Here is a 115,343-nt window from a genome sequence, read left to right on the forward strand (position 1 = left end):
GCCACCACTGGGCTGGAACCCCACAGCCACACCCGGCATCCCTGGGTCTCCCGATCCTACGAGTGACCGGAAACAACCCACCAACAACGTAAGGACTCCCCATGCTCAGACCCCGCGCAGTGACCGCCCTGCTGATGGCGGCCCTGCTCTGCGCGCTCACCTCGGCCTGCGCCGGCGCCTCCGGCCCCGCTGGCGGCGGCCGCCCCGCCGTCTCCCTCGCCGCCAGCGACTACCTCGGCGGCGCGCCCGTCCACGTGGCCCAGGAGCGCGGGCTGTGGTCCGCCGAGGGCATCGATGCCACCGTGACCACCCAGCCCACCGGGCGGGACGCGCTGAACGCCGTGCTCGGTGGTCAGGCGCAGCTCGGCGTCGTGGGTGACCTGCCCGCGATCACCGCCGCACTGGGCGGGCGCGAGCTGCGGATCGTCGCCGACCTGTCCGGTTCTCCGACTGGCGCCTGCTCACCCGGACCGACCGGGGGATCACCGGGTTCGCCGCGCTGAAGGGCCGCAAGGTCGGCGTCCCGCAGGGCACGAACGTGGAGTACGCGCTGTCGCGGATGCTGGCTTCCGCACAACTGACCGCCACGGACGTGACCGTGGTCAACCTCGCTCCCAACCAGGTCACCGCGGCGCTGGCCCGAGGGGACATCGACGCCGGGGTCACCTTCCCCAGCTTCTACGACTCCACCCGCACCACCCTCGGCGACCGCTACGCCGAGGTCCCCTTCACCGGCTACACGGCCCGCACCCTGCTCGTCGCCGGCCCCAAGGCGACCGACGAGACCATCACGGCCGTACTCCGGGCGCTGCTGAAGGCCCAGCGTACGATCGCCGCCGACCCGGCCGCCGCGCGAAGCGCCGTACTCGCCCAGTCCAAGGGCGCGCTCCAGGCCGACTACGTCGCCGCCTTCCAGCCCCGATACGGCTACGGCGCGACCCTCTCGCCCGAACTGCTGGCCCAGTTGGAGCAGGAGGCCACCTGGGCGAAGGCGGCCCAGAGCCTGCCGGGCTCCGCCGACCGCGCCGCGCTGCTGCGGCATCTGCACCCCGCGCCCCTGACGGCCGTCGACCCGGCCGCCGTCACCGTCCGCTGATCCGCACCCGACACACCCGACACAGGAGATCCTCATGACCGTCGACCAGAACACCCTGCGCCGCCGCGGAGTCGGCCTGATCGCCCATGACCCCGCGCGCAGTTACGGCGGCTACACCCTCTACACGCCCATCACCAGCGCGGGCGAGATCCACCTCGTCGACATCGAGGGCCGGCCGGTCCACACCTGGAACTCCCCGCACCCGCCCGGCCGTCAGGCACAGCTGCTGCCGAACGGGAACCTCTTCTACGCGGCCAAGGACACCAGCAGTCCGACCCTCTTCCCCATCTGGGACGTCTACCACGGCGGCATCTTCCAGGAACTGGCCCCTGACTCCACGGTGATCCGCGAAGTCAGGCACCCCTTCCACCACCACGATGCCTCGCTGCTGCGCAACGGCAACCTCATCGTCACCGTCGTCGAACCCCTGGACCCGGCCGACGCGGCCCGGATCCGGGGCGGCATCCCCGGCTCCGAGGCGCCGGGCGGGGTGATCTACGGGGATGTGGTGTACGAGCTGACCTGGGACGGGGAGGAGGTGTGGCGCTGGGCCGCCATCGAGCACCTCGACCCGGAGGAGTTCCCGCTCAATCCTCACTTCGCCCGTGAGCACTGGCCCATGGCCAACACGGTCAACGAACGTGCCGACGGTTCGATCGTCGTGGGTTTCCGCAGCGCGTCCTCCACCGTGGCCATCGACCGCGCCGACGGGTCCGTGCTGTGGCACATCGGCCCCGACGTCCTGGCGCAGCAGCACCATCCGCACGAGCTGGCGGGCGGCAACATCCTGGTCTTCGACAACGGCACCTACCGCGACACGACCTCCGTGCCGTACTCACGGGTGCTGGAGCTGGATCCGCGTACCGGCAAGGAGGTGTGGTCCTACCAGGACAACCCGCCGCAGAACTTCTTCAGCCCGTACATGTCCAGCGCGCAGCGCCTTCCCAACGGCAACACCTTCATCGCCGAGGGCTCCTTCGGGCGGCTCTTCGAGGTGACCCCGGCGGGGACGTGGTCTGGGAGTTCGTGGTCCCGCAGTTCCGGTCCTTCGGTGACGGCGTGGGCCTGGAGTCCTCGACCGGCGCCCAGAACTCCGTCTTCCGCGCCTATCGGTACTCCGCCGACCAGTTCCCCTGGCTGTGAACGACAGCCTGGGCCTTGACTGAATAGAGCCCCGGGCGCAGCACGCACGACCACACGGACAGGATCCGCTAGCTACCCAGCGAGAGGGGCCGTGCGCACACGGTTCCCACCCGGAAGGTTGCGGTGCTCGGGACGGCGCGCCGATGGACCGGCCCGCTGCCCGAGCCTCCTGACTGACTGTGCCCGTTCGTCACCGATTGCGGGCCCCGATTCCGCTTCTCATCGGCGGGGCGGGGCGTGATGATAATAAAAAAAGCCACATCCTCTCACTTGGCTCAGAAGCCGAAAGAGCCGCCCGTCATTGAGCCGGAAACCATCCCCCGAAAAGACCTTGAGCTTCTGAGTTCTTGTTGCCAGGAGTGCTCTGCGTGTTCTCGTAGCGGTGCGGTCCGCGGTGCGCGACCATACGGACGCCGACACCGGCGCAGGCGCGATCGACGTCGAGAGCAAGCAGCAGAAGGAAACTCCGAGACAGAAAGAGGGACGGACGTGTCCGGCAGCGAAAGCGAGAACCCAGTAATCCCTTCCCCGACCCCCACGCCGACTCGCCCCAGGACGAACCGGGACTGGTGGCCGAATCAGCTGGACCTTCAGGTTCTCCAGCAGCAATCGCCTCGGTCCAATCCGCTGGGTGAGGACTTCGACTACGCGGAAGAGTTCAAGACCCTCGACGTCGACGCGCTGAAGCGGGACGTCTTCGAGCTGATGACGACATCGCAGGACTGGTGGCCTGCCGATTACGGCCACTACGGGCCGCTCTTCATCCGGATGAGCTGGCATGCCGCGGGAACGTACCGTATCGCCGACGGCCGGGGCGGTGGCGGATCCGGCGCCCAGCGCTTCGCCCCCCTCAACAGCTGGCCGGACAACGCGAGCCTCGACAAGGCGCGCCGTCTGCTCTGGCCGGTCAAGCAGAAATACGGCCGGAAAATCTCCTGGGCCGATCTTCTGGTCTTCGCCGGTAACTGTGCCATGGAATCGATGGGCTTCAAGACGTTCGGGTTCGGATTCGGGCGGGAGGACATCTGGGAGCCCGAGGAAATCTACTGGGGACCCGAGGACACCTGGCTCGGAGATGAGCGCTACAGCGGCGACAGGCAACTCACCGGTCCTTTCGGCGCCGTGCAGATGGGACTGATCTACGTCAATCCGGAGGGGCCCAACGGCACCCCGGATCCGATGGCTGCCGCCAAGGACATCCGCGAGACCTTCGGGCGTATGGCGATGAATGACGAGGAGACGGTCGCGCTCATCGTCGGCGGCCACACGTTCGGCAAGTGCCACGGTGCGGTCGACCCCTCGTACATCGGTCCGGAACCCGAGGCCTGCCCCCTCGAGCAGCAAGGCATCGGCTGGAGGAACACGTACGGAAGCGGCAAGGGCGTCGACACGCTCACCAGTGGACTCGAGGGCGCGTGGACCTCCGAGCCCACGAAGTGGGACAACGGGTACCTGGACAACCTGTACAGATACGACTGGGAGCTGACGACGAGCCCCGCCGGTGCCAAGCAGTGGACTCCCACGGATCCCTCGGCCAAGGGCACCGTTCGCGACGCTCATGATCCGTCGAAGAGCCACGCTCCCATGATGCTGACGACGGACCTCTCGCTGAAGCTGGATCCGGTCTACGGGCCGATCACGAAGCGCTTCCACGAGCACCCTGACGAGCTCGCCGTGGCATTCGCCAAGGCGTGGTACAAGCTGCTGCACCGCGACATGGGCCCAGCCTCGCGCTACCTCGGCCCGTGGATCCCCGAGCCGCAGCTGTGGCAGGACCCCGTCCCCAAAGTCGATCACGACCTCGTCACGGACGAGGACATCGCCGCGCTCAAGGACACGATCCTCGCCTCGGGGCTGTCCGTGTCCCAGCTGGTCAGCACCGCTTGGGCATCGGCGGCGAGCTTCCGCGGAACCGACAAGCGCGGCGGGGCGAACGGGGCACGGATCCGGCTCGCGCCGCAGAAGGACTGGGCGGTCAACGACCTGTCCGGGGTGGCCGAGGTGCTCCAGACCCTCGAGCGGATCCAGCAGGAATTCAACCGCTCACAGGCCGGCGGAACGAAGGTCTCACTCGCCGACCTGATCGTCCTGGGCGGGTGCGCGGGCGTCGAGCAGGCCGCGAGGAACGCCGGGCACGACATCACCGTCCCGTTCTCACCGGGCCGCACGGACGCCTCGCAGGAGCAGACGGACGTGGACTCGTTCGCCGTTCTCGAACCCAGGGCGGACGGGTTCCGCAACTACCTCCGGGCAGGAGAGAAGCTGTCGCCGGAGACACTCCTCCTGGACCGCGCCAGCCTGCTGACACTGACCGCCCCCGAGATGACGGTACTGATCGGCGGCATGCGGGCCCTGAACACCGGCTTCGGGCAATCCCGGCACGGCGTCTTCACCGACCGGCCGGAGGCGTTGACCACCGACTTCTTCATCAACCTGCTCGACATGGGAACGGAGTGGAAGGCGTCGGCTTCCGACGAGAACGTGTTCGAAGGCCGGGATGCGGCCACAGGCGAGGCCAAGTGGACCGCCACCGCCGTCGACCTCGTCTTCGGTTCGAACTCCCAGCTCCGAGCCGTCTCGGAGGTCTACGCGTCCAAGGACGCGGAAGAGAAGTTCGCGCGTGACTTCGTGGCAGCGTGGGACAAGGTGATGAACCTCGATCGGTTCGACCTCCGCTGAGCCCGATTTCCCGGGCCGAGCCCGATGTCCCGGTCGGCCGCTCATCGGCCGACCGGGACATCCCTGGTGTACATCCGCAGATGGTACGTCCGCAGATCATGCAGACAATTGGGCCCGGGTGAAGAAACACCTCCACCCGGACCCGTCTTTCCACAGGGGCGCTCGCCTCACGTGTGCTTGCGGGCTTTGCCCTTCATCTCTTCCGCCTTGCCCTTCATCTCCTCTGCCGTGCCGCGGACCTTGTCCTCTGCCTTCCCGGCCGCCTGGCGAGCCTTGCCCTCAATGCGGTCGCCCGTTCCCTTCAGGCGCATCTCGTCATCGCCCGTGATCTCTCCGGCCTTCTCCTTGGCCTTGCCTACGGTCTCCTGGGCCTTTCCTCGAATCTTCTTCCCCTGCGCAGCCACAGTGAATCAACTCCCTGATCGGTCGTGGCTTCTTCCGGATACTTCAGCAGTGACGTCGGCCGGTGACCCGAAAGGGTTCATTCTTCGTCCTCGTATTCCTCGTCCTCTTCCTCTTCCTCCTGCGCTTCCTCTCCGTCTGCCTCTTCCTCTTCTTCGGGCTCGTCTTCGTAGTCTTCTTCCACGTCCTCGCCGTACTCCCGCTCCTCCTCGTCCTCCAGCGCCTCTTCGTGTGTGCGGACGACTTCGCCGTCGCGGATCTCGCCGCGCCACCCTTCTACTTCCTCGTCGGCGAAGGTGACGTGACGCTGGAAGTTCTTGAAGTCCAGCCGCAGACGCCGGCCTTGAGCCCGCCAGAGGTTCCCCGTCTTCTCGAAGAAGCCCGAGGGGTAGTACTCGACGACGAGGACGATGCGCGTGAGATCGGGTGTCAACTCGTGGAAGGTGACGCAGCCGCGCGTGGTGCCCTTGGCACCCTCGGAGGTCCAGATGATCCGCTCGTCCGGCACCTGTTCCTGGACGGTGGCCTTCCAACCACGCGTCGAAGGGCCCACCTTCACCTTCCAGTCGCTGTGGGTCTCGTCCTCCTGGGAGACACTTCGGACGCCCTTGGCGAACCCGCTGAACGCCTCGAACTCCGTCCAGTGGTCGTACGCGGTTCGGACCGGCACCCCTACATCGAGAGCCTCGACGATGTTCATGGACTTACCACCGCCGGACTTCCGGCGTCCGCTGCCGCCGAAGAGTTCCTGAGCCTTGCCCAGGACGCTGTCCTTGACACCCTTGGCCTTGCTGCTGAGAACGGCTTTCATCACCCCACCGGGGAGCGAGCCGCCGTTCTCGGCGACATCGAGCAGTTGGTCGGTGAGGTCGCCCAGCTTGTCGCCGGCCTTGTCCGCGAGGTTCTCGATCTGGGCGCCGAGGTAGTCCGCGAGCTCGTCACGCAGCAGGTCCAGGCCCGAGGCTCCTCCGCCCGCGTCACGGTCTGTCTTGGCCATGGCCCTACCTCCGCCGCCCAGCCGCCTTCTTGGCGGTCGACTTCCGCGCGGCCGTCCTTGTGGCGGCTGTCTTCTTCGCAGGGGCCTTCCTCGCAGGGGCCTTCCTCGCAGTGGTCTTCCTCGTGGTGGCCTTCTTCGCGGGCGCCCTCTTCGCGGCGGCCTCCTTCGCAGGGGCCTTCTTGGCGGGGGCCTTCTTGGCAGCGGCCCTCTTCGCGGGCGCCCTCTTCTCGGTGGCCTTCTTCGCGGGAGGCTTCTTCTCGGTGGCCTTCTTCGCGGGAGGCTTCTTCGCGGCGGCCTTCTTCGCGGGCGCCCTCTTCACAGGGGCCTTCCTCGTTGCCGCCCTCTTGGCCGGCGCCCTCGCAGCCGTCTTCTTCCCTGCTCTTCTCGCGGGCGCTCGGCCGCGGCGCGGCGGCTTCTCCTCCTCCGGCTCTTCCTCTCCCTCTTCCTCTTCTTCCTCTTCTTCCTCTTCCTCCGGCTCTTCCTCCTCCTCCAGCTCCTCCTCTTCCTCCGCTTCCACCGGCTCTTCCTCCTCCGGTTCCTCTTCCTCTTCCTCCAGCTCTTCTTCTTCCTCCTCCGGTTCTTCCTCCTCCTCGTCCTTCTCTTCTCCGAGGCGGAGGGTGCGCTCATGGAGGGAGTCCGCGAGATCGGCGAGGCGACGGTCCGCCGCGGCGGCGAGGGCCTGGCGGCCCGCGTCCATCAGCTCGCCCCGTATCTGTTCGTTCAGCTCGGCAACCTGCGGTACGTCCTTGAGCTTGCGAAGGCCTTCCGTGGCGAGCTGCTGCGGATCGAGTCCGAAGCGTCGTCCCGCGATATAGCTGGCCACGGCGAAGGCGAGCCGGCCCTTCTTCGCGCGTCCCAGCACGTACCCACCCGCGACCGCCGCCGCGAGAGCGATCTTGGTTGTGTCGTTCATGAACTGATCCCTTCGCAAAGGGCGTTGAGAAAGGGATTTCATTGCACAGTGCGACTGCCCCCGCCGACGACAGATATGTCCCTATATGATGAGATTCTATGTTCGCGCGTGGAATATCGCGCCCGCTCCGGCACCGGAGAACGACCATGGCCCCAGCAGAACCTGCCAAGCGGCGGCGCCCCAAGGACAAGGCGGCATGGGCCATGCGCTCCGCGTCGCAGCAACTGGAGCAGTTGCTGGGACGACCGCCCGAGTCGGTCTCGGCGCTCAAGCCCGCCGATGACGGGTGGGAGGCCGTTGTCGAGGTCCTGGAGCTGGAGCGGGTCCCGGACACCACCAGCGTGATGGCCAGCTACCGAGTGACCCTGGACAAGGAGGGCGACCTGGTGGCTTACGAGCGGACACGTCGGTACACCCGAGGGCAGATCGACCGCAGGCCCTGAAAGCGGGCCCCGGCCGACGAAGGGAGGCACCATGACCATGGTGCCGCAAAGCGAAAGCAGCGTCTCCAGGGGCAGCGGTGGCGGCAACCTGTACGACGTCCTGGATCTCATCCTTGATCGCGGACTCGTCATCGATGTCTTCGTCCGCGTCTCACTCGTCGGGATCGAGCTTCTGAAGATCGATGCCCGCATCGTCGTGGCCAGCGTTGATACGTATCTGCGCTTTGCCGAAGCCTGCAACCGCCTCGATCTGGAGGCGGGCCGGAAGGCCCCCTCGCAGCTGACCGACATCGTCGGAGAGTCGGTCGAGAGCGGAGCCCGCGGCAAGTCCAAGGGCGCCCTCACCGGCGCCGTGGAGGCTGTGACCGACTCACTTACGGGCGGTGGCCGCAAGGGCGGCGAAGAGGCCGAGGAGGACGAGGAAGAGGCCGACACGGAGAGCGAGGGGCGGGAAAAGGAACCGGTGGAGAGGCGACGGCGCTCGACGACCCGGCGGACCTCCCGCCGCACGAGGGAACGCGAGAAGGAGTGAACCATGGCCGTGTACGTCTACTCCATCGCCGACAAGGAGCATCCGCTTCAGCTCGACGGCGTGGACGGCGTGGGAGACCCGCCCTCCCCACTGCGTACGGTGAACTCCGGGTCACTGACCGCGGTGGTCAGTGACGCACCCGAGGACCTGCGTCCCAAACGCCGCGACCTCACCGCACATCAGGAGGTCCAGAACCGCCTCATGACCCACGGCACCGTGCTTCCACTCAGGTTCGGCCTCACGGCGGCGGACGACGACGCCGTCCGGACCGTCCTCGAAGAACGTGCCGCCGAGTACACGGAACGGCTTCGGGCACTGGAGGACTGCACCGAGTACCACCTGAAGGTGCGGCAGGACGAAGAGGCACTCCTCCGCCAAGTCCTTGAGGAATCAAGCACGGCCCGGGAACTCAACAACACCATCCTCAAAGGCACGGCCGGCCCCGAGGCGCCTCTCGCGCTCGGCGAACTCGTCGCACAGGAGGTGCAGGCGCGCCAAGAGGCGCTGGCCGCGGGTGTCGTCGAGGCGCTCCGCCCCTTCAGCCGCGACACGGAGTCCTCCCAGCCGACCGGCGAGGACTTCCTCAGCGTCTCCTTTCTGGTGGCGCACGAGCAGGAGGAGTTGTTCCTCACCACGGAGTTGAGTGTCGCCAACCAGATGGGGGACGACTTCGAGTTCCGGCTCAACGGCCCGCTGCCCCCTTACAGCTTCGTCTGAAGGTGATTTCCATGGGCCTGTTCACTCAGCTCGCGACTCTCCCGCTGGCACCCGTACGCGGGGTCGCGTGGGTCGTGGAGCGCGTACTGGAAGCGGCCGAGGACGAGTACTACGACCCTGCGCCCATCCAGCGGGAGCTGGCGGAGCTCGAAGCGGAGCTGGTGGCGGGGCGCATCGACGAGGCGACTTTCGACCGGCGAGAGGACGAGCTGCTCGACCGGCTCGAGGAGATCAGGGAGTTCAGGCAGGAAGGTCGTCGCCGTGAGTGACCCGCTGGCCAGCCGGCTCGGCTCCTATCCCTCCCGTGCGGCACCGCCGTACGGCCAGGGCTCCTCCGCCAATCTGGCCGACATCCTGGAGCGCGTGCTCGACAAAGGCATCGTCATCGCGGGCGACATCCAGATCAACTTGCTCGACATCGAGCTGTTGACCATCAAACTCCGGTTGATCGTGGCCTCCGTGGACAAGGCGAAGGAAATGGGCATCGACTGGTGGGAACACGATCCCGCTCTGACGTCCCGGAGTCGCGGCGAGCGTTCGCTCGCCGAGGAGAACCGGCGGCTGCGGGCCGAGATCGACGCGCTGCGCAAGGGCGGGGCACTGCCCGAGGGCTCCCGGCGCCGTGAATCACTCACCGAGGAAGAGCCCGAGGGTGAGGGTGAGGCAGAGCCCAGGCCAACGCGTCGCACAAGGAAGTCGCGTGATGACTGACCGCATGACGTACGTGTACGCCGTGGCTCGTGCGGCCGACGGGCTGGAGGACGCCGTGGCCGGGCTCACCGGCGTCGACGGCACGCAGGTGCGTCTCCTGGCCGGTACGCACGACGAGGACGGCAGCCTGGTGCTCGTTGTCAGTGCGGTGCCGTCGCGGGATTTCCAGGAGGACGCTCTCAAACAGCACCTTGAGGACCTGGAGTGGCTGGAGTCGGTCGCCCGCGCCCACCACGGCGTGGTCGAGGCGGTGGCCGCCCGCACGACGGTGCTCCCCCTCCGCCTCGCGACGGTGTACCTCGACGACGACCGGGCGCGAAGCGTCCTGGACACGCGGCGCGTCACCTTCACGGAACGGCTTGCGCACCTGTCGGCACACGTCGAGTGGGGGGTCAAGATCTATGTGACGCCGTCGAACGCACCCGTCCCTGGCGAACTTACGCCTTCGGAGGAGCTCAGTCCCGGACGTGCCTATCTGCGGACCCGCAAGGCGCAGCGGAGTGTCCGTGACACGGCCTATCAGGCGGCGCAGACGGCTGCGGAGCGGGTCGAGACCGCGGGCCGCACATACGCTGCCGACCGCGCACGCCACCGGATACAGCAGGGCGAACTCGCCACCGCGCCGGGAGAGAACGTCATCAACGACGCCTACCTGGTGCCTCGCGACCGCGCCGAGGCCTTTCGGGCCGAAGTTAGCCGCGCCGCGGACGGACTCGACGGGGTACGGATCGAGGTCACCGGCCCCTGGGCGCCGTATTCCTTCGCCACTCCTCGGGAGACACCGGACGTTCCTGCGGAACGGGCGGGCCCGTGACGTCGTCCGAGCCGTCCCCGGTGGCCTCAAGGGGTACGGAGGCCTCAAGGGCGACGGAGCCACTGCCGAACCGCCAGGTCGCGCTCATCGACCTGCTGGACCGGCTGCTCAGCGGCGGTGTCGTCATCACCGGTGACGTCGTACTGTCCATCGCGGACATCGATCTTGTGCGCGTTTCGCTACGGGCCCTGATCGTCTCCATTCGTTCCTCACCGGGAAGCGGCGATGGGGACTAGCGAGGCAGAGGACAAGGCCCGCCGCCTCCAAGAGGTCGCCGACGCCGCCGAGCGCGCCTTCCGTCTGCTGCCCGCCGCCCCCGAGGAGCTTCCGCATCACGGGGCACGATCCCGCGCGCCCGCACACAGGATCAATTCCGATCCGGACACCGTGGAACGTGACCTGGTCAGGCTCGTCCTCACCCTCGTCGAGCTGTTGCGTCAGCTCATGGAGCGGCAAGCCCTTCACCGGGTCGACCAGGGAGACCTCACGGAGGAGCAGGAGGAACGTCTGGGTGCGACGCTGATGGTCCTCCACGACCGCATGAGCGCGCTGTGCGCCCAGTATGGGCTCAGGATGGAGGACCTGAATCTGGACCTCGGCCCCCTGGGCACACTTCTGCCGCCGGCCGACTGACCGTCCGCGGCGTGGACCGTGGCAATAACCTGTCACGGTCCGACGGTCACCCGTCACGGTCCGACGGCCGCAGACGGTCCCGCAGCAGTTCCAGCGCCGCGATCACCGCCGCCCGGCAGACGGCGTCCCGGTGCCGGTCACCGTCGGTGTGCGGTGCGCCGACGACCGTGTCGCCGAGTGGTCCGCACACGGCGACGAAGAGAGTGCCGACCTCTTGGCCGTCCTGGGTCGCGGGGCCCGCCACGCCTGTCGTGGCCAGCCCGTACGAGGCGCCCATCAGCCGGCGCACTCCCTGCGCCATCTGCCCGGCCACGTCCCGGTGCACGGCGCCCTCGGCGGTCAGCAGGCGCTCGTCGACGGCCAGCACCGACGCCTTCACCTCCGTCGCGTAGGCGACCACCCCACCACGGAAGGTCTCCGATGCGCCGGGTGCGTCGGCCAGCACCGCGCTGAGCCGTCCGGCGGTGAGGGACTCGGCGACCGCAAGGGTGTGTCCGGCGGCCGCCAGGGCACCGTGCAGCTGGCGGGCGAGCAGCTCTGCCCGGTCCAGTCCCGCGCGGTCGACAGCGTCGTCGTCGCCCGGACTCGATGTCTTCCGGTCCACACCCTCATGGTGCGCGCCGTTCGCAGCACACCGCCTGCCGGGCGCACGCGTACGGAACGAGCAGCCGTGGCGCGGCCGGCGAGCTCAACCGGGACTACCGCACTTCCGGCGCACGTCTCCACACTCACCGAGTCGACCGGGGGCGGGCACGCAGCAGGAAGGAGTGGCCGGCCGGATCGCGCATGAGGCGTGCTTCCTGCGGGGTTCCATGGTCCAGCACGTCCATCGGGGTGGCCCCGAGGCCCACCGCCTCGCGCTCGGCCTCGTCGAGGTCGGCGGAAGGCAGCAGAAACAGGAGATGCGCCTGCTGGGAGTCCTCCGGGCGCGGCCAGCTCGGGGGCGTGAGCCCCTGGTCGAGCCGGAACGCCAGCACCGGGCCGTCCGGCCCCGCGACTTCGATCAGGCCGGGATCCTCCATCGGCCGGACTTCGGCGCCGAGCAGCGCGGCGTAGAACTCCGCGAGTCGCACCGGTTCGGCACAGTCCAGCGCCAGAACCGCCTTCTTGGGAACCACCATTGCCCCTCCTGGTCGCCACCTGTCGAAATCTGCGGCTACCCCGGATGCCGGGCCTCATGCGGGCCCCGGCCACGGCCAACGGCACGGGGACCCCTGTCGCGCCCCGCTGGCACGCATGCACCGTTGGTGATCAGTCTCGGGGCAGGTTTACAGTAGGAAAGTCCCTCTCACCAGACGGGTCACAGCTGTGTCGACATCGAGTCATGCGGTATACGGCGCTCCGTGCTGGGTCACTCTCATGGCCCATGATCTCCATGGCGCGGAGGATTTCTACGGCGCCGTCCTGGGGTGGGATTTCCGGCCCACACGGCTCGGTGCGGAGTTCTCCGTCGGTCTCCTCGACGGAGCTCCGGTCGCCGGGATCGGTGCCCTCGCCGGCAGCCTGGCGATGCCCGTCGAGTGGACCCCCTACTTCGCCGTGGACGACGCCGACGCGACCGGAGCACGGATCCTCGAACGCAGCGCCACCGTCGCCGTCGGCCCGCTCAGGTTCGGCACCGGCCGGGCAGCCGTGGCGGCGGACCGGGACGGTGCCGTCTTCGGGATCTGGGAGGGGGCGTCCATCCCCGACTGGGACATCGGCCGGGACAAGACGCCCGCCTGGCTTGAGCTGCGTACCAGGGACGCCTTCGAGGCGGCCATCTTCTACGCCGAGGTCCTCGACTGGGCGTGCGAGCGGTCCGGCTGCTGCCAGGTGGCGTACGAGGACGACCACGTCGTCCTGCGCCGCCATGGGGACGCCGTCGCACGGATCACCGGCGGCGCCCTCGAGGCAGCTCCCGACTCTCGGGTACGGGCGCGCTGGCACGTGCACTTCTACGTCCCCGACATCGACCACGCCGTCGAGAAGGCCCTCGAACTCGGCGGCGCGGCCGCGTCCCGTCCTCCCGGGACGAACGGCTTCGCCCAGGAGGTCACCCTGCGCGACCCCGAGGGCGCGCTCTTCACGGTCTCCGCCCGCGTCGGTGGACGGGCCGCCGGCACGGACGGCCGACCGGTGGCCATGGATCCGGGGCTGGCGCGACACGGCGGATCGTCCGCCCAGATCGCCTGAGCGGAACGAGGGCCCTCCCGGGCCGGGCGGAAACCGCTGCCTGCGCCGCGAGCCGTCCGAATTCCGCCTCACCCCGCGTTTGGCCTGCCGAAAGACGGGGAGCCGACAAACAGAGGGGGGTCCCCCACCGGAGGACGTCATGATCATCCTCGGAGTTGTTCTTCTCATCATCGGCCTCTTGGCCGGCATCGGAATCCTCTACACCATCGGGATCATCCTGGTCGTGATCGGGGTTCTGCTCTGGATCCTGGGAGCGCTGGGGCACGCGGTCGGCGGACGACGGCACTACTACTAACGGCTCCGCGCCTGACTCACGTCGACGACCTGCCCCGCAGGCCGGGGCGCGGGCGTCGTCGCGGGAAGCCGGTGAGCGCGGCCGTGTCGACGGTGTGGCCGAGCAGGTGCAACGGCGCGGCCCGCACCCCGGCCTTCTCCATCGCCTCCCAGTACGCGAGGGCCGTGTCCCCGTCGACCAGGCCGTGCACCAGCGGTACGGCGGCGCCGGACGCGTGCAGCAGCGACTCGAGGCGGCATGAGGCGAGCGTGCCCGCGAGCCACGGCTGCGCGAGGTACCCGGCCGTCGCCACGGCCGACAGCCCGTCGACGACGCGCCGTTCGGCGTCGCCGACGGCGAGCAGTCCGCCGCCGACCACGAGCACATCCTGACGGTCCTTCATCCGGCCGATCGCACGGTCCGTGTCGAAGCAGTGCGGGAACGAGTCGTCGACCACCGTCGTGCCGGGCCTCAGCCGGTCGATGTCGAGCAACGCGCCGCCGCTGACCGCGGTGACCACGAGGTCGGCCTCGTACACGGCGGCGGGAAGCCCCGCCTCCGACTCCACCACGTCCACGGCAGAGGCCAGGGCACGCTCCCGCAGGCTCCGTGCGAGTTCCTTCAACCGAGGCGCGCTGCCCGCCACATCACACAGCAGGAGCCGGGCGGGCGGACGCCGTGCCTGTGTGAGCAGCAGTTCCAACGACGACGCGCCGATGGACCCGAGCCCCACGACCGCGACGGTGAGGTCGCTGAACTCCTGCCCGGTGGCGTCGAGCGCGGCGCGCACCGTCTTGACGACGGAGACGATCGTCGCCGCGTGACCGGTGGTCACAGCCGCCGTCCCAGTCGCGGGGGTGGCCCGGAGCACGTCGAACGCGTAGCCGGTCAGGGACGGGATCATGCCCGCGAGGGAGACGGACCGTGCGCCGAGGGACGACGCATGGCGCACCGCGCGGGTGGTGTGCCCAAGGAGGGTGTCCCCGGCGGTGAGTTCGTCCGCGAACAGCGGAACGCACACGAAGCCCGACCGCCCGAGCGGCGTCGTCACGGTCTCCAGGAGCCGTGCCCGGCCGTCCGGGAACAGCAGGGTGCGCAGCTCTTCGCGCGGCAACGCCCGCGCGGGCAGGCCCGCCAGCCGCGCGAGATGGGTGGGTGAGGGCAGATAGCCGACGAGGGCGGCATCCATCCGTTCCTCGTGGTGCGGTGAGTTCTGTGCAACGCGCTGTGATGCGGTGCGGCTCGGCTCGGGGCGGGCCACCGCCTGCGCCAGCCCGCTGCGCACCGAATCCGCGAACGCGGCCAGGGCGGCGGCGCTGAAGGCCGCCGTCGAAGCGCGCACGGTAACCCTGAGACGGTCCCCGTCGGGGCGTACCGCCATGAACACGTCCGTACCGACCGGAGGCGGTGTGAACTCGCTGTCGCTCTCGTCCCAGGTGACCTTCAACGTCTCCCCGCTCTGCGGGCCCAGGGCGGAGAAGTCCAAGAAGGTGAAGAAGAACTGGGAGGTCAGGGGAAGACCGCTCGCCTGCCGTGGCACGGGGCCGTCGTATGTCCGCGCCGTGACGGCGTCGGCGACGACCCGCCGCAGGTCGGCCGCGAAGCCGGCGGCGTCAGGGGCCGGGGAACCGGCGGCGGCGTCAGGACCTGACGGGCGTACGGGGACCACGGTGGCGAACGGCCCGAAGACGCGGTTGACGTCGGGCAGTGAGTGGTCCCTGCCGGTCACGGCCAGGCCGAGAACGAGGTCCTTCTGGCCGGTCACGGCCACCAGCGCCCGGTAGTACGCGGTGAGCAGGGGCGCGTACGACGTGGCGCCGGCGCCGGACGCGAGCGTGCGCAACTGTTCCACCTGGGCCGCGCCGATCACGAACCCGGTCGTGCGAAACCCGCCCGCCTCCTCCGGAACAGCCGAGGCATCCGCCCGCAGCACCGGCATCCGGTACGGAGCGAAGGTCCGTGCCGGCCGGTCCTCGGCGGGCCGGGTGAGGTGGGCGGCGTAGTCGCGGAAGGTGGAGCGCAGGGGAGGCAGCCCGGCGGGTTCGCCGCGGGTCAGCCGGTCGTACACGGACATCAGCTCCCGCACGAGGAGCGCGGCGCTGTAGCCGTCGCCGATGAGGTGGTGTGCGTGGACAACGAGCACGTGCTCGTCCGCCGCGAGCGTGAGCACGCGTACCCGCAGCAGGGGCCAGGCCCACGGTTCGAAGCGGCGCCGTCGCTCGGCGTCGACCCTCTCGTCCAACAGGTGTGGCTCGGCGAGGGTCTCGAAGTCGACGGGCAGGCGCATCGCGGGCGGCAGTTCCTGCTGGACAGGTGGGCGTGCCCCGGCCGGGAAGACCGTACGCAGCATCGGATGCCGGGCCACGAGGACGTCCACCGCCGCCTGAAATCGGTCGGTACGCAGGGGGCCGGACAGACGCAGTCGCGCGAGCCATGCCGAGCCGGCGCCCGGTGCGATCGCCTCGGCGAGCAGGAAGCCGCGCTGGCCGGGCGTGACCGGGAAGGGTGAGGGCCCCGCGCCGACGGCCGTGTCCGCATCGGCCCGCCCTGTGCCGGTCGCCCGGTCGTCCGCCGCAGCTGCGTCGGGGTCCTCCGCGGCCGCGTCGACCGCCGCGGCGAGGGCGGTGAGGGTGCGATGGGCGTAGATGACGGTCGGCCTGGGCAGCGGGCCGCCCTGCTTCTCCAGTCGGGCGAACACCTCAAGGACGAGCAGCGAGTCGCCGCCGAGGGCGAAGAAGTCGTCCTCACGGCAGATCTCGGCGACCTGGAGCAGCGCGGACCAGATGCGAGCCAGCCGGAGTTCGGTCGGCGTCGCCGGAGGCGTACGACGGGATGCCGCCGTCGACGCCTCGGCCCGGGGCACGGAGCCATCGGCCCCGTGGTGCACGGAGACGTCGGCTCCTCCGGCAGAGGAGCCATCGGTCCCTCGGGACACGGGACCATCAGCCCCTTGGGAAGCGGAGCCGTCGCCCTCGCGGGAGGCGGAGCCATCGGCCCGGGAAGCGAGGAGTCCGCGGCGATCGATCTTGCCCGTACCGGTGAGCGGCAGCTCGTCGACGTGGGTGATGCGGGCCGGAAGCATGTACTGCGGCAGGACGCCCGCGCAGTGCAGCCGCAGGGCCACGGCGTCCGGCCGCGGTGCGCCGGGCCTGCACGTGACGAAGGCGACCAGACGGTCCTCCCGCAGGGACACAACGGCGTGCGCGACGTCCGGATGCGTCTGGAGTACGGCTTCGATCTCGCCCGGCTCGACGCGGTGCCCACGGATCTTCACCTGGTCGTCGAGTCGTCCCAGGAACTCCAGGGTGCCGTCCGGGCAGAGCTGTACGCGGTCGCCGCTGCGGTACCAGCGTCGCCCGTTCCTCGTCGTGAACGCGGCCGCGGTCAGGGCGGGTTCGCCCAGGTAGCCGGGCGTCAGCCCGATTCCGGCGATGAGGAGCTCACCGGGTTCGCCGGGCGAAAGGCGCTCCCCGTCCGGTCCGACCACGTCCACCTCGGTACCGGTGAGGGGGCGGCCGATCGGCAGCCGGCGCACCTCGTCGCCGGGGCGCTCGGTGATGAGATGGCACGTCGCGTTGATGGTGGCCTCGGTCGGCCCGTAGAGGTTGGCGATCCGCTGACCGTCGCCGAAGAGGTCGAACCAGCGGCGGACGTACGCGGCCGACAGCGCCTCGCCGCCGACGTGGATCCACCGCAGGGCGGAGAGGTCGGGGCGCGGCGAACCGCGCCGTACCCGCTCCTCGGCCGCCGTCAGCAGGCGCTCCCACAGAGTCGGTACGGAGCTCCACACGGTGATCCGTGCCCGTTCCACGTGGGTCAGCAGCAGGTCGGGATCTCGGACCAGGTGCCAGGGCACGGTCACCACCGTGGCGCCGACCAGCAGTGGGGCGAGCAGCTGGCGGACGGAGGCGTCGAAGCAGATCGACGCCGTCTGGGCGAGACGGTCCCCTGCGGCGTAGCCGAAGGTGCGGAGGGCCCAGTCCAGGTAGTTCTCCATCGCCCTGTACGTGATGGGCACCGCTTTCGGGCGGCCGGTGGAGCCGGAGGTGAAGATGACGTAGGCGATGGTGTCGGCGTCCACCGGGATGTCCGCGTGCACGGGCTCCCCGGGCCCTTCGGCCTGTGTGGTGGGCGCCGGTCCGTCGGCGGGGACCGGCGCCACGCCGGGGAGGGCGTCGGCCGCCGCACGCGTCGGGGCGTGGCAGACGACGGCGCTGACGCCCGACCGGGCGATCTGGTCCGCCAGCCGCGCGGACGGGTGGCCTGGGTCCAGCGGTACCCAGCCCGCACCGGCCCGCAGCACGGCGACCACTCCGACGACGGTGTCCGCTCCGGCCTCGGTGAGGAGGCCGACGAGACATCCGGGTGTGACGCCGTGCGCGCGCAGCCTGTCGGCGAGAGCGCGGGAGGCCCGGTCGAGCTCCGCGTACGTCAGGGTGGTTCCGCCGCTGTCGACGGCGACCGCGTCCGGGGTGGCCCGGAACTGCGCGAGCAACTGTCCGACGATGGTGGCGAAGCCCGTCTCCTGCCGGGCGGCCGGAAGCGGCAGGGCAGACCGCGCCGGAAGCGGCAGGGAGGCCCGAGCCGGCAGCGGGGCCGGCAGCGGGGGCTGCGAGCGGCCCAGTGCCACCAGCTCGTCCTGGTACTCACGGGCCAGCCGGGCCACGGTCGCCGGGTCGAAGAGCCGGGCGGGGAAGTTCCAGGAGAAGCGCAGGATCGGCTCGTCCTCCCAGCACAGCAGGGACAGCCGGGTCGCGGCGGTGGCGGTCCCGGCCGCGGTCGGCCGCACCGCCACCGGGCAGCGCTCGTCCCGCGCCGCGGGGAAGCGGGCGAAGCTGAAGCTCGCCGGACTTGCCGTGCGGGGGCCTCGGTTGTCGCCGGGGAGCAATCGGGCCAGGTCGAGGCTGGTCACCGTCGCATGGCGTTCGCTCTCCAGCCAGTTGCGCCGCAGCCGCTCGGCCAGTACCGGAACCGGCTCGTCCGGGTCGGCCTCGCACCGGACGGGCAGGGTGTCGGCGAGCGGACCGACGAGCCGGTCCAGGCCGGGGAGCCGGGCGTCGCGGCGGGCTCGGGCGATGTTGACGGTGATCTCGTGCTGTCCGCTCCACCGCGCGAGGCATCGCACATAGGCGGCGAGCAGCAGGTGGAACAGCGACACGTCGTGGGCGGCGGCCCGCTCCCGCAACGCCTCGGTCAGCTCGGGGTCGAGTGCGCTCTGGTGGGTGGCGAGCGGGGCCGAGGGAGGCGCGGTGGGATCGCCGTCGTAGGGAAGCCGCAGCTGTCCGGCCGGCGTGGCCAGTCGCTCGGACCAGTAGCGACGGTCCGCCTCGGAAGCGGCGGAGGACCGGTCCTCTTCGACGGTGGCGGCGTACCGCGCGAAGTCCAGGTCGAGCGGCGGCAGGGAAGGCTCGTCCCCCCGGGACAAGGCCGTGTAGAGCGACCAGAGTTCCTCACCGAGGACGTTGAGGCTGTATCCGTCGCCGGCCGCGTGGTGGATCACCAGCACCAGGTGGGCCAGGTCCGCACTCTCCCGGGCCAGAACCGCGCGTACGGGAGGCTCGGCGGCGAGGTCGAACGGCCTGTTGCACAGGGCGGCTTCGAATTGCTCGATGCTCCCGGCCGACTCACGCACCTCGTACCAGGTCGACAGGGCCGAGGGAGGCGCGACGTACTGCCGTGGCGTGGCTCCGCCGTGCTCGATACGCATCCGGAGCATGGTGTGCCGGTCGGCGAGGGCGGCGAGGGCCTGCCCGAGCAGGCCGGTGTCGAGGTGGCCACGGATCGTCAGCCGGACGTATCCGTGGGCCGAGATGTCCGGGTGCAGCCGGCCGCTGGTGTGGAAGGCCAGCTGGACGGGGGTCAGCGGGAACAGGGCCCCGTCCGGGGCCGGTTCGGGGGAGACCCGGTCGCCACGTCCTTCCGTCGCGGGCGAGTCGTCCAGTCGCACGGCCAGCTCGCGGACGGTCCGGTACTCGAAGAAGAGCGTGGTGGGCAAGGTTCTGCCCAGGGCCTGTTCGAGCTGCCTGACGAGGTCGACGGCGGTGAGCGAATCGAGGCCCATGGAAAAGAACGGCTCGTCGTCGGGGATGGAGGCGGGGGAACGGTGCAACGCCGCGCCCAGCGACTGCTTCAGCAACCCGGCCGTGCCGGGCGTGAGCCGATGGTCGCGTACGAGTGGCTCGACGCCCGCCGGTTCGGGTACGGGTGCCGTGCGCTCCGGTGCTGGTACGGGTGCCGTTCGCGCCGGTGTCAGGTCGGCGACCAGCAACTGGGCCGCATCGATGTCGCACGCCGTTCGCAGCGCCGCCAGCGCGGGAGCCGTGGCCAACGGCCGGGCTCCGCCCTGTGACACGCGTGCCGGGCCCGCGCCCAGCGCCGCCGCGAGGCCCGTCTCGGCGAACGCGGCGAAGTTCAGGGACTGCCACGGCCGCCCGGCGAGGCGCTCCGAGGCGGCGAACGCGTCCAGGAAGGCGTTCGCGGCGGCGTAGTCGCCGAGGGCACCGGACACACCCGGCAGCACCGAGGAGATCGAGGAGAAGGCCACACAGACCGCCGGATTCACGCCATGGCGTCGCAATGCCAGGGAGAGCAGCCGGCTGCCGCGCGTCTTGGCGGCCAGCACCCGCGTCATCTCCTCCGGGGTCTTGTTCCGCAGCGTCCCGGGCCGCACCACCCCCGCGGCGTGGAAGACGGCGTCCAACGAGGGCAGTTGGGCGATGAGGGCGATCAGAGCGTCGACGTCCCGCTCGACCGACAGGTCGGCCACGTGGTACCGGACGGTGGCGCCGAGCGCGCCGAGTTCGTCGACCAGCCCCGCCGGGGGTTCGGGGGAACGGCCCGCGAGGACGAGGGTCGGGCGGCCCCGCCCGGCGAGGTCGCGGGCGAGTGCGGCGCCGATCCCGCCGCCGCCTCCGGTGATGAGGTAGGTGCCGTCCGCAGGCAGCGCGGTCGGCCCCGGGGGCACGGCAACGGCCGGGATCGGTGTGAAGGTCCGGGTCAGCCTGCGCCCCGCACGCCAGGCGACCGTACCGTCCGCCCCCGGCGCGCCTCCCGCGCCCAACTCGGCCAGCACGGCGTCCAGTCGCTCCGACGGAGTGTCGAGTGAGGAGAGGTCGACGCCGGTCACCGTGAGTCCCGGGGTCTCCTGCGGCAGAGCCAGCGCGAGACCGATGAGGACGGCCTGGGCGGGGCGCGGCCGTTCGGGTGCCGCGCGTGTGGTGTGCACGTCCTCGGTCAGCAGCAGCAGACGCCCGGCCCGCGTTTCGTCGAGCAGCGCCAGCGCTTCGCGGCAAGCCGTCAGGGCGGTGTCCTGGGCGAGGTCGAGAGCCGCGGGCGTATCGAGGTCGCAGGCCGGTCCGGCGAGGAGGACGACCGTGTCGGGCGGGGCGTCGCCCGTCCGGTGGACCGTGACGCCACGCGCGGCGAGCTGTTCCGTGAGCGTGCGTACGGAGGCGGCGTCGGGGCCTGTCAGCAGGACCGAACCCGCCGTGCCGGATGCGTCCGGCAGTGGGGAGTGCTCCCATGTGACCTGGTGAAGCAAGGGGTTCGTCGGCGGCTCTGCCCAGTACCGGCGGCGCTGGAAGGGGTACGGGGGCAGCGGGAGACGGTGGTGACCCGCGTCGATCGCCGTACGGTCCACCGGCACACCGCGCGCCCACAACCGCCCGACGGTCTCCAGCAGGGCACGCCGCCCGTCGCGGACACCGGGAGCTCCCGCGCCGCCTGCGACGCCGTCAGGGATGGCCGGGAGCGCGGGTATCGCCATCGCTCGGCCCCCCGCTGCCGCGCGGACGGGGCCCGACAGCGTCGCGCCCTGCCCGAGCTCCACGAACGTGTCGTACCCGTCCTCGATCAGCCGTTCCACGGCGGCGCCGAAGAGCACGGGCTGCAGGGCATGGCCACGCAGGTACTCCGGGTCGAGCAGCGGCTGCCACTCGGCGGTGGCGGTGCTCATCAGCGGAACCGACGGGGTACGGAGGGCGAGTGCGCGCGCCGCGTCGGCCAGCGGGTCGGCGATCGGCCGCATGAGCGGTGAGTGGAAGGCACGGGACACCCGCAGGGGACGTACGGTGATGCCCTGCGCGGTCAGTTCGCCGACCGCGCGCGCCACCGCCCGCTCAGCTCCGGAGAGCACCAGCCGACCGGGGCCGTTCCTGGCGGCGATGCCGAGTGTCCCCTCCGACGCTGCCACCAGAGCGGCGACGGCCTCGTCGCCGCCGCGCACGGCGACCATGGCGCCGGGCTCGGTGAACTCGCCCATGAGACGGCCGCGCTCGGCGGCGAACCGTACGGCGTCTTCGAGGGTCAGCGTCCCGCTGACGCAGGCGGCGGCGATCTCGCCGACGCTGTGTCCGGCGACCGCGTCCGGCTCCACGCCCCAGCTCCGCAGCTGGCGGGCGAGGGCCACGCCGAACGTGACGAGCAGCGGCTGGGCGACCTCCGTCGAGGCGCGCGCGGCGGGATCCGCGTCGTCGTCCAGGCACCAGGCCACGAGGTCCCGCCCGTGCACGGGACCGAGCAGCGCGGACGCCTCGTTGAAGGTGTCCCGGAACACCGGCGCCGTCGCGTACAACGAGCGGCCCTGGCCCGGATGATGGGGCGCCCCCTGGCCGGGGAAGAGGAAGACGACCCTCGGCCGGGACCGGCCGACGGCCCCGGCGAACGCCCCCGGAATCACGTCGCGCCGCACGGCCCGGCCGGGGGCGGCGGGGAATCCCGCCGAGGGTCCGGTGTGGTCGCCGGTGGCGACGATCGGCTCCACGGGCGTGACGGCGAAGGTGCCGTCGACCTGCGTGGTGGCGACGATGTCGGCGGTCGGCCCCGCCTGCGCGGGAGCAACGGTCCCGGCGGTCGGCTCCGCGGGCGTAGTGGCGAGGGTCCCGGCTGTCGGCTCCGCCGGCGTGGTGGCGACGGCGTCGTCGGCCGGCGTGGGAACGACGGTGCCGGCAGTCGGCTCCACGGGCGTACTCGCGAGGGTGTCCTCCGAGGCCCCGGGCAGGATGCCGACGACGTTCACCTCGTCCAGACGTGCGGGCAGATCACCGTCGGCCACGACGGCGAGACGGTACGGCCCGTCGTCTCGGGAGGTGCTCGCGGTCAGGCAGACATCCCCCTCGTCCCACTGCGGATGGTTCCGCAGCTCAGTGGCAAGCCCGGACACGCACGCGCGCAGACCCGCCGCGCTGCGCGCCGACAGGGTCAGCAGATGGGGGCCGCCTCCGTCCCGCGCGGTGCGGGGCGGCGGCGTTGGGGCCTGTTCCAGGATGGCGTGGGCGTTGGTGCCGCCGAAGCCGAAGGCGTTGATCCCCGCCGTCAGCGGGCCCGTCGACTCCCAGTCGCGGAGTTCCGTGACCACGGCGAAGCCTGCCGAGCCGGGACCCGGCGAGGACGACGTGTGGTGCAGGGAGGCCGGAAGCCGGCCGTGGCCCAGGGCCAGAACCACCTTCAGCAGCGCGGGCATGGCAGCCGCGTTCAGGAGATGCCCGAAGTTGGTCTTCACCGAACCGAGCAGCCGTGGCTGCCCGTCGGCCCGTGGCGCAAAGGCGTGGGCGAGGGACTGAAGTTCGATCGGATCGCCGACGGCCGTGCCCGTGCCGTGAGCTTCCACGTATGTCACCGAGGCGGGATCGACACCGGCCTCCTGGTAGGCCCGGGTGATGACCTCCCGCTGGCGGAGCGGGTTGGGTGCCATGAGGCTCAGAGATCTGCCGTCGTTGTTCACCGCCGTCCCGCGCACCACCGCGAGTACGTGATCGTCGTCCCGCCGGGCGTCGCCGAGGCGCGTCAGCACGATCGCCGCGCCGCCCTCGCCGGGCACGAAGCCGTCGGCCGCGCCGCTGAAGGCCCGGCTGCGTCCGGTGGGCGACAGGGCTTGCGCCCCTTCCAGCAGTCGGTATCCGGTCGGCGTGAGATGGAGGTTGACCCCGCCGACGACGGCGATGTCGCACTCGCCGTCCAGGAGGCTGCGCCGTGCCAGGTGCAGCGCCACCAGACCCGAGGAGCACGCGGTGTCCACGGCGAGCGCGGGGCCGTCCAGGTCGAGGCTCTGGGAGACACGGGCGGCGATGAGGTTGGGCAGGTTCCCGGTCAGCGCGGAGACCGGCAACGCGGAGCCGTCCGCCGCCGCCCGGTCCAGGATCTCGCGGTAGCCGCTCTCCCCGACGGCGGCGAAGACACCGATCCGGCGGGCGCGCCGCCGGGGGCCCGCGTAACCGGCGCGTTCCAGGGCCTCGTGGGCGAGTTCGAGGAACAGCCGGGCCTGCGGGTCGATCGCGCGGGCCTCCTCCTCGTCGATGCCGAAGTATTCGGCGTCGAAGCCGGCCGGGTCGTCGAGGAACGCGCCCCATCGTGCGGAGTACGGTGCCGCGGGTGCGTGCCGCTGGTCGTCGGCGGCGTCCCATCGCCCGGACGGCACGGCGGTGACGGCCTCATGCCCGTCGGCGAGCAGCTCCCAGAAGGCCTCGGGCGTGTCGGCGCCGGGGAACCGGCAGGCCATGCCGATGATCGCGGTCGTGGGGGGCGCGTTCACGGGTTCGTCGGGCTGCTGGGCTTCGTCCGGGGTGTGGGCCGTGTCCGCTGCCGAAGTCGTAGGCGCGGTCGTAGGCGTCCCACCGGTGGTGAGGAGATGGTCCACGAGGGCGGCGACCGTGTCGTGGTCCCGCATGGCGGCCGGGGCCGGAGTGGTGGCGAAGGCCTCTTCCAGCGCGGCGAGGACCTCCATCGCCTTGAGCGACGTACCGCCCAGAGCGCCGAACCGGTCGTGCCGGCCGATGGCGGCCACGGGCAGGTCCAGTACGCGCGCCCACACGCCCCGTACGACGCGCTCGGTCTCCGGCCGCGAGCGGGGCACGGCCGCCCGGGGAGCGTCGGCGTGCGGGTGCCCGGGTTGCGACGGCCGTGCCGACGGTTCCGGCGCCACAGCTGCCCGGAGGCTGACAGCGGCGTCACTGGCCGGGTAGGCGCCCGCCGGGTAGGCGCCCGCCTCGAAACGAACCCGCAGCCGCTGTCGTTGCAGTTTGCCGCTCGTCGTCCGGGGGAACGCGGCCGGCGGCAGGGCCAGTACCCGTACGTCGTCGTGGAGCAGCGCCTCGCGCACGCGGGCCGCTACCCGGCCGAGTACCTCGGCCGCGGCGCGCGGGGGCCGTGCCCAGGGGACGAAGACCACGACGCGTTCACCACCGGTCACGGGGTCGGTCGAGCCGACCACCGCCGCGGCGCCGCCGGGCAGTCCGGGCGTGGCGGACACCACGTCCTCGAGATCCGGGGCGTGGAAGGTACGGCCGTTGAGGAACAGCACGTCTTTGTGGCGCCCGCTGACACACAGGCGCCCGTCCCGCAGGAACCCGAGGTCGCCGGTGCGCAGCCAGCCGTCGGCGAAGGCCTCCGCCGTGGCCTCGGGCAGGCGGTGGTAGCCGCGCGCGAGCTGCGGGCCACGCACCTCGATGTGCCCCACCCGACGGTCACCCAGGGGCAGGCCCTCGTCGTCGACGATACGGACGGCGCAGCCCGCCACCGGGCGGCCGACGTCCATCAGTTCGACCTGTTCCACGGCGGGAGCGTCAGGGGCGGCATCCACCACCAGGCCGCGGCTCAGCGCCGCGCGCTCCACGACCAGTGGCCCGGCGACCTCGCCCAGCGGAGGGAACGTCACCGCCAGTGTCGCTTCCGCCAGTCCGTAGACCGGCTGGGCCGCCCGCGGATCCAGGCCCGCCGGCCGGGTCTTGCGCGCGAAATCCCGCCATACGGTCGCGGCGATGGGCTCGGCTCCCACCAGGATCAGCCGTACGCGGGAGAGGTCCAGCCGCGCGAGGGCCTCGTCGGGGACCCGTCGTACGGCCAGGGCGAGGGCGAAGTTCGCCGCGGAGAGCACCGTGGCCCGGTGTCGTGCCGCGACGTCGAACCACACGAGCGGTCTCTTGGCGAAGGACAGCGGGCCGATCTTCACCTGCTTGGCGCGGGCGGCGAGCGGAGCGAGATGGGTGCCGATGAGTCCCATGTCGTGGAAGTACGGCATCCAGCTGACCACCACGTCCTCGGCGTCGAGGGCCGAGGCGGCCCGTATCTGCTCCAGGTTGGCCACCACCGCGGCGTGCGTCAGTTCGACGCCCTTCGGCGCGCCCGTGCTTCCCGAGGAGAACTGCAGGAAGGCGAGATCGTCAGGTCCGGCGGCAGCCGGTGTGCGGATCGCCGGCCCCTCCCGCAGGGCGCCCAGTCTCAGCGCGCGTACCGTGTCGGGGAGTTCGGGCAGCAGCGATTCGGTCACCGCGTCCACCACCACGGGCGGCCATCCGAGAAGCTCGCAGACCGGCAGGACCCGCCGGGCGTCCGGAGCCAGCGGCACGGGCACGAGACCGGCCGCGAGCGCGCCCCAGAACATCGGCTGGAAGTCCTCGCTGCGGTCCGCCAGCAAGGGCACGCACGTCCCCGGCGCGACGCCCGCCGCCAGGAACCCACCGGCCACGCGCAAGGACGCGTCGAGGAGCTCGCGCAAGGTGACGGTCAGCTCGCTGCCGTCGCCACGGACGTGAACGATGACTTGTTCAGGGGCCTCGTGAGCCGCGTCCGTCAGTACGCGCAGCAGTGTCTTGTCGCCCATCGGCCGCCCGTTTCCCTCGAAGTACGCGGCAATCACGCCCATGGTGTCGTCCGCCCCGCCGCCCCGCCGCCCCTTCGCCGGGGGCGCCGACGCCTGTACCGACAGCCGCCACTGTCCGGATTCAGGGTGGTCGCGACCAAGATACCTGCGGCTTCGGCGCCTTGAGCGACCGTCCCGGACGCCGGGCGCGGGGTCAGGTGTCAGTCGATGACCGCGGTGGCCTCGATCTCGACGAGATGCTCGGGCACGTCCAGGGCCGCGACGCCCAGCAGCGTGGCCGGCGCCGCCGGGGTGAGGCCCAGCTTCGCGGCTGCCCGTGCGATCCCGTCCATGAGCAGCGGCATCTTGTCGGGGGTCCAGTCGACGACGTGGACGTTCAGCTTGGCCACGTCGTCGAAGGAGGCGCCGGCCGCGGCCAGGGCGGTGCCGATGTTGAGGTAGCACTGTTCGACCTGGGCGGCGAGGTCGCCCTCGCCGACCGTGACTCCGTCGGCGTCCCAGGCGACCTGTCCGGCGATGAAGACCAGCTTCGAGCCGGCCGCGACGGACACCTGCCGGTAGGCGTCGATCTCCGGCAGTCCGCCGGGGTTGACGAGGGTGACGGTCATGGTGGGTGCCTCCTTGTCGTGCTCTCTTTCAGTTACTCGGAAACCGTAGGAGAGTGACTACTGACATGGAAGAACGCACTTTTCAGTGACTGGGGAACCTGATGGTGACCAAGCAGTTCAGCGGCTCGCCCGAGGACGCGGACCTGACGCGGGCGGACTCCTTGGGGCGTGAGATCTTCTCGGACGTCGCCAACAAGTGGGCGCTCCTGATCATCGAGTGCCTCGGTGACGACACACGGCGCTTCAGCGAGCTGCGGGACGGGGTCGAGGGCATCAGCCACAAGATGCTCACCCAGAACCTGCGCATGCTGGAGCGCAACGGCCTGGTCGAGCGGAAGGTGTATCCCACCGTGCCGCCGCGGGTGGAGTACACCCTCACCGAGCCGGGCCGGGCCCTGCGCGTGACGATCGACGCCATGTGCGGCTGGACCCGCAGGTACCTCGGCCACATCGAGGCGTCCCGCCGCCGGTTCGACTCCTGAGGAGCGCCGACGGCCTCCGGCCCCGGAGAGCGATCTTGCCCGGGCGAGCAGACAATGAGCGCGAGGGATCTTCTCCCGGCTGTGGCGAGCCGCCGCGCGCAGCCCGGACCAGAGAAGGGCTGATGGGTGATGTCGGACGAGAGAGCCGAACGCATCGCGGATTTCATCGGGCCCCTACGGGTGAAACCGGGCTCGAAGGTGCGCCTGGACCGGGACTTCGATCCTCGCTACAGGGCCGGTCTGAAGAAGCGGGACGGGGTCGAGCTGCTGCGGACCGGGGTGTCGTTGCTGGCCGAGTACCAGGATCGGCTGGCCGCCCAGGACACGTACGGCGTGCTGCTCTGTCTCCAGGCGCTCGACGCCGGCGGCAAGGACGGGACGATCCGCCACGTGATGAGCGGCGTCAACCCCCAGGGCGTACGGGTCAGCAGCTTCAAGGTGCCGTCCACCGAGGAACTCGACCACGACTACCTGTGGCGTTACGCCCAGCGGCTGCCCGCGCGCGGCGAGATCGCCATCTTCAACCGCTCGCATTACGAAGAGGTGCTCGTTGTACGGGTCCACCCCGAGAACCTCGTCCGGCAGAACCTGCCCGAGGACGCACGGGGGCCGAACGTGTGGGACCGGCGCTACCGGGAGATCAACAACTGGGAGCGCTATCTCACGGACAACGGGTTCAAGGTCGTGAAGATCTTCCTGAACCTGTCCAAGGAGGAGCAGCGCATCCGCTTCCTGAAGCGGATCGACCTGCCGGAGAAGAACTGGAAGTTCTCCGCGGCCGACGTCCGCGAGCGGCGCCATTGGGACGACTACCAGCACGCGTTCTCCGAGATGCTGTCGGCCACGAGTACGAAGTGGGCGCCGTGGTACGTCGTGCCGGCGGACCGGAAGTGGTTCGCGCGGATCTGCGCGGCGGCGATCCTCGCGCACACCCTGATGGACATCGACCCCCAGTACCCCCAGGTGGGGGAAGAGGCACGGAAGGATCTGCTCGCCACCAGACGGGACCTGGAGCGGGAGGCCCCTGCCGGGGCCCCGGCCGACCCGTACGCCGCCTGATCGGAGGCGGAGCGATGACGGTGCGGTCGGATCCCGTGGGAGAACAGCCTCCGGCCTCGGAGGGCGGCTGGTACGCGCGCACTCCCGAGGAGGTCGTAGCGGCGTTCGCCGTCGATCCGGCGGCCGGTCTCTCGGCGGCACGGGCGGCGGAGCTCCTGGCCGCGCACGGCCCGAACGCGCTGCCCGAGGAGAAGCGGGCTCCGGCCTGGCGCCGGTTCCTCGCGCAGTACCGCAGCTACATGCAGCTCGTCCTCCTGGCCGCGGCGGTCGTCTCGCTGCTCATCGAGGAGTGGACCACCGGGATCCTGCTGATCGTCCTGACCCTGCTGAACGCGGTCGTGGGCCTGCGTCAGGAAGGCAAGGCCGAGAGCGCGATGAACGCGCTGCAGTCGATGATGAAGGCGACGGCGCGGGTGCGCAGGGACGGGACGGAGGCCGAGATCCCCGCCGAACAACTGGTCGTCGGCGACATCGTGCTCATCGCCGCCGGGGACCAAGTGGCGGCGGACGGACGCGTCATCGAGGCCAGCGCCCTGCAGATCGACGAGTCGGCGCTGACCGGCGAGAGCGTTCCCGCCGCGAAGGACACCGCCACGCTGACGGTCCCGCGGGCGGCGCCCGGTGACCAGAGCGGCATGGCGTTCATGAACACCCCGGTCACCCACGGCAGCGGCGTGCTCGTCGTCACCGCGACCGGCGTCGACACGGAACTCGGCAAGATCTCCGGGATGCTGTCGGCCACCGAGAAGGAAGTACCGCCGCTCACGAAGGAACTCGACACCCTGACGCTGTGGATCACGGGGGCGGCGGCCCTGACCATGATCGTGATGTTCGCCCTGGGACGGGAGCGAGGCCAGGCCTGGGACGTCCTGTTCGTCAGCGCGGTGTCCCTGGCCATCGCGGCCATCCCCGAGGCCCTGCCGACCGTGACCCAGGCGATCCTGTCCGTCGGCAGCCTCAACCTGGCGAAGCGGAACGCCATCGTCAAGGAGCTGCCGTCGGTCGAGACCCTGGCGTTCACATCGGCGATCAACTCGGACAAGACCGGCACCCTGACGATGAACCAGATGACCGCGGTCGAAGTGGTGAGTCCGACCGACCGGTACACCGTCTCGGGCACGGGGTACGGGCTCGACGGGAAGGTCCACCATGCCGCGGGTTCCGCCGCGGGCATCGAGGACGCGATCCTGCCGTACGTGATGGCCAGCGACGCGAAGCTGGTGGACGGCGCCGTGGTGGGCGACCCCACCGAGGGCGCGCTTCTGGTGCTCGCGCACAAGGCCGGGCTGGACATCGACGCCACCCGGGAGAGCCTGCCCCGGCTCGCCACGCTGCCGTTCGACCCGACCTACAAGCTGATGGCCACCTTCCATTCGGCGGTCGACGCCTCCGGGCGGCAGGTCGTCCGGTGCTTCGTCAAAGGCGCGGTCCCTGCGGTGGCGGCGCGGGCCGCCACCGCGCTCGCGGCGGGCGAGACCGTTCCGTGGGACGCCGAACTGGCCGCGCGTGCCGAGGAGCGGACCGCGCGCATGGGCAGCGAGGGGCGCCGGGTGATGGCGGCGGCCACCCGGGATCTGGATGCGGCGGGCTTCGATCCGGACGGCGACCTGCTCGCGTACGTCACCGCGCTGCGGATGACCAGTCTCGTCGGCATGGTCGATCCGCCCCGTGAGGAGGCCAGGGCCGCCGTGGCCGGTGCCCAGGCGGGGCACATCCGGGTCCGCATGGTGACCGGTGACGACGTCACCACCGGTGCGGCGATCGCCCGGCAGCTCGGCATCCCCGGCGAGGCGGTCCTCGGCGCCGATTTCGCCGCCATGAGCGAGGAGGAACAGCTCTCCCGTATCGACGGCATCGGTGTGGTGGGGCGGGTCGCGCCGGAGCACAAGGTGCTGCTCGCCAACACGCTCAAGAAGAAGGGCGACGTCGTGGCGATGACCGGGGACGGTGTCAACGACGCGCCCGCCATCAAGGCCGCCGACATCGGTATCGCCATGGGCAGCGGCACGGATGTGGCGAAGAACGCCGGACGCATGATCCTCTCCGACGACAACTTCGCCACCATCGTCTACGCCGTCGAGCAGGGCCGGAGGATCTACGACAACCTCACCAAGTACATCCGGTTCGTCCTGCTCCTGCTGGTCACGTTCGTCCTGACGTTCCTCGGGGCCACCGTCTTCAACATCGCCGCCGGTGAGCCCTTCACCCCGCCGCAGGTACTGTGGATCCACTTCGTGGTCAACGCCTCCTTCGGCTTCGCGCTGGGCTTCGACCAGGAGAGTCCCGGGCTCATGCGACGCAGGCCTCGTCCACGCGGGGAATCGGTGCTCACCCGGCCCGTGCTGGTGACCGTCGGGCTGGGCGGGCTGGCGATCACCATCGTCCTGCTCGGGCTGATCAAGCTCGGTCAGGCCCACTTCGACAGCACCGGGACCGGTCAGTCGATCGCGTTCACCGCCTTCGCGCTCTGTCTGATCGTTGCCGCGTTCGAGTGCCGCAGCGAGACGGATTCGGTGCTGACCGCGTCCACCTTCGACAGCAAGCAGATGAACTGGGTCGCCCTGGCCCAGTTCGTGCTCGCGGTGCTGGTGACCCAGATGGACGGTTTCCGCCGCATCCTGGGGACGACCGAGATCGACGCGAGGCAGTTCGGCTGGGCGCTGCTGGCCGCTTTCGCCCTCCTGCTCGTATGGGAACTGGGCAAGCTCCTGGCCCGCCGGTCGAGGCGCGCCTGAACGGAAGGACGGCCCGTGACCGCCCGGCCCGACAGCCATGAGGTTCTGTCCCGGCTCCGCGCTGTTCCCGGGGTCCGTGCGGCGGCGTCGTACCGGCGCGAGTGGCTGGTCAAGGACCTGGTCGCGGGAGTCGTCCTGACCACACTGCTGGTGCCGCAGGGCATGGCGTACGCCGAGTTGGCGGGCTTGGCGCCCATCACCGGCCTGTACACGACGATTCTCTGCCTGCTCGGATACGCGGTGTGCGGGCCGTCCCGGATCCTGGTGCTCGGCCCCGATTCCTCACTGGGGCCGATGATCGCCGCCACCGTGCTGCCCCTGGTGGCGGCCGGCGGGGATCCCGGCCGGGCCGTCGCGCTGGCGTCGATGCTCGCTCTCATGGTGGCGGTCATCATGATCCTGGCCTCGGTGGCGAAGCTGGGCTTCATCGCCGATCTGATCTCCAAACCGACGATGATCGGCTACATGAACGGCCTGGCCCTGACCATTCTGATCGGTCAGCTGCCCAAGCTGCTCGGCTTCAAGGTCGAGGCGGACGGCCTGATCGGTGAGTTCGTCGGCTTCGTACGGGCGTTGGCCGAGGGGGCGGCGGTACCGGCCGCCGCCGCGGTCGGCGTCGGCGGGATCGTCGTCATCCTGGTGTTGCAGCGGTTCCTGCCGAAGGTTCCCGCGGTGCTCGTGATGGTGGTCCTGGCGATCACCGCCGTCGGGGTCCTCGACCTGGGCGCGCGCGGCGTGAGTCTGGTCGGGGAACTGCCGGAGGGCTTCCCGCCGTTCACGATCCCCGACGTGCGGCTCGGGGACCTCGCGCTGCTGTTGGGCGGTGCGATGGGCATCGCCCTGGTGTCCCTGGCCGACACGATCTCCAACGCCTCGGCCTTCGCGGCCCGCACGGGGCAGGAGGTCCGCGGCAACCAGGAGATGGCGGGGATCGGTGCGGCCAACCTGGCGGCCGGTCTCTTCCAGGGCTTCCCGGTCAGTTCGAGCGGGTCCCGTACGGCGGTGGCGGAGCGCGCGGGGGCCCGCAGCCAGCTCACCGGGGTCGTCGGGGCGGGGCTCATCGTCCTCATGCTCGTGTTCGCTCCGGGGCTGTTCCGCGATCTGCCCCAGCCGGCCCTCGCCGCCGTGGTCATCACCGCGTCGCTGTCCCTGGCCGACCTCCCCGGGGTGGTCCGGCTGTGGCGGCAGAGCCGGTCGGACTTCCTGCTGTGCTGCGCGGCCTTCGTCGGCGTGGCCCTGCTCGGTGTGCTGCCCGGGATCGCCATCGCCGTGGCCCTGTCCGTGCTCGACGTCTTCCGGCGCGCCTGGTGGCCGTACCACACCGTGCTGGGGCGGGTGCCGGGTCTGGAGGGCTACCACGACATCCGCTCCTACCCGCGGGCCGGGCAGCTGCCGGGCCTGGTGATCTACCGGTTCGACGCCCCGCTCTTCTTCGCCAACGCCAGGACCTTCCGCGACGAGATCAGGCGGCTGGCCGGCACGGACCCGCGGCCGAGCTGGATCGTGATCGCGGCGGAGCCCATGACCGACGTGGACACCACCGCCGCCGACGTTCTGGAGGAACTCGACGAGACGCTCAACGCGGAGCACGTACACCTCGTATTCGCCGAGCTCAAGGACCCCGTGCGGCGGAAGATCGAACGGTACGAGCTCACCCGCACCATCGACCCCCGGCACTTCTTCCCCACCGTGGAGGCCGCCGTCGCCGCCTTCCGCCGGCGCACCGGAGCGGAGTGGACGCCCCCCGCGGACGGGAGCACGGGCCGTTGATCAGTCGGCGCCGCGTCCGGCCGCGACCCGCCCCATCGTCAGCGCCAGGCGCCGCACCCGGCGCCAGTCCACGGGCGGCGGGCTGTACGGCACGCCGGGCCGGTGCCGGGGCACGCGCACGCGCAGAGCACCGGGCGCGAGACGGCAGTGCACGGGGGTGGGCAGCATCAAGGCCTCGCCGTCGACACCGACGGGGATGACGGGAGCGTCGGCGTCGACGACGACCTCCCGGGCGGTGACTTCGGTCAGCCCGCGGCCCTGCCCGCCGTACAGCAGGAGCTGCGCCGCTTCGGCGGCGCTGGTGACGTCGACGCTCAGCACGCCCAGCTCGCCGGAGTCCAGTCGCTCCCGGCGCCCCAGTCCCGCCGAGTCGCCTCGCTGATAGGGGTTGTTGCTCACCAGCACGGCCTGGGGACCGTCCACCGTCAGCGGGCCGGCGCTGACGCTCAGCCGCGCGCCGCTGTGGTGGGTCAGCAGATCCGGCAGCATCTCCAGCATGGTGCGGGCCTTGTCGTCGCGGTACGCGGGGCTCTGCACGACCGCCGCGTACACGCCGAACGAGGCGTTGTTGACGAAGACGCGCCCCGCGTTCCGGTCCGCGGGCTCTCCCGTAGGGACGTGGCCCGCGTGGATGTGGCCGATGTCGACGCGCAGTTCGACGCCGTCGGTCAGTGCCTCCAGACACGTGGAGGGGTCCTGCCGGTCCAGCCCCAGATCCATGGCGAAGTGGTTACGGGTGCCGGCGCTGATCACCATGAACGGGATGTCGTGCTCCGCGGCCACCCCGGCGACCAGCGCCTGCGTACCGTCACCCCCCGCGACGCCGAGCAGGTCGGCTCCGTCCCGGACGGCCCGTCGCGCCAGCTCGGCGACATCCTGCCGGTGGGCCGGATCCAGGACGACCACCTCGGCGCCCAGGGCCCTGGCCCGCTCCGCCAGACGGAACTTCCCGACCTTTCCGCCACCCGAGCGCGGATTCATGATCAGGAACGGTCGCCGGGCCCGGCCGACGGGGCGCTCCGGCATGGCCGGTGAGGTGCCGTCGGCGAGCGCGGCCCTGCCCGCGCCGACGGCCAGCAGCCACAGGCCGAGCGACACCAGCACGACCCACAGCAGCCCGGCGGCCGCGTACAGCACCAGCACCGCGACCGGCGCGGCGACCACCAGCAGCAGGGCCAGCGCCCTGATCCAGCCGGTGTGGGTGAGCATCCACCACACGCCTGCCGCCGTGAGCCCCAGTCCGGCCCACCCCACCCCCATGAGCACGAGGCTTCCTAGGCCGCCGAAGACCACCAGCACCAGAAGCGCCGCCAATCCCGCCGCCAGGGCCAGCCGCGCGGTCCAGCGCCTGCTCATGGGTCGACCTCCCGCCGCTCCACCGGCTCCCGGGCAGTGGCTCGGATGGCACTGCCTGTCGGGCCTTGGGACCATTGTCCCGGAGGAAAGCCATGTTGCATGACCCGCCAGTGCCTCCGGCGGACCCGCCGTCCCACGCCGAGCCGTCGCACGCCGAGCCGTCCCCCTCCTCCGGGAAGCGCCGTCGGCTGCTCCCCCGCCTCACGCTGCCCGGCTGCTGGGGCGCGCTCGTCCTCGCGTGCCTGTCCTTCACTCCGTCGCTGCTTCCCCGCGGAGGCGTGCTCCAAGGACTGGTCTGCGGCATCGGCGCGGCCATCGGGTACGGCCTCGGCGTGGTCGCGGCCTACGTGTGGCGCGCTTTCGCCGACCGGGACGCGCGGAGCCCCTCGCGCAGGTCGTGGCTCGTCCTGATCGTCAGCGCGACCGTGCTGTTCGGCCTCTCGTTCGGGCTCGGACAGTACTGGCAGCACGAGATCCGCGAACTCATGGGCGTCACCGACTACGACGTCCTCACCGCCGTCGCCTGCCCGTTCGTCGCAGCTCTCGTCTTCTGGCTCCTGCTGCTGGCCGGGCGGGGTATCCGGGGTGTGTACCGCTGGGCCTCGGGCCTGCTCGGGCGCTGGATCGGCAGGCGGGCGGCTCGGGTGGTCGGCTGGCTGGCGGTGGCGGGTCTGGTGTGGGCCGCGTTCGCCGGGCTGCTGCTGGACGGCTTCGTGAACGCGGCCAACGAGACGTTCTCGCTGCGTGACACGCAGACGCCGGAAGGCGTGCACCAGCCCACGTCCGCCCTGCGCTCGGGCGGGCCCGGTTCTCTCGTGCCGTGGGACTCGCTGGGCAGGGAGGGCCGGGCCTTCACCGGCAGCGGACCGTCGGCCCGCGACATCGGCGCGTTCACGCACCTCGCGGCGCAGGAGCCCATCCGGGCCTACGCCGGGCTGGCGACCTCCGACGACGCGGAGACCCGGGCGACCCGAGCCGTCGCGGACCTCGAACGGGCGGGCGGCTTCGAGCGCGAGAACCTGCTGGTGATGACGACGACGGGGAGCGGCTGGGTCGATCCCGCCGCTGTGGACTCGTTCGAGTACCTCGGCAACGGCGACTCGGCCACCGTGGCGATGCAGTACTCGTACCTGCCGTCGTGGATGTCGTACCTCGTCGACCAGTCCAAGGCGCGCGAGGCCGGCCGCGAACTCTACGACGCGGTCTACGACACCTGGTCCAAGCTGCCCCAGGAGCAGCGTCCGCGGCTGTTCGTGGCGGGTGAGAGCCTGGGGTCGTTCGGCGGCGAGACGGCCTTCAGCGGGGAGTACGACCTGCGCAACCGCACCGCCGGCACGCTGTTCGCCGGCCCGCCCAACTTCAACATCCTGTTCCGCGAGTTCAGCGATCAGCGCGACGCGGGGAGTCCCGAGATCGAGCCCGTCTACAAGGAGGGGCGGACCGTCCGGTTCACCGACGACCCGGCCACCGGGATGGCTCCGGCGGACCGGCCGTGGGACGGGACGAGGGTGCTCTACCTCATGCACCCGTCCGATCCGATCGTCTGGTGGAGTCCCGACCTGGTCCTCTCCGAACCCGACTGGATCGGCGAGGCGCCCGGCGGGGACGTGCTCGAAGCGATGGTCTGGATACCTTTTGTGACCTTCTGGCAGATCACCGCCGACCTGCCGTTCTCCACGGGCGTACCGGACGGCCACGGCCACACGTACAAGGTCGCGTACGTCGACGGCTGGAACGCCGTCATGCGGCCCGCCGGATTCACGGCGCAGGACCTGGACCGGCTGAAGGACATCATCCTGCAGGACGGCTGACGGCCGGCACCATCGTCATGGGGACACCATGAGCGTGCGGTGCGGGCGTCCGGGCCGGCCCGTGAGGGGCCGGCCCGGACGTCGTGATCAGACGAGGTCGAACCGGTCCAGGTCCATGACCTTGGTCCACGCCGCGACGAAGTCCTGGACGAACTTCTCCTTGGCGTCGTCGCTCGCGTAGACCTCCGCCAGGGCCCGGAGTTCGGAGTTGGAGCCGAAGACCAGGTCGGCGCGGGTGCCGGTCCACTTGAGCTCGCCGGTGGCCGCGTCGCGGCCCTCGAACGTGGTCTGGTCCTCCGAGGTGGACTTCCACGTGGTGCCCAGGTCGAGCAGGTTGACGAAGAAGTCGTTCGTCAGCTTGCCGGGCGTGTCCGTGAAGACGCCGAGCGAGGACTGCGCCTGGGTCACGCCCAGGGCGCGCAGACCGCCGACGAGGACGGTCGTCTCCGGGGCGGACAGGGTGAGCAGGTTCGCCTTGTCGATGAGCAGGTACTCGGCCGGCAGGCGGTTGCCCTTGCCCAGGTAGTTGCGGAAGCCGTCCGCGGCCGGCTCCAGCGCGGCGAAGGACTCGACGTCGGTCTGCTCGGCGGAGGCGTCCACACGGCCCGCCGCGAACGGGACCTCGACGTCGAAACCGGCGTCCTTGGCGGCCTGCTCGACGGCCGCGGTGCCCGCGAGCACGACGAGGTCGGCGAGGGAGACCTGCTTGCCGCCGGACCCGGCGGAGTTGAAGGACTCCTGGATGCTCTCCAGGGCGCGCAGGACCTGGGCCAGGTCGTCGGGGTTGTTGACCTCCCAGTTGCGCTGGGGCTCCAGGCGGATGCGGCCGCCGTTGGCGCCGCCGCGCTTGTCGCTGCCGCGGAAGGAGGAGGCGGCGGCCCAGGCGGCGTTGACCAGCTGGGTGACGGTGAGGCCGGTGCCGAGGATCCGCTCCTTGAGGGAGGCGACGTCGGCGGCGTCGAGCACCTCGCCGGTGCGGGCCGGCAGCGGGTCCTGCCAGATGAGCTCCTCCGACGGGACCTCGGAGCCCAGGTAACGGACGAGCGGGCCCATGTCGCGGTGGGTCAGCTTGAACCAGGCGCGGGCGAAGGCGTCGGCGAACTGGTCCGGGTTCTCGTAGAAGCGCCGCGAGATCTGCTCGTAGACCGGGTCGAAGCGGAGCGACAGGTCGGTGGTGAGCATGGTCGGGAGGTGCTTCTTCGACGCGTCGTGGGCGTCGGGGATGATCGCCTCGGCGTTCTTCGCGACCCACTGGTTCGCACCGGCCGGGCTCTGGGTGAGCTCGTACTCGTACTCGAAGAGGTGCTTGAAGAAGTCGTGGCCCCACTGGGCGGGCGTGGTGGTCCAGGTGACCTCCAGGCCGGAGGTGATCGCGTCGGCGCCCTTGCCGGAGCCGTACGTGCTGGCCCAGCCGAGGCCCTGCGCCTCGATCGGGGCGGCCTCGGGGTCGGCGCCGACGTTGTCGGCCGGGCCGGCGCCGTGCGCCTTGCCGAAGGTGTGGCCACCGGCGATCAGCGCGACGGTCTCCTCGTCGTTCATCGCCATGCGGCGGAACGTCTCACGGATGTCGCGGGCCGCGGCGATCGGGTCCGGGTTGCCGTTGGGGCCCTCGGGGTTGACGTAGATGAGGCCCATCTGGACCGCGCCGAGCGGGGACTCCAGCTCGCGGTCGCCGGTGTAGCGCTGGTCGTCGAGCCAGGTGGTCTCGGGACCCCAGTAGACGTCCTCGTCGGCCTCCCAGACGTCAGCGCGGCCACCGGCGAAGCCGAAGGTCTTGAAGCCCATCGTCTCCAGGGCGACGTTGCCGGTGAGGATCATGAGGTCGGCCCAGGAAATGGCCTGGCCGTACTTCTTCTTGACCGGCCACAGCAGACGGCGGGCCTTGTCCAGGTTGCCGTTGTCCGGCCAGCTGTTGAGCGGGGCGAAGCGCTGCTGACCGGCGCCCGCGCCACCGCGGCCGTCGCTGATGCGGTACGTGCCGGCGCTGTGCCAGGCCATGCGGACCATCAGCGGGCCGTAGTGACCGAAGTCGGCCGGCCACCAGTCCTGCGAGGTGGTGAGCACCTCGGCGATGTCCCGCTTCACGGCCGCGAGGTCGAGGTTCTTGAACGCCTCGGCGTAGTCGAACTCCTCACCGAGGGGGTTGGCCACGGCGGGGTTGTTGGCCAGGATCTTCAGGTTGAGGCGCTCGGGCCACCACTGACGGTTGCCGCCACCCTGGGTCGGGTGCGGGGCACGGCCGTGGGCGACCGGGCAGCCGCCTCCGCCCTCCTGCTTCTCGTCGGTGACGATCGCGTCATGGTTCTCAGGCATGTCAATCCTTCCGGATCAGGCGGGATCACTGTGCTCGGGAACTAACCGGTGGCGGAACGGTCAGGGCGCCGGTCCCCGGTGGGGGATCTTCGCCCTGTGGGCTTCCCCGCTGTCGTCCTGTCCCTTGGTTGTCGCCGGAACAGATCCTATGATGGACTAAGTCCAAGTCAATGCGACACCGGAACGGACGGATTCATTCGTCGGAGCACACGGTTAAGGTGGCGGGTATGAGTGATCTGCTGGAACGGCTCCGGGGACGTGGCTGGCGGATGACGGCCCAACGCCGGGTGGTCGCCGAGGTGCTCAGCGGCGAGCATGTCCACCTCACCGCGGACGAGGTGCTCGCACGCGCCACCGCCCGCCTGCCCGAGGTGTCCCGCGCGACGGTCTACAACACCCTCGGCGAGCTGGTCGCGCTCGGCGAGGTGACCGAGGTGTCCAGCGACGGGCGGGCCAAGCGCTACGACCCGAACGCCCACCACCCCCACCACCACCTGATCTGCTCGGGCTGCGGCGCCATCCGCGACGTCCACCCCGTCGGCGATCCGCTGGCCGACCTGCCCGCCGCCGAGCGGTTCGGCTTCGCCGTCTCCGGCGTCGAGGTGACCTACCGGGGCCTGTGCCCCGACTGCGCCCGCTCCTGAGCACGGCGGGCGCGGGTCGGCGCGGCGGCGGGTCGCGAGCAAGAGATCGCGAGGAAGAAGACGTCACAGCATGACGTGCTTGGCCCGGGTGTAGTCGAGAAGACCGCTCAGGGAGAGATCGCTGCCGTAGCCGGAGTGTTTGACTCCACCGTGCGGCATCTCGGAGACGGTGGTGCCGTGGGTGTTCACCCAGACGATCCCGGTGTGGAGGGCCCGCATCGCGCGCATCGCGCGGTCGTGATCGGTGGTCCACACACTGGCGGCGAGGCCGAAGCGGACGCCGTCGGCGAGGTGCAGCGCCTCGGTCTCGTCGGCGAAGGGCTGCACGGTCACGACCGGGCCGAAGATCTCCTCCTGCACGATCTCGTCGTCCTGGCGCACGCCGGTGACGACCGTGGGCTCGTGGAAGAAGCCGGGCCGTGGGATCCGGGTGCCGCCCGTGACGATCTCGGCGTGGTCCGGCAGACGGTCCAGCAGCCCCCGCACCGCGGCGAGCTGGGTCGCGTTGTTGAGCGGGCCGAGGTCCGTGCCGGGGCGTAGTGCGCGGGTCGCCGCGGTGAAGGCCGTGAGGAACGCGTCGTGGACGCGTGCGTGGACCAGGAGCCGGGTGGGGGCGGTGCAGTCCTGGCCGGCGTTGTAGAAGGCGACCGCGGCGAGTGCCGCCGCGGTGGACGCGATGTCGACGTCGTCGTGGACGATGACGGGGGCGTTGCCGCCGAGCTCCAGGTGGACCCGCTTGAGGCCGGCGGCCGCCGCGGCCGCGATCTCCTGGCCCGCCCGGACGCTGCCGGTGACGGCGATCAGGGCGACCGCGCGGTGGGCGGTGAGGGCCCGGCCGGTGTCGCGGTCGCCGCAGACGACGTTGAGGACTCCCGGGGGCAGGTGGGCGGCCGCGATCCGGGCCAGCAGGACGGACGAGGACGGGGTGGTGTCGGCTGGCTTGAGGACGGTGGTGTTGCCGGCGGCGAGGGCGGGGGCGATCTTCCACGCCGCCATCATCAGCGGGTAGTTCCAGGGCGTGATCTGGGCGCAGACGCCGACCGGTTCGCGGCGCAGCAGGGAGGTGCGGCCCTCGGTGTACTCGGCCGCGGCGGCGCCCGGCAGATTCCGGGCTGCTCCGGCGAAGTAGCGGACGGCGTCGACGATCGCGGGCAGTTCCTCGGTCCGGAACTGCTCCGGCGGTTTTCCGGTGTCCGCGCTCTCGGCGGCCGTCAGGGCGTCCGCGTGTGCCTCGATCGCGTCGGCGACGGCGAGCAGGGCGCGCTGCCGGGTGGCGGGGGTCGTCGAGGACCAGTGCGGGTACGCCGCTGCCGCCGCCGCGCAGGCGGCGTCCGTGTCGGCCCGGCCGGAGCGCGGGGCGTGGCGGTGGACCCGGCCGGTGGCGGGGTCGGTGAGCTCCATGGTCGCGCCCGAGGCGGCGGGCCGGTCCACGCCTCCGATGTGGTTCTCCAGAGCGTCAGCCACGGCGCAGCGCCTCCCTCGCCGCGGCCCGTCCGGTGCGGACGGCCCCCTCCATGTAGCCGGCCACCCACTGGTCGGATCCGCAGACGTAGAAGGGCGGTTCGTGGGTGCCGTGGCGGGGACCGACGGCCATGACGTCTCCGGGGGTCCACTGGGTGAGGTACCCCTGGGTCCAGGGGTCGGTGCCCCACAGGCGCAGGTACGTGGCGAGGGGCCGGTGGGCCTCGTCGCCGTAGAGGCGGGCGATGGCGGCGAGGAGTTCGGGGGTGCGCAGCGGGGCGGGTGTGCCCAGCAGGACGCCGTACCGCTCGGGCGGGACGAGGGCGGAGAGGATCCCGTCGCTCTGCGGCCAGGTGCTGCCGAGGACCCCTTCGCATTCGGAGAGGCCGCTGCGCCCTCGGTCGCGCCAGAAGGGCCGGTCGTAGGCGGCGGTGAACTTGGCGGCGAGGGCGTGGCGTTGGCGGTGCAGTGAGGCGAGGCGCTCGTCACTGACGCCGGTGACGGCGACCGAGCGGAGCGGGCCGACGGGGAGGGCGCTGACGACGGCGCCGGCGGTGAGGGTCTCGCCGCCCGCGAGGCGTACGGCGCAGCCGCCGGGCCGGCGGACCGTGACCGCCTCGACCGGCCTGCCCGTGCGGACCCGGTCGCCGAGTTCCGCGGCCATGCGCAGGGCGACGGTCGCCGAGCCCTCGGCCACCCGCAGTCCCTCCCAGGCCTCGTACTCGTAGTGTCCGAGGCCGGGGACGGCCGCGTGTTTGCGCAGCGCGGCGAGCAGGGAGGTGCGTTCGTACGAGCCGTCAGCGAGGGCGAGTTGGCCGATCTCCCAGAGGCGTACGACGGCGGGGGTGGCGCCTTCGGCCCGCAGCCAGTCGCCGACGGAGAGCCGGTCGAGGGCGGCGGCGTCGGGGTGGGCCCACGGGTCGTCCGGGTCGACGGTGTGGGCCAGGGCGGAGAAGGCGGCGGTGACCTTCGTGTGGGAGGCGTCGTCGCCGGGGCCGAACCAGTGGGGCGGGTCTCCGGCGGAGATCCCTTCGGGGGTGTCGCGGGTCAGGGCGCCGGGCTCGGCGACGTAGCTGGGGACGAGGCGGAGGCCCAGCTCGGCGGCGAGGGCGGTGTAGGCGGTGTGCGCGCGGCCGACCACTTCGCCGCCGAGCTGGACGAGGCGGCCGTCGGGCAGTGCGGTCTGTTCGACGCGTCCGCCGACCCGGTCGCGGGCCTCGACGACGAGGACGTCGGCTCCGCCCGCGGCGAGGTCGCGTGCGGCGGCGAGGCCGGCGAGACCGGCGCCGAGCACGATGACGTCGTGGTTCATGGGGGGTGTTCCTCCGGTGGGTACGGGACGGCGGCGGGGTCGCGGGATCAGCCGAGGACCAGGCAGTGTTCGGGTTTCCAGCCGATCTCGACCTGCTCGCCGCCGCTCCAGCGGTCCTCCATGCGGGAACGGACGGTGTTCTGCTCCAGTACGTGCACGGTGACGCCGGGGCCGAGTTCGATGAGGTAGGTGGTGGTCGGGCCGGAGTAGACGGTCTCCCGGACGATTCCGGTCACCTGGGCCATGCCCGGTTCGAAGTCGGAGAGCCAGATCTTCTCGGGGCGGATCGAGAGGCTGACCCTGCTGCCCTCGGGGACGTCGGACCGGGGGCCCACGGGCAGGGCGACGAGGCGGCCCGGCACCTCGCCGTCGACCTGTACGACCAGCTCCACGCGTGGGTCGGCGGAGCCGTGGAACGGGGCATCGCGTCGGGCGAGTTCACCGACTGCGACGTCGCCGCGCTCAGCACCCTGGTCCTGGCCCTGTGCGACGGCCTCGGCATCCGCCTGATGCTGGACGACCCCCGCGTCGACCTCGCCACGGCCCAGGCCACGATCTGGCGGGCCATCGCCCCCATGCTCGGGATCGCCCCATCCGTCCCGCAGCTCTGACCGCACGTCGAGCGCGACACCCGGGGCTACTGATGGGTATCGCATTTGCTAGGCGAAGCTACTGAATCAGCCATACTTGCCAGACGATCTGACTGATAAAGTCCGCAGGCGCAACCACAGCCCCCGGTTGCGCCTCATGGCGTTCCACGACCTGGATCCGCCTCGCTGCCGGTTTTCCGCATCGCCGTTCCCCGCTCCGGCTCCGGCTGCGGCTCCGGCTCCGGCTCCGGCTCCGGCTGCGGCAGCCGGCCAACGCCCCTGACACCGTGCGCGCACCTCCCTGTGCCGGGAGACCGAAGACCCTCCCGGCACGGCGTCGCCATGCCGTCCTCACTGCCCCCACCGTCCCCGCCGTCCCCGCCGGGATGGACCTCCGAAAGGAACACCCGATGAGAAGAACGCTCCTGCGACGCCCCGTCGCGGGTAAGGCGCTGGTCGCGAGCGCCCTGCTGGCCATGCTGGTACCGGGAATCGCGTACGCCGACACGGTCGGCGTGACGGTGAAGACGCCCGGCGCCACCGCCGGGCCCGTCTCCGCCTTCTCCGAGATATCCACCAACGCCGCGTGCAGCAGCGGTCTGATCTCCGGCGGCGGCATCACCCAGGCCATCGGCACCGGTACGTCGTCGAACGGCAACAAGGTGAACGGCACCTCACCGAGCCCCGACGGCAGCACGGAGTACACCGGCTCCACCGGCGTCGTCGGCACCGATGTGACGTACTGGCTCGGCATCGGCGGCAGCGGCGGCGCGGTGAACGGCTCCTTCTCCAGCACTCCTTACGCAATGTGCTTCAGCAGCAGCCTGATCGACCACACCCAGGTGGTCATGAACAAGATCGCCGGACCCACCACCAGCGGGACGGTGGGCCTCGTCGTGGCGACCTGCCCGGCCAATACGCGCCTGCTCGGCGGAGGCGCCCGCATCACCCCGGCCAGCGTCGGCAGCCTCAAGCCGATCGCCGGCTTCCCCACCTTCAACGACGCCGCGCACAGCTACGGCCAGAAGGCCGCGGCCGACGGCGAGACCAACCCCGACTCCTGGACCGCGGTCGGCTGGAACGGTGGCGGCGGCAACAGCAACAACACGACGTACGCCTACGCGATCTGCAGCGGCGACGACATCGACGTCAGCGGCACCAGCGTGAAGGTGCGCTTCACCGAGGTGAGCGGCCCGACCGCGGCCACCTCCGGCCAGACCGCGACGGTCGGCTGCGGCGAGAGCGACGGAACGCTCGTCAGCGGCGGCGCCGCCATCAGCGGTGGCGGCGTGACGACCACCGACTTCACCGGCCCGGGGTCGGTCGGCGACCACCTCAACGGGACCTTCCCCAGCGACTCCGGCGGCACCCCGGTCAACGACGGGGCCACCACGGCCGCGTACTGGACGGCCTTCACCCACACCGGCGGAGGAAGCTCGCCCAACACCTACACCGACGCCTGGGCGCTCTGCGCCGACGACGGCATCTGATCCCTGCCCCCTGTACCCCCGTTGGGATTTTTGTTGATGATGTTCAGATCCAGAACTGTGGTGGTGGCCGGCGTCGCCGGCCTCCTGGCAGCCACCATGACGGCTCTTCCCGTGTCCGCCGACCAGGCGAACACGCAGACAGCGCCGTGCGGCACCGGCGGTGTCTTCACCAGCTCGCCTCCCACCTGCACGTACACCACGGTGGGAACGGACACGTTCACGGTCCCCGAAGGGGTGGGTGCGGTCACCGTCGCCCTGTTCGGCGGCGAGGGCGGCAGCGCGGCCGGCTTCGTCACCCCCAATCCCCCGAACGCGGGCGCTGACGGCGGACTCGGCGGCGAGACCCGGGCCTCACTCGCTGTCAGCGCCGGGCAGAATCTCCAGATCACCGTCGGAGGCGCCGGCGTCCCCGGCTCGTCCCGGCGCGGCGAGTACGCCCGGCCCGGCGGCTTCGGCCACGGGTCCGGAGGCGGCGGTGCGCATGGCGGAGGCGGTTCCGGGGGCGGCGCCACCGACGTACGGACCGGCGCCTTCGGCCCGGCCGACCGGGTCCTGGTCGCGGGCGGCGGAGGCGGCGCGGGCAACGGCGGGCCCCTGCTGGGCGGTGGCGACGGCGGCGGCCTCGCGGGCGAGGCCGGCGGCCAGGGAGGCGGCCCCGAGGGGTCCGGTGTGGCCGGCGGCGGCGCGTCCCAGACCGCGCACGGCACCGGCAGCCCCAACTCACGCCTGGGCGGCCCCGGAACAGCCGGGAGCGACATCGACCCCAACACCGGCCTGCCCAACCCGGGCAGCGGAGGCGCCGGGGGCAACGGTGCCCGCGGAGGAAACGGCGGCGGGGGCGGAGGCGGCGGCTACTTCGGCGGTGGCGGCGGCTCCGGTGGCGGAAATCCCGACAATCTGTTCGGGGCCGGAGGCGGAGGCGGAAGCAGCTTCGCGGCGCCGACGGCCACCGACGTGTCCCTCGTCCAGGGCGTCAACCGCGGCAATGGCAAGGCGATCGTCTCCTTCCGGTACGGAACGTCGGTCACCGTGGCCCCGGACACGGCGGCGCCGCTGTTCGGGCACCCCGTCACCTTCACCGCCACGGTCGCCTCGGCGAACCCCGCGCCGGGCACCCCGAGCGGCACGGTCACCTTCTTCGACGGGACGACCCGGCTGGCGACGGCGCCGCTCGACGCCGGCCGGGCCCAGTTCCGTACGAGCGGGCTCCGGCCGGGTTCCCACGCGATCACCGCGACGTACAGCGGAGCCCCGAGTCACACGCCGAGCGGGGCGGCAGCGCCCGCCGATGTCACCGTCGGATTCAGCGCACCGTGCATCACCACAGCGCACCACGAACCCCTCACCGTCACCGCGGGACAGGCGATCTGCATCGGCGCCGGCGGCAGCCAGAGCGGGCCGGTCACGGTGCGCCCCGGCGGATCCCTGGCCGTGTCGGAGGCCGACATCTCCGGCCCCCTGTCCGCCGACGGCGCACTCGCCCTCACCGTCTGCGGGTCGGAGTTCACCGGGCCTCTCACCGTGAAGAAGAGCACCGGCTACGTGCGCATCGGATCGGATCACGAGGCGACGGCCTGCGCCGGCAACACCATCACCGGTCCCCTGACCGTCCAGGACAACACCGGCGGCCTCCAGGCGTCCGCCAACACCGTCGCCGGACCGGTGAGGATCACCGACAACAGCGGCAGCGGCCTGCTGCCCGAGGATCTCGTCCCCGCGTTCCAGGCCAACCGGGTCACCGGATCCCTGCACTGTGACGGCAACACACCGGCACTGCACCAGACAGGCACCGTCGTACAGGGTCCCCGATTCGGACAGTGCCGCTAGGTCGTGTCTTTAAAGTTCCTGACGCGATGGACGGGCCCGTCTGGACGGGCCCGTCCCCCGCAGAGGCCGGGCGCCCATCAACGGACCATACGCCCGTTCTAATATGCGTTTCGTCATGTCGTACGAAAGTACGCCTTCCCTCGTTCCGAGAGACGCCACGCCGATGACCCGAAGCGCCCGCAGCCGTGCCCGGAAGAACGCACGCAAACGCACGCGCCCCCGCATGGCCATAATCACTGTCTCCGTCGTGGTGCTCGCGTTCATCGCGCTCGCCCTCGGGTATCTCGTGCCGGGCGAAGACCCTCCGGCGGGGGGCACCGGCAGCACCTCCGACGGCGCCCGGGCGGTCGACGACCAGAAGCACGGGCGTCAGCCGAACGACGGGCGGAGGACGGAAGAGCCGTGGGACGGCAAGGTGAAGGTGCTGGGCGACGGCTCCACGTCCTACACCGGACCGCAGGCGGGCCAGCTCAAGGCGGAGCGGCTCAAACCCGGCGAGAAGCCACCGCAGTTCGTGGTGTTCTCCTGGGACGGCGCCCTGGAGGGCGACGACCGGCTCTTCTCGCACTTCCGGCAGGTCGCGAAGGAGAGCGACGCCCATATGACGTTCTTCCTGACCGGCATCTACCTGTTGCCGTCCGCGAAGAAGGGCGTGTACGACCCTCCGCAGCACGACAGCGGGTCAGCGGCCATCTCGTACCCGACGGACCACCACATCAGAACCACGCTCGAGCAGCTCCGGGGGGCGTGGAAGGACGGCAACGAGATCGGTTCCCACTTCAACGGCCACTTCTGCGGCGAGAAGGGGGGCAACGACTGGAGTGCCGAGGAGTGGAAGAGCGAGATCCAGCAGACGTACGACATGGTCAAGAAGTGGAAGACCAACACCGGTTTCACGGATCTTCCGCCGCTGCCCTTCGACCCGGACCGTGAGTTCGTCGGCGGCCGCGCTCCGTGCCTGGAGGGCCAGGAGACGCTTCTTCCGGCCATCAAGCAATTCGGGTGGCGCTACGACGCCAGCTCGCCCGGGGATTTCCAGATATGGCCGCGCAAGAAGAACGGCATCTGGGACTTCCCGCTGCAGATGCTGCCGTATCCCGAGAAGGAGATCCAGGTGCTCTCCATGGACTTCAACTTCCTCTACAACCAGTCCAAGGGCGAGACCGAGGGAAATCCCGCACAGTACCCCGCGTGGGAGAAGACCACCCGCAACGCGTACATGAACGGCTTCAACAGGGTCTACAACGGCAGCCGGGCTCCGCTCTTCATCGGAAACCACTTCGAGCAGTGGAACGGCGGCATCTACATGAAGGCCGTGGAGGATGTCATACGGGAGATCTGCCCGCGCGAGGACGTGAAGTGCGTGTCGTTCAAGGAACTGGCCGACTGGATGGACGCGCAGGACCCGAAGGTGCTGGAGCAGCTCCGCTCGCTCGACCCGGGGCAGGCCCCGAACTGGAAGGCCGTCGTCAAGTGACGGCGTGAACAAGCTCTCGGCGTGAACCACATGCCGGTGCGAACCGGACGCCGGCGTGGACCACACGCCGGCGTGACGGCCGCGGTGGCGGCACGCTCCCCTCAGGGGCGTGCCGCCACCGTCTTCGTGTAGTCGCGCCAGATGTCGACCGGCATCGCGTGGCCGGGCGCCTTGCTCGTGGAACCGGCGACACCGTCGAGGGACAGCAGCTCCAGCTTCCGCAGATCCATCCGGTAGAGCACGACCGCCGTGGCTTCCTTCGCGGTGTAGCCGACGAACCAGGCCGCCTTGTTGTCCTCCGTCGTCCCGGTCTTTCCGGCCGCCTGCACCCCGGACACCTGCGCCGCCCGGCCGGTTCCTTCGGCGACGACCCCCCTGAGCGCGTCGGTCACGTTGTCGGAGACAGTCGGGGAGAAGGCTCGCCCGGTCCGGCGTTCGGGCAGGTCGATCGTCGAGCCGTTGCGGGTCAGGCGGAGCACCGAGTACGGCTCGGAGCGGATGCCGTGCGCGGCGAACGTGCCGTACGCCGTGGCCATCCGGATGGCGCTCGGTGTCGAGTTGCCGAGCGCGAAGCCGGGCACCTGCCGGCCGAGGCTGGACGGGAGCAGACCGGCGTTCTGCGCGTGCTTGCTCACCCGGTCCAGTCCGACGTCCATGCCGAGCTGGAGGAACGTGGAGTTCACGGAGTTGACCATGGCGTTGCGCAGTGTGATGTGGGAGCCCCAGTTCTTCCCGCCGTCGTTCTTGCCCTTCACCACCTTGCCGTTGCGGTCCCAGTAGGGGCCCTCAGGGGTCATCAGGGAAGCGTTGTGCTGACCGTTGTAGACGGTGGACGGTGTGACGGGCCGGCGCGGGGCGTCGCGTTGCGCGACGACGCCGTCGGTGAGGGCGGCGGCGTAGACGAACGGGCTGAAGGCGGACCCGGCGGGGACGGTGACCGCGTTGGATTCGTTGAATCCCTGCTCGAGAGCCCCTGGTCCGCCGTAGATGGCGAGTATCCGGCCGTCCGTCGCGACCGTCGCCGCGCCGGTCCTCACATACTGGTCGGATGTGCGCTTCTTCGGGTCGAGCTTCTTGCGGGACTCGAGCACCGACTTCTCCAGAGCCGCCGTCCTCGTCTTGTCGAAGGTGGTGTAGATCTGGTATCCGCCGAGGTCGAAGTCCTTTTCCGAGATCTTCCCGGTGCGTGTGACGGATGCCTTGGCCAGGTCCACGAGATAGCCTTGCTGGCCACTCACCTTGGTGCGTCCACCGGTCTTCTCGGTGGGCTCGGGAAAGGTGGTGTACGTGGCCCTCTCGGCCGGTGAGAGCTTTCCGATCTCCACCATGCGGTCGAGCGTCCACCGCCAGCGTTCGACCGCGCGCTCGCGGTTCTCGGGGCCGAGCGTCGGGTCGTACAGCCCGGCGCCCTTCAGGAGGGAGGCGAGGAATGCTCCCTCACTCGCGTTGAGCTGCGAGACCTCCTTGCCGTAGTACGCCTGGGAGGCCCGCTGAATTCCGTATGTCCCGCGGCCGAACCAGCTGGTGTTGAGATACGCCTCAAGGATCTCGTCCTTGCTGTAGGCGTTCTCCATCTTGACGGCGAGCAGCATCTCCGTGAACTTGCGGGACATCGTCTGCTCCTGACTCAGGTACACATTCTTGACGTACTGCTGAGTGATCGTGGAGCCGCCCTGGGTCTCCCCTCCGCCGACCATGCGCGACAGTGCGCGCAGCATGCCGGTCGGAGAAACACCGGGGTCGGAGTAGAAGCCCGCGTTCTCGGCGGCGAGAACGGCCCAGCGGACGTCCTCGGGTACCTTCTCCAACGGCATTTCCTGGCGGCTGACCCAGCCCGTCCTGGACATCTCGGTGCCGTCGGCCCAGTAATAGATGTTGTTCTGCTGGGTGGCGAACGAATTCGGATTCTCGGGGATTTCCGTCTGCCAGTACGCGATCGCCACCACGGACGTGAGCAGCCCGGTGCCGATCAGGAACGCACCCACGATCTGGCGCCACGAGGGTATCCAGCGCCGGTAGCCGTCCCGGCCCGGCCGCGGATACCGGGGCCGCATGCGCCGCATCAGCGGCAGCGCGCGCTGGAGCGGCGGCCAGGTCAGCGGGCTGCGGCGCGGGGCACGGCGCGCCCCGGCGACCCGGGTCGCCCGCCCGGCGCGCTCGGCCGGCTTGCCCCGCCTACCCACGAGCCGTCACCGCGATCCTCGCAGCGCACCCGAAAGCTGTCTTCGACATGGATGAATCCCCCCGCACACACAAAATCTTTGAGACATCGCCCCACAACGTCTCGATGGCCGAAACTCTACGCAGAGCCCCTCGGGGCCTCTTCCACCACCCCCGGCCTCGGAACGCGTCCTCGTACGGTCAGCCCGTGGGCAGTGCCTGTTCCGTCCAGATGGCCTTGCCCCAGTGGCTGTAGCGCGTCCCCCACCGCAGGACGAGCTGGGCGACGATGAACAGTCCGCGCCCGCCTTCGTCGTCGTCGCCGCTGTGGCGCAGGTGAGGGGCGGTGTGGCCCGCGTCCGCGACTTCGCACAGGAGTGTGCGGTCGTAGATGAGCCGCACATGCAGTGGGCCCTCGGCATACCTGACCGCGTTCGTGACCAGCTCGCTGACGATCAGCTCGGTGGGGAACACGAGCTCGTCCAGCCCCCAGTCGGTCAGCCGGCCGGCGACCAGCTCGCGCGCCCGGCCGGCGGCGACCGGTTCCGCCGGAAGCTCCCAGGCGGCGACCCTGTGGCTGTCGAGCTCGCGGGTGCGTACCAGCAGGAGGGCCGTGTCATCGGTGGTCGTGCCGCCCGGAAGCAGTTCGGAGATGACACGATCGCAGAGATCCTCCAGGGAGCCCGACCCCTCGCTGAGGACCCTCCCCAGGATCTCCAGCCCCTTGTCGATGTCCCGGTCGCGTGCCTCGACCAGACCGTCCGTGAAGAGGGCCACCAGACTGCCCACGGGCAGTTCGAGCTCGAGGGACTCGAAGGGCAGCCCGCCCAGCCCCAGGGGCGGGCCGGCCGGCAGATCCGGGAAGCTGACACGCCCGTCGGGCTCCACGACGGCGGGCGGCAGGTGGCCCGCCCGGGCCATGGTGCAGTGTCGCGACACGGGGTCGTACACCGCGAAGAGGCAGGTGGCCCCGGCCGCGACGTCCTCCTCGGCGGCGAGTGCGCCCAGAGCGTCCGCGCTGTCCTCCGCCGACTGCCCCACAAGGTCGTCGAGCCGCTTGAGGAGTTCGTCGGGGGGCATGTCCATGGGGGCGAGCGCCCGTACGGTGGTACGCAGTCGGCCCATGGTGGCCGCCGCGTGGAGCCCGTGGCCCACCACGTCCCCGACCACGAGTCCGACGCGTGTTCCGGAGAGCGGGATGACGTCGAACCAGTCCCCGCCGACGCCGCTCATGTCGTCCGTGGGCAGATAGCGATAGGCCAGATCGACGGCGGAGTTCGACGGCAGATGCTGTGGCAGGAGCTGTCGCTGGAGTGCCAGGGCCGCGGCGCGCTCGCGGGTGTAGCGGCGGGCGTTGTCGATGGACATCGCGGCCCGGGTGACCAGCTCGTCGGCCACCGCGACCGCGCCGCTGTCGAAGACGGCCGGACCGCTCTCGCGTACGAAGGTGACGAGGCCCAGGGCGACGCCCCCGGCGCGCAGCGGCACGACGAGGGTGTTGTCATCGAGCACCAGCCCGCCCGAGGCGAGGCTGCGGTACTGGGGCGAGCCGTCCGGGTACGTCATCGGACGCGGTTGGCGGTTCCACGGTCCCGCGGGGTCCGCCCTGCCGCCGAATGCCGCCGAGCGGAAGGAGGTGCGGACCAGTTCGATACCCGACGGTCCCACCCCGCCCGGCACCTCGCCGGCGAGCACCGCCGGAGCGAGGTCGACCTCGACGAAGTCGGCGAACCCCGGCACCGCCACCTCGGCCAGCTCGTCGGTCGTGATGAACACCTCCAGCGTGGTCCCGACCCGACGGCCCGCCTCGACCAGCAGATTCAGCTGCCGCTGCGCCTCGTAGCGGTCGGAGATGTCGAACGCGTCCTCGCACAGGCCGAGTACTCGGCCGTCCGTGTCCTGCAGCCGGTAGTACGAACAGGACCACAGGTGGTCCTGCCCGGGGTTGCTGGGCTGCTGCCCGCGGAAGTGCAGATCGAGGATCGGCTCTCCGGTCTCCAGCACCTGGCGCATGACCCCGTCGAGCGTCTCCGGATAGCCCGGTGTCACGAATCGGCCCATGGGGTACAGCTCGTCGGCCAGCCCGCCGCGGAGTTCCGCGAGCGGCCGCCCGAGCTCCTGCTCGGAGGCGGCGTTGCACCACACGAGGCGGAGATCCGTGTCGTAGATGGCGAGTCCCAGGGGTGACTGGGTGGCCAGACCGTGCAGCATGGCCAGCCGGGATTCCCATTCCCTGAGCCGCTCGCGGTCGGCCGCCACGAAGACCCGCTCCGCCGGGCCGGTTCCGGAGAGGCGACAGACCTCGGTGACGAGGTGCAGTTGGTGGCCGTCCCGGTGGACGGCGACATGGACGTCGCGCTCCGGGAGGGGCAGGACCGGCGGCTCCCCCGCGGTCTGTCCGGCCGCTGTGCGTGCGTCCGTGGCCACCAGGAACGTGCCGACGGGCCGACCGATGATCTCGGCCGGCGGGTAGCCGAGAAGTTCCTGCGCCGCGGGACTCCAGCCGATGACGACGTCCTGGCCGTCGAGGACGAATGTGGCGGCCTTCGCGATGTCCAGCGGGCCACGGAAGTCGGCGTCCCCGGTCGCCTTTCTTGCGTAGCTCATGGCGCCTCACCGGCCTGCTTCATCAGGTCCAGAATCCGCCTGATGCTGACCCTGCGCAACCGTCGGAGGCTGCGGGTGGAGCAGGAGCAGGGCGATGTCGTCGCTGCGGGGACAGGCGTGCGGGTCGGGCCGGATGAGTGTGTCGGCGAGGGTGTCCAGGGCCTGGTCACGGGCCTGTGCGAGCCGGTCGGCGAGGGCGGCGATGGCGTCGTCGAGGTCGATGCCGGGGGTTTCGACGAGGCCGTCGGTGTAAAGGGCCAGCACGGCGCCGGGCGGCAGGGGGATCTCGGTGGCCTGGTAGTCGGCGGCGGGGTCGATGCCGAGCAGGAGGCCGGGCGGCACGTGGAGGACCTCGGTGTGTCCGTCGGGGTGGCGCAGGAGCGGCGGGGGGTGGCCTGCGCTGGCCAGGTGGGCGCGGTGGCGGGCGAGGTCCAGGTGGGCGTACAGACAGCTGGTGAACAGGCCGGGGTCGAGGTCGGTGAGCAGGCGGTTGGTGCGGGCGAGGACTTCGCCCGGGGGCGCGCCGGCGGTGGCGTGGACGGCGGTGCGGACCTGGCCCATGAGGGCCGCGGCGTTCACGTTGTGGCCTTGTACGTCTCCGATGGCGGCGGCGACGGTGGTGGCGTCGCAGCGGATGAGGTCGTAGAAGTCGCCGCCGATGTCCATGTCGTGGGCCGCGGGCCGGTAGCGGGCGGCCACCTCCAGTCCGGGCACGGTCGGAAGGGTGGCGGGGAGCAGGCCGGTCTGCAGGCCGTGGGCGAGCTGGTGTTTGGCGTCGTAGAGACGGGCGCGGTCGAGGGCCTGGGCGATCAGTCCGGCGAGGGAGGTCAGGACGGCGCGCTCGTCGGGGGTGAAGGGGTGGGGCCGGTCGTAGGAGAGCACCCAGCAGCCGACCGGGCGGCCGGAGGCGATCAGCGGCAGGAAGGCCCAGGCGGCCCGGTGCGTCAGCCGGGCGATGTCGGGGTTGAGTTGGTCCATTTCGTGGGGGGAGGCGAAGAAGAGGGGGACTCCCGTGGTCAGCGCGCGGACGGTGGGGGCCGTTTCGTCCCTGAACGGGGGGAGGTCGAGGCGGTCCATGACCTCGGCCGGGTATCCGCGGTAGCCGACGATCCGCAGTCGGCCGCTCTCGGCCACGGACACGACGAAGCCCTGGGCGTCGAAGGCGGGCATGATCTGGTCGGCGGCCAGCTCGACCACGTCCCGCGCGCTGACGGCCTCGGTCAGCGTGGCGGCCAGGTGCATCAGGTCGTACAGGGCGCCCGCGCGGGTCGGCGGGGAGCCGCTGCCGCTGCGCCCGGTCCTCGCGAGGTCCGCGGGGGTGGTGCTGTCCGTGGGGGTGATGCAGACACTGATGCCGGAGGCGTCCGGGCAGAGCTGGAAGGACAGCCACTTGTCCGGTGGGCGCAGGACGGTGAAGGACATGGGCTGGCGGCTGATCACCGCGGCCCGGTAGCGGTCCTCGAAGACCGGGTCGTCCAGCCACGGCAGCGCCTCCCACAGCAGCGCACCGAGCAGGTCCGGGGCGCTGCCGCCGACCAGGTCGACGGCGGCGGCGCTGATGAACGTGATCCGGCCCTCCAGGTCCAGCGCGCAACAGCCCTCCGGGAGACGGTCGACGAAGGCCACCGCGGCGAGCGCCTCGACCGGCCCGGCCGTACGGGTCCCGGGCGGGGCGAGCACGTGCGGCTCGCCCCCGGGCAGCACCGGGTGACCGTCCTCGGCCGATCGCTGCAGGAGGGCGCCCATGCGGTCACAGACGCTGCCGACCACGTCGCGCTCGTGCGCGCTCAGCTGCGGCGGGCGCGAGCCGGGCCACAGCAGGATCAGCCCGCCCCATGCGGTGGCGCCGGTCGCCACCGGCGCGGCGGCCAGCGCCACGTGGTAGGGCAGGACGAGCGCGGCCCGCGGGTAGCGACGCGCCAGCTCCGTCTGGCTGCCGAGCCACACCAGCTGCCGTCGGCGCACCGCGTCGGCCACGGGAAACGGAGCCGCCAGCGCCACGCGTTCCCAGGGCGCGGCGGTCTTCGGCGGGACCCCGGTCGTGGCTGCCAGGCGCAGTACCTGCTCCCCCGGTGGCAGCAGGTAGAGCAGGCTCGCGGACGCGCCTGTTTCCCGCACCGCCGGGCGCAGGAGCGGGGCCAGCAGCTCCGGGGCGGAGTCGGCGGCCGGGGTGGCACCGTCCCGTATCCCCCTTCCCTCCTCCTTGGGGGGATGCCCGCGCCCGAAGCGGCTCCTGGCGGCCTCGCCGCTGATCCCCAGGCCGGCACCGATCCGCGCCCAGCCGGCACCGGCCTGCCGGTCGACCAGCACCGCCTGCCGCACCAACTGCTCCGCCAGCCCCGGTACCTCCGCGACGGATGCGCAGAGCGAGCCGGCGGCGGCGCTCCGCTCCGGGGACGGATCGCCCGCTCGCTGCGCTGCCGTCTGGACCCGGGCCAGCAGATCGACGCCGGCCATGACCATCGCCTGCCGCGTCTCCGCCGCGGCCCGCCATCGACGCCGCGCCCGCCAGGCCGCCTGTCGGTGGGCCGGACTGCAATAGCGTCGGTTGCCGCCGGCCCGATCCGGTAGCGGTGCATCGCACCAGCCGCACCGAGCATCACGCATATTGCGCACAATACGCCCGTATGGGGTGACGATGCCGCGTGGAGCGCGGGCGCCTGTCTCAGCCGAGGAGCCGGGCTCAGTCGAGAAGCCGGTCTCAGCCGAGGATCCGTGGGAGGTCCGTACGGGAGGAGATGCCGAGTTCCGGGAAGGCGCGGTAGAGGTGGTGGCCGACCGTGCGAGGGCTCAGGAAGAGCTGGGCGGCTATTTCACACGGTTGGAGGCTCCCGTGGCGGCCAGCCGGACCACTTCCCGTTCCTGGGGGCTGAGGTGGTCCCGCGGCGTGTCCGCGGCACCTCCCGGGTCGATGGTCCCGCCACCGGCCCGCAGTTCCGTGCGGGCGCGCTGCGCCCACGGCTGGGCCTTGAGTCGCTCGAACACCGTCAGTGCGTCGCGGAGGTGCCGGCAGGCGTCGGCGGGCGCGGCGGGCGCGGCGGAGCCATTCGCCGTAGAGCAGCTCGGTGCGTGCCCGTTCGAACGGCTGGGCGTCGTCGCCGTACTGGGCCAGGGCGGCGGTGGAGTGCTGCTCGGCGTCCTCGTCGGAGGCCGTCAGGGCCCGGCAGCGGTGGGCGAGCGCGGTGGCCGCGGGTTGCCGGGCGGCGGCCGCCCATCGGTCCAGGAGCGTCATGGGCTCGTGTGTCCGGTCACGGTGCCCGGCGCGTACCGCTGCTTCGACGAGGTCGGGCAGGAGGAAGACCGACAGCACCGGGTGGCTCAGGCGGGCGCGCGCCGCCTCCAGGTGCGCCAGTGCGCTCTCCGCCCGGCCGAGACCGAGGTCGAGGAGTCCCAGGGCCTGGTGGGCGTGGGCGGCCGCCGGGCCGATGCCCTGGGTGTCGGCGTCGTCCCGGGCGGCTTCGCCCTGGCTGTGGCACTCTTCCGCGTTCCCCTGGACGGCCGCCAGTGTGGCGAGGGTCGCCCGCAGATGGCTCGCGCGGTGGTGGAGGCCGGAGGGCTCCGCGATGGTGAGTCCCTCGGTCGCGGCGGCGCGGGCCTCCTCGTACGCCGCCCGGGACAGCTCCGCCTGCGCGAGGAGGTGCAATGAGGTGGGCAGCCAGCCGACCGCCTCCTGGCACCGGCTGTCGGCGACGCACGCGACAGCGATCTCGAAGGCCGTGTCGTGGTCCGCCATGAGCTGCCCGTAGGTGCCGGCCAGAACCCTTTCGGCGAATCCCGCCTCCCCTGCCGTGGGTTGCCGGCTCCGGAGCACCGCCCGCGCGCCGAGGGGGTCGGTGAGGGCACGCATCACTGCGTGGTCCGGCGAGCGGGGAATACGGGCGCCCACCTCGTCGTTCAGGACCTGGTCGCCGGAGGAGTGCGCCGCGTGGACGGCCTCGGCCAGCAACGGAAGCGAGAGGCACGGAAGAGCGGCGGCCTGAGGTTCCGGCAGCCGTCCCAGGCGGTCGGCGACGGGGTACACCAGCTGATGCAGACCGCTGAAGGCCAGCTCCATCTCGGCCTCGATGCCCACGGTCCGCAGCACGCGGCCGAAGCCGGCGACCTCGACCGCGTACTCCAGCAGCGCCGTCTTGCCGATGCCCGCCTCACCGTGGATCAGCAGCGCACCGAAGATCGGGCTCAGTTCGATCCACTCGACCGCAGGAGCCGCCCTCGTGCCCGAGCACGTCCACATCACCCCGCTGCACCGCGTATCGGTGACCGACACCGCCGCCTGGCATCAGGTCGTCGCCGCGTCCATGGCGCACGATCTGCCCGGTGTGCCGCCTCTGGCCCCGGCGAGGTCCACGCCCAGCTCACCAAGCCGGGGCTGGACAGCCACCGGTTGACGCGGCTGGCCAACGGGCCGGACGGCGCCACGCTCAGGGTCGCCGGTCTTCGCCTGTTCAGCGCGCCCGGCAGGGAGCACCTGGCCGAACTCCAGCTGCACGTCGCCCCCGAGCACCGGCGCCGGGGTGCCGGTTCACAGCTGCTCTCGGCGGTCGTGGCAGCCGCATGCCGCAGCGAGAACCGGCGGAGCCTCGTGGTCGAGGCCGCTGCCGACGGTCCGGGCGAGGCGTTCTGCGAGCGGTGGGGGTTTCGCCGGGTGCTGACGCTGAACCATCTGCTTCTGCGTCTCGACCGCACCGAGGGAAGCGAGCGGGCCGGCGAGACCGCGCCCCCGGCTACCGGCTGACCGACTGGACGGGCACGGTGCCCGAGGACCTCGCGGACGCCTTCGCCACGGCCAAGAACGCGATGAACGACATGCCGGTCGGCGAGCTGGACCACGGCTCCGTGCGGTGGGACGCCGAACGCGTCCGCACCATGGCCCAGGTGGTCGCCGACCGCGGTGAGACGCTGCTCACCGTCGCCGCCGTGCACGACGACGGCACCATGGCCGGGTACAGCGAGATCGTGATCCCCGCGGGCGCGGCGGAGCGAGCTCTGCAGTACGACACCGCGGTCGTCCCCGCACACCGCGGTCATGGCCTGGGCCTCCGGGTCAAGGCGGCCATGCTGCGCCGGCTGCGCGCCGAGCACCCCGGCGTCGTCGAGATCGAGACCGACAACGCGGAGGACAACGTCCACATGCTCGCGGTCAACGAGCGTCTGGTATTCCGCTCCTACCGCCGCACGCACGAGTACCAACTCGACCTGCCCACCGCCTGATCCGTGCGCGGGTTACCCATCCCGTTCCAAGGAGCCTCACCATGAACGTCACCCGTTCCACCGTCTCGCTCACCGTCTCCGACATGGACGCCACGCACGACTTCCTCACCACGCACCTCGGTGACGAGGTGGCCATGGCCGACGACGGCTTCGCCTCCCTGACGCGGACCGACGCCGCCGTCGCCGTCGCCGTCGCCGAGGCGGAGTGACCGGGGGCCCGTAGCGGTCAGCGCGCGGCGGGAGCCGACTCGTCGAGCTCCCACGCGTGCAGCTTGAACTCCCGGAGGAAGTCGGGGTGGTCCTCCCAGTTCCGGGCGATGCCGCGCAGGACGTCCCAGTTGTGCTCCAGGGCCTGGTCGACGACGTTACGCATCGCCGGCTCGGCCGTCGCCCGCTGCTCGGCGAGGCCCTTGACCGCCGTGGCCGCCCTCACGGTGTTGAGGAGCGCGCGCAGAGCGCGCGAGGTGTCGTCCATACCGAAGCCGTGCTCACTGCCCGTCTCAGCGTCGAACAGCGGGCGGAGCCGGTCCTCGACGAAGGCGGCGATCCGCTCGAAGTGCTGGACGTGCATCAGGGTCTCCTTCTCCTGCCGCAGGGGCCGTCCCCCGCGGCGTTGCGCGTAGTTCAACCTGGTGGGCAATGAGCTGACCGGGCGCCAGCACATCCTTCGGCCGACGGCAATCATCCCCTGCCGGCCCGCGTCCTGCGGACACGGCCTCCCCGCCGCCGCTTCGGCGCTCAGAGGGCCAGCGCCGCGAACACGTCCTCCGGCGCGGCATCCAGGGGCTGTTCGGACCAGATGACCTTGCCGCGGGCCGTGTATCTGGTCCCCCACCGCTCGGCGAGCTGGGCGACCAGGTACAGCCCCCGGCCGCCTTCGTCGGTCGTGGCCGCGTAGCGCAGATGCGGTGCCGTGCTGCTGCCGTCGGAGACCTCGCAGACCAGGGTGCGGTCGCGCAGCATGCGGACGTGGATCGGCTCGGTGCCGTAGCGGACGGCGTTGGTGATCAGCTCGCTGAGGATCAGCTCCGTGGTGAAGGACAGGCCGTCGAGTCCCCACGCCGCCAGCTGCTCGACGCACGCGGAGCGCATCCGTGAGACGGCGGCGGGGTCGGCCGGGACGTCCCACGTCGCCACCTGATCGGCCTCGAACAGGTGCGTACGTGCGACGAGGAGCGCGACGTCGTCGCACGGGACCGCCGGGGCCAGCGCGTCGAAGACCGCTCCGCAGAGCTCTTCCGGGGAGCTGTCGGCGGTGGCGCGCGCCAGACAGTCGCGCAAGGCGCCGAGTCCGTCCCCGATGCCGCGGTGACGGTCCTGGACGAGCCCGTCGGTGTAGAGCACCAGCTGGTCCCCCGCCGCCAGCCGCAGTTCCGCCGCCTCGAAGGGCAGCCCTCCCACCCCGAGCGGCGGCCCCGCGGGCAGGCCGACGAAATCCACACCGCCGCCGGCTCGTACGAGCGCGGGCTCGGGATGACCGGCCCTCGCCATGGTGCAGGTCCCGGAAACCGGATCGTAGATCGCGTACAGGCAGGTGGCGCCCGTGACGTCGACCGCCTGCGGGGTGCCGGCGCCCGCCTGGTCCAGGCTGATGACGAGGGCGTCGAGGCGGGCGAGCAGCTCGTCGGGAGGCAGGTCGAGGCTGGAGAAGGTGTGCACGGCCGTCCGTAGCCGGCCCATGGTGGCGGCGGCCTGCAGGCCGTGGCCGACCACGTCGCCGACGACCAGCGCGACGCGGAATCCCGGCAGGGGGATGACGTCGAACCAGTCGCCGGCGACGCTGTGGTGCGCGGGCAGATAGCGGTACGCCGGTTCCAGGGCGCTCTGCTCGGGCAGGCCGTGGGGCAGCAGGCTGCGCTGCAGCGTCTCCGCCATGGTGTGCTCGCGGGTGAAGCGGCGGGCGTTGTCGACGGAGACGGCGGCGCGGGCGACCAGTTCCTCGGCGAAGGCGACGTCGTCGTCCCCGAACGGCGGGGAGGGCTCCGCGCGCCAGAAGTTGACCATGCCCAGGATGAGGCCGCGTGCCTGGAGCGGTGCGGAGATCAGTGAGTGGATCCCGTACGCGAGGATGGCGTCGGTGTTCCGCGGATCACGGGCGCGCCAGAAGTGCGCCTGGTGCAGATCGGCGGCGAGCGCGGCGTGTCCGGTCTCCAGGCTGTTGCCCTCGGGAGTCGCGGGGAGGAAGCTGATCATCGATCCCAGGGGGTAGAGCGGTGGGTCGTCCCTGATGCCGCTCATGGCCGTGCGGCGGATCTTCGGTCCTCCCGCCGTGCCCGTGCCCGGGGGCGGCTCGTCCCCGTGCAGCACGGGGTCGGCCAGCTCGACCGTGGCGAAGTCCGCGAACCGGGGGATCGTCACGTTCGCCAGCTCGTGCGCGGTGTGCACCACGTCCAGGGTGGTGCCGACCCGCACGCCCGCGTCGTAGAGCAGTTGCAGACGGTCCCGGGCCAGCTCGGCCTGCTCGTACATCCGTGTGATCCCGTCCGGGCCGAGGCCGAGCGTCTGACGGTTCAGCCGCCGCCTCACCAGTGCGGCGCCGGCCATGCCCAGAACGAGCGCGGCGGCGGCGCCGCCGAGGAGGAGCGGCAGCTCGCGGCCCACCTCGGCGCCCACGCGCTCGACGGTGACGCCGACCGAGACCAGCCCGATGACCGAGCCGTCGGGTTCGCGGACCGGCGCGGTCGTGTCCACGGCCGTGCCTATGGGCGTGGCGAGGCTGCTGGTGTGCGGGCCCTTCAGCGCCTGCTCGTACGGGCCGTAGACGTGCCGGCCGATCAGCTCGGGATCGGGATGGGTGTAGCGGATTCCCTGGGGGCTGAAGATGACGACGTAGTCGAAGTCGGCGCTCCGGCGTGTCTCCTCGGCGACCGGTTGCAGCGTCGCGGTCGGGTTGCCGCTCTCCAGGGCGCTCGCCGTCCCGGGCGCCGCCGCCAGCGCGACGGCCGCGGCCCGTGTGCCGTGCTCGGCGGCCCTCGTGGTGGAGGTCCGGGCCTGCAGGATCAGCGCCGCCAGCGCCGCCGCCACGAGCAGCACCGTGACGGCCAGCATCCAGAGGAACACCTGCCCGGCCACGCTGCGCACCCCCAGGGGGTGTCTTGTGGATCCTGCCGGGCTCGCGTGCCCTGGTTCCGCGCCCTGATCCGACCTGATCCTCAAGACACCCCCTGGCCCCGAGCGCGGGCGGAGCCACCGCGATCGGTGTCTCTCTGGTCTGTCCACGTCCGTGTTCCCAAGGGCAGGGCTGCGCTCGTCGTGCGTCCGGGCTCGTCGTGCGTCCGGGCCGTTCCCGTGCGTCCGGGTCCGCGTCTTCCACGCTAGCGCTGTGACCGGAAAGGTTCACCGGCTCGCGACGCCCGGCCCGGCACCGCGCATGCCGGAGCGTCCCGGCGGTCCGGGCTCCTGACGCCGGTGCGCGAGCCCTCTCCCCGAGTGCCGTCCCTGAGCCGCCGCCCGATCCGACGCGCGCGGAAGCGGTAGGTCGGCCGATACGGGGTAGCCGCTGCATTGTGGCCGTCCCGGGCGGCGGACCCGCTGCTCACAGCGCGGTCACCGAAAGGAGTCACAGCCATGACCACGGTGAAGGAATCGGTCGAGGTCGACGTCCCTGTCAGCACCGCCTACAACCAGTGGACGCAGTTCGAGGAGTTCCCGAACTTCATGGAAGGCGTCGAGGAGGTCAGGCAGCTCGACGCCCGGCACAACCACTGGACCACCAAGATCGGCGGCGTCCGCCGGGAGTTCGACACCGAGATCGTCGACCAGCTTCCGGACGAGCGCATCACGTGGCGCACCACCGGCGGCGACACGAAACAGAAGGGCATGGTCCGCTTCCAGTCCCTGGACGAGACCCACACCCGCGTCGAGCTCGTCATGGACGTCGAACCGGCCGGCGCCGCGGAGAAGACCGCGGCCATGACCGGAATGATCGACCGGCGCGTGAAGGGTGACATGCGGCGCTTCAAGGAGTTCGTCGAGCACCGGGGCGACGAGTCCGGAGGATGGCGCGGCCGCATCAGGCCGGGAATGATGTGAGGGCCGGGCGTCACGCACTCCGTCTCCCCCGCTCCGGGTCCCGGGCCAGGCGCCCCCGCCCGCAGCAGTCGCACCACGCCGCGGACCCGCAGACCAGTGGCCTGCGGGTCCGCGGGCCTGGCGGGTCGGCGGTCAGTGGTGCCGCGTCCGCTTCCGTACCTGTTCGGCGGCCTTCTCCGCCAGCTCGTGCGCCTTGCCGCTCAGCATCTCGCCGCGGCCCTCCCGCTTCATGGACTTGTCGCCCGTGGCCTTGCCGAAGGTCTCCTTGAGTTTGCCCTTCAGCTGTGTCGTCCTGGCCTTGCCCTTGCTCATCAGGATCGCTCGTCCTCTCGGATCCGGCGGGGGTGGAGCCCGATGGGCTCGCACTTGCGTTCACCCTGCGCCCACCTGCGGGGCAGCGCAAACCGGCGGGGGCTTCTTCATTCATCGGGTCCCTCGTCGACCCGCTCGACGAGGATCATCGCCACGTCGTCCGCCAGATAGCCCTCGGTATGCCGTATCAGTCCCTGATGCAGTTCCTCCAGGAACTCCGACGGGGTGCGGGCGCGCACCGCTTCCATGGCCGCGGGCAGGGCGAAGAAGTCGTCGTCGCGATCGCGGGCTTCGACCACACCGTCGGTGTACAGCAGCAGACGGTCGCCCGGGGTGAACGGATAGCTCTCCGTCTCCCCGGGAGGACCGGTGATGAACTCCTCCAGTCCGAGGGGCGGCATGGGCGAGGTGGGCATCAGGGCTCGGGTCTTGCCGCCGTGCAGCAGCAGCGCGGGCGGATGGCCGCGGTTGACCACCTCGACCACGGGTCTGTCCGGCACCTGGGCCACGAGCACGGTGACGAACCCCTCCACCAGGGCCACGTCGTCGACCGCGCCCGGCACGACGCAGTCCCGTTGCAGCGCGGCCCCGCAGTGGTTGATGACCTCCACCAGCTCGTCCTCGTAGTGCGCCGCCTCCCGGAACGCGCCCAGCACCGCCGCGGCCGCTCGTACGGCGGGCAGCCCCTTGCCCCGGACGTCGCCCACGATCATCCGGACCCCGTAGCGGGTCTGCACGGCCTCGTACAGGTCCCCGCCGATCTGTGCCCCCGTCTCCGCCGCGAGGTACATGCTGGCGGCCCTGACCGGGCCCAGCCGGGTCGTCGGAACGGGCCGCAGCAGGACCTCCTGTGCCGCCACGGCGATCCTGCGGACCTGGTTGAGCTCGTTCTCCCTGCGCGTACGCACGGCACTGCTCGTCGTGATGCTGGCCACCGACACCAAGGTGAGAGCCAGCAAGTTGGTGTAGACCTGCTGGCCGCCCCATGCCTGGTTGTGGGTCGCGGTGACCACGCTCACCGCCAGCGCCAGCAGCGCTGCCGCGACGGTGCCCTTGGGGCCCATCGTCACCGCGGCCAGCGCCGGCGTCGCCACCAGGAGGGGGCCGGTGTACACCACGTGTGCAGGTGAGAGCTCGATGGCCATCACGAACAGTGCGATCGCGAATGGCACACACTCCACGAGTCTGAAGAGCACCCTGCTATGACCGCCCGCTCCTGGTCGAGGGGCTGGGCGGAAGAGCGACCGCATGCATACAGCCTGCCTCGCAGCGGCTCATCGCTGCCACTCATCACTCCGCACCGTGTGGGCAGCGCGCAACGGGGCATGCGCCGATCCGTGACCGCCGATGGCGGCAGCGCGCGCTCCCGGGCAGGATGGCCGCACCGGGGCCGATGGCGTACTGCGCACCCAGGCGCCGCGGCCCGCCGGCCCGGCCCTCCGATCCGTGGAGCGCCGAATGCGGAGCGCTGAGGAGCGCTGAGGACAGATGGGCAGCAACCTCGCCGGTGGTCCGGCTCCCCCGCCGGGCGGCCCCGGCAACGGGCCCCCGGTCTCCCGTGAGGAGTTCGACGCGCTCTTCGACGCGGTCCGCGCATGGGGCCGCTGGGACCGGGCCGGCCGCGGCGCCTGGAACCGGGTGACACCGGACCACGTGCGGCGAGCCACCGCCCTGGTCCGGTCCGGGACGGTCGTGCCGATGGGGCTGCCCTGGAACACCCGGCCCGAACCGGACAACGCCAAGCCGGCCCTGCACCACATGTCCGACCTCGGCGACACGGAGGCCCCGGAGCCCTCCGCGTACAAGGACTTCATCGCCGTCGACTACCACGGCAAGAGCGTGAGCCATCTCGACGCCCTGTCCCACATCGCCTACCAGGGGCGGCTCTACGACGGCCGCACGGCACGCGAGGTCGTCGACTCCGGCGGCGCGCGCTTCGGCGCGGTGGCGGCGCTCGGCGCCCTCGTCACCACGGGCGTACTCCTCGACCTGCCCGCCGTCCTGGGGATCCCCTGGCTGGAACCGGGGCAGGCGGTGCACGCGCGGGACATCGCCGAGGCGGAGCGGGCACTCGATGTGCCGATCGGGGACGGCAGCGCGGTGCTGCTGCGCTCCGGCCGCTTCCGCCGCCGCCGGGAACTCGGCCCCTGGGATTCCGGTGCGGCGAGCGCGGGCTTCCATGTGGACGCCGTGCCCCTGCTCGCCGAGCGCGGTATCGCGCTCCTCGGCGGCGACGGGGACAGCGACGTACGGCCCTCGCCGGTCGAGGGCGTGCACTCCCCCGTCCACGCCCTCGCCATCGCCGCGATGGGGGTGCCACTGCTGGACAACCTCGATCTGGAGGCGCTGTCCGCCGCCTGCGCCGAAGCGGACCGTTACGCGTTCATGCTCGTCGTGACGCCGTTGAACATCCCGGGTGGAACAGGCTCGCCCGTCAATCCGGTCGCGGTCCTGTGAGGGCCGACGCCCCCTGCCACCAGCCCTGATTGCCGTACGTCGGAGCGCCGTACCGTAGTCCCATAGAGCCTTATTCAGCCGAAAACTGGGCATATACTCAAAATGAGCAAGTGATCATACACATCCGGTATCGCGGACGTCCCCGTAAGGGAAGTGATGCAGATGGGGGTCGCGGGAGACCACGTCGGCCCCGCCCGTTCCCGTGAGCGATTCCTCCAGGGTGAGTCGGTGGAGGGCAGCGTCAGAAGCCCGATCCTGAATTCGTGGCAGCGCTCCCTTTTGCTGGGCCTCTCACCGGACCAAACCGAACTCCCGTACCGGGACGATTTCGATCCGGACAGCCGGCTCGTCCGTGCGGCGCTGCCTGTGCTCGACCGGCTGGCCCTGCGGTTCGCGGGCAGCCAGATGAACATCTCCCTCGCCGACGGGAACGGAACGGTGCTCCAACGCCGTTTCGGGGAACCGTCTTTGGCCAAAAGCCTCCCGAGCATCCAGAGCGTCCCGGGCTACGTCTTCGCCGAACGGTTCGCGGGGACCAACGGCATCGGACTCGCACTCGCCGAAAGGCGACTCGTCCAGGTCTACGGCGCCGAGCACTTCGCCGAGCGCTCCCAGTCGAGCGCGTGCTCGGCGACCCCCATCCGCGATCCGCTCAGCGGGTGCATCGAGGGCGTCCTCTGCTTCGGCTTTCCGCGCAGCTACGCGGACCCGGCTCTGGACGTCCTGATCTGCCAGGCCGCCGAGACCATCGAGCGGCGGCTGATGGAGCAGAGTTCGGCGCGGGAGCGCGGGTTGCTGCGGACGTATCTCGATGCCAGGGAGCGCGCCCGCACCGGGGAGGCCGGCGAGGACGGCCGGCTGATCACCATGGCGGACCTGGCCGGCAGCGGGCTGGACCAGCGCGATCAGACGATCCTCAAGGAGAAGGCCACCGAGCTGCTCTGCTCGACCCGGCTGACCGCCGTCGACGTCCTCCTGTCCCACGGCAGGGGGGTCACCCTCATGAGCCGTCCGGTCACGAGCCACTCCGGGGTGGAAGGCATCGTCGTCGAGGCCGTGCTCCCCCGCCACCCGCCGCCGCACCACCTGGCCGCCGCGCCCCACGCCGGCCGACCGGCCGGCCCCCTCCCCCGGATCGCCACCACCACCGTCGTCCCGCCGCCCGGGCACCTTCCCGGCGGCGCGCCCGGCCCGGCCGCCGGGTCCCACCAGAGCACCGGGCCGCACTCGGCAGGCCCCGACGACTCCGCCCATGACGCGGTCAGAGGACTGGTGCTGGTCGGCGAGCCGGAGGTGGGGAAGTACGCCGTCGCGGCCCGACGCCGGCTGGAGCTGCTGGCCGAGGCCAGCACCCGCATCGGAACCACCCTGGACGTCAGCCGTACCGCCTGGGAACTCGCCGAGATCGCGGTCCCGCGCCTGGCCGACTACGTCACCATCGACGTGCCCGAAGCCGTACTGCGCGGCGAGGAGTCCGCCGATCCCCGTACGGAACTGCACCGCACGGTGGTCCACGGCATCCGCGAGGACTGCCCCTTCTACCCGGCCGGCCGGCGGGTGGAGCTTCGCGCCACCACTCCTCATATGCGATGCCTGGCAAGCGGACAGGCCGTGCTGGAACCCGACCTGAGGTCCGCCGCCGGCTGGATCGCCCAGGAGCCCGAGCACGCCGAGCGGATCCTCGCGCGGGGCGTGCACTCCCTCGTCTCCGTCCCCCTGCTCGCGCGCGGTGTCCTGCTGGGCATCGCCAGCTTCTACCGCTCGGAGGATCCCGCCCCCTACGGCGACGACGACTGCTCGCTGGCCCAGGAACTCGCCGCCCGCGCCGCCCTCTGCATCGACAACGCCCGCCGCTACACCCGCGAACACACCCTCGCCCTGGCCCTGCAGCGCAGCCTGCTCCCTCGCGGCCTTCCCGAGCAGGACGGCGTCGAGGTCGCCCACCGTTATCTGCCCGCCGAATCCGGAGTGTGCGGCGACTGGTTCGACGTCATCCCCCTCTCCGGGACCCGTATCGCGCTGCTCGTGGGCGATGTCGTCGGCCACGGGCTGCACGCCGCCGCCACCATGGGCCGACTGCGCACCGCGGCGCGCAACTTCGCCGAACTGGAACTCGCGCCCGACGAGCTCCTCACCCATCTGGACAATCTCCTGGTGCGCCTGGACCGGGAGGAAGGCGGTGAGAACGCCGCCGTCGGCAGCACCGGCTTCGTCGGCGCCACCTGCCTGTACGCCATCTACGACCCCACCTCGCGGCAGTGCACCATGGCGCGCGCGGGCCACCCCCCGCCCGCGCTGGTCCACCCCGACAGCACCGTGACGTATCTCGACCTGCCCGCCGGACCACCTCTGGGCCTCGGCGGGCTGCCCTTCGAGACGGCCGAGATCCAACTGCCCGAGGACAGCACGCTGGTCCTCTTCACCGACGGACTCGTCGAGGACCGCCACCGCGACATGGAGGTCGCCCTCGAGCAGCTGCGCCAGGCGCTGGCCCGCCCGCACCGGACGCCCGAGGACACCTGCGAGGCGGTCATCGACGCCGTGGCGCCCGACCACCCCGACGACGACATCGCCCTGCTCGTCGCCCGCACCCACGCCCTGCCCCCCGACCGGATCGCCACGTGGGAGCTGCCCGCCGCCGATCCGGCCCTCGTCTCGGACATCCGCGCCGCCGCCACCCGCCAGCTCGCCCAGTGGGGGCTGGACGAGGTCGCGTTCGCCGCGGAACTGCTGCTCAGCGAGCTGGTCACCAACGCCGTCCGCTACGGGACCGAGCCCATCCAGGTGCGCCTGATCCGGGACCGCGCCCTGATCTGCGAGGTCTCCGACGGCAGCAGCACCGCCCCTCATCTGCGGCGGGCGGCCACCACCGACGAGGGCGGGCGCGGGCTGTTCCTCGTCGCGCAGCTCGCCCAGGCCTGGGGCACCCGGCACACCACCCACGGCAAGGTCATCTGGGCCGAGTGCGCCCTGGACGCGGCGTGAAGCCGAGCCGGCGCATTCGCCGCTGACGCACTCGCCCATTGGAGCCACAGCGGGTCATCGACGCCACAGAGGATGGTGACATGTCCGGCATAGGGCGGCAGCTCCCAGTAGCATCCCCAGCATCCCCCTGCGGTCAGGAAGAACTCTTCAGGCCGGCCCCCGGAGACGTCCGTGCATGACACTCCCGACACCCCCATGAGCCCGCCCCCGCCCCCCGGCGGAGAACCCCTCGTCCGCATACGGGGTCTCGGCAAGCGGTTCGGCGGCACCGTCGCGCTGGCCGGGGTCGACCTCGACATCCGCGGCGGCAGCGTCCTCGCCCTGCTCGGCCCCAACGGTGCCGGGAAGTCCACCCTCATCAAGGTGCTCGCCGGAGTGCACCACGCCGACGAGGGCGAGGTGACGGTGGCCGGGCACCCGCTCGGCTCCCACACCGCCTCCCGCAACATGTCGTTCATCCACCAGGACCTCGGTCTCGTCGAGTGGATGACGGTCGCCGAGAACATCGCACTGGGCACCGGGTACCCGCGCCGCCACGGACTGATCTCCTGGCGGCAGACCCGCGCGCGCTGCGCCGAGGCGCTGCGGATCGTCGCCGGACATCTGGACGCCGACGCCCGTATCGCCGACCTCGCCCCCGCCGAACGCTCGCTGGTCGCCATCGCCCGCGCCCTGGCCGACCGGGCGGAGCTGTTCGTCCTCGACGAGCCGACCGCCACCCTGCCCGCCGCCGACTGCGTCCGGCTCTTCGACGTGCTGCACACCCTGCGCGACCGGGGGCACGGCATCCTCTACGTCAGCCACCGGCTCGACGAGGTGTACAAGGTCGCCGACACCTTCGCCGTCCTGCGCGACGGCCGCCTCGTCAGCCACGGTCCGCTCGCCTCGTACAGGCCCGCGCGGCTGGTGCGCGACATCGTGGGAGGCGAACCGGCCGGCCGCCGGACCGCCACCGCTTCCCCGCCCGCCGTCGGCCCGCCCGTCCTGAGCCTGGACGGCGCGACGACCGACCGCACCGGACCGGTCAGCCTCGACCTGCGTGCCGGGGAAATCCTCGGCATGGTCGGCCTGACCGGCGCCGGCCACATGCACCTGGGGCGCGCCCTCGCCGGCGCGTGGCCGGACCTCGGCGGACGGGCGCTGCTCGACGGCCGTCCGTACCACCCGCGCACGGTCGCCGCCGCGGTCGACTCCGGCGTCGGTTTCGTGGCCGCCAACCGTCAGGAGGAGGGCTGCGCCGCGACGCTGACGGTACGGGAGAACTTCCTGGCCAACCCCCGGGCTGCCGGTGTGCCGTGGTGGCGCCCGCTCGGTCCCCGCAGTGAACGCGCCGAGGCCGACGCCCTGATCGAGCGGTTCTCGGTGCGCCCCCGCGACAGCGAGGTCCCGATCGCCGTCCTGTCCGGCGGCAACCAGCAGAAGGTCGTGGTCGGCCGGTGGCTCCGGGGGCGCCTGCGCCTGCTGATCCTCGAGGAACCGACCGCCAGCGTGGACGTCGGCGCCAAGGCCGCGATCCACCGGCTGCTCGACGAGGCGGCGGCCGCCGGACTGGCGGTACTGCTGATCTCCACCGATTTCGAGGAGGTCGCCGACGTGTGCCACCGCGCGCTGGTATTCGTCCGCGGGACAGTGGCGGCCGAGCTGAGCGGTGACACCCTGAGTGTCGGTGAACTCACGCGCACCGCTTCGGCGATGCCCGCGATCACCGGAACTGCGACGAGCCGGTGACCGCGTCCTCCTCGCGCCGGGCCCTGCTGGCGTATCTGCGCGGGCACTTCATCGGCACCTACGGCCTGCTGACCCTCACCGTCCTGCTGTTCGTCTTCTTCTCCGTCCTCCTGCCGTACACCTTTCCCACGCTGGACAACGTCTCCTCGATCCTCTCCAACCAGTCGATCCCGGCCATCCTCGCCCTCGGTGCGACGATTCCCATCGCCACGGGCAAGTTCGACCTGTCCATCGGCTACGGCCTCGGCCTGGCCCACGTCCTGGTCTTGCAGCTCATCGTCAACGAGGGCTGGCCCTGGCCGCTCGCCTGCCTCGTCGTCGTCCTCGGAGGGGCGGTGTCCGGCGCGCTGAACGGTGTCATCGTCGAGTTCGCCCGGATCGACTCCTTCATCGCCACCCTCGGCACCGGCAGCATGATGTACGCCTTCACCGGCTGGATCACCGGCGGAAGCCGGATCGTCCCCGGCCCGGACGGCCTTCCGCCCGCCTTCACCGCCCTCTACGACTCCCGGTTCCTCGGCCTGCCGGTACCCGCCTTCTACGTCCTCGCCGTCGTCGTCGCCCTCTGGCTGGTGCTGGAGCGGCTCCCGCTCGGCCGCTATCTGTACGTCATCGGCGCGGGCCCCCGTACCGCCGCCATCATCGGCATCCCCACCCGCAGATACTCCGTCTGCGCCTTCGCGGGATCGGGCCTGGTCGTCGGCTTCGCCGGTGTCCTCCTCGCCGCGCAGCAGCAGACCGGCAACCCGAGTGTCGGCCTGGACTACCTGCTGCCCGCGTTCGTCGGCGCCCTGCTCGGCTCGACCGCGATCAAACCGGGCCGCGCCAACGCCCTGGGCACCGTCGTGGCCGTCGCCGTACTCGCCATCGGCCTGGCCGGCATCGGCCAGCTCGGCGCCCAGTTCTGGGCCACCCCGCTGTTCAACGGCGGCACTCTGCTCATCGCGGTCGGGCTGGCCGGCTACTCGGCCCGCCGACGGCTGCGCACCGGCGTGCGCGCGGCCCAGGTGCCGCTCACGAAGCAGCCGGACGCGCCGGCGAAGGACGGTCCCGCCTGAAACACGTCCCGCACACGTCGTAGCGCGCACCAGCGTCAGGAGCACCGTGTACCCGAACCGCAAGACCGCCGTCACCGTCGCGGCCCTGCTCGCGGCCGCCGCCACCGCCGTCGCCGGCTGCGAGCGCGGCCCGTCGGACGGCACCGTGCCGTCGAAGGCCGGTTGCCCGGCCGTCCTCGAGAAGGCGAAGGCGGCCGTCCAGCGGGCCGAGAGCGGCAGCACGGCGTGGAACGGCCCCACGAGCGGTCCGGCCGCGGTTCCCGGCAAGGACATCGTCTACGTCGCGCAGACCATGACCAACCCCGGCGTCGCGGGCGTGGCGCAGGGCGTGAAGGAAGCCGCGAAGGTCATCGGCTGGAACGTCCGAGTGATCGACGGGGAGGGCACCCCGGCCGGCATCCAGGCGGCGCTCAGCCAGGCCATCACCCTCCGGCCCTCGGGCATCGTCATCGGCGGATTCGACCCCGGTCTGACCTCGCAGCAGGTGGCGCGGGCCCGGACGGCGCGCATCCCGCTCATCGGCTGGCACGCGGTCCCTTCCCCCGGTCCGAGCGAGAGTCCCAGGCTCTTCACCAACATCACCACGAGCGTGGAGGACGTGGCGGAGATCAGTGCGGACTGGGTCATCGCCCGGTCGGGCGGCGGCGCCGGGGTCGTGCTCTTCACCGACGACTCGATCCCGTTCGCCAGGAACAAGTCCGAGCTGATCAGGCAGGAGCTCGCCACCTGCTCCGGGGTGCGGCTCCTGGCGTACGCGAACATCCCGATCCCGGACGCGAGTCGGCGCACCCCGCAGGAGGTCTCGTCGCTGCTCACCCGATTCCCGGACCAGTGGACGTACTCCGTCGCCATCAACGATCTCTACTTCGCCGACGCCGCCCCGGCCTTCCGCGCCGCCGGAAAGCCGGGCTCCGGCCCGCCCTTCAACATCGGCGCGGGTGACGGCGACCCGTCCGCCTTCCAGCGCATCAACAGCGAGCAGTTCCAGGCCGCCACCGTGCCCGAGCCGCTCTCGCAGCAGGGCTGGCAGATCATCGACGAGTTCAACCGCTCCTTCGCCGGGCGGCCTCCCAGCGGCTACGTCGCACCCGTCCACATCGCGACGGCCGGCAACAGCGACGGGGCCACTTCCTGGGACCCGTCGGGGTACCGCGAGGCCTACGAGAAGATCTGGCGGAAGTAATCATTCCCAAATCGCACCAGGGACCGGAAGTTGTGCGGCTCACACGCCGACTTACAGACATTCCTCCCGTCAGGCATTGACCGGGCTCAAGCTCCCCGGATAGAAAGATCAACGCGAGTCACGCAAGCGACCCCTTACGTCCGCCCCGCCGGAGCACACACCGGTTTCCCGGGCCCGTACTGCCCACAAGGCCGGCCCGAACTCACCTCTGACCCGAGAGATTTCGCCTTGTCACGCATAGCTCCCCTGCGCCCCGCACGCATCGTCGTGGTCGAACCCGCTTCCTCCGGAGGCGCCACCCTGATCGGTGTCGCGGCCGAGATGGGGCTGCGGGTCGTCGTGGCTACCGCCGACTCGGGCGACCGCCGGCTCTCCGACACCGTGCGCGGCGCGGCCGAGTCGGTGCTGGTCGTGGAGACCAACGACCAGGCGGCGCTGGAAGCCGCGGTCCTCGAACTGCACCGCCAGGAGCCCTTCGAGGCGGTCCTGCCCGGGTCCGACATCTACGTCTCGGCGACCGCTCGGGTCGCAGCCAGACTCGGCCTGCCCGGCCTGCCCGTGGACACGGTCGACCGCGTACGGGACAAGAGCGTCATGCGGGCCGCGGTGGCCGAATCGGGCCTGCGCACACCGCGCTTCGCCCAGGCCACCTCCGACGAGGAGCTGCGCGCCGCGGCCGCGCACGTCGGCTTCCCCTGTGTGATGAAGCCGGTCGCCTGCTCCGGCAGCATCCATGTGAGCCGGGCCGACGACATGGACCAGCTCGCCGCCGCCTTCCACCGGCTGGTCACCGACCCCGTCCCGGACATGGGCCAGTTGCACGAACACCGGGTGCTCGTCGAGGAGTACGTCGAGGGTCCCGAGTTCAGCGCCGACGGCTACGTCCAAGGCGGCGGCGAGGTCACCCTGGTCGCCCTCACCCGCACACTCCTCGGCCCCGAGCCCGACTTCGTGGAGATGGGCCACCTCACCCCGGCCCAGGTCGACGCCGGCACCCTGGAGACCGTGGAGGCGTACGTCGGTGACGTCGTCCGCGCCGTACGCCTGACCAGCGGTACGTTCCACTGCGAGCTGCGGCTGACCCCCGAGGGGCCGGTCCTCATCGAGATCGGCGCGCGCCTGCCGGGCGACCGGATCGTGGAGCTGCTGCGGCTCGTCACCGGGGTCAGCCTCCCCAAGGTGGCGATCGCCACCTCACTCGGACTGGACCTCGACGAGGCCGGGGCCTTCGCCGACCCGCGGGCGAAGAGCGCCGGCATCCGCTTCTTCTCCGCCGAAGGGCGCTCCTCCTACCGTGAGCTGACGGGCTGGCAGGACATGGCGGCGCTGCCCGAGGTGACGGAGACCTCCCTGTACTTCGCGCCCGGTGAGCCGATCCCCGGCGTCGAGGACTGCCGCTCGCGCCTCGGCCACGCCCTGTTCACCGCGGACTCGCCACAGGACGCGCTCGACCGCTGGCAGGCCCTCGGCGACAGCGTCGTCGCCGTCTGACCCCGGACTCGTACCATGAGCGATCACATACTCGACTACGCCGCCGTCGGCGTCGGGCCCGCGAACATGAGTCTGGCCGCCCTCGCACACGGGATCGACGGTCTGCGCGGTGCCTGCCTGGAACGGCGGGAGAGCTTCTCGTGGCACCCCGGGCTGCTGCTGCCCGAGGCCACCCTCCAGGTCTCGCTGCTCAAGGACCTGGTGACCCTCGTCGACCCCACCAGCCCGTTCTCCTTCCTGTCGTTCCTGTCCTCCCACGGCCGCCTCTACCGATTCCTCGCGGCGGACTTCCCGGCCGTTCTGCGCACGGAGTTCAACCAGTACCTCCAGTGGGTCGCCGGGCAGCTGCCGAGTCTGACCTTCGGCACCGACGTGCGGAGCGTGGACTTCCACGACGATGCGTTCCATGTGCGCACGGACAAGGATGAGGTGACGGCGCGTCATCTCGTGCTCGGCACCGGTCTCACTCCCCGTGTCCCCGAGTCGTTCCGCCCGTTCCTCGGGCCGACGGTCTTCCATTCCGGTGAGTTCCTGCTGCGCGATCCGGACGTCGCCGGGCGTCGAGTCGTCGTCGTGGGCGGCGGCCAGAGCGGGGCGGAGATCGTCCGCCACCTGGCCACCGGCGGCTCCGCGCACAGCATCACCTGGGTCAGCAGGCGCTCGTCCTTCCTGCCCATGGACGATTCCCCGTTCGCCAACGACCTCTACAGCCCGGCGTACGTACGCCACTTCCACGGGCTGCCCGCCGACCGCAGGGCCCGGCTGCTCGATCAGCAGAAGTACACGAGCGACGGGGTCGACCTCCAAGTCCTCCAGGACATCTACCGGTTGAGCTACCGCGACGAGTTCATCGAGGACAACCCCGGCAGACTGCGTTTCCTGCCGGACTGCACGGTGACCGCGCTTGAAGGGAGCCCCGGGGACTGGAAGCTGTTCACCGACGCCTCGGGCCCCGACGCCCCCGCCGCGCTGGCCGCGGACATCGTCATCCTGTGCACGGGATACGGCTACGAGCTGCCCGGGTTCATGGCGCCCCTCGCCCCGCGGCTGCGGCGCGCCGACGGGCTCCTCGTCGTCGGTGACGACTTCTCCCTCGCCTGGGACGGGCCGGCGGAGAACCGGATCTACCTCCAGAACGGCGCGCGGCACGCCTGGGGAGTCGCCGATCCCAATCTGAGCCTGCTCGCGTGGCGCAGTGCGGTGATCCTCAACAGCATTCTCGGTGAGACGAGGTACGCGGTATGACCGAGCATCAGCACCCGGCCGCGGCGTACCGGGCCCTGCTGCCCTTCCTGCCGACCGAGGTCGAGCCGGACGGGGTCACCGTCGCCGAGGCGGACTTCGCGGGCTCGTGCTTCTCGGCGGTGCCGTTCAAGATGGCCCGCTTCACCGTGCCGCCCGGCGGAACCAGCTCCCCGGACCAGCACGCGGTGGAGGAGATCTGGGTGGTGCACTCCGGCTCCGGCACCCTGGTGGTCGACGGGGAGCGGTCGCCCGTGGCCCCCGGCTCGGTGACCGGGTTCCCGTCCCGGGCGGTCCACGAGGTCTTCGCCGACCAGGGCGAGGAACTGGTGATCTTCTCCTTCTGGTGGTCGGCGCCCGATGTCTGACCGCACCACCGCGACCGGCGCGGTCCCCCCTCACGACCTGGCCGTCGTCGGCACCGGCGTGGTTGGCGCCCTGACCGCCTACTACGCCGTCCGGCGCGACCCCGGCCTGCGCGTCCTCCTCCTCACCCATGACGCGCGCGGGACCGGGGCCACCCGTCTGTCGGCCGGTTTCGACACGCCGACCGGGCACAGCGCCGCACAGCGCGTCCTGGCCGCGCGCAGTACGGCGCTGTTCGCCGGACTCGCCGCCGAGCTGCCCGACGTACAGCGCGCACCGGTCGACGCGTACTGGCTGGTGGGCCGCGACAACAGGGCGGCTCTCGACGCGAGCATGGCCGACGGCGGACGGACCTCCGCGGTGGACCCGGACCGGCGTGAGATGCTCGCCGGCACCTTCCCGGGGCTCACCCACGGCGACGACGAGGTCCTGCTGGCGTCCGCCCCCATGACCGCGGGCCGCCCGCAGTGGCTGACCGACCAGCTCCTCGACCGGGTGCTCAGCCGTCCCGGCAGCACCCTGCTGGAGGGCTTCCGGGTCACGGCGATGCGCCGCGCGGGCAGCCGCATCGAGCTGGTCGCGGCCGACGGCAGCCGGGTCACGGCGGACAAGGCGGCCGTCGCCCCCGGCCCGTGGGCGCTCGCGGGCCCCGTGGCCGAAGCGGCCCGCGACCGGGGTGCCCGGGTGAAGAAGGTCGTGGCGTTCCACATCATGTCGCCGCCCCCGCCGGGCGCCCCGGCGCTCGTCTTCGAGGACGCGGACGCCTTCCTGCTGCCCCACCACCCGGGCGGCCACTGGATCTTCAGCATCACCTCGCCCGACTGGGACCGCGGCCCCGACGAGCCGCTCGTCATCGACGCCCGCGACCGGTCGCTCGCCCGTAAGCTGCTCGCCCGGCACGTACCGGGATTCCTGCCGTACCTGCTGGGCGGGCGGGTCTTCAGCGACTGCTTCACGCCGGGCCACGTGCCCGTCGTGGGCACGGCCGATGACGACGCCGTGGTGATGGCGATCGGCGGATCGGGCTCCGGGTACCGGCTCGCCCCGGCCATGGCCGAGGACACTCTTGATCTGCTCTACGGGAGGACGCGGTGATGCGCCCGCTGCTGACGGGGGACGCGCACGTCCCGAAGCACTACCTCCTCGTGCCGCCCGAGGCCACGCCGAACGGGCCGCTGCACCTGGGACACATCGGCGGCCCCTTCCTGTGGTCCGACATGATCGCGCGGCATCTGCGGGTCCGCGGCGACCTGCCGCTCGTGATCACCGGCAGCGATGTGTACGAGTCGTACGTCACGCTCAAGGCGCACGCCGAGCGTTCGACGCCCGGTGAGGTCGCGGCCCGCTACGGGCGGCGGATCCAGGGCGACCTGGCCGCCCTGCGCATCGGCGTGGACGCTTTCATCAGCCCGGACCAGGAGCCGTGGCGCGGCCCCTTCGAGGACGAGGTGGCCAGGTCCATCGGGCGGCTGAAGGACCGGGGCGCGGTGCTGACCCGGACCGAGCGCGTGCCCTACTGCGAGGCGTCGGGCCGCTGGGTGGCCGGCGGCTGGCTGCACGGCCGCTGCCCCGAGTGCGGTGCGGGGATCACCAGTTACTTCTGCGAGGAGTGCAGCGCGCACTTCCTGCCCGAGTCGGTCGTCGACCCGCGCCCGCTCCTCGACGAGGGCCCGCTGACCTGGCGGGAGATATCCAGCCTCTTCCTGCGGGTACCGGAGCGCGACATGCTCGACGCCACCCTCGTCGGCCTGGGGATCGCCGACCGCTACCGGCGGACCGTGACGCGGTTCCTGGAGCGGGACGGTCTGACCGTCCGGCTCAGCGCCCCGCAGGAGTGGGGGGTGCCGCTGCCCGCACCCGAGGCGGACGTCCCGCACGCGCTGTTCCCGTACGCCGGGATCTTCATGTTCGCCCGGCTGGCCGGTGCCGTCCACGGACAGCTGTCCGGTACGGGCGTGAACGCCTTCGACCCGGACTCCGACGTCACCACGATCACCACCCTGGGCGTCGACAACGTGATCCCCACCCTGGTGTCCATCGTCGGCACCAGCCTGCTGCACGGGGACATGAAGCCCTACGACCGGTGCCTCATCAACCACTTCTACCGACTGGCCGGCCGCAAGTTCTCCACCAGCGCCCGTCATGCCATCTGGGCCGCGGACATCGCGGCGTCGCCCGCGATCAGCGCCGATGTGACGCGGTACTTCCTCGCCCGGGCCGATCTGGAGTCCGCGCCGGCGAGTTTCGAGACGGCCGACTTCCTCACGACGGCCAACGAAACGCTCGCCGACGGCCTCGGCGAGCGGATCGAGGCGGCCTGGACCCGTCTCCCCGACGGACCGCCCGGCGCTCCGGCACCGGCGGTGGCCGAGCTGCTGGAGTCCCTGCTCGCCGAGCAGTCGGCGGCCCTGGACGCCCCCCGCGTCGCGACCCCGCGCGCCGTCGCGGCCCTGGACCGCTGGTGCGCCGACGCGTCGGTGACCCGGTCGGCGGACGACGGGGCCTACTGGTGGCTCAAGGGCCTGTCCCTGCTCGCGTTCCCGGTGATGCCGGACCTCGCCGAGCAGGTCTGGCAGGGCCTCGGCGGCACCGGCGAGCCCCGTGCGGCGGCCTTCCTCACCGCGACACCGGCCCACCGGGACCTGGCCGCCCCCGCCTTCGGCCGGGTCGGGGCGGCCGATCTCGACGCCTGTCTGCCGGACTCGATGCGACTGGGGGCGGGCACATGACCGTCGGCACCACCACACCGCTGTACGTCGTACTCAACCGCTCCGGCGACGAGTTCGGCGAATACCACCGGTTCCTCGACGGCACGCCGTGCCGGATGGTGTACCTCACCACCCCGGGCGGCCTGCCCGCCCTCGACCAGGACGGCGCCACCGAGATCCGGGTGCTCGACAGCCTCGCCCACGACGACGTCCTGCCCGTCGTCCGGGAGATCGCGGACCGGCACGGCACCCCCGACGCCGTCTTCGGGCAGTCCGAGTACGACATCCTCACGGCCGCACGGCTCTCGGCCGCCCTCGGTGTGGCCGGCGGCTACGGCCTGGATCTGGTCCGGCGGTTCAAGGACAAGCCCGCCATGAAGCGGGCCGTGGGCGGAGCCGGACTGCGGGTGCCGAGGTTCTGCCAACTGGACGACGGCTCGCGGGCCGAGGAGGTGGCCGAGGCACTCGGCGGTCTCCCCCTGGTCCTCAAGCCCCGGGCCTCGGCGGGCTCCGAGGGCGTCACCGTGGTCAGGAGCACGGAGGAACTGCGGCTGGCGCTCGACGGCGTCGACCCCGCCGCGTACGAGTGCGAGGAGTACGTCGAGGGCGACATCTTCCACGTCGACGGCGTATTCCGCTCCAGCGCCTTCCACTTCGTCACCGCCTCCCGGTACGTCAACACCTGCCTGGACTACGCGCACGGCCGCCCCCTCGGGTCGGTACTGCTCGACGAGGGGCCCGAGCGGGCCGCGCTGACCGGGTTCGCCGGGCGCTGTCTGCGGGCCCTCGGGCTGCGCGACGGCGCCTTCCACCTGGAAGTGATCCGGCGTCCCGGCGGCGAGCTGGTGTTCCTGGAGGTCGGACTGCGTCCGGGCGGCGCCCAGGTGCCGTTCCTCCATGTCGACCTCTACGGCATCGATCTGTTCGCCGAGGCGTTCCGGGCGGCGATCGGCCTGCCCCCGCTGTGGCAGGAGACCGGCGCCCCGGGCACGGGCGGAGGGTGGCTCATCTACCCGGCGCCCCGGCAGCTGCCCAGCCGGGTGACGCACCGCACCTCACTGCGCGACGTCATTCCGGAGGTCTACCACGAGGAACTGCCGTCCGTCGGACAGGTGATGACCGGACCGGGCAGTTACGACGACGGCAGCGGGATCTTCCGGTTCCGGGGCAGCACCGCCGCCGACGTCCAGGGAGCCGTCCACACGGTGATGGACCACTACGGCCTGTGCACCGAACCCATGGACGACCAGGAGAACCACACCGGCCAGAACGGCCGACGCCAGGCCGACGCCGGACCCTCCGAGCAGTCCCATGACTGACCCGCACGGCCCCGGTCCCACGCTGCGCGCCTGGTTCCGGGAGAACCTCCCCGCCACGGGCAACGCGCGCCGCCTCGGCGTGCTCACGCTCATCCAGTCCCTGGGGCTCGGGGTGTTCCTCACCTCCAGCGCGGTGTTCTTCACGCGCACGATCGGCATCCCCGCCGGGCGGGTGGGGCTCGCCCTGTCCGTCGCGGGTCTGTGCGGTCTGCTCTGCACCGTGCCGATCGGCAGGCTCGCCGACCGGCTCGGCGCGGGCCGGGTGCTGACGGCCAACTTCCTGCTGGCCTCGGCGGGCTTCACCGCGTACTGCATGGTGGACGGCTTCGCCGGGTTCCTGGCGGTGGCCTGTGCCATCGCCGTACTGGAGACGTCCGCCGGTGCGCTCCAGGCGTCGCTCACCAACGCCCTGGTGGGCGAGGAGGAGCGCGTCAAGGTCAGCGCGCAGATGCGGGGCCTGTTCAACCTGGGCTTCCTGGGCGGTGCCGCGCTGGCCGGCGCCGCCATCGCGGCCGGCACCTCCACCGCGCTGTACGCCACCGTCCTCACCAACGCGGGGCTCCAACTGGTCTCCGTCGCCGTGCTGTGGGGGATGCGCTTCCCTCGGCACGACGCGGCCCGGGAGAACATCACGAACGGGCGGGCGGACAGCGGGAAGGGCGCGGGTGTCCTGCGCAGCTCCGCGCTGCGGGACACGCGCTATGTGGGGATCGCCCTGGTCTGCGGGGCGCTGGAGCTCTACCACCCGCTGCTGACCGTCGGGCTGCCGCTGTGGATCGTGACCAGTACCGACGCGCCCGCCCTCGCCGTGTCGGGCCTGCTGATCCTCGACACCGTCCTGGTGCTGCTGTTCCAGGTCAAGGTCAGCAAGGGCGCGCAGAGCGTCGCCGGAGCGGCCCGTATGCTCCGCTGGGCGGGCTGGTCGCTGGGAGCGTCCTGCCTGGTCTTCGCGATGAGCGCGGGGCACGGCGGGCTCCTCGACAGCGTGGTTCTGCTGGGCGGCGCGCTGGTCCTGGTGCTGGGTGAGCTGTACCAGGCGTCGGCGGCCTGGGGGCTGTCCTTCGGGCTCGCACCGCCCGACCGGCAGGGCGAGTACCAGGCGGTCTTCTCCCTGGGGCGTGGGCTCCAGCAGTTCGCCGGGCCGTGGCTGATGACCTCTCTGATCGTCGGCGCCGCGGTGCCCGGCTGGGTGGCCCTCGCCGCGCTGTTCGTCCTGCTCGGGCTGGCCGGTCCGCCCCTGGTGCGCGGGCTGGAGAAGGCCCGCGCCCGCACGGAACCGGTCCCGTCCTGAACCACCCCCCACCCCCCCACCCCCACCCTGCAACCCGCACGACTGAAACGAGTGAGCACGATGACCGTAGAGCGACGACACGACCCGGATGCCCGCGGGTTCGCCAGTGACAACTACGCGGGTGTGCACCCCGAGGTCCTGGAGGCGATCGCCCGGGCGAACGGCGGCCACCAGGTCAGCTACGGCGGCGACGTCTACACCGAGCGCCTGCAGGAAGTGATGCGCGGGCACTTCGGCCCCACGGCCCGTACCTTCCCCGTCTTCAACGGCACCGGGGCGAACGTGGTGGCTCTCCAGGCCATGCTCGCCCGCTGGGAGGCCGTCGTATGCGCTCAGTCGGCCCACATCAACGTCGACGAGTGCGGAGCGCCGGAGAAGGTCGCCGGGATCAAGCTGCTGACGGTCCCCGCCTGGGACGGCAAGCTGACCCCGGAGCTGATCGACCGCCAGGCGTGGGGCTTCGACGACGAGCACCGGGCCAAGCCCAAGGTCGTCTCGATCGCCCAGTCCACCGAACTCGGCACCTGCTACACGCCCGACGAGATCCGCGCGATCTGCGACCACGCCCACAGCCTCGGCATGCTGGTCTACCTCGACGGCGCACGCCTGGCGAACGCGGCCGCGTCCCTCGGCGTACCGCTGCGCGCGATGACCACGGACGTGGGCGTGGACGTCCTGTCGTACGGCGGCACCAAGAGCGGCCTGATGTTCGGCGAGGCGGTGATCGTGCTCAACGAGGACGCCGTGCGCGGTATGGAGCACATACGCAAGGCCAGTATGCAGCTGGGCTCCAAGATGCGGTTCGTGTCGGTGCAGTTCGAGGCCCTGCTCGGCAGTGACCTCTGGCTGCTTTCGGCCGCCCGCTCGAACGCCATGACGCGGCGCCTGTACGACGCGGTCCGTGACCTGCCGGGTCTGAAGATCGACCGGCCGGTCCAGGCCAACCAGATCTTCGCGGTCCTCCCGCCCGAGGTGACCGAGCGCCTCCAGAAGCGCTTCCGGTTCTACGTGTGGGACGAGCAGGCCGGTGAGGTCCGCTGGATGACGTCCTTCGACACCACTGAGGCCGATGTGGACGCCTTCGCGGCGGCCATCGCCGAGGAACTCGACGCCGGCTGAGCGCGGTCGGCGGCGGAGCGGCCAGGACACCCCTTAGGCAGTCAACGGGCGGCACCCAGGCTCCGCTTGGGCCTCCGCTCGGCCGGCTGCTCGTCGCCCTTGTCCTTCGCCCACAGCGAGCGTACGTGCCCGAGGTGCCGGGCCATGCACTTCTCGGCGCCCTTGGCATCGCCCGCCAGCATCAGGTCGAGGAGTTCGCGGTGCTCCTCGGCCGAGGGGATCAGCTCTCCGCGCTCGTCCAGGGCGGTCAGCCCGTACAGGCGGGAGCGCTTGCGCAGATCGCCCACGGTCTCGACGAGGCGCTCATTGCCCGCGAGGGCCAGCAGGCTGAGGTGGAACTGACGGTCGGCCTCCAGATAGCCGATGAGGTCGTGTTCGCGCGCGGCGCGGACGATCTCATCGGCGACCGGGCGGAGCGCTTCGAGGTCCTCGCGGGCCGCGGTGCGCGTGATCCGGCCGACCATGGGGACCTCGATCAGCAGGCGGATCTCGGTGTACTGGTCGAGATCGCGCTCGTTGACCTCGGTGACCCTGAAGCCCTTGTTGCGGACGGGCTCGACCAGGCCCTCGCGGGCCAGGTCGAGCATCGCCTCGCGTACGGGCGTCGCGGAGATGCCGAAGTCCTCCGCGAGTCCCGGCGCCGAATAGACCTCGCCGGGGCGGAGTTCGCCGGAGATCAGCGCGGCCCGCAGGGCGTGGGCGACCTGGTCACGCAGCCGCTCCCTGGTGGTGATGAGGTTGCGGTGCTTGAGGTGCCCCATGGTGTTCCCTTCGTGCCCGAGCGGATCACCAGCGTACAATGTCACGTTGTTTTCTCGGTCTTGCCGACGGCCGGTGGGACGGCGCCGGTAACAGGCCGGTCACAGGAGGAAACCCCGGGGGAACGGGTCGTCCGGATCCAGGAAGTACTGGGCGGTCCCGGTGATCCAGGCCCGTCCGGTGACGGTGGGGACGACCGCCGGCAGGCCGCCGACCTCGGTCCGTGCGACCAGGCACCCGGTGAACTCCGTACCGATGAAGGACTCGTTGACGAAGTCGCGCCCGAGCGGCAGTTCACCGCGGGCGTGCAGCTGCGCCATCCGCGCGGAGGTGCCGGTCCCGCACGGTGAACGGTCGAACCACCCCGGGTGGATGGCCATGGCGTGCCGGGAGCGGTGGGCGTCCGAGCCGGGGGCGGCGAGGTAGACGTGCTTGACGCCGCCGATCTCGGGCTGTTCGGGGTGGACGGGCCGGTCGGGCGAGGCGTTGATCGCCTCCATGACGGCGAGCCCCGCCGTGAGGAGGTCGTCCTTACGGGACCGGTCGAACGGCAGGCCCAGCGCGTCGAGTCCGACGAAGGCGTAGAAGTTTCCGCCGAAGGCGAGGTCGTACGTCACCGTCCCGTATCCCGGCACGACGGCCTTGCGGTCCAGTCCGGCACAGAACGCGGGCACGTTGGTGAGCGTGACGGACTTCGCCGCGCCGTCCTCGACCTGTACGTCGACGGACACCAGACCGGCCGGGGTGTCCAGCCGGACCGTGGTGACCGGCTCATGGACCGGCACCATTCCGGTCTCGACGAGGACGGTGGCGACGCCGATGGTGCCGTGCCCGCACATCGGCAGCACGCCAGACACCTCGATGTAGAGCACTCCGTAGTCGGCGTCGGGGCGGGTCGGGGGCTGGAGGATCGCGCCGCTCATGGCGGCGTGGCCGCGCGGCTCGTACATCAGGAGCGTGCGGAGGTGGTCCATGTGCTCGATGAAGTGCAGTCGCCGCTCGGCCATGGTGGCGCCGGGGATCACCCCGACGCCGCCGGTGATGACGCGCGTGGGCATGCCCTCGGTGTGCGAGTCGACGGCGTGGAAGACGTGACGGGTACGCACGAACGTCCCTTCCCGGTCAATGGTGGCCGTCGGCGACGGCCTTCTCGGTGGCGGCGCGCACGCCCGCCTCGGTCTCCCCGGTGAGCGGGAGGCGCGGCGGGCGGGTGGGGCCGCCGTGGCAGCCGACGATGTCCATGGAGAGCTTGATGGCCTGCACGAACTCGGTCCTAGAGTCCCAGCGCAGCAGGGGGTGCAGCGACCGGTAGAGCGGGAGCGCGGTCTCCAGGTCGCGGGCGACGGCCGCGTGGTACAGCGCGGCGCAGGTGGCGGGGAACGCGTTCGGGTACCCGGCGACCCAGCCGACGGCTCCGGCGACGGCGAGCTCCAGGAGGACGTCGTCCGCGCCGATCAGCAGATCGAGCTCCGGGGCGAGTTCGGCGATCTCGTACGCGCGCCGGACGTCGCCGCTGAACTCCTTCACCGCCACGATGTCGCCGTCGCGGTGCAGCCGGGCCAGGAGCGCCGGGGTCAGGTCGGTCCTGGTGTCGATCGGGTTGTTGTACGCGACGACCGGGACACCGGCCTTCGCGACGTCGGCGTAGTGGGCGCGTACGGCGGTCCCGTCGGCGCGGTAGGCGTTCGGCGGCAGCAGCAGTACGGAGCCGCAGCCCGCCTCGCCCGCCTGCTCGGCCCACCGGCGGGCGCCGGCGCTGCCGTAGGCGGCGACTCCGGGCATCACGCGCGCGCCGTCACCGGCCGCCTCGACGGCCGTGCGGACCACGCGGGCGCGCTCGTCGTCGGTGAGGGTCTGGTACTCGCCGAGGGACCCGTTCGGTACGACTCCGTCGCAGCCGTTGTCGATGAGCCGACGGACGTGGTCGGCGTAGGCGTCGTAGTCGACGGAGAGGTCCTCGCGCAGGGGGAGCGCGGTGGCGACCATGACGCCGCGCCAGGGGCGCTCGGTGGTCCAGGAGGTGGCGGTCATGCCGTGAACCCTTCTGTGGTGGGTGACGTGTGACGGGCCGGTGCCGGTACGGGCGCCGCCGCGAGGGGGCGCCACGTCCTGTCAACGGTCGGCCGTGCCGGTTCGCCCCGGCCTTTCGGCGTCGGCAGGCTCAGGTGCGGGGAACTCAGGTGCGTGGGACTCAGGTGAGCCGGGCTCCGGTCCGTGGGGCTCAGGCGCGCCGGACTTGGCTGCGCCAGGCTCAGGCACGCCGGGCCCAGGCGTGCTGGGCTCAGGCACGCCGGGCCCAGGCGTGCTGGGCTCAGCTGTACGGGACTCAAACGCGCCGGGCTCAGGCGCGCGGAATTCGGCTGCGCGAGACTCAGGCGCGCCGGGCTCAGGCGCGCGGGATTCGGCTGCGCCGGACTCAGGCGTGCTGGGCTCGACTGGGCGGGACTCAGCCACGCCGGGCTCAGGCGCGCCGGACTCGGCTGTGCGGGACTCGGCCGCGCTGGGCTCAGGCACGCCGGGCCCCGGCACGCCGGGCCCCGGCACGCTGGGCTCCGGTGCGGTGGGCTCCGGTGCGCTGCTTTCAGCTGCGCCGGGCGTGTCGAGCGAGCCGAGTACCCCGAGCGGGACGGGCACCGCGAGCGGCCTGCGGTCGGGGGACGGCTGCCCCGCGGCCCCCTCGCCTCCGCACGCCGCGAGAGCGGCCACGGCTGTCCCGCACATCCGGCCCTGGCACCAGCCCATGCCCGCGCGGGTGAGGAGCTTCGCGGTGCGTGCGTCGCGGGCGCCGAAGTCGGCGACGGCCTCGCGGACGCGGCCCGTGGTCACCTCCTCGCAGCGGCAGACCTCCGTGTCGTCCCCGAGCCAGTCGGTCCAGCCCGGGCCGGGTGCGTGTGCGGCGGCCATGGCATCGGCGAAGGCCCGCAAACGGGCGCGGCGTCGCCGCAGCTCCCGGACCCGCCGTCCGCCTCCGGCGGGCGCGGGCCGCCCGTGCAGCCGGGCGGCCACCGCGATGCCCGCCAATTCGCCCTCCGTACAGGCGAGTTGCCAGCCACCGGTCCCGGCCGTCTCACCCGCTGCCCAGACGCCTGGCACCGAGGTCTCCTGCAGGCCGTCCAGGACGGGGGCGTACGTCCCGTCGGGAGTACGCCGCATCGCGCAGCCGAGTTCCGTGGCCAGCTCGGCCTGCGGAACCAGCCCGTGCCCCACGGCCAGCGCGTCGCACTCGATCCGGCGGCCGGTGCCCGGGGCGGGCCGCCACGCGCGATCGAGCCGGGAGACGGTGACCCCCTCCACCCGGTCGGTGCCGTGCACCTCGGTGACCGCACTACGGAATCGCAGCGGCACCCGGTGGCGCAGCAGCGCCGCACCGTGGACCGCGGCCTCGGCGAGTTTGTGCGGGTTGGCGGCGAGGGCGCGGGGGCGGCGGGCGTAACCGAGGTAGCCGGATGCCTCGACCACCGCGGGGACGCGCGCACCGGCGGCCGCGAGCGAGGCGGCGACGGCGAGCAGCAGCGGCCCGCTGCCCGCGACGACGATCCGTCCGCCGGGCAGTACGAGCCCGGACTTGAGCATCGCCTGCGCGCCCCCGGCGCCCACGACACCGGGCAACGTCCAGCCGGGAAAGGGAAGTTGCCGCTCGTACGCGCCGGTCGCGAGGAGGATCGCGCGGGCCCGCACCCGTACCGGGCGCTCTCCGTCGCCGTCTGCGCCGGTGACGGCGTGCACCGCCCACAGGCCGCCGCTCTCCCGGGCCACGGTCCAGACATGGTGCCCGTGGAGGTGGTCGATGTCGCTCGCCTCCAGGCGCCGGCGCAGATCCGTGAAGGCGGGCCAGCCGTGATGGAGGGCCTGCGGCCGCGTGGCGCCGAGGCCCGGGGCGGGGTGCCGGAAGAACTGCCCGCCGGCCTGCTCCGACGCGTCCAGCAGGGCGACCGTCACTCCGAGTTCGGACGCGGCCACGGCACCGGAGAGCCCGGCGGGGCCCGCGCCGACCACCGCGAGGTCGTACGGTTCAGACGCCGATCCCGGCATGGCCGTGTCCTTCCTGGGTGGTGACCGTGTCGCCGGGTCGTGCCGGAACGAGACAGGCCCTCCTGTTGGGCCGTCCGTTGACCGTGGCGAGGCAGTCGTAGCACTGGCCTATGCCGCAGAAGGCGCCGCGCGGGCGGCCGCCGTTCCGTGTGGTGCGCCAGGCGAGGATGCCCGCCCCCCACAGCGCGGCGGCCAGGGACTGCCCGGGCAGGGCGGTGACCGGACGGCCGTCGACGTTGATCTCGAACGGCGGCTCGGGCTGTGCCCCGACCAGCCCTGCGGGGGTACGGGCCACTGCGGGTCTCCTCTCGATGTCGGATCAGTGCCGGATCGGTGCCGGACGGGATCGGTCGCGGTCGGGCAGGCTCGGGCGGGTCGGACGCGGCCGGATGGGGTCGGATGGGGTCGGGCAAGCTCGGGCGGGTCGGACGCGGCCGGGCGGGGTCGGGCAAGCTCGGGCGGGTCGGACGCGGCCGGATGGGGTCGGGCAAGCTCGGGCGGGTCGGACAGGCTCGGGCGGGTCGGGCGGGTCGGACCCGCTCACGCCGCGGCCCGGAAACGCGCGGGGCTGAACGCGCCCACGTCGAGCGGCGGTTCACCGCCCGCCAGCAGCCGGGCGACGATCAGCCCGGTGGCCGGAGCGAGCCCGATCCCCGCGCCTTCGTGGCCGCAGGCGTGCAGCAGTCCCGGGACGTCCGGATCGGGGCCGATCGCAGGCAGATGGTCGGGCAGATACGGGCGGAACCCGGCGTACGTCCGCATCGCCCGCACCCCGGCCAGCACCGGGAACAGGGCCGTGGCGCGGGCCGCGAGGCGCCTGAGCACCTCCACCGACAGCGTGCGGTCGAAGCCGACCCGCTCACGGCTGGCGCCGATCAGGACCGGGCCGGCCGGGGTGCCCTCGACCACGGGTGAGGTCTGGAGCGCCGCCGAACCGCTCGCCACATCGGCGACGTAGTCCGCCGCGTACACCTTGTGCCGCACCACGCGCGGCAGCGGCTCGGTGACGAGGACGAACCCGCGACGAGGGAGGACGGGCAGGTGCACACCCGCGAGCCGGGCCAGCTCACCGCCCCAGGTGCCGGCCGCGTTGACCAGGTACGGGGCGTGCACGGCGCCGGCCGACGTCCGTACGCCCCGCACCTCGCCGTTCGCACCGGTGAGGATCCCGGTGACCTCCTCACCGGTGCGGACCCGCGCCCCTGAGGCGCGCAGCAGATGAGCGCCGGCCAGGGCGGGCTGGACCTGGGCGTCCTGGGGGTAGTGGAAGCCGCCCGCCAGGCCGGGCGCGAGGTGCGGCTCCAGCTCGTTCAGCCGGCCGGGCGGGACCTCCTGCGCCGTGACGCCCGCTCGCCGTTGCGCCGCGGCGAAGTCCCGCAGTGCGTCCATCCCGGTCCCGCCGGGCGCGACGACCAGGCCGCCCTTCGCCTCGTACTCGATCCGCGACGGGAGCAGTCCGGCCAGCTCCCGCCAGAGCCGCGTGGAGAGCAGGGCCAGATCGAGCTCGGGGCCCGGCGCCTTGTCGGAGACCAGCAGATTTCCTTCGCCGGCCCCTGTGGTCCCGCCCGCCACGCAGCCGCGGTCGATCACCGTGACGGAGAGGCCGGAGCGGGTGGCGTAGTAGGCGCAGGCGGCGCCGACCACTCCCGCCCCGACGACGACGAGGTCCGAGGAGTTTCTCGAGGGCACGTCAGTAATATTTCACATTGCACCCCTGGTTTCCAGGGATTCTCCGCGATCAGTCTCCGGTCATCGCGCCCATCCACGCCTCGATCGCGTCCGGCGTCCGCGGCAGCGCCCCCGACATCAGCCGCGCCCCGTCCGCCGTGATCACCAGGTCGTCCTCGATGCGCACGCCGATCCCGCGCAGTTCGGCCGGCAGCGTCTCGTCGTCGGGCTGGAGGTAGAGCCCGGGTTCGACGGTGAGCACCTGCCCTTCCTCCAGTACGCCGTCGAGGTACGCGTCCGCCCGCGCCCGGGCGCAGTCATGGACGTCCAGGCCGAGCATGTGCCCGCTGCCGCACAGGGTGTAGCGGCGATGGAAGTCGCCCTCGGCGCTCTTCAGCACGCCCCACTCCGCGAGCCCCTCGGCGATCACGCCCATGGCGGCCCGGTGGAAGTCGCGGAAGGCCGCGCCCGGTTTCAGCGCCGCGATGCCCGCCTCCTGGGCGGCGAGGACGAGCTCGTACACCTGTCGCTGAACGGACGAGAAGCGCCCGGACAGCGGGAGGGTGCGGGTGATGTCGGCGGTGTAGAGGCTGCCCGTCTCCACACCCGCGTCCAGCAGCAACAACTCCCGAGCGTCCAGGGGGCCGTCGTTGCGTATCCAGTGCAGGACGCAGGCGTGCGCGCCCGACGCCGCGATGGTCTCGTATCCGGTGCCGTTGCCCTCCGCGCGGGCGCGCAGATTGAAGACGCCTTCGATCCACCGCTCGCCGCGCGGGTGGGCGAGTGCGCGCGGTAGCGCCCGTACGACGTCCTCGAAGCCGGCCGTCGTGTGATCCACCGCCAACTGCAGCTGCTGGACCTCCCACGCGTCCTTCCTCAGCCGCAACTCGCTGAGAACGGAGGCGAGCCGGTCGTCGCGCGAGGCATCACGGCCGGGCGGCAGCTGCGTGCGGGCATCCACGTGCTCGCACCGGATGCCGGTCATGCGCTCGGTCTCGACGAGGTCGGGACGCCGGCCGACCCAGAACTCCCCGTGGCGCCGGTCGCGGTAGAACTCCGCGCCACCGCGCGGCGAGCGCGGGCGCACATACAGCACCGGCTCATGGCGGTGCGGCCCGTCCGGCTCCAGGACCAGGACATGGTCCACCTGGTCCTCACCGGTCAGCCCGGTGAGCCAGACGTAGGCGCTGTGCGGCCGGAAGCGGTGGTCGCAGTCGTTGGAGCGGACCTTCAGCTCCCCCGCGGGGACGATCAGACGCTCCCCGGGGAAGTGGGCGGACAGCTTCGCGCGGCGGGCGGCCGCGAGGTCCGCCACGGGCAGTCGGATGTCGGCGGGCAGCGGGGTCGCCGACCAGGCCCCCGTCATGAAGCGCGCGAACTCCGGTGAAACAGGCAGGTCATGGCTTCCCGTACGGAACGAGGCGGCTGCTGGTTCGTTCATGGGGGCTCCCGATTTCCTCACGCGGCAGGCTTGCGCAGTGCAATATCACATTACTACGTTACGCATCACATGGTGTCAGCTGACATTCAACTGCCGTTGGATCCAGTCCGGTTGACGCCCTGACGTACCGCACGCGTACGCACCCCCCACCACCTCCCACACACAGGAGCCCTCGGTGTCCCAGCTGAGATCCCTGCGCAGTCCCCTGTTCACCGTCGCGACAGCCGTGGCGCTCTGCGCCACGGCCGCCCCGGCCGGCAGCGCGGCGTCCCCCGCCCCGGCGCCCCCCGCGGCCCGGCAGAGCGCCGCCGTCCCCGTGGCGCCGAACCCCCTCGACCGGGTCGACCGCCTCGCCAGGGCCCCGCGGCCCGCGATCGAGTCCGCCTCGGCGCCCGGCGGCCTGACGAACGGCCGTGTCCCCGGCCCTCGTACGTCCGCCCCGGCAGCCGGGGCCGGCCCGGTCGGCGTCACCCTCGGCACCCGGGCGGTCCCCTGCACGCTCGACGGCGTCACGGGTCTGGGCCCCGAGCAGTTCGCCGACTTCCTCGCCGACCCGGCCGTCACCGCCGACGGCTGCCTGCGCGGCCTCGTCTGGACCTGGGACCGGCGGCTGGTCCCGGTCATGTCGGACGCGCACGTCCAGGCCGCGTCCCGCCGGATCAGCGGGCTCGCGGCCGCGCACGACGGCAGGAACGGCAGCCATCTGCTGGAGATGTTCACCTACCTCCACGCCGTGGCCTACCACGACTTCTCGCGCGACGAGATCGACATCACCGACGGGCCGACGCTGGACGCCATGCGCGGCGCCGTGGACGCCTTCGGCTCGGCCGCCCGCACCTTCGACGTGACCCGCAGCAACGCCGAGACGCTCCGCGAGGCCCTCTACGCGGCCAGTGCGCCCGGCCTGCGGCAGTTTCAGCTTCCGCTCGTCAAGCGCGTGCTGGCGACCATGGACGCGGGCCACCCGGACACGGCCGAGGACCCGTCCTGGGGCGGTGCCGCGCTCGCCGCGCTCTCGCTGAACTACCTCGGCGTCTACCCGGGCAACCAGGACGCCGCGTTCCGTGCCGCGGCGGCCGGCGACGGCTCCTACCGCGCCGCCTTCAAGGCCTTCGCCGACCACACCCACCTCAAGGCCACGGCCAACGCGTGGGTGGTGCGGGACGCGCTCGGCGAGTACGGGCGGTTCGGCCAGATCGACGCGCTGAACAGCGAGATCATGACCGCGCTCGGCGGCCTGCTGGACACCGTCGTCCGCAATTTCGGCGAGGGCAGCCAGCCGTGGGCGAAGGTCGCCACCTGGCTGAACGAGTTCGGCGCCTGCAAACAGTACGGGGTGTGCAAGGACGACATCGAGCGCCGCATCTTCCCGTACACGTATACCTACGACAACGGCGGGATCACGGTCCGCACCGCCCTGGACCGGGCCACCGTCGACCAGCTCTACTACGCGAGCCGGCAGGTGAAAGCACAGTTCCACCGGGTCCTCGGCACCGAGCAGCCACTCGCGGGTGACACCAACACCCGCCTCAACGTCGTGCTGTACGCGTCCCGCGCCGACTACGAGACGTACCACCCGCTGCTCACCGGCATGGGCACGGACAACGGCGGCATCTACATCGAGCGGGGCGCCACCTTCTACACCTACCAGCGCCGTGTCCCCCAGGACTCCCTGCTCACCCTGGAGGAACTGTTCCGCCACGAGTACACGCACTACCTGAACGGCCGCTGGGCGGTGCCCGGCCTCTTCGGCGAGGGACCCTGGTACGAGGGCGACCGGACCACCGCGATGGACGAGGGCACGGCCGAGTTCTTCGACGGTGCCACCCGCGACGACGGCATCGCGGTCCGCAAGTCACTGGTCGAGAGCATCATCAGGGACACGGCGGGCGGCGGCCCCCGGATGACCGTCGACCAGTTGCTGCACGCCACGTACGAGGGCGACGGCTTCCGCTTCTACGCGTACGCCGGAACGTTCTTCGAGTTCCTGTGGACCGAACGCCCGGCCCTGATCACGGAGATGTACGGCTACACACGCGCCGGCGACCCCGCGGGCTTCGACTCCTGGCGCACCCGGCTCGGCCGGGACGCCGGGCTGCAGCGCGCGTACGACGCCTTCCTGGACGAGCAGATCGCGCACGTCGACGACCTCTTCGTCCCCCGCACCACGTACACGCCAATCGGTCAGCTGCAGGCCTCCACGGCCGGCGCGGTCCGCTCGTCCTTCGCCGCCACGACGGGCATGACGCCCGACTGCGGCTCCAACGGCGCCCCGGGCCGCCCCAGGTTTGTCTGCACGGGCCGGATCACCGCGAATCTGAGCGACGCGGGCAACGCGGACCTGGTCTTCAAGGACATGTCCGAGACGGTCGACTACTTCATCCTCGACCGGGCGCGCACCGGCCACAACAACCTGGCCGACATGAACTGCTCCTTCGGCCGGGTCGAGATCTGGTCCAACGGCCGCGCGGGGACGTCGGACTACCGCTGTGAGGGTCCGCTCCGCGGATGACACGGCCGGGCCCGGACCTCTTCGCCGGAAGAGGTCCGGGCCCGTACCCGGCGATGCCCCCACAGCGTCAATCGCGTTCGGCATGAGCCCAGCCGGGCGGCGGACTGCCGAGGCGGCGGGACAGGGACGGTTCCTGGGCCGCCACGGCGCCCGCGCTGATGGCGACCGCCACCGCCACGCAGACCACGATCAGCCACGAGAGGATGACGAAGACCGAGCCGATGGAGCCGTACTCGGCCAGGACGCGGTTCAGCGCCCGGGGCATGTAGAACCGCGCGCCGACGGACAGCACTGTGGTGGCGATCGCCGTCAGGACGGCGCCGGGCAGCAGCGGCGCCCAACGGATCAGGCCGCCCAGCAGCAGGTGCTGCGTCCACCACCACAGAGCCGTCTGGGACAGCAGGGTGAGCGGGATACCCAGCCACAGCCCGGCACCGAACCCCTCGCGCAGGGGCGCCTGTACGAGCAGGAACCCCAGCCAGACCAGGATCCACGCCGGCCACCGCCAGACGGCGATCCTGGTGCTGGTCCTCGGAAGCTCCCAGGCACGCTTGCACAACCGCTGCATGGCCCGGCTCACGGCGGTGGCGGAGAGCAGCACCATCAGGGCCCCGACCACCCCGGTGGCCTGTTGCAGATCATCCGACGAGGAACCGAACACCGCCTGCAGCTCGTCGTCCGCGGCGCCGTTCAGACCGAACACCGCGCGGATGGAGCTGATCAGCTGATTGCGTACCGCGTCCGGCGCGATCGACGCGACCACGAACAGCAGCGGGACCGCGGTCAGGAAGCACTGCGCCGCCAGCCGGGTGGCGGAGTCGAAGATGTTGACCGAGATCATCCGCGCGACGAGGTGCGTGATGACCGGGAAACGGGTCGCGGCCCGCGCGTGCGCGCGCTTCGCGGAGGCGGCCAGATCATGGGACCTGGTCCGCCACCGGGACAGCCGGCCACCGGCGCCGGGCTCGCCGGACGGCATCAGCCGGCCGGTGGGTCGCCCGGGCGGTGCGGACAGCCGCGCACCGGCCACAGCACCCGTCCGGACGTCGTCATGGCGCTGCTCCTTCCCTGGCACCAGGGTGCGGGACGGCGGCCCCGGCGGCATCTCGGTGCGACGGCCGCCGAGCCGTACGTGCCGCGCTGGTGCGGGCACCCGCAGGATCGGCGCGGCGATCGACGAGGCATCGGCCGCTGCTCACCATGAGGTGCGAAGCCCTCCGCGGGGTGTTGGAATGGCTGGGAGGGTTGTACTCCGCCGACTGCGCCGCCGACACCGCCGGCAGCAGTGGCCGAGGCCCGGATCCCGATGCGCTCGTGAGGAGTGGCCATGAGCCACGACGTGTCAGAGCTCGAAGAAATGGGCCCCGTCGACTACCTGGTCGTCGAATTCCCCGGCAACCGGATGACCGGCGAGGGCTTCCCTCTGCTCATCGATCTGGTCGACCGCGGCATCATCCGCATCCTCGATCTGCTGTTCGTCCGTAAGGACGACGACGGCTCGGTCACCGCGATGGAGCTGAGAGAACTCGGGGACGAGGTGGACCTCACCCTCTTCGAGGGCGCCTCGTCCGGACTGCTGGGCCAGGACGACATCGACGATGCCAGTACCGCGCTGGAGCCGGGCAATTCCGCGGGGATCCTCGTCTACGAGAACGTGTGGGCGGCGCCCTTCGCCCGGGCGATGCGGCGCGGCGGCGCGCAGCTCGTGGCGAGCGGACGCATTCCCGTCCAGGCGTTGCTGGCCTCGCTGGATGCCATCGAGGCCACGGACCCGGGCGGGCCGGAGTCCGCCTGACCCGGATGACTCCGCCCGTATACACGCATGGGGAGTTGAGTGAACATGCCCGGACTTCTTCGGGGCGTCGCCCGCACCGCGGTGGTCGCCGGAACCGCCACCGCGGTGTCCAACCGTGTGTCGCGACGGCAGGCGGGCCGCTGGGCCCAGCAGGAGCAGCCGACGCAGGCCGCTCCCCCGCCCGCGCCTGCGCCGCCGCCGGCCCCTCCCGGCGACGACATGAGCACCAAGATCGACCAGCTCAAGCAGTTGGGTGACCTGAAGGCCCAAGGCGTACTGAGCGAAGAGGAGTTCGAGGCCCAGAAGCGCAAGATCCTCGGCTGACAGGGCTCCTGCCGCTGTTCGCGGGGCGCCATCCGATTTGCCCGGAGCCGTACGACCGATGACGCGCGCCGTGCGGCAGGAAGGAGGCCGTCATGACCGGTCACGTGGGCGGAACCCACGCAGCTGCCGCAGGAGGAAGTCCGCCGAAGGCCGGCCCCGGCAGCGGCTGGCTGCTCTTCGCCGCCGTCCTGATGATCTTCGGTGGCTTCATGGCGATCGTCGAGGGCATCTCCGCCATCGCCGAGGACAGGGTGTTCCTCTCCACCCGCCACTACATCTACGGGTTCGACCTCACCGCCTGGGGCTGGATCCATGTGATCCTGGGCGTGCTGATCGGTTGCGCCGGCGTCGCCCTGTTCAAGGGCGCCACGTGGGCGAGGACCGTCGGTGTCGTCGTGGCGGGAGTGGCCATGCTCGCGAACTTCCTGTGGCTGCCGTACGCACCGTTCTGGGCACTGATCCTGATCGCGCTCGACGTCGTCATCATCTGGGCGCTGTGCACGGCCCCCAGCCCGTCGGACGAATTCTGACGGCGGGGCCGGGCATCCGTCCCCGGGGGTCCGCATGAGCGCGTACGAGCGCCCCCCGGTCTCTCGGCGCATGACCCGGGACGCGTTCCGGGCGCTGTACGAGGAGCTGCGCCGGGAGACACGGTACGGCAACGACGCCCGGCGCGGGGCATTGAGCCATCTGACGCCCGAGCGCGTGGTGTCGGCCGCCGCCGAGGTGCGTTCCGGGCGCACGGTGTCCTTGGCCGCGCCGATCGACACCCGCCCCGGCCCGGACAACCCCGAGCCCGCGCACCATCGCATGATCGCGCCGGCCGCCGGGGAAGTCGAAGCGGACGGGCTGCACTTCGCACGCGACCGGTTCGCGATGAACGTGCACGGGGACGCGGACAGCCATCTGGACGCGCTCTGCCATGTGATCCTCGACGGGGAGCTCTACAACGGGATCCCGGCGAGGAGTGTGACCGCGGACGGCGCCGGTGAACTCTCCCTCGACCTGGTCCATGACGGCGTCGTCGGCCGTGGTGTGCTCCTGGACGTCCCTCGGCTGCGCGGCGTGCCATGGCTGGAACCCGGCGACCATGTGACCACCGACGACCTGACCGCGGCCGAGGAGGCCCAAGCGGTCCGCGTACTTCCGGGAGACCTGCTGTTCGTGCGGGTGGGGCATCGCCGCAGGCGTGGCGAGCTGGGGGCGTGGAACGCGGCCGAGGCGCGAGCCGGCCTCCATCCCACGGCCATGCGGTTCCTGGCCGAGCGGCACGTCGCCGTGCTCGGCTCGGACGGCAACAACGACACCGCCCCCAGCGTGGTGGCGGAGGTCGGCTTTCCCGTACACGTCCTGGCGATGCACGCCATGGGGGTGCATCTCATGGACTACCTGCAGTTCGAGGAGCTGGCTCCGGTGTGTGCGAAGACCGGGCGCTGGAGCTTCCTGTGCGCGGTCGCACCCCTGCGGCTGCCGTCGGCCACGGGCAGTCCGGTGAATCCGATCGCGGTGCTGTGACGGCGGCACGGCGAACGATGCCTCGAGTACCGTAAACCGAGAGGACGGTGGTCACTGTGGGCGACTACCCGCACTGCGACGTCATCATCATCGGCACCGGCGCCGGCGGCGGTACCCTCGCCCACCGGCTCGCCCCCTCCGGGAAACGGGTGCTCGTCCTCGAACGGGGCGGCTACCTCCCGCGTGAGCGTGACAACTGGGACTCCACCGCCGTGTTCGTCAAGGGCAAGTACCGGGCCCCGGAGTTCTGGCTCGACAAGAGCGGCAACGAGTTTCCCCCCGAGGTGAACTACTACGTCGGGGGAAACACCAAGTTCTACGGTGCCGCACTCTTCCGGCTGCGGCCCGAGGATTTCGGCGAACTGCGCCACCATGACGGCGTCTCACCCGCCTGGCCGATCCGGTACGAGGATCTGGAGCCGTACTACACCCAGGCCGAGCATCTGTATCTGGTGCACGGACGCCACGGGGAGGATCCCTGGGAAGGGCCGGTCAGCGCACAGTACGCGTATCCTCCGGTCGAACACGAGCCGCGCATCCAGCAGTTGAGCGACGACCTGGAGAAGCGGGGCCTGCACCCGTTCCATCTGCCCATCGGGGTCGATCTCACCCAGGACGAGCACGGGCGGGCGACGCACTCCAGCGTCTGCATCCGCTGCAACCGGGTGGACGGATTCCCGTGCCTGGTACGGGGCAAGTCCGACGCCCAGGTGATCTGCGTGGAACCCGCACTGCGGCACCCCAACGTCGAGATGATCACCCATGCCCAGGTGATCCGGCTCGAGACCGACCCGACCGGGCGCACCGTCAGCACGGTCGTCGCCCGGCACGCGGACGGCGCGGAGGCCCGGTACACGGCGGACATCGTGGTCGTCTCCTGCGGAGCGGTCAACTCCGCGGCCCTGCTGCTGGCCTCGGCCGACGACCGGCACCCCCGGGGGCTGGCCAACAGCTCCGACGTGGTCGGCCGGTTCTACATGCGGCACAACAACCTGGCCCTGATGGCGGTGTCCAAGGAGCCCAACGACACCCAATTCCAGAAGACCCTCGCGCTGCACGACTGGTATCTGGGCGCGGACGACTGGGACTACCCCCTGGGCGGCATCCAGATGCTCGGCAAGTCTGACGCCGAGCAGATCCACGGCGAGGCCCCGCGCTGGGCCGGAGCGGTGACCCCGGACATGCCGTTCGAAGTGCTGGCCCATCATGCCGTCGACTTCTGGCTGTGCGGCGAGGACCTCCCCCTCCCCGACAACCGTGTCACCCTGGAGGGCGGTGCCGGCACCATCCGGCTGACGCTCGACGAGCAGAACAACATCGCCGGTCTGACGCGTCTGCGGCACAAACTCCAGGGCATGATGCGCCACTTGGGCATGCACGAGCACCATCTGCTCCCGCACAGCATCTACCTGCACAAGGGCATGCCGATCGGCGCGACCGCGCACCAGGCCGGCACCGTGCGCTTCGGCGACGACCCTGCCGCCTCCGCCCTCGACGTCAACTGCAAGGCCCATGACCTGGACAACCTCTATGTGGTCGACACGAGCTTCTTCCCGAGCATCGGCGCGGTCAATCCGTCCCTGACCGCCATCGCCAACGCGCTGCGGGTGGGCGACCACCTCATGGACCGGCTGGGCTGACAGCCGGTCCATGACGGCCCGACCGGGTGAAGCCGCTCGACCGGGCGGCCCAACACCGGACCACCCGAGCTGCCGCCACCCGCGGTCGGTGGTTGCGTGGCATGCGGGCCCCGCGGGCCTCGGGCCCTGCACACCGGGGTCCGATGACGAGGAGGCAGGCAATCGTGAATTCCACCCCGGGCGCTTCCCAGGGCTTGATCCCCGCACACCTGCTCAAAGGACAGAAGGCGCTGGTCACCGGCGCCAACTCCGGAATCGGCAAGGCGACGGCCATCGGGCTGGGCCGGGCCGGAGCCGATGTGGTCGTGAACTACGTGGCCGGCCGCGAGGAGGCCGAGAAGGTGGCCCGGGAGATCACCTCGCTCGGGGTGCGCGCGGCGGCGTACGAGGCGGATGTGTCCCAGGAGGACCAGGTCACCGGCATGATGAACCGGATGGTCGAGGAGTTCGGGACGATCGACATCCTGGTCGCCAACGCCGGACTGCAGCGCGATGCCCCGTTCACCGACATGACCCTGGCCCAGTGGCAGAAGGTGCTGGACGTCAATCTCACGGGCCAGTTCCTCTGCGCCCGGGAGGCGACGAAGGAGTTCCTGCGACGCGGGGTCGTCCCGGAGGTGTCGCGCGCCGCCGGGAAGATCGTCTGCATGAGCTCGGTGCACCAGGTCATCCCCTGGGCGGGACACGTGAACTACGCCTCCTCCAAGGGCGGCGTGGACATGATGATGCAGACCCTGGCCCAGGAACTCGCCCCGCAGAAGATCCGGGTGAACGCGGTCGCCCCGGGAGCCATCAGGACACCGATCAACCGCAGCGCCTGGGAGACGCCCGAGGCACGGAAGGATCTGCTGCGGCTGATTCCCTACGACCGTATCGGCGACCCGGAGGACATCGCGTGCGCGGTCGTCGCCCTCGCCTCCGACCTCATGGACTACGTGGTGGGCACCACCCTCTACGTGGACGGCGGGATGACCCTCTACCCAGGCTTCGCCACCGGCGGCTGATCGTTCCCCCGGTCCGCGCCCTCCCTCGCGGCAAAGGCACACATGCATACGACGGTTCATCTGCTGGCGGAGGCCCCGGCCCAGCTGCTCCCGGCCAGGGAGCTCATGGCCTTCACCCTCGCCTCCCACATCATCCTGGTGCCCATGGGTGTGGCGCTGCCGTTCATCACCCTGGTCATGCACTACCGCGGACTGCGCCATGACGACCCCACCGCCCTCCTGCTGGCGCGGCGCTGGTCGGCCGTCATGGCGATCCAGTTCGCGGTCGGTGTCGTCACGGGCACCGTCCTGTCCTTCGAGTTCGGCCTGCTCTGGCCGGGACTGATGGGGAGGTGGGGTGATGTCTTCGGGATCGGATTCGGCGTCGAGGCCTGGGCGTTCTTCCTCGAAGCGGTCCTCATCGCCATCTATCTGTACGGCTGGCGCAGGCTGAAGCCGCGCACCCACTTCCTGCTCGGGCTGCCGCTGCCGGCCGCCGCGCTGCTCGGGGCGTTCGGCATCCTGGCCGCCAACGCCTGGATGAACACGCCCCAGGGGTTCTCCCTCGACTCCGACGGCAACCCCGTCGACGTGAACATCTGGAAGGCGATCTTCACCCCGATGTTCGGGCCGCAGTACTGGCACTTCGTGGTGGCGATGGTGGTGACCGCGGGCTATGTGGTGGCCGGTGTCTACGCCGTGGGCTGGCTGCGCGGCCGGCGGGACCGCTACCACCGGCTCGGCTTCACCGTCCCCTTCACCATCGCCGCCGTGGCCACTCCGGTGCAGTTCGTGCTGGGTGACGCCATCGCCCGGTCGGTCTTCCACAAGCAGCCGGTGAAGTTCGCCGCCATGGAGATCGTCTGGGAGACCGACACCCATGTGCCGGAGTACCTGTTCGGCCGTCTGCATCCGGACGGAAGCATCTCCGGCGGCATCAAGATCCCGCAGCTGGACTCGATCCTGGCCGGTTTCCGCCCCGACACCAAGGTGACCGGCCTGACGTCCGTGCCCGCGAGCGACCGGCCGACGGCCACCCAGGCCACCATCGCGCACTGGGCCTTCGACATCATGGTCGTGATCGGGTCCCTGCTGGTGCTGCTCGCCCTCTGGTACGGCCTGGTCTGGCTGCGGCACCGCCGGCTGCCCGCCTCGAAGTGGTTCTGGCGCAGCGCGGCGTGCGCGGGCGTCGCCTCCGTCGTCGCCGTCGAAACCGGCTGGATCACCACGGAAGTCGGCCGCCAGCCCTGGATCGTCTACCAGAACATGCGGGTCGCCGAAGCGGTGACCTCGACGCGCTCCACCACCCTGTGGATCATGCTCGCCGTGGTGATCGTGGTGTACGCGTTCATCTTTGGTTCGTTCCTCGCCGTTCTGCTCAAGATGCGCACCCGCTGGCGGCTCGCCGACGAACAGCGGTTGGCCGGGCACCCGGTGGCGGCACCGGAGACCGACACCCCCTACGGGCCGCGCCCCCCGGTCCCGGCCGCGGACGCACCGGACCCCGGCGACGGATCCGCCTCCTCCGAGGACGGCCGGTCATGACCGCCGGTCTCATCGCCGTCGTGCTGCTGCTGGCGGTGGCCGCGTACGCCTGCGCCGGCGGCGCCGACTACGGGGCGGGCTTCTGGGACCTGACCGCCGGAGGGGCGGAGCGCGGCAAGCGCCCCAGATGGTTGATCGATCACGCCATGGCACCCGTGTGGGAGGTCAACAACGTCTGGCTGATCTTCGTCTTCGTCATCATGTGGACCGGTTTCCCGGTGCTGTTCCAGACCGTGTTCACCGCGATGTGGCTGCCCCTGGCGCTGGCTGCCGTGGGCCTGGTCCTGCGCGGAGCCGGCTTCGCCCTGCGCAAGCCCACCCGGCGGCTGGCCGGGCGGCGCCTCTACGGGGCCGTCTTCGCGATCTCCTCGCTGCTCACGCCGTTCTTCCTCGGCGCGGCCGTCGGGGGTGTCGCCTCCGGCCGGGCGGCACCGGGCACGCCGGCGTCGGCGGATGCCTGGGCCGGCCCCACCTCCCTCGTCTTCGGGCTGCTCGCCGTCACGACGACGGCGTTCCTCGGCGCGGTCTTCCTGGCCGCGGACGCCCGGCGCTTCGACGCGCCCGATCTCGACGGCTACTTCCGGGGGCGCGCGCTCGGGGCTCTCGCCGTACTCGCCGTTCTGTCCGTGCTCACCCTATTCGTCACGCACAGCGACGCCCCTCATCTGTGGCACGGTCTCACCCACGGCGTCGGGCTCGTCTTCGTCGTCCTGGCCGCGGTGGCCACCGTCGCCACCGGATGGCTGTTGCTCCGCACGTCCGGTGCCTGGTCCCGGGTCACGGCCGTGGGTGTGGTCGCGGCGGCGATCATCGCCTGGGGGATGGCCCAGCGCCCGTACCTGATCCCCACGTCCCTGACCGTCGCCGAGGGCGCGGGCGCTCCCACCACCCTGCGATGGCTGGCGGTCGTCACGCTCGTGGCCGTGCTGCTGGTCGGCCCGGCGGTCGCCTTCCTGTACTGGCTGGACACCCATGGCGAGCTGGAAGCCCTCACCGACGCCGACCTGCGCCGCGGCGGGACAGGTGACGACGGCTGACCTCCGCGTGCCCGTGGCGCGCGAGAACCCCCGAGGAATGGGGCCGCTGTGAGCGAGGACCAGATCCTGTTGGGCATCGGCCTGACGCTGGTGCTCGCCGTCGGGTCCCAGATCCTGGCGAGCCGGCTGCACATCCCCGCCCTCATCGTGCTCCTGCCCGTCGGCTTCGCCGCCGGCGCCCTGACCGACGTCGTCGATCCGGAAACGCTGGTGGGCCCGGACTTCTCCGCCCTGGTGTCGCTCTCCGTGGCGGTGATCCTCTACGACGCCGGGCTGGGACTCGATCTCCGCCATCTCAGGGGCGGGACGCGCGGCGTCGTCGTACGGCTGATCGTGCTGGGCGTTCTGGTCACCTGGGGTGCCTGCGCGGTCCTGGTCCCCGTGCTGTTCGGCGTCCCGTTCGCGGTGGCCGCCATGGTGGGCGTGATCCTCGTCGTGTCCGGTCCGACCGTCGTCGGTCCGCTGCTCGACTACGTACGGCCGACGGACAAGGTCCGACGGCTCCTCATGTGGGAGGGATCCCTGATCGACCCGGTCGGCGGCATCCTGGGCGCCGTCGTCTTCCACGCCATCGTGTCGGGCGGCTTCCGGGTCGGCCACGGATTCCAGTTCGGCGTCTTCCTCCTCAGCCTGGCCGTCGGACTGGCCGGCGGCGCCGTCGGAGCCGCCCTGCTGTGGCTGACCCTGCGTACGCTCCGGCTCGGCGAGACACTCGGCACCCTCGCCCAGCTGGCCACCGTCATCGCGGTCTCCGCGGGCTGCGACATGGTGTACGACGACACCGGGCTCATCGCCGCGATCGTGGCCGGGCTGGCCGTCGCGAACCTGCCCGGATTCGACATGCCCGCGCGGCGGCCGTTCTTCGAAACACTCGTCCAGCTGATCATCGGGCTGCTGTTCATCTCCATCTCGGCCACGGTGACGCCGGAGTCCGTCGTCCCCGTGCTGCTGCCGGTGCTCGGCCTCGTCGCCGCTCTCGTCCTGGTGGTCAGACCGCTGGTCGCGCTCCTCTCGACCCTCAGGACGGATCTCGGCGCGGGGGAACGGGCCTTCATCGGCTGGATGGCGCCACGCGGCATCGTCGCCGCCTCGACCGCGTCGACGTTCTCGGCATCCCTCGTCGCCGAGAATCTGGACGGCGCCGAAAAGATCCTTCCGATCACCTTCCTGGTGATCGTCGCGACCGTGCTGCTCTACGCGCTGACGGCGGTCCCCGTGGCCCGAGGACTGGACGTCATCCGGTCCGCGCGCGCCCGGCCCCTGCTGGTGGGGGGTGACCCCTGGGTGGTGGACCTGGGGCGGTCGCTCAAGGCCGCGGGGGTCGACGTGCTGATGTGGGCCGGTCTCGCGCAGCAGCGGGACCGGATCAGCGACGCGGGGCTCGACCTGGCCTCCGGGGAACTACTGGCGACGGCCACCGATCCCGGGGCACGGCTGGAGGGAGTCACCGAGGTGCTGCTGCTCACCGACGACGACGATTTCAACGCGCTCGCCTCGGTCGTCGTACGGGACAGTGTCGAGGGCACGGTGTACCGGATCGGGCCGCCGCACGACAGCCGTGGCGTCGTCGCCCCCTACACCGGAGGCGACATCCTCTTCGGCAGCTCGCTCGTCCACGGCACTCTGACGGACCGCTACGAGCGGGGCGCGCGCTTCGTGGTGCGGCCCGCCGCCGGGTCGCCACCGCCGGAGCACGACATGCTGTTCGTCGTACGGGCGGACGGCCGGCTGGATCCGGTCACCCCGTCGCAGGCGGTCACTCCGCTGGAAGGCGACACCGTCGTCCTGCTCGGTCCCCCGGCTACCGCCCGCCCTGTCGCGCCCGGTTCAGGGTCGCGTCCAGGGTGATGGCCGCGTCGATGAGCGCCAGGTGGGTGAACGCCTGGGGGAAGTTGCCGAGCTGGCCGCCCGTCAGACCGATCTCCTCGGAGTACAGGCCCAGATGGTTGGCGTACGTCAGCATCTTCTCCAGCACGAGCCTGGCCTGATCGATCCGCCCGGCCCGCGCCAGCGCGTCGACGTACATGAACGTGCACAGGGAGAACGTGCCCTCGGAGCCGCGCAGCCCGTCGGGCGATGCCTCGGGGTTGTACCGGTAGACCAGGCTGTCGCTGACCAGTTCCTGATCCATCGCGTCCAGGGTGGACTGCCACATGGGGTCGTCGGGCGTGATGAAGCCCACCGTCGGCATGCGCAGCAGCGAGGAGTCGAGCACATCGCTGTCGAAGTGCTGGACGAAGGCCTTGCGTTCCGGGTCCCAGCCCCGGGTCAGGATCTGCGCGTAGATCTTGTCCCGCTCCTCGCTCCAGCGCCCGGTCACGGCGGGCCGGCCGCTGGCGGCCGCGAGCCGCAGCGCACGGTCGAAGGCGACCCAGGACATCACCCGGCCGTAGGTGAAGTGCTTTCGGCCGCCACGCGTCTCCCACAGGCCCTCACCGGCCTGGTCCCAGTGGTCGACGAGCCAGTCGAGCAGCGTGTGCAGGGAGGTCCAGCCCCGGTTGTCCAGCTGGATTCCCCGCTGGTGGGCGAAGTAGATGCTGTCCATCGCCTCGCCGTAGATGTCCAGTTGGAGCTGGGTCGCCGCGCCGTTGCCGACGCGGACCGGGGCGGAGCCCTGGTAGCCCTCCCAGTGGTCCAGGGTCTCTTCGACGAGATCGGAGGATCCGTCGACCCGGTACATGATGTTCAGCGGTCCCGAGTCGCCGTAACCGCCGCTGTCCGTCTCCTCCTTCACCCGGTCGCGCAGCCAGCCGATGAACTCGGTCGCCTCCTCCTTGAACCCGAGCCCCAGCAGGGCGTACACCGAGAACGAGGCATCGCGGATCCAGGTGAACCGGTAGTCCCAGTTCCGCTCTCCGCCCAGTTGCTCCGGCAGCGCCGTCGTCGGGGCCGCCACCAGGGCGCCGCTCGGCGCGTACGTCATCAGCTTCAGCGTCACGGCGGAGCGCTCCACCGCTTCGCGCCACCGGCCCGTGTACACCGATTGGCCGAGCCACGACCGCCAGTATTGGACGGTGTCGTCGAAGAGCTGCTGGAACTCGGCGAGCCGGATCTCCCGGGGCGGCCCGTCGGCGGCCGACTCCAGCACCACGCCTCGCTGCTGCCCGGCCCGCAGGGTCAGCGAGAGGCGCAGGTCGCGCTCGCCGGTGACGTTGCCCGCGAGTCGCTCGTCCCCCGGTTCGCGGACCGGATGAACGGTCAGGTCCAGTCCCTCCGACGTGAACACCGCTCCATGGTCGGTGAGGTGCAACTCGTGCGGCATACGGCCGTAGTCGAACCGCGGGGCGATGTCCACGTCGAACGTCATGCTGCCGCGCACGCACCGGAGCATGCGCACCAGACGGTGGCGCGGAGTGGCCGTGTGCCCGGTCACCGGCATGAAGTCGATCACCTCGCCGGCGCCGGCCTCGGTCATGAACCGGGTCACGAGGATCGCGGTGTCCGGAAGGTACAACTGTTTCGTCGCGTATGCCGCGTGTGACGGCAGGACCGAGCAATGCCCGCCCTTCTCCCGGTCCAGCACGGCGCCGAACACACTGGGCGAATCGAAGCGCGGGCAGCAGAACCAGTCGATGGTTCCGTCCGTGGTCACCAAGGCCGCGGTCTGCAGATCACCGATGAGTCCATGATTTTCGATCAGCGGGTATGCATGCATGGTGAGCCCCTTTCGGTGCCACCCGGTCAGCTTAAGCAGTGCGGCGCCCGCGGGCCTCCCGGAGGATGCCGCGCCTGCGGCCGGCGGCCGGCGGCACTACCGTGGACACGTAAGGGTGGACACGTGAGGAGCGGACCCACCGAGCAGACGCGGACCGATTCCCCGGTGGAGACGATGATGTCCTGGGCGGTCGCCTTCCGGCTGCGGCAGTACGCCAAGTCGAGTCTGTGGATCGTCCCCCTGCTCGGACTCGTCCTCGGTGTCCTGCTCGCCGAGGGAGCCCTCGCGGCGGAGGAGGCGGACTGGCGGCCGGGCGGCTGGCAGTATTCCGCGACAACGGCGAGCAGCGTGCTCAGCGCCATCGTCGGGGCCATGGTCTCCCTGCTCGGATTCGTCGTGACCATCGGCGTACTCGTCGTCCAGCAGGCGACGAGCTCACTGTCCCCGCGCTATATGCGGCTGTGGTACCGCGACCGGCTGCAGAAGGCCGTGCTGGCCTCCTTCACCGGGACGTTCGCGTTCGCCTTCTCCCTGCTGCGCACCATCGAGTCGGATTCCGTCCCGGACATGGGAGTGACCCTGGCCGGCCTGGCCGTCGCCGCCTGCCTCCTGCTTCTGCTGATCTACCTCAACCGCTTCACCCACAACCTCCGGCCGGTCGCCATCGCCGAACTGGTCGGGCGCATGGGCGCGCAGGTCCTTCTTGGTGCGGCGGACCGGATCCGGAGCTCCGCGCCCCGCGAGGGTGCGGCGACCGCGGTGCCGGCCGGCGGCCCGGTGACGTACATCCGCTCCGAACACGGCGGAGCCGTCCAGGCGTTCGATGCCGCCGGGCTGGAGGCCACCGCGCGGCGCCACGACTGCGTCTTCGTCGTGACCCGTCCGGTCGGGGACTTCGTCCCGCCCGGCGCCGTCCTCATCGAGGTCCACGGCGGTGTCCCGGTGCCCGATCCGAGGAAGGTGACCGGCCTCGTCGCCCTCGGCGCCGAGCGGACCATCGAGCAGGACCCCGCCTTCGCTCTGCGCATTCTCGTCGACATCGCCGTCCGGGCGCTCTCCCCGGCCGTGAACGACCCCACGTCCGCGGTCCAGGTGCTCAACCACATCGACGCGTTCCTGCACACGGTCGGCGGACTCGACATCGGCGGTGGCCGCCATGTGCTCGCCGACGACGACGGCCGACCGCGGCTGGTGGTGCCGGGCCGGACCTGGGAGGACTACCTCCAGCTCGCGGTCACGGAGATCCGTGAGTACGGGGCGGGGTCCCTCCAGATCTGCCGGCGGCTCCGCGCGCTGCTCCAGGACCTGCTCGACGCCCTGCCGGCCGATCGCCTGCCGCCCGTCCACGCGGAGCTCGGACTCCTCGACGAAGCGGTCGAACGGGAATTCCGCGACCCGGACCGCCGGGCCGCGGCGCGCACGGCCGACCCGCAGGGCATCGGCGGCGGGCGGCGTCCCCGGACCGCGCCCTCCGGGTGAGCCGTGAGCCGTTCACTCCTTCGGCGGCGCATCACTCGCGTCCGCCCGGCCCACGCGGTCCGCTGGAGTGCGAACCCACCGCCACAGGGGAGGACGCGCCATGACGGACGAAGGCGCCGCGGGCTCCGGCTCGGACCGCGGCCGCACGCCCGGCAAGGACAACGAACCCTCCGAGCTGGAGCAGTTGCGCTCCCGCGTGGCGGCGCTGGAAGGGGACAGGCCACCCCGGGCGCCCCGGCACCGGTGGAGGTCCTTCTTCGCGGCGCTGCTCATCGTGATCGGCTGCCTCCTCGCCCCGCTCGCCGCCGTCGCGGCGTGGGCGTCGAGCGAGGTCGGCGACACGGACCGCTACGTGGCCACGGTCGCCCCGCTCGCCTCCGACCCGGACGTCCAGGCGGCCGCGGCGACCCGGGTCACCAACGCGGTGATGGAGCACATCGACCTCCCGGCCCTGCTGGAAGGCGTGGCTCCGGCCAACCGGCCGCTCCTGGAGAAGGCCCTCGGCAAGCTCGGCGACTCCCTCGAGAACGCCGTCCGCAGCTTCGTCCACGACAAGGCACAGGACATCATCGCCTCCGAGACCTTCGACCGGATCTGGGTCGAGGCCAACCGCCGGATCCACGCCGCGGTGGACAAGGCCCTCACGGGCAGCGGCGGCGGGGCGGTGAAGATCAACAACAACTCGGTGACCGTCGACCTGGCCCCGGTCGTCGAGCAGGTCAAACAGCGCCTCGTCGACGAGGGAATGACGGTGGCCGCGAAGATCCCCGAGGTGCACACCGACTTCACGGTCCTGCGGTCGGACAACATCGGCAAGGTCAAGACCTACTTCCGGCTGCTGCAGATCGCGGGCAACTGGCTGCCGGTGCTCTCGGTGCTGCTGGTCGTCGCCGGCGTGCTGCTCTCCCGTCATCGCCGCCGCGTACTGGTCGTGGCGGCACTGGCCTTCGCCTTCGCCACACTCATGCTCGGCGTCGGCCTGACCGTCTTCCGCGTCGTGTACCTGAACGCGCTGCCGGACAGCGTCTCCCAGCCCGCGGCCGCGGACGTCTACGACGCGATGACGCGCTACCTCCGCACGACGATCCGGATGACCGTGGTGCTCGGTGTGGTGGTCGCGCTGGCCGCCTGGCTGACCGGCCCCGGCCACGGGGCCACGGTCGTACGGCAGTTGTGGTACTCGGGCATCGGCGCCGTCCGCTCCACCGCGGACCACGCGGGCCTGCGCACCGGCCCGGTCGGCCCGTTCGTCCGGCGCCACCGCGGCTGGATCACGTGGATCCTGATCGCCGCGGCCGTGCTGACCCTCTTCCTGTGGAGCTACCCGACCGGCTGGGTCATCATCGGCATCGCACTCGTGCTCCTCTTCGCGATGGCGGTGGTGGAATTCCTCGCGCACGACGGGACCGGCGCCGGCCCCGCGCGGGCAGCGGCGAACGGGCCGCCGCCCCCGTGACGGGGCTGATCCGGAAGACAGATCTTTGTACGAACCCCGACAAGGAATCAAGGCCGTCCTGGAGAGGGCAAGGTCACAGCCGTGCCCTCTGCTGCTCCTTTGTTGACCTGCCCTAACATCCGAGCATGACGGTCCTGCCTGACGACGGGCTCCCTCTGGCCGCCGAGTTCCCTGACACGACCCACGAGCAGTGGCAACGCCTGGTGGCGGGTGTCCTGCACAGGTCGGGCAGGGATGTCTCGGACGCGGCAGCGGAAGACGCCCTGTCCACCGCGCTGGAGGACGGGCTGCGCACCCGGCCTCTGTACACCGCGCACGACAGCGCGCCCGCCTCCGGCTTTCCCGGTTTCGAACCGTTCGTACGCGGCGGCCGGGCCGAGGGCAACATCAGCGGCGGCTGGGACGTACGGCAGCAGCACTCGGCGGCCGACGGCCGCGCGGTGCTCACGGACCTGGAGAACGGCGTCACCTCGCTGTGGCTGGTCGTGGGCGAGGGCGGGATCCCGGTGTCCTCGCTCGGCGAGGTGCTCGACGGCGTCCACCTCGACCTGGCGCCCGTCGTCCTCGACGCGGGACGTGACGTCGAGCCCGCGGCGCGGGAGCTGCTCCGGCTGCTGAAGGAGCGGGCTGTCGCGAAGGACGCGGCGCGCGGCAACCTCGGCGCGGATCCGCTGGGCCACGAGGCCCGCACCGGCGAGGCGCTGGACTTCGCGCCGGTCGCCGGTCTCGCGCTGCGGTGCACCGGGGAGTACGCGGGGCTGCGGGCGCTGACCGTGGACGCGCTGCCGTACCACGAGGCCGGCGGCTCGGCCGCGCAGGAGCTGGGCTGCTCCCTGGCGACCGGTGTCGCCTACCTGCGGGAACTGACCGGGGCGGGACTGTCCGTCGAGCAGGCCTGTGCGCAGCTGGAGTTCCGGTACGCGGCGAGCGCCGACCAGTTCCTGACCGTCGCCAAGCTGCGGGCCGCCCGCAGGCTGTGGGCGCGGGTGGCCGAGGAGTGCGGCGCGCCGGGGGCCGGGGCGCAGGTGCAGCACGCCGTGACGTCGCCGGTGATGATGTCGCGCCGCGACCCCTGGGTGAACATGCTGCGCACGACGGTCGCCACGCTGGCCGCCGGGGTCGGCGGCGCCGACGCCGTCACCGTGCTCCCCTTCGACCACGCCCTCGGCCTGCCGGACGCGTTCGCCCGGCGCATCGCCCGCAACACGTCGACGATCCTGGTCGAGGAGTCGCATCTGTCGCGGGTGATCGATCCGGCCGGCGGGTCCTGGTACGTGGAGCGGCTCACCGACGAACTCGCCCGCGCGGGCTGGGAGTTCTTCCGGTGGATCGAGCGGATCGGCGGCCAGGCGGCCGCCCTGCGCTCGGGCCACCTGGGTCAGGACCTCGCGAACACCTGGGAGGCGCGCAGCTCGAAGCTCGCCAAGCGGCGTGAACCCATCACCGGTGTCAGCGAGTTCCCGCACCTCGCGGAGCGTCCCGTGGAGCGCGAGCCGAGGCCCGCGCCCGCGTCCGGTGGGCTCCCGAGGGTGCGGCGCGACGAGGCGTACGAGGCGCTGCGCGCCCGTTCCGACGCCCATCTCGCCGCCACCGGGGCCCGGCCGCGCGTCTTCCTGGCCGCCATCGGTCCCGCCGCCGCCCACAGCGCGCGGACGACCTTCGCCGCCAACCTGTTCCAGGCGGGCGGCGTCGAGGCGGTCACGGAGGGCACGTTCGAGGAGAGCGGCGCCACCGAGGTCTGCCTCTGCTCCAGCGACGCGCTGTACGAGGAGCAGGCCGCGGCCACGGCCGGTGCCCTCAAGGCGGCGGGCGCCCGGCACGTGTTCCTCGCCGGCCGCCCCGGGCAGTACGCCGGCGTGGACGCGTACGTCTTCGCGGGCTGCGACGCCATCGCCGTCCTCTCCGCCACCCTCGACCGTATGGGAGTGTCCTGATGGGAATCCCCGACTTCTCCGGGATCGAACTGGGGACCCCGACCGCCGACAGCGGCGCCGACGAGTGGCACGCGGCCGTCAAGAAGGCGACCGGCGGCGGTGACCTGCTCTGGGAGACCCCCGAGGGCATCGCGGTCAAGCCGCTCTACACCGGCCGGGACCTGGAGGGCCTGGACTTCCTGGAGACGTACCCGGGTGTGGCCCCGTACCTGCGCGGCCCGTACCCGACGATGTACGTCAACCAGCCGTGGACCATCCGCCAGTACGCGGGCTTCTCCACGGCCGAGGAGTCCAACGCCTTCTACCGGCGCAACCTCGCCGCCGGCCAGAAGGGCCTGTCGGTCGCCTTCGACCTGCCCACCCACCGCGGCTACGACAGCGACCACCCGCGCGTGACCGGTGACGTCGGCATGGCGGGTGTCGCCATCGACTCCATCTACGACATGCGCCGGCTCTTCGAGGGCATCCCGCTGGACCGGATGACCGTGTCGATGACGATGAACGGCGCGGTGCTGCCCGTACTGGCGCTGTACATCGTGGCGGCCGAGGAGCAGGGCGTACCGCCCGAGAAGCTCGCCGGGACCATTCAGAACGACATCCTCAAGGAGTTCATGGTCCGCAACACGTACATCTATCCGCCGAAGCCGTCGATGCGGATCATCTCCGACATCTTCGCCTACACCTCGCAGCGGATGCCGCGCTACAACTCCATCTCCATCTCCGGCTACCACATCCAGGAGGCGGGCGCGACGGCCGACCTGGAGCTGGCCTACACCCTCGCGGACGGGGTGGAGTACATCCGGGCGGGCCGGGACGCCGGGCTGGACGTCGACGCGTTCGCGCCCCGGCTCTCGTTCTTCTGGGCGATCGGCATGAACTTCTTCATGGAGATCGCCAAGCTGCGGGCGGCGCGCCTGCTGTGGGCCAAGCTGGTCAGGCAGTTCGACCCGAAGAACACCAAGTCCCTTTCCCTGCGCACCCATTCGCAGACGTCCGGCTGGTCGCTGACGGCGCAGGACGTGTTCAACAACGTCACGCGTACGTGTGTCGAGGCGATGGCCGCGACGCAGGGCCACACCCAGTCCCTGCACACCAACGCCCTCGACGAGGCGCTCGCCCTGCCGACCGACTTCTCGGCGCGGATCGCCCGCAACACCCAGCTGCTGATCCAGCAGGAGTCGGGCACGACCCGGGTCATCGACCCCTGGGGCGGCAGCGCGTACGTCGAGAAGCTCACGTACGACCTCGCCCGCCGCGCCTGGCAGCACATCCAGGAGGTCGAGGCGGCGGGCGGCATGGCGCAGGCCATCGACGCGGGCATCCCCAAGCTGCGGGTCGAGGAGGCCGCGGCCCGCACCCAGGCCCGGATCGACTCCGGACGCCAGCCGGTCATCGGCGTGAACAAGTACCGCGTCGAGAACGACGAGCAGATCGAGGTCCTCAAGGTCGACAACTCCTCCGTGCGCGCCCAGCAGATCGAGAAGCTGCGGCGGCTGCGGGAGGAGCGCGACGAGCTCGCCTGCCAGGACGCGCTACGGGCGCTGACCCGCGCCGCCGAGGGCACCGGCAACCTGCTGGAGCTGGCCGTGCACGCGGCCCGCGCGAAGGCCACCGTCGGGGAGATCTCCGAGGCCCTGGAGAAGGTGTACGGGCGGCACGCGGGCCAGATCCGTACGATCTCCGGTGTGTACCGCAACGAAGCCGGCGAGTCCCCGTCCGTGGACCGCACCCGTACGCTGGTGGGCTCCTTCGAGGAGGCCGAGGGACGGCGTCCGCGCATCCTGGTCGCCAAGATGGGCCAGGACGGTCACGACCGCGGCCAGAAGGTGATCGCCACCGCCTTCGCCGACCTCGGCTTCGACGTGGACGTCGGCCCGCTGTTCCAGACCCCGGCCGAGGTGGCCCGCCAGGCCGTCGAGGCGGACGTGCACATCGTCGGGGTGTCGTCGCTGGCCGCCGGGCACCTCACGCTCGTGCCGGCGCTGCGGGAGCAGCTCGCCGAGGAGGGCCGCGAGGACATCATGATCGTCGTCGGTGGGGTGATTCCGCCACAGGACGTACCGACCCTGCTGGAGATGGGTGCGGCGGCCGTCTTCCCGCCCGGGACGGTGATCCCCGACGCGGCGTACGACCTGGTGAAGCGGCTGTCGGCCGATCTCGGGCACGACCTCTGAGTCCCATGGCCATCGACCTCGGAACGTATGTGAAGGGTGTGCTCGACGGGAAGCGGGCGGTCGTGGCGCGCGCCGTCACGCTCGTCGAGTCCACCCGGCCCGACCACCGGGTACTGGCACAGGAGTTGCTGACCGAGCTGCTGCCGCACAGCGGCAAGGCGCGGCGGATCGGCGTCAGCGGTGTTCCCGGCGTGGGCAAGTCCACGTTCATCGACGCGTTCGGCACGATGCTGACGTCGCTGGGGCACCGGGTCGCGGTGCTCGCCGTGGACCCGTCCTCCAGCCGGACCGGCGGCTCGATCCTGGGCGACAAGACCCGCATGGAGCGCCTGGCCGTGGACCCCGCGGCCTTCGTACGCCCCTCCCCCACCTCCGGCACCCTGGGCGGGGTCGCCAAGGCGACGCGCGAGTCGATCGTGGTGATGGAGGCCGCGGGGTACGACGTGGTGCTGGTGGAGACGGTCGGCGTCGGTCAGTCGGAGACCGCGGTCGCGAACATGGTCGACTCCTTCCTGCTGCTGACGCTGGCCCGCACCGGAGACCAGTTGCAGGGCATCAAGAAGGGCGTCCTGGAGCTGGCCGACGTGATCGCCGTCAACAAGGCGGACGGCCCGCACGAACGCGACGCCCAGGCCGCCGCCCGGGAGCTGGCGGGCGCCCTGCGGCTCATGCACGGCAAGGACGCGGTCTGGACCCCGCCCGTCCTGAGTTGCAGCGCCCGCGAGTCGACCGGCCTGGACACCGTCTGGGAACGCCTCGAACAGCACCGAACCGTCCTCGACTCGACCGGCCGCCTGGCCGCGAAGCGCCGCGAGCAGCAGGTCGACTGGACCTGGACGATGGTCCGCGACACGCTGATCGGCCGCCTCCACGCCGACCCGGCGGTACGCGCGCTGGCACCCGGCCTGGAACAGCGGGTCAGGGACGGCGAGTTGACGGCCACGCTCGCGGCCGAACGCATCCTGGCGGCGTTCGGCGAACAGGCGCGCTGAAGCGGAAGCCCTGCCTCGGGAGCCGTCTCGGCTCGGGGGCGCGTGCGACGCGCCCGTCATGACAGCGGGGCCGCCGTCGGCATGACCGGCGGCCCCGCGGGTGGCGACCGGGTGCCCTCCGGTCACCGGGCCCTTCGTGTCACAGGCTCGCGTCGCGGTGGGTGGGGCGGCCGTCGAGGACCGTGAGCAGCACGGGCAGGTCGGGCAGATCGGTCGCGGCGGTGGTGAGCGGGTCGTCGGCGCAGACGGTGAGGTCGGCCCGGTGGCCGACGGCGAGCCGGCCGGCCTCGTGCTCCTCGCCCGCGGCGTGGGCGGTGTTCACGGTCATGCCCCGGAGCGCTTCCAGGGCGGTGAGCGCCTGCTCGGGGCCGTGCGGGGGCTGATTGAGGTCGCGGCTGGGCCGGCGGTGACGGGCGCCCGCCATGACGCCCAGCGGCGGGTAGGGGGCGATGGGCCAGTCGGAGCCGAGGACGACGGTGGCGCCGGAGTCCCACAGGTCGCGGCAGCGCCAGGCGCGGGAGGCGCGCTCCTCACCGAGGCGGCGCGACCAGTTGTCGGTGTGGTCGGCGCGGGTGAAGTCGCAGCAGTGGGTGGGCTGCATGGACGCGATGACGCCGAGCTCGGCGAAGCGGCGCAGGGTGTCGTCGGGGACGGTCTCGATGTGCTCGATCCGGTGCCGGACCGCGCGGCCGCCGTCGGCCTGCGCCCTCTCGGCCTGCGCCTTCTCGACGGAGTCGAGGACGTGCCGTACGGCCGCGTCCCCGATGGCGTGGGTGGCGGTGGGCACCCCTGCCCGGTGGAGCTCGCCGACGACGCGGGTGTAGGCGTCGGGGTCGGGCCAGAAGGCGTGCGTGGACTCGCCGTGGCAGTCGGGGCGCTCCAGCCAGGCGGTGCCGTTGTCGATGGTGCCGTCCATGAAGAGCTTGACGCCCTCGGTCCGCCAGAGCCTGCCGCCGGTGCCCTGCTGCTCGATCAGCGCGCGCAGTGCCTCGGAGTCGCTGCCGGGCTGGCACCAGGGCGCGACCCGCAGGCGCAGCGGCAGCTCGCCGGCCGCGTCGAGCTCGGCGTACAGCGCGAGGCTGTCGCCGCCCGCGTCCATGGCGTGACCGCCGGTGAGTCCCGCGGCGGCCATGCCGCGCAGGGCGGCGGCGAGACGGGCGCGGCGCTCCTCGTGCGTGGGCCGAGGGGCCGCGCGCTCGACGAGTTCGCAGGCGGCGTCCTCCAGGAGCAGCCCGGTGGGCCGGCCGGTGGCATCGCAGACGACCTCGGCGGCCTGGGAGAAGGTGCGCGGGCCGTCGACCCCGGCGAGTTCGAGCGCGCGGGGGCTGGCCAGCATGGAATGGGCGTCGAAGAGCTGCAGGAGGGCCGGTACGCCGTCCAGTACGGGGCCGAGCGCGGCCGCCTCGACGGGCCGGTCGCCGAAGACGTTCGGGTCCAGGCCCCAGCCGTGCAGCCAGGCTCCGGGCGCGAGGGTCCGGACCTCGCGGGCGAGCGCCTCGCGCACGTCGTCCAGGTCGGCGCAGCCCGACAGGTCCAGGCCCTGGGTCAGCTCGGCGCCCGAGACGGGGTGGAGGTGTCCGTCGACCAGGCCGGGGGTCACGACGGCACCCTTCAGGTCGATCACCGTCGTCGAGGAGTCCGCGTGCGCGCGTATCCGGCGGTCGTCGCCCAGGGCGGAGATCCGCCCTCCGGACACGGCCAGTGCGGTCTCCGGCAGGAACCGGCCCGTGACCGGGTCGAGCAGACGGGCGGAGAGCAGGACGAGAGGGGTGCGCACAACGGCTCCTTGGAGGGCGGGTGGGGGAAGGTCGGTCGGGGGCGACGGGGAGGACTCGGTGGCCGGAACGGCGGACGGGCCGGCGGATGCGTCGTCGTCCACCACCCGCGTCGCGGCTGCGAAGAATCACGCGAGGTGACGCGCGGGCGTCCCGTCCGATGCTTTCCGAATCCGCGCGTGCTGGACCCTTGACGACATCACGGCGATGCTATTGAGTGTGCGACCAATAAGCAAGCAGGTGGGTACGACCAGCACCCGAAGGGCCTCATGGCATCCACGATCCCCGACCCGCATCCAGGCCCTCGCGGCGTACACGACGCGCCGCCGTCCTCGGACCGGCCGGGTCACATCGAGGCCCACGGGATCGATTACATTCCCGAGCGGGAACGCCACGGCCGCCCCCGCGAGTTGTTCACCGTCTGGGCCGCGGCGAACGTCAACTACCTCAGCCTGGTCGTCGGCGGCGCCCTCGTCCTGATGGGCCTGAATCTGTGGCAGGCCCTCGTGGTGATCGTCGTGGGCAATCTCTTCTGGGGCCTCACCGGACTGCTCGCCACCTCCGGCCCGGCGGCGGGCGCACCCAGCGAGGTGATCACACGCGCGATGTACGGCATCCGCGGGAACCGCGTGAACAACGCGATCACCGGCTGGGTGATCTCCGTCTGCTACTTCGCCCTCAACCTGGCCGCCGCCGCGACCGCAGCCTTCGCTCTGGTCGAGAAGACCGGCCTCCCGGCGAACACGGGGGTCAGGATCGCCGTCATCCTGGGCATCGCCACGCTCACCCTGACCATCAGCGTCTACGGGCACGCCCTGATCGTGAAGCTGTACCTCCCGATCACCATCGCCCTCGCCGCCGCGTTCGGCGTGGTCGCCTACTCGGTGCTCGTGCACGCGGACTTCGGCTACGCGCCCGACACGTCCCTCACGGGTGTCGACCTGTGGGCGACCCTCATCGCCGGCGTCACGATCATCGCCTCCGGCCCGCTCTCGTACACCACCAGCGCCGACTTCTCCCGCTACCTGCCCCGTACGGCGTCTCGCCGGGCGGTCGCCGGCTGGACCGCGCTCGGCGGCTTCCTGCCCAGCGTCGCCGTCTGCTCCCTCGGCGCGCTCGCCGCGACCGCCGTCGACATGACCGACCCGCAGACCGCGCTGGAGAAGATCCTGCCCGGCTGGTTCACTTCCGTCTTCCTGCTCGCCCTGGTCCTCGGCACGATCGCCATCAACGCCCTGACCGCCTACAGCGCCGGACTGGCCCTCCAGGCCATCGGCATCCGTATCCGCCGCTCACTCAGCGTGGTCGTCGACGGTGTCGTCGCCGTCTCCCTGACCCTCTACGCGCTGTTCGTGTCCAACTTCCTCGACACCGTCAGCAACGTCCTCCAGCTCACCGTCGTCCTTCTCGGCCCCGCCATGGCTCTCTACGCCACCGACATCCTGCTGCGCCGGGGCCGCTACGACGGTCCCGCGCTGACGGACGAGAGCCACGGCAGCCCCTTCTGGTACACCGCCGGGGTCAACTGGGCCGGGGCCCTGGCACTCGGAGCGGGCGTCACCGCGGCCGCCCTGTGCGTCAACACCGCGTACACGGGGGCGGTCGCCGCCGCCCTGGGCGGTGTGGACCTCGCCCTGCCCGCCGGCATCGTCGTCACGTCGGCCGGATACGCGCTCCTGATGCGGAACTCCCCCACCGTGCTCACCGCGCGGGCGGAAGCGTGACGCGCCTCTCCCAGGCGGGCACAGCCGGCCACGCCGCCGCCTGATCGGTGCGGTCAGAAGTGGACTTCCGCGCAGGCGCGGCCACGTGACTGCATCCCGTCACCGGTGTGTTCCCACCCCTCGGCGCAGAGCACCGAGCCGTCGGGGAGGTCGCTCCCCATCGCGCTCCGAGAGGCCCATTCACCTCGAAGGGTGACCGTCAGGCACCGGCGTGCCGGGTCCGCCGGATGGCCACACACCGCGGCGGGGGCGGCGGTGGGAGCGACCTGATGCCGATCGGGATCGGATCGGTCGTCGCCCCACCGCCGCCCCCGCCTGCCGGGTCAGCGGATCGGACAGTGCGCCCGGATCAGGCCTGCGGGGCCGGGAAGGTGGGGTACTCCACCCCGGAGACGTGCTGGACGACCCGGATGACCTGGCACGAGTAGCCGAACTCGTTGTCGTACCAGAGGTAGAGGATCGCGTTGTCGCCGTCGACCTTGGTGGCACCGGCGTCGACGATCGACGCGTGGCGCGAGCCGACGAAGTCCATCGAGACCGCGTCGGGGGCGGTGGTGAAGTCGATCTGGCGCTTC

At 71.6% G+C, this 115,343-nt stretch carries 88 protein-coding genes and 1 pseudogene (1 of these 89 running past the window's edge); 58 read left to right on the top strand and 31 right to left on the bottom strand.

Annotated elements, in window-relative coordinates; genetic code table 11:
* Positions 1-101: 101 nt before the first annotated feature.
* The 4 genes from ABT342_RS15600 to katG (ABT342_RS15615) all read left to right on the top strand — a co-directional run bounded on the left by ABT342_RS15600 (position 102) and on the right by katG (ABT342_RS15615) (position 4,918).
* Positions 102-503: an ABC transporter substrate-binding protein gene (locus ABT342_RS15600; protein ID WP_351572843.1), complete on the top strand. Its 402-nt coding sequence runs from the start codon at positions 102-104 to the stop codon at positions 501-503.
* Positions 500-1,096, top strand: coding sequence for an ABC transporter substrate-binding protein (locus tag ABT342_RS15605; RefSeq protein ID WP_502965550.1), 597 nt, complete (start codon positions 500-502; stop codon positions 1,094-1,096). Before ABT342_RS15600 ends, ABT342_RS15605 begins: the two co-directional genes overlap by 4 nt.
* A 34-nt stretch (positions 1,097-1,130) precedes the next feature.
* A complete protein-coding gene (locus ABT342_RS15610; protein ID WP_351572846.1) occupies positions 1,131-2,258 on the top strand; it encodes an aryl-sulfate sulfotransferase in 1,128 nt (375 codons plus the stop codon).
* A gap of 470 nt (positions 2,259-2,728) precedes the next feature.
* Positions 2,729-4,918, top strand: a complete 2,190-nt coding sequence (katG, locus tag ABT342_RS15615; protein ID WP_351572849.1) for a catalase/peroxidase HPI — start codon at positions 2,729-2,731, stop codon at positions 4,916-4,918.
* A gap of 167 nt (positions 4,919-5,085) precedes the next feature.
* On the opposite strand, the gene ABT342_RS15620 is transcribed toward katG (ABT342_RS15615), so the two are convergent.
* The 3 genes from ABT342_RS15620 to ABT342_RS15630 form a co-directional block, all read right to left on the bottom strand.
* Positions 5,086-5,322 carry a CsbD family protein gene (locus tag ABT342_RS15620; RefSeq protein WP_351572852.1) on the bottom strand — a complete coding sequence of 79 codons (237 nt, stop codon included), beginning with the start codon at positions 5,320-5,322 and terminating at the stop codon, positions 5,086-5,088.
* Between the two features lie 77 nt (positions 5,323-5,399).
* The gene (locus ABT342_RS15625) at positions 5,400-6,317 is read right to left on the bottom strand and encodes an SRPBCC family protein (protein ID WP_351572855.1); all 918 of its coding nucleotides are present in this window, start codon (positions 6,315-6,317) and stop codon (positions 5,400-5,402) included.
* A 4-nt stretch (positions 6,318-6,321) separates the two neighbouring features.
* Complete coding sequence (locus ABT342_RS15630) at positions 6,322-7,230, bottom strand: histone H1-like repetitive region-containing protein (RefSeq protein ID WP_351572858.1); 909 nt, start codon at positions 7,228-7,230, stop codon at positions 6,322-6,324.
* Positions 7,231-7,376: 146 nt separating this feature from the next.
* Here ABT342_RS15630 and ABT342_RS15635 point away from each other — a divergent pair, with 146 nt between their 5' ends.
* Genes ABT342_RS15635 through ABT342_RS15670 form a run of 8 tightly spaced genes read left to right on the top strand, consistent with a single transcriptional unit; the run spans position 7,377 to position 11,080 of the window.
* Complete coding sequence (locus tag ABT342_RS15635; RefSeq protein WP_351572860.1) at positions 7,377-7,673, top strand: gas vesicle protein GvpO; 297 nt, start codon at positions 7,377-7,379, stop codon at positions 7,671-7,673.
* A 31-nt stretch (positions 7,674-7,704) separates the two neighbouring features.
* Positions 7,705-8,205 (top strand): gas vesicle structural protein GvpA, encoded by a 501-nt coding sequence (locus ABT342_RS15640; RefSeq protein WP_351572862.1) that lies wholly within the window; start codon positions 7,705-7,707, stop codon positions 8,203-8,205.
* A gap of 3 nt (positions 8,206-8,208) precedes the next feature.
* Positions 8,209-8,922: a GvpL/GvpF family gas vesicle protein gene (locus ABT342_RS15645; RefSeq protein ID WP_351572864.1), complete on the top strand. Its 714-nt coding sequence runs from the start codon at positions 8,209-8,211 to the stop codon at positions 8,920-8,922.
* 11 nt (positions 8,923-8,933) lie between these two features.
* The gene (locus tag ABT342_RS15650; RefSeq protein ID WP_351572867.1) at positions 8,934-9,191 is read left to right on the top strand and encodes a gas vesicle protein GvpG; all 258 of its coding nucleotides are present in this window, start codon (positions 8,934-8,936) and stop codon (positions 9,189-9,191) included.
* Entirely contained in the window at positions 9,184-9,633 is a 450-nt protein-coding gene (locus ABT342_RS15655) for a gas vesicle protein (protein ID WP_351572870.1), read from the top strand. The genes ABT342_RS15650 and ABT342_RS15655 overlap by 8 nt, the downstream gene beginning before the upstream one ends.
* On the top strand, positions 9,626-10,447 hold the full coding sequence (locus ABT342_RS15660; RefSeq protein ID WP_351572873.1) for a GvpL/GvpF family gas vesicle protein: 822 nt from the start codon (positions 9,626-9,628) through the stop codon (positions 10,445-10,447). The genes ABT342_RS15655 and ABT342_RS15660 overlap by 8 nt, the downstream gene beginning before the upstream one ends.
* Positions 10,444-10,683 (top strand): gas vesicle protein, encoded by a 240-nt coding sequence (locus tag ABT342_RS15665; RefSeq protein WP_351572875.1) that lies wholly within the window; start codon positions 10,444-10,446, stop codon positions 10,681-10,683. The genes ABT342_RS15660 and ABT342_RS15665 overlap by 4 nt, the downstream gene beginning before the upstream one ends.
* A complete protein-coding gene (locus tag ABT342_RS15670) occupies positions 10,673-11,080 on the top strand; it encodes a gas vesicle protein K (protein WP_351572878.1) in 408 nt (135 codons plus the stop codon). The genes ABT342_RS15665 and ABT342_RS15670 overlap by 11 nt, the downstream gene beginning before the upstream one ends.
* A gap of 46 nt (positions 11,081-11,126) precedes the next feature.
* Here ABT342_RS15670 and ABT342_RS15675 read toward each other — a convergent pair whose 3' ends face one another.
* Both ABT342_RS15675 and ABT342_RS15680 read right to left on the bottom strand, forming a co-directional pair.
* The gene (locus tag ABT342_RS15675; RefSeq protein ID WP_502965551.1) at positions 11,127-11,615 is read right to left on the bottom strand and encodes a CinA family protein; all 489 of its coding nucleotides are present in this window, start codon (positions 11,613-11,615) and stop codon (positions 11,127-11,129) included.
* 193 nt (positions 11,616-11,808) lie between these two features.
* Positions 11,809-12,201 (bottom strand): VOC family protein, encoded by a 393-nt coding sequence (locus tag ABT342_RS15680; RefSeq protein WP_351572881.1) that lies wholly within the window; start codon positions 12,199-12,201, stop codon positions 11,809-11,811.
* Between the two features lie 238 nt (positions 12,202-12,439).
* Here ABT342_RS15680 and ABT342_RS15685 point away from each other — a divergent pair, with 238 nt between their 5' ends.
* Together ABT342_RS15685 and ABT342_RS15690 are read left to right on the top strand one after the other, a co-directional pair.
* On the top strand, positions 12,440-13,255 hold the full coding sequence (locus tag ABT342_RS15685) for a VOC family protein (protein WP_351572884.1): 816 nt from the start codon (positions 12,440-12,442) through the stop codon (positions 13,253-13,255).
* A 139-nt stretch (positions 13,256-13,394) separates the two neighbouring features.
* Positions 13,395-13,550, top strand: coding sequence for a DUF6131 family protein (locus tag ABT342_RS15690; RefSeq protein WP_351572887.1), 156 nt, complete (start codon positions 13,395-13,397; stop codon positions 13,548-13,550).
* A gap of 16 nt (positions 13,551-13,566) precedes the next feature.
* On the opposite strand, the gene ABT342_RS15695 is transcribed toward ABT342_RS15690, so the two are convergent.
* The gene (locus ABT342_RS15695) at positions 13,567-26,166 is read right to left on the bottom strand and encodes a non-ribosomal peptide synthetase/type I polyketide synthase (RefSeq protein ID WP_351572890.1); all 12,600 of its coding nucleotides are present in this window, start codon (positions 26,164-26,166) and stop codon (positions 13,567-13,569) included.
* Positions 26,167-26,324: 158 nt separating this feature from the next.
* Positions 26,325-26,732 carry a RidA family protein gene (locus ABT342_RS15700; protein ID WP_351572893.1) on the bottom strand — a complete coding sequence of 136 codons (408 nt, stop codon included), beginning with the start codon at positions 26,730-26,732 and terminating at the stop codon, positions 26,325-26,327.
* A 101-nt stretch (positions 26,733-26,833) separates the two neighbouring features.
* On the opposite strand from ABT342_RS15700, the gene ABT342_RS15705 reads away from it, so the two are divergent.
* From ABT342_RS15705 to ABT342_RS15720, 4 genes are all read left to right on the top strand, one after another.
* Positions 26,834-27,214 carry a winged helix-turn-helix transcriptional regulator gene (locus ABT342_RS15705; RefSeq protein WP_351572895.1) on the top strand — a complete coding sequence of 127 codons (381 nt, stop codon included), beginning with the start codon at positions 26,834-26,836 and terminating at the stop codon, positions 27,212-27,214.
* 129 nt (positions 27,215-27,343) lie between these two features.
* On the top strand, positions 27,344-28,273 hold the full coding sequence (locus tag ABT342_RS15710) for a polyphosphate kinase 2 family protein (RefSeq protein ID WP_351572897.1): 930 nt from the start codon (positions 27,344-27,346) through the stop codon (positions 28,271-28,273).
* Between the two features lie 14 nt (positions 28,274-28,287).
* Positions 28,288-31,008 (top strand): cation-translocating P-type ATPase, encoded by a 2,721-nt coding sequence (locus ABT342_RS15715; RefSeq protein ID WP_351572899.1) that lies wholly within the window; start codon positions 28,288-28,290, stop codon positions 31,006-31,008.
* 15 nt (positions 31,009-31,023) lie between these two features.
* A complete protein-coding gene (locus tag ABT342_RS15720) occupies positions 31,024-32,778 on the top strand; it encodes a SulP family inorganic anion transporter (RefSeq protein ID WP_351572902.1) in 1,755 nt (584 codons plus the stop codon).
* On the opposite strand, the gene ABT342_RS15725 is transcribed toward ABT342_RS15720, so the two are convergent.
* Positions 32,779-34,134 (bottom strand): diacylglycerol/lipid kinase family protein, encoded by a 1,356-nt coding sequence (locus tag ABT342_RS15725; RefSeq protein ID WP_351572906.1) that lies wholly within the window; start codon positions 34,132-34,134, stop codon positions 32,779-32,781.
* A 92-nt stretch (positions 34,135-34,226) separates the two neighbouring features.
* On the opposite strand from ABT342_RS15725, the gene ABT342_RS15730 reads away from it, so the two are divergent.
* Positions 34,227-35,945, top strand: a complete 1,719-nt coding sequence (locus tag ABT342_RS15730; RefSeq protein ID WP_351572909.1) for an alpha/beta hydrolase — start codon at positions 34,227-34,229, stop codon at positions 35,943-35,945.
* Positions 35,946-36,032: 87 nt separating this feature from the next.
* On the opposite strand, the gene katG (ABT342_RS15735) is transcribed toward ABT342_RS15730, so the two are convergent.
* Entirely contained in the window at positions 36,033-38,258 is a 2,226-nt protein-coding gene (gene katG / locus ABT342_RS15735) for a catalase/peroxidase HPI (RefSeq protein WP_351572912.1), read from the bottom strand.
* 227 nt (positions 38,259-38,485) lie between these two features.
* On the opposite strand from katG (ABT342_RS15735), the gene ABT342_RS15740 reads away from it, so the two are divergent.
* Positions 38,486-38,902 (top strand): Fur family transcriptional regulator, encoded by a 417-nt coding sequence (locus ABT342_RS15740; RefSeq protein WP_351572915.1) that lies wholly within the window; start codon positions 38,486-38,488, stop codon positions 38,900-38,902.
* Between the two features lie 63 nt (positions 38,903-38,965).
* Here ABT342_RS15740 and ABT342_RS15745 read toward each other — a convergent pair whose 3' ends face one another.
* Genes ABT342_RS15745 through ABT342_RS15755 form a run of 3 tightly spaced genes read right to left on the bottom strand, consistent with a single transcriptional unit; the run spans position 38,966 to position 42,067 of the window.
* Positions 38,966-40,303, bottom strand: coding sequence for an aldehyde dehydrogenase family protein (locus ABT342_RS15745; protein ID WP_351573169.1), 1,338 nt, complete (start codon positions 40,301-40,303; stop codon positions 38,966-38,968).
* Positions 40,304-40,358: 55 nt separating this feature from the next.
* Positions 40,359-41,675, bottom strand: coding sequence for a flavin monoamine oxidase family protein (locus tag ABT342_RS15750; protein WP_351572918.1), 1,317 nt, complete (start codon positions 41,673-41,675; stop codon positions 40,359-40,361).
* Positions 41,676-41,722: 47 nt separating this feature from the next.
* Entirely contained in the window at positions 41,723-42,067 is a 345-nt protein-coding gene (locus ABT342_RS15755; RefSeq protein WP_351573172.1) for a TOBE domain-containing protein, read from the bottom strand.
* Here ABT342_RS15755 and ABT342_RS15760 point away from each other — a divergent pair.
* The 4 genes from ABT342_RS15760 (at position 42,050) to ABT342_RS15775 (ending at position 47,059) form a co-directional block, all read left to right on the top strand.
* On the top strand, positions 42,050-42,286 hold the full coding sequence (locus ABT342_RS15760) for a TetR family transcriptional regulator C-terminal domain-containing protein (protein ID WP_351573175.1): 237 nt from the start codon (positions 42,050-42,052) through the stop codon (positions 42,284-42,286). The genes ABT342_RS15755 and ABT342_RS15760 overlap by 18 nt on opposite strands.
* Positions 42,287-42,675: 389 nt before the next feature.
* Entirely contained in the window at positions 42,676-43,755 is a 1,080-nt protein-coding gene (locus ABT342_RS15765) for a hypothetical protein (protein ID WP_351572921.1), read from the top strand.
* Positions 43,756-43,791: 36 nt separating this feature from the next.
* Positions 43,792-45,582 (top strand): Ig-like domain-containing protein, encoded by a 1,791-nt coding sequence (locus tag ABT342_RS15770; protein ID WP_351572924.1) that lies wholly within the window; start codon positions 43,792-43,794, stop codon positions 45,580-45,582.
* Between the two features lie 223 nt (positions 45,583-45,805).
* Positions 45,806-47,059, top strand: a complete 1,254-nt coding sequence (locus ABT342_RS15775) for a polysaccharide deacetylase family protein (RefSeq protein ID WP_351572927.1) — start codon at positions 45,806-45,808, stop codon at positions 47,057-47,059.
* Positions 47,060-47,160: 101 nt separating this feature from the next.
* On the opposite strand, the gene ABT342_RS15780 is transcribed toward ABT342_RS15775, so the two are convergent.
* The 4 genes from ABT342_RS15780 to ABT342_RS15795 all read right to left on the bottom strand — a co-directional run bounded on the left by ABT342_RS15780 (position 47,161) and on the right by ABT342_RS15795 (position 56,060).
* Positions 47,161-49,242 (bottom strand): transglycosylase domain-containing protein, encoded by a 2,082-nt coding sequence (locus ABT342_RS15780; RefSeq protein WP_502965541.1) that lies wholly within the window; start codon positions 49,240-49,242, stop codon positions 47,161-47,163.
* A gap of 178 nt (positions 49,243-49,420) precedes the next feature.
* Positions 49,421-51,826: a SpoIIE family protein phosphatase gene (locus tag ABT342_RS15785; RefSeq protein WP_351572930.1), complete on the bottom strand. Its 2,406-nt coding sequence runs from the start codon at positions 51,824-51,826 to the stop codon at positions 49,421-49,423.
* 6 nt (positions 51,827-51,832) lie between these two features.
* Positions 51,833-54,289, bottom strand: coding sequence for a SpoIIE family protein phosphatase (locus tag ABT342_RS15790; protein WP_351572933.1), 2,457 nt, complete (start codon positions 54,287-54,289; stop codon positions 51,833-51,835).
* Positions 54,290-54,527: 238 nt separating this feature from the next.
* Positions 54,528-56,060 carry a helix-turn-helix domain-containing protein gene (locus tag ABT342_RS15795; RefSeq protein ID WP_351572936.1) on the bottom strand — a complete coding sequence of 511 codons (1,533 nt, stop codon included), beginning with the start codon at positions 56,058-56,060 and terminating at the stop codon, positions 54,528-54,530.
* On the opposite strand from ABT342_RS15795, the gene ABT342_RS15800 reads away from it, so the two are divergent.
* Genes ABT342_RS15800 through ABT342_RS15815 form a run of 4 tightly spaced genes read left to right on the top strand, consistent with a single transcriptional unit; the run spans position 56,041 to position 57,246 of the window.
* Positions 56,041-56,214 (top strand): hypothetical protein, encoded by a 174-nt coding sequence (locus ABT342_RS15800; protein WP_351572939.1) that lies wholly within the window; start codon positions 56,041-56,043, stop codon positions 56,212-56,214. The genes ABT342_RS15795 and ABT342_RS15800 overlap by 20 nt on opposite strands.
* On the top strand, positions 56,211-56,561 hold the full coding sequence (locus ABT342_RS15805) for a GNAT family N-acetyltransferase (RefSeq protein WP_351572942.1): 351 nt from the start codon (positions 56,211-56,213) through the stop codon (positions 56,559-56,561). The genes ABT342_RS15800 and ABT342_RS15805 overlap by 4 nt, the downstream gene beginning before the upstream one ends.
* 17 nt (positions 56,562-56,578) lie before the next feature.
* Positions 56,579-57,037 (top strand): GNAT family N-acetyltransferase, encoded by a 459-nt coding sequence (locus ABT342_RS15810; RefSeq protein ID WP_351572946.1) that lies wholly within the window; start codon positions 56,579-56,581, stop codon positions 57,035-57,037.
* 41 nt (positions 57,038-57,078) lie between these two features.
* Positions 57,079-57,246, top strand: a complete 168-nt coding sequence (locus ABT342_RS15815; RefSeq protein WP_351572948.1) for a hypothetical protein — start codon at positions 57,079-57,081, stop codon at positions 57,244-57,246.
* Between the two features lie 17 nt (positions 57,247-57,263).
* On the opposite strand, the gene ABT342_RS15820 is transcribed toward ABT342_RS15815, so the two are convergent.
* Both ABT342_RS15820 and ABT342_RS15825 read right to left on the bottom strand, forming a co-directional pair.
* Positions 57,264-57,608, bottom strand: coding sequence for a hypothetical protein (locus ABT342_RS15820; RefSeq protein ID WP_351572950.1), 345 nt, complete (start codon positions 57,606-57,608; stop codon positions 57,264-57,266).
* Positions 57,609-57,775: 167 nt separating this feature from the next.
* Positions 57,776-60,085, bottom strand: coding sequence for a SpoIIE family protein phosphatase (locus tag ABT342_RS15825; RefSeq protein ID WP_351573182.1), 2,310 nt, complete (start codon positions 60,083-60,085; stop codon positions 57,776-57,778).
* 519 nt (positions 60,086-60,604) lie between these two features.
* Here ABT342_RS15825 and ABT342_RS15830 point away from each other — a divergent pair.
* Positions 60,605-61,069 (top strand): SRPBCC family protein, encoded by a 465-nt coding sequence (locus tag ABT342_RS15830; protein WP_351572953.1) that lies wholly within the window; start codon positions 60,605-60,607, stop codon positions 61,067-61,069.
* 132 nt (positions 61,070-61,201) lie between these two features.
* On the opposite strand, the gene ABT342_RS15835 is transcribed toward ABT342_RS15830, so the two are convergent.
* Both ABT342_RS15835 and ABT342_RS15840 read right to left on the bottom strand, forming a co-directional pair.
* Positions 61,202-61,381, bottom strand: a complete 180-nt coding sequence (locus ABT342_RS15835; RefSeq protein ID WP_351572956.1) for a CsbD family protein — start codon at positions 61,379-61,381, stop codon at positions 61,202-61,204.
* A 107-nt stretch (positions 61,382-61,488) separates the two neighbouring features.
* Positions 61,489-62,553, bottom strand: coding sequence for a PP2C family protein-serine/threonine phosphatase (locus ABT342_RS15840; RefSeq protein WP_502965542.1), 1,065 nt, complete (start codon positions 62,551-62,553; stop codon positions 61,489-61,491).
* A 316-nt stretch (positions 62,554-62,869) separates the two neighbouring features.
* Here ABT342_RS15840 and ABT342_RS15845 point away from each other — a divergent pair, with 316 nt between their 5' ends.
* The 13 genes from ABT342_RS15845 to ABT342_RS15905 all read left to right on the top strand — a co-directional run bounded on the left by ABT342_RS15845 (position 62,870) and on the right by ABT342_RS15905 (position 80,328).
* Complete coding sequence (locus ABT342_RS15845) at positions 62,870-63,838, top strand: cyclase family protein (RefSeq protein ID WP_351572962.1); 969 nt, start codon at positions 62,870-62,872, stop codon at positions 63,836-63,838.
* 162 nt (positions 63,839-64,000) lie between these two features.
* Positions 64,001-66,823, top strand: a complete 2,823-nt coding sequence (locus ABT342_RS15850; RefSeq protein ID WP_351572965.1) for a SpoIIE family protein phosphatase — start codon at positions 64,001-64,003, stop codon at positions 66,821-66,823.
* 171 nt (positions 66,824-66,994) lie between these two features.
* Positions 66,995-68,551: a sugar ABC transporter ATP-binding protein gene (locus ABT342_RS15855; RefSeq protein ID WP_502965543.1), complete on the top strand. Its 1,557-nt coding sequence runs from the start codon at positions 66,995-66,997 to the stop codon at positions 68,549-68,551.
* A complete protein-coding gene (locus tag ABT342_RS15860; RefSeq protein WP_351572968.1) occupies positions 68,548-69,609 on the top strand; it encodes an ABC transporter permease in 1,062 nt (353 codons plus the stop codon). The genes ABT342_RS15855 and ABT342_RS15860 overlap by 4 nt, the downstream gene beginning before the upstream one ends.
* A 46-nt stretch (positions 69,610-69,655) precedes the next feature.
* On the top strand, positions 69,656-70,792 hold the full coding sequence (locus ABT342_RS15865) for a substrate-binding domain-containing protein (protein WP_351572971.1): 1,137 nt from the start codon (positions 69,656-69,658) through the stop codon (positions 70,790-70,792).
* Between the two features lie 228 nt (positions 70,793-71,020).
* Entirely contained in the window at positions 71,021-72,283 is a 1,263-nt protein-coding gene (locus ABT342_RS15870; protein WP_351572974.1) for an ATP-grasp domain-containing protein, read from the top strand.
* Between the two features lie 15 nt (positions 72,284-72,298).
* The gene (locus ABT342_RS15875; RefSeq protein WP_351572977.1) at positions 72,299-73,528 is read left to right on the top strand and encodes a lysine N(6)-hydroxylase/L-ornithine N(5)-oxygenase family protein; all 1,230 of its coding nucleotides are present in this window, start codon (positions 72,299-72,301) and stop codon (positions 73,526-73,528) included.
* Positions 73,525-73,893 (top strand): cupin domain-containing protein, encoded by a 369-nt coding sequence (locus tag ABT342_RS15880; RefSeq protein WP_351572980.1) that lies wholly within the window; start codon positions 73,525-73,527, stop codon positions 73,891-73,893. Before ABT342_RS15875 ends, ABT342_RS15880 begins: the two co-directional genes overlap by 4 nt.
* On the top strand, positions 73,886-74,986 hold the full coding sequence (locus ABT342_RS15885; protein WP_351572982.1) for an NAD(P)/FAD-dependent oxidoreductase: 1,101 nt from the start codon (positions 73,886-73,888) through the stop codon (positions 74,984-74,986). Before ABT342_RS15880 ends, ABT342_RS15885 begins: the two co-directional genes overlap by 8 nt.
* The gene (locus tag ABT342_RS15890; RefSeq protein ID WP_351572985.1) at positions 74,986-76,620 is read left to right on the top strand and encodes a class I tRNA ligase family protein; all 1,635 of its coding nucleotides are present in this window, start codon (positions 74,986-74,988) and stop codon (positions 76,618-76,620) included. Before ABT342_RS15885 ends, ABT342_RS15890 begins: the two co-directional genes overlap by 1 nt.
* Positions 76,617-77,918, top strand: a complete 1,302-nt coding sequence (locus ABT342_RS15895) for an ATP-grasp domain-containing protein (protein ID WP_351572988.1) — start codon at positions 76,617-76,619, stop codon at positions 77,916-77,918. The genes ABT342_RS15890 and ABT342_RS15895 overlap by 4 nt, the downstream gene beginning before the upstream one ends.
* On the top strand, positions 77,911-79,209 hold the full coding sequence (locus ABT342_RS15900; protein ID WP_351572991.1) for an MFS transporter: 1,299 nt from the start codon (positions 77,911-77,913) through the stop codon (positions 79,207-79,209). The genes ABT342_RS15895 and ABT342_RS15900 overlap by 8 nt, the downstream gene beginning before the upstream one ends.
* A gap of 60 nt (positions 79,210-79,269) precedes the next feature.
* Complete coding sequence (locus ABT342_RS15905) at positions 79,270-80,328, top strand: threonine aldolase family protein (RefSeq protein ID WP_351572994.1); 1,059 nt, start codon at positions 79,270-79,272, stop codon at positions 80,326-80,328.
* Positions 80,329-80,369: 41 nt separating this feature from the next.
* On the opposite strand, the gene ABT342_RS15910 is transcribed toward ABT342_RS15905, so the two are convergent.
* The 7 genes and pseudogenes from ABT342_RS15910 to ABT342_RS15940 form a co-directional block, all read right to left on the bottom strand.
* On the bottom strand, positions 80,370-81,089 hold the full coding sequence (locus tag ABT342_RS15910) for a GntR family transcriptional regulator (RefSeq protein ID WP_351573187.1): 720 nt from the start codon (positions 81,087-81,089) through the stop codon (positions 80,370-80,372).
* Between the two features lie 99 nt (positions 81,090-81,188).
* Positions 81,189-82,193, bottom strand: a complete 1,005-nt coding sequence (locus tag ABT342_RS15915) for a proline racemase family protein (protein WP_351572996.1) — start codon at positions 82,191-82,193, stop codon at positions 81,189-81,191.
* Between the two features lie 16 nt (positions 82,194-82,209).
* Complete coding sequence (locus ABT342_RS15920; protein WP_351572999.1) at positions 82,210-83,118, bottom strand: dihydrodipicolinate synthase family protein; 909 nt, start codon at positions 83,116-83,118, stop codon at positions 82,210-82,212.
* A gap of 522 nt (positions 83,119-83,640) precedes the next feature.
* Positions 83,641-85,119 (bottom strand): annotated as a pseudogene (locus tag ABT342_RS15925) (FAD-dependent oxidoreductase); the annotation flags it as partial.
* Positions 85,100-85,414 (bottom strand): (2Fe-2S)-binding protein, encoded by a 315-nt coding sequence (locus ABT342_RS15930; protein ID WP_351573001.1) that lies wholly within the window; start codon positions 85,412-85,414, stop codon positions 85,100-85,102. The pseudogene ABT342_RS15925 and the gene ABT342_RS15930, both read right to left, overlap by 20 nt.
* A gap of 245 nt (positions 85,415-85,659) precedes the next feature.
* Entirely contained in the window at positions 85,660-86,808 is a 1,149-nt protein-coding gene (locus ABT342_RS15935; RefSeq protein ID WP_351573004.1) for an NAD(P)/FAD-dependent oxidoreductase, read from the bottom strand.
* Positions 86,809-86,857: 49 nt separating this feature from the next.
* A complete protein-coding gene (locus ABT342_RS15940) occupies positions 86,858-88,228 on the bottom strand; it encodes an aminopeptidase P family protein (RefSeq protein WP_351573007.1) in 1,371 nt (456 codons plus the stop codon).
* A 175-nt stretch (positions 88,229-88,403) separates the two neighbouring features.
* Here ABT342_RS15940 and ABT342_RS15945 point away from each other — a divergent pair, with 175 nt between their 5' ends.
* Positions 88,404-90,740, top strand: coding sequence for a collagenase (locus ABT342_RS15945; protein ID WP_351573010.1), 2,337 nt, complete (start codon positions 88,404-88,406; stop codon positions 90,738-90,740).
* A 67-nt stretch (positions 90,741-90,807) separates the two neighbouring features.
* Here the strand turns inward: ABT342_RS15945 and ABT342_RS15950 are convergent, their stop codons facing one another.
* Positions 90,808-91,893, bottom strand: coding sequence for a YhjD/YihY/BrkB family envelope integrity protein (locus ABT342_RS15950; protein ID WP_351573013.1), 1,086 nt, complete (start codon positions 91,891-91,893; stop codon positions 90,808-90,810).
* A gap of 174 nt (positions 91,894-92,067) precedes the next feature.
* On the opposite strand from ABT342_RS15950, the gene ABT342_RS15955 reads away from it, so the two are divergent.
* The 9 genes from ABT342_RS15955 to ABT342_RS15995 all read left to right on the top strand — a co-directional run bounded on the left by ABT342_RS15955 (position 92,068) and on the right by ABT342_RS15995 (position 101,427).
* A complete protein-coding gene (locus ABT342_RS15955; RefSeq protein ID WP_502965544.1) occupies positions 92,068-92,535 on the top strand; it encodes a DUF6325 family protein in 468 nt (155 codons plus the stop codon).
* A 45-nt stretch (positions 92,536-92,580) separates the two neighbouring features.
* Positions 92,581-92,859, top strand: a complete 279-nt coding sequence (locus tag ABT342_RS15960; RefSeq protein WP_351573015.1) for an SHOCT domain-containing protein — start codon at positions 92,581-92,583, stop codon at positions 92,857-92,859.
* Positions 92,860-92,951: 92 nt separating this feature from the next.
* Entirely contained in the window at positions 92,952-93,389 is a 438-nt protein-coding gene (locus ABT342_RS15965; RefSeq protein ID WP_502965545.1) for a DUF7144 family membrane protein, read from the top strand.
* 34 nt (positions 93,390-93,423) lie between these two features.
* A complete protein-coding gene (locus ABT342_RS15970) occupies positions 93,424-94,374 on the top strand; it encodes a cyclase family protein (RefSeq protein WP_502965546.1) in 951 nt (316 codons plus the stop codon).
* Between the two features lie 47 nt (positions 94,375-94,421).
* On the top strand, positions 94,422-96,014 hold the full coding sequence (locus ABT342_RS15975) for a GMC oxidoreductase (RefSeq protein WP_351573018.1): 1,593 nt from the start codon (positions 94,422-94,424) through the stop codon (positions 96,012-96,014).
* Positions 96,015-96,178: 164 nt separating this feature from the next.
* The gene (locus tag ABT342_RS15980; protein WP_502965547.1) at positions 96,179-97,018 is read left to right on the top strand and encodes an SDR family oxidoreductase; all 840 of its coding nucleotides are present in this window, start codon (positions 96,179-96,181) and stop codon (positions 97,016-97,018) included.
* Between the two features lie 42 nt (positions 97,019-97,060).
* A complete protein-coding gene (locus ABT342_RS15985; protein ID WP_351573020.1) occupies positions 97,061-98,542 on the top strand; it encodes a cytochrome ubiquinol oxidase subunit I in 1,482 nt (493 codons plus the stop codon).
* Positions 98,539-99,579, top strand: a complete 1,041-nt coding sequence (locus ABT342_RS15990; protein ID WP_351573023.1) for a cytochrome d ubiquinol oxidase subunit II — start codon at positions 98,539-98,541, stop codon at positions 99,577-99,579. Before ABT342_RS15985 ends, ABT342_RS15990 begins: the two co-directional genes overlap by 4 nt.
* A gap of 48 nt (positions 99,580-99,627) precedes the next feature.
* Entirely contained in the window at positions 99,628-101,427 is a 1,800-nt protein-coding gene (locus tag ABT342_RS15995; RefSeq protein WP_351573026.1) for a cation:proton antiporter, read from the top strand.
* Here ABT342_RS15995 and ABT342_RS16000 read toward each other — a convergent pair.
* Positions 101,381-103,234, bottom strand: a complete 1,854-nt coding sequence (locus tag ABT342_RS16000; RefSeq protein WP_351573029.1) for a glycoside hydrolase family 15 protein — start codon at positions 103,232-103,234, stop codon at positions 101,381-101,383. The two genes, ABT342_RS15995 and ABT342_RS16000, sit on opposite strands and share 47 nt — an antisense overlap.
* Before the next feature lie 123 nt (positions 103,235-103,357).
* Between ABT342_RS16000 and ABT342_RS16005 the strand changes: the two genes are divergently transcribed.
* The 5 genes from ABT342_RS16005 (at position 103,358) to meaB (ending at position 111,269) form a co-directional block, all read left to right on the top strand.
* Positions 103,358-104,713, top strand: a complete 1,356-nt coding sequence (locus ABT342_RS16005; protein ID WP_351573032.1) for a DUF2254 domain-containing protein — start codon at positions 103,358-103,360, stop codon at positions 104,711-104,713.
* Between the two features lie 100 nt (positions 104,714-104,813).
* A complete protein-coding gene (locus ABT342_RS16010) occupies positions 104,814-106,169 on the top strand; it encodes a hypothetical protein (RefSeq protein WP_351573035.1) in 1,356 nt (451 codons plus the stop codon).
* A 125-nt stretch (positions 106,170-106,294) separates the two neighbouring features.
* Complete coding sequence (locus ABT342_RS16015; protein WP_351573038.1) at positions 106,295-108,103, top strand: methylmalonyl-CoA mutase family protein; 1,809 nt, start codon at positions 106,295-106,297, stop codon at positions 108,101-108,103.
* Entirely contained in the window at positions 108,103-110,277 is a 2,175-nt protein-coding gene (gene scpA / locus ABT342_RS16020; protein ID WP_351573041.1) for a methylmalonyl-CoA mutase, read from the top strand. The genes ABT342_RS16015 and scpA overlap by 1 nt, the downstream gene beginning before the upstream one ends.
* A gap of 5 nt (positions 110,278-110,282) precedes the next feature.
* Positions 110,283-111,269, top strand: coding sequence for a methylmalonyl Co-A mutase-associated GTPase MeaB (meaB, locus tag ABT342_RS16025; protein ID WP_351573044.1), 987 nt, complete (start codon positions 110,283-110,285; stop codon positions 111,267-111,269).
* Between the two features lie 139 nt (positions 111,270-111,408).
* Here meaB and ABT342_RS16030 read toward each other — a convergent pair whose 3' ends face one another.
* Positions 111,409-113,046 (bottom strand): amidohydrolase, encoded by a 1,638-nt coding sequence (locus ABT342_RS16030; RefSeq protein ID WP_351573046.1) that lies wholly within the window; start codon positions 113,044-113,046, stop codon positions 111,409-111,411.
* A 267-nt stretch (positions 113,047-113,313) separates the two neighbouring features.
* Between ABT342_RS16030 and ABT342_RS16035 the strand changes: the two genes are divergently transcribed.
* A complete protein-coding gene (locus tag ABT342_RS16035; protein WP_351573048.1) occupies positions 113,314-114,768 on the top strand; it encodes a purine-cytosine permease family protein in 1,455 nt (484 codons plus the stop codon).
* 349 nt (positions 114,769-115,117) lie between these two features.
* On the opposite strand, the gene ABT342_RS16040 is transcribed toward ABT342_RS16035, so the two are convergent.
* Positions 115,118-115,343, bottom strand: the final stretch of a protein-coding gene (locus tag ABT342_RS16040; protein WP_351573051.1) for a glyceraldehyde-3-phosphate dehydrogenase. Its footprint extends 1,220 nt past the window's final position; the window shows 226 of its 1,446 coding nt (coding positions 1,221-1,446); its start codon lies beyond the right edge, outside the window; it ends in the stop codon at positions 115,118-115,120.

Source organism: Streptomyces sp. NPDC000410 (assembly GCF_040300305.1).
GTDB lineage: Bacteria > Actinomycetota > Actinomycetes > Streptomycetales > Streptomycetaceae > Streptomyces.

What these genes read in the sequence shown, in the direction of transcription:
- ABT342_RS15600 (WP_351572843.1), top strand. Translation starts at nt 102, where the DNA reads ATGCTCAGACCCCGCGCAGTGACCGCCCTGCTGATGGCGGCCCTGCTC.
- ABT342_RS15910 (WP_351573187.1), bottom strand. Translation starts at nt 81,089, where the DNA reads ATGGGGCACCTCAAGCACCGCAACCTCATCACCACCAGGGAGCGGCTG.
- katG (WP_351572912.1), bottom strand. Translation starts at nt 38,258, where the DNA reads ATGCCTGAGAACCATGACGCGATCGTCACCGACGAGAAGCAGGAGGGC.
- ABT342_RS15965 (WP_502965545.1), top strand. Translation starts at nt 92,952, where the DNA reads ATGACCGGTCACGTGGGCGGAACCCACGCAGCTGCCGCAGGAGGAAGT.
- ABT342_RS15985 (WP_351573020.1), top strand. Translation starts at nt 97,061, where the DNA reads ATGCATACGACGGTTCATCTGCTGGCGGAGGCCCCGGCCCAGCTGCTC.
- ABT342_RS15900 (WP_351572991.1), top strand. Translation starts at nt 77,911, where the DNA reads ATGACTGACCCGCACGGCCCCGGTCCCACGCTGCGCGCCTGGTTCCGG.
- ABT342_RS15740 (WP_351572915.1), top strand. Translation starts at nt 38,486, where the DNA reads ATGAGTGATCTGCTGGAACGGCTCCGGGGACGTGGCTGGCGGATGACG.
- ABT342_RS15750 (WP_351572918.1), bottom strand. Translation starts at nt 41,675, where the DNA reads ATGAACCACGACGTCATCGTGCTCGGCGCCGGTCTCGCCGGCCTCGCC.
- ABT342_RS15770 (WP_351572924.1), top strand. Translation starts at nt 43,792, where the DNA reads ATGATGTTCAGATCCAGAACTGTGGTGGTGGCCGGCGTCGCCGGCCTC.
- ABT342_RS15845 (WP_351572962.1), top strand. Translation starts at nt 62,870, where the DNA reads ATGGGCAGCAACCTCGCCGGTGGTCCGGCTCCCCCGCCGGGCGGCCCC.
- ABT342_RS15610 (WP_351572846.1), top strand. Translation starts at nt 1,131, where the DNA reads ATGACCGTCGACCAGAACACCCTGCGCCGCCGCGGAGTCGGCCTGATC.
- ABT342_RS15715 (WP_351572899.1), top strand. Translation starts at nt 28,288, where the DNA reads ATGACGGTGCGGTCGGATCCCGTGGGAGAACAGCCTCCGGCCTCGGAG.
- ABT342_RS16035 (WP_351573048.1), top strand. Translation starts at nt 113,314, where the DNA reads ATGGCATCCACGATCCCCGACCCGCATCCAGGCCCTCGCGGCGTACAC.
- ABT342_RS15795 (WP_351572936.1), bottom strand. Translation starts at nt 56,060, where the DNA reads ATGTGGACGTGCTCGGGCACGAGGGCGGCTCCTGCGGTCGAGTGGATC.
- ABT342_RS15745 (WP_351573169.1), bottom strand. Translation starts at nt 40,303, where the DNA reads ATGGAGCTCACCGACCCCGCCACCGGCCGGGTCCACCGCCACGCCCCG.
- ABT342_RS15825 (WP_351573182.1), bottom strand. Translation starts at nt 60,085, where the DNA reads ATGCTGGCCGTCACGGTGCTGCTCGTGGCGGCGGCGCTGGCGGCGCTG.
- ABT342_RS15660 (WP_351572873.1), top strand. Translation starts at nt 9,626, where the DNA reads ATGACTGACCGCATGACGTACGTGTACGCCGTGGCTCGTGCGGCCGAC.
- ABT342_RS15990 (WP_351573023.1), top strand. Translation starts at nt 98,539, where the DNA reads ATGACCGCCGGTCTCATCGCCGTCGTGCTGCTGCTGGCGGTGGCCGCG.
- ABT342_RS15955 (WP_502965544.1), top strand. Translation starts at nt 92,068, where the DNA reads ATGAGCCACGACGTGTCAGAGCTCGAAGAAATGGGCCCCGTCGACTAC.
- ABT342_RS15700 (WP_351572893.1), bottom strand. Translation starts at nt 26,732, where the DNA reads ATGACCGTCACCCTCGTCAACCCCGGCGGACTGCCGGAGATCGACGCC.
- ABT342_RS15835 (WP_351572956.1), bottom strand. Translation starts at nt 61,381, where the DNA reads ATGAGCAAGGGCAAGGCCAGGACGACACAGCTGAAGGGCAAACTCAAG.
- ABT342_RS15705 (WP_351572895.1), top strand. Translation starts at nt 26,834, where the DNA reads ATGGTGACCAAGCAGTTCAGCGGCTCGCCCGAGGACGCGGACCTGACG.
- ABT342_RS16015 (WP_351573038.1), top strand. Translation starts at nt 106,295, where the DNA reads ATGACGGTCCTGCCTGACGACGGGCTCCCTCTGGCCGCCGAGTTCCCT.
- ABT342_RS15635 (WP_351572860.1), top strand. Translation starts at nt 7,377, where the DNA reads ATGGCCCCAGCAGAACCTGCCAAGCGGCGGCGCCCCAAGGACAAGGCG.
- ABT342_RS15640 (WP_351572862.1), top strand. Translation starts at nt 7,705, where the DNA reads ATGACCATGGTGCCGCAAAGCGAAAGCAGCGTCTCCAGGGGCAGCGGT.
- ABT342_RS15690 (WP_351572887.1), top strand. Translation starts at nt 13,395, where the DNA reads ATGATCATCCTCGGAGTTGTTCTTCTCATCATCGGCCTCTTGGCCGGC.
- ABT342_RS15725 (WP_351572906.1), bottom strand. Translation starts at nt 34,134, where the DNA reads ATGAGCAGGCGCTGGACCGCGCGGCTGGCCCTGGCGGCGGGATTGGCG.
- ABT342_RS15820 (WP_351572950.1), bottom strand. Translation starts at nt 57,608, where the DNA reads ATGCACGTCCAGCACTTCGAGCGGATCGCCGCCTTCGTCGAGGACCGG.
- ABT342_RS15970 (WP_502965546.1), top strand. Translation starts at nt 93,424, where the DNA reads ATGAGCGCGTACGAGCGCCCCCCGGTCTCTCGGCGCATGACCCGGGAC.
- ABT342_RS15670 (WP_351572878.1), top strand. Translation starts at nt 10,673, where the DNA reads ATGGGGACTAGCGAGGCAGAGGACAAGGCCCGCCGCCTCCAAGAGGTC.
- ABT342_RS15685 (WP_351572884.1), top strand. Translation starts at nt 12,440, where the DNA reads ATGGCCCATGATCTCCATGGCGCGGAGGATTTCTACGGCGCCGTCCTG.
- scpA (WP_351573041.1), top strand. Translation starts at nt 108,103, where the DNA reads ATGGGAATCCCCGACTTCTCCGGGATCGAACTGGGGACCCCGACCGCC.
- ABT342_RS15960 (WP_351573015.1), top strand. Translation starts at nt 92,581, where the DNA reads ATGCCCGGACTTCTTCGGGGCGTCGCCCGCACCGCGGTGGTCGCCGGA.
- ABT342_RS15695 (WP_351572890.1), bottom strand. Translation starts at nt 26,166, where the DNA reads ATGGGCGTGATTGCCGCGTACTTCGAGGGAAACGGGCGGCCGATGGGC.
- ABT342_RS15895 (WP_351572988.1), top strand. Translation starts at nt 76,617, where the DNA reads ATGACCGTCGGCACCACCACACCGCTGTACGTCGTACTCAACCGCTCC.
- ABT342_RS15680 (WP_351572881.1), bottom strand. Translation starts at nt 12,201, where the DNA reads ATGGTGGTTCCCAAGAAGGCGGTTCTGGCGCTGGACTGTGCCGAACCG.
- ABT342_RS15645 (WP_351572864.1), top strand. Translation starts at nt 8,209, where the DNA reads ATGGCCGTGTACGTCTACTCCATCGCCGACAAGGAGCATCCGCTTCAG.
- ABT342_RS15765 (WP_351572921.1), top strand. Translation starts at nt 42,676, where the DNA reads ATGAGAAGAACGCTCCTGCGACGCCCCGTCGCGGGTAAGGCGCTGGTC.
- ABT342_RS15650 (WP_351572867.1), top strand. Translation starts at nt 8,934, where the DNA reads ATGGGCCTGTTCACTCAGCTCGCGACTCTCCCGCTGGCACCCGTACGC.
- ABT342_RS15850 (WP_351572965.1), top strand. Translation starts at nt 64,001, where the DNA reads ATGGGGGTCGCGGGAGACCACGTCGGCCCCGCCCGTTCCCGTGAGCGA.
- ABT342_RS15905 (WP_351572994.1), top strand. Translation starts at nt 79,270, where the DNA reads ATGACCGTAGAGCGACGACACGACCCGGATGCCCGCGGGTTCGCCAGT.
- ABT342_RS15730 (WP_351572909.1), top strand. Translation starts at nt 34,227, where the DNA reads ATGTTGCATGACCCGCCAGTGCCTCCGGCGGACCCGCCGTCCCACGCC.
- ABT342_RS15630 (WP_351572858.1), bottom strand. Translation starts at nt 7,230, where the DNA reads ATGAACGACACAACCAAGATCGCTCTCGCGGCGGCGGTCGCGGGTGGG.
- ABT342_RS15785 (WP_351572930.1), bottom strand. Translation starts at nt 51,826, where the DNA reads ATGAGCTACGCAAGAAAGGCGACCGGGGACGCCGACTTCCGTGGCCCG.
- ABT342_RS15625 (WP_351572855.1), bottom strand. Translation starts at nt 6,317, where the DNA reads ATGGCCAAGACAGACCGTGACGCGGGCGGAGGAGCCTCGGGCCTGGAC.
- ABT342_RS16010 (WP_351573035.1), top strand. Translation starts at nt 104,814, where the DNA reads ATGACGGACGAAGGCGCCGCGGGCTCCGGCTCGGACCGCGGCCGCACG.
- ABT342_RS15920 (WP_351572999.1), bottom strand. Translation starts at nt 83,118, where the DNA reads ATGACCGCCACCTCCTGGACCACCGAGCGCCCCTGGCGCGGCGTCATG.
- ABT342_RS15875 (WP_351572977.1), top strand. Translation starts at nt 72,299, where the DNA reads ATGAGCGATCACATACTCGACTACGCCGCCGTCGGCGTCGGGCCCGCG.
- ABT342_RS15885 (WP_351572982.1), top strand. Translation starts at nt 73,886, where the DNA reads ATGTCTGACCGCACCACCGCGACCGGCGCGGTCCCCCCTCACGACCTG.
- ABT342_RS15890 (WP_351572985.1), top strand. Translation starts at nt 74,986, where the DNA reads ATGCGCCCGCTGCTGACGGGGGACGCGCACGTCCCGAAGCACTACCTC.
- ABT342_RS15940 (WP_351573007.1), bottom strand. Translation starts at nt 88,228, where the DNA reads ATGAACGAACCAGCAGCCGCCTCGTTCCGTACGGGAAGCCATGACCTG.
- meaB (WP_351573044.1), top strand. Translation starts at nt 110,283, where the DNA reads ATGGCCATCGACCTCGGAACGTATGTGAAGGGTGTGCTCGACGGGAAG.
- ABT342_RS15880 (WP_351572980.1), top strand. Translation starts at nt 73,525, where the DNA reads ATGACCGAGCATCAGCACCCGGCCGCGGCGTACCGGGCCCTGCTGCCC.
- ABT342_RS15775 (WP_351572927.1), top strand. Translation starts at nt 45,806, where the DNA reads ATGGCCATAATCACTGTCTCCGTCGTGGTGCTCGCGTTCATCGCGCTC.
- ABT342_RS15830 (WP_351572953.1), top strand. Translation starts at nt 60,605, where the DNA reads ATGACCACGGTGAAGGAATCGGTCGAGGTCGACGTCCCTGTCAGCACC.
- ABT342_RS15790 (WP_351572933.1), bottom strand. Translation starts at nt 54,289, where the DNA reads ATGGTCATGGCCGGCGTCGATCTGCTGGCCCGGGTCCAGACGGCAGCG.
- ABT342_RS16000 (WP_351573029.1), bottom strand. Translation starts at nt 103,234, where the DNA reads ATGCATGCATACCCGCTGATCGAAAATCATGGACTCATCGGTGATCTG.
- ABT342_RS15815 (WP_351572948.1), top strand. Translation starts at nt 57,079, where the DNA reads ATGAACGTCACCCGTTCCACCGTCTCGCTCACCGTCTCCGACATGGAC.
- ABT342_RS15710 (WP_351572897.1), top strand. Translation starts at nt 27,344, where the DNA reads ATGTCGGACGAGAGAGCCGAACGCATCGCGGATTTCATCGGGCCCCTA.